At 68.3% G+C, this 112026-nt stretch carries 103 protein-coding genes, 1 other RNA gene and 2 riboswitches (2 of these 106 running past the window's edge); of the genes, 43 read left to right on the top strand and 61 right to left on the bottom strand.

The genetic code is table 11. The annotated features are described in order from the left end of the window. A protein-coding gene (locus FSZ13_RS16985) for an NUDIX hydrolase (RefSeq protein ID WP_145481593.1) crosses the window boundary here: on the top strand, positions 1 to 390 show its 3' portion. It extends 162 nt beyond the left edge of the window; the window shows 390 of its 552 coding nt (coding positions 163-552); its start codon lies off the left edge, out of view; it ends in the stop codon at positions 388 to 390. Continuing rightward, positions 371 to 1177 carry an N-formylglutamate amidohydrolase gene (locus FSZ13_RS16980; RefSeq protein ID WP_145481592.1) on the top strand — a complete coding sequence of 269 codons (807 nt, stop codon included), beginning with the start codon at positions 371 to 373 and terminating at the stop codon, positions 1175 to 1177. Before FSZ13_RS16985 ends, FSZ13_RS16980 begins: the two co-directional genes overlap by 20 nt. Before the next feature lie 27 nt (positions 1178 to 1204). Here the strand turns inward: FSZ13_RS16980 and pip are convergent, their stop codons facing one another. Both pip and prmC read right to left on the bottom strand, forming a co-directional pair. Continuing rightward, positions 1205 to 2149 carry a prolyl aminopeptidase gene (pip, locus tag FSZ13_RS16975; protein ID WP_145481591.1) on the bottom strand — a complete coding sequence of 315 codons (945 nt, stop codon included), beginning with the start codon at positions 2147 to 2149 and terminating at the stop codon, positions 1205 to 1207. Positions 2150 to 2203: 54 nt separating this feature from the next. After that, on the bottom strand, positions 2204 to 3061 hold the full coding sequence (prmC, locus tag FSZ13_RS16970) for a peptide chain release factor N(5)-glutamine methyltransferase (RefSeq protein ID WP_145481590.1): 858 nt from the start codon (positions 3059 to 3061) through the stop codon (positions 2204 to 2206). Positions 3062 to 3370: 309 nt separating this feature from the next. On the opposite strand from prmC, the gene ahpC reads away from it, so the two are divergent. From ahpC to FSZ13_RS16945, 5 genes are all read left to right on the top strand, one after another. Further along, positions 3371 to 3934 carry an alkyl hydroperoxide reductase subunit C gene (ahpC, locus tag FSZ13_RS16965; protein WP_068849365.1) on the top strand — a complete coding sequence of 188 codons (564 nt, stop codon included), beginning with the start codon at positions 3371 to 3373 and terminating at the stop codon, positions 3932 to 3934. Positions 3935 to 4100: 166 nt separating this feature from the next. Next, positions 4101 to 5693, top strand: coding sequence for an alkyl hydroperoxide reductase subunit F (gene ahpF, locus FSZ13_RS16960; RefSeq protein WP_145481589.1), 1593 nt, complete (start codon positions 4101 to 4103; stop codon positions 5691 to 5693). A gap of 92 nt (positions 5694 to 5785) precedes the next feature. Next, positions 5786 to 6742 (top strand): DNA-binding transcriptional regulator OxyR, encoded by a 957-nt coding sequence (gene oxyR / locus FSZ13_RS16955; RefSeq protein WP_145481588.1) that lies wholly within the window; start codon positions 5786 to 5788, stop codon positions 6740 to 6742. 127 nt (positions 6743 to 6869) lie between these two features. Beyond that, positions 6870 to 7277 carry a nucleoside diphosphate kinase regulator gene (rnk, locus tag FSZ13_RS16950; protein WP_145481587.1) on the top strand — a complete coding sequence of 136 codons (408 nt, stop codon included), beginning with the start codon at positions 6870 to 6872 and terminating at the stop codon, positions 7275 to 7277. A gap of 51 nt (positions 7278 to 7328) precedes the next feature. Then, positions 7329 to 8291 (top strand): transaldolase, encoded by a 963-nt coding sequence (locus tag FSZ13_RS16945; RefSeq protein ID WP_145481586.1) that lies wholly within the window; start codon positions 7329 to 7331, stop codon positions 8289 to 8291. A 513-nt stretch (positions 8292 to 8804) separates the two neighbouring features. Here FSZ13_RS16945 and msrA read toward each other — a convergent pair. Together msrA and FSZ13_RS16935 are read right to left on the bottom strand one after the other, a co-directional pair. Further along, positions 8805 to 9455 (bottom strand): peptide-methionine (S)-S-oxide reductase MsrA, encoded by a 651-nt coding sequence (gene msrA / locus FSZ13_RS16940; RefSeq protein WP_145481641.1) that lies wholly within the window; start codon positions 9453 to 9455, stop codon positions 8805 to 8807. A gap of 30 nt (positions 9456 to 9485) precedes the next feature. Beyond that, on the bottom strand, positions 9486 to 9752 hold the full coding sequence (locus tag FSZ13_RS16935) for a DUF2007 domain-containing protein (protein WP_145481585.1): 267 nt from the start codon (positions 9750 to 9752) through the stop codon (positions 9486 to 9488). Positions 9753 to 9895: 143 nt separating this feature from the next. Here FSZ13_RS16935 and FSZ13_RS16930 point away from each other — a divergent pair, with 143 nt between their 5' ends. From FSZ13_RS16930 to rlmM, 3 genes are read left to right on the top strand one after another with little or no spacing between them, the layout of a single operon-like run. After that, positions 9896 to 11644, top strand: a complete 1749-nt coding sequence (locus FSZ13_RS16930) for a glutamine--tRNA ligase/YqeY domain fusion protein (RefSeq protein ID WP_145481584.1) — start codon at positions 9896 to 9898, stop codon at positions 11642 to 11644. A 29-nt stretch (positions 11645 to 11673) separates the two neighbouring features. Next, complete coding sequence (locus FSZ13_RS16925) at positions 11674 to 12234, top strand: nucleoside deaminase (RefSeq protein ID WP_145481583.1); 561 nt, start codon at positions 11674 to 11676, stop codon at positions 12232 to 12234. Between the two features lie 24 nt (positions 12235 to 12258). Next, complete coding sequence (gene rlmM, locus FSZ13_RS16920) at positions 12259 to 13296, top strand: 23S rRNA (cytidine(2498)-2'-O)-methyltransferase RlmM (RefSeq protein ID WP_145481582.1); 1038 nt, start codon at positions 12259 to 12261, stop codon at positions 13294 to 13296. Between the two features lie 15 nt (positions 13297 to 13311). On the opposite strand, the gene FSZ13_RS16915 is transcribed toward rlmM, so the two are convergent. The 4 genes from FSZ13_RS16915 to ubiH all read right to left on the bottom strand — a co-directional run bounded on the left by FSZ13_RS16915 (position 13312) and on the right by ubiH (position 16812). After that, positions 13312 to 13722 carry a hypothetical protein gene (locus FSZ13_RS16915; RefSeq protein WP_145481581.1) on the bottom strand — a complete coding sequence of 137 codons (411 nt, stop codon included), beginning with the start codon at positions 13720 to 13722 and terminating at the stop codon, positions 13312 to 13314. Between the two features lie 168 nt (positions 13723 to 13890). Further along, a complete protein-coding gene (locus tag FSZ13_RS16910; RefSeq protein ID WP_145481580.1) occupies positions 13891 to 14313 on the bottom strand; it encodes a hypothetical protein in 423 nt (140 codons plus the stop codon). Between the two features lie 121 nt (positions 14314 to 14434). Beyond that, entirely contained in the window at positions 14435 to 15610 is a 1176-nt protein-coding gene (locus FSZ13_RS16905; RefSeq protein WP_145481579.1) for a UbiH/UbiF family hydroxylase, read from the bottom strand. Continuing rightward, the gene (ubiH, locus tag FSZ13_RS16900; RefSeq protein WP_145481578.1) at positions 15607 to 16812 is read right to left on the bottom strand and encodes a 2-octaprenyl-6-methoxyphenyl hydroxylase; all 1206 of its coding nucleotides are present in this window, start codon (positions 16810 to 16812) and stop codon (positions 15607 to 15609) included. The genes FSZ13_RS16905 and ubiH overlap by 4 nt, the downstream gene beginning before the upstream one ends. Before the next feature lie 85 nt (positions 16813 to 16897). Here ubiH and FSZ13_RS16895 point away from each other — a divergent pair, with 85 nt between their 5' ends. From FSZ13_RS16895 to FSZ13_RS16855, 9 genes are all read left to right on the top strand, one after another. Continuing rightward, the gene (locus tag FSZ13_RS16895) at positions 16898 to 17482 is read left to right on the top strand and encodes a hypothetical protein (protein WP_145481577.1); all 585 of its coding nucleotides are present in this window, start codon (positions 16898 to 16900) and stop codon (positions 17480 to 17482) included. Between the two features lie 11 nt (positions 17483 to 17493). Next, the gene (locus FSZ13_RS16890; RefSeq protein WP_145481576.1) at positions 17494 to 18048 is read left to right on the top strand and encodes a cob(I)yrinic acid a,c-diamide adenosyltransferase; all 555 of its coding nucleotides are present in this window, start codon (positions 17494 to 17496) and stop codon (positions 18046 to 18048) included. A 29-nt stretch (positions 18049 to 18077) separates the two neighbouring features. Beyond that, positions 18078 to 18995, top strand: coding sequence for a histone deacetylase family protein (locus tag FSZ13_RS16885; RefSeq protein WP_145481575.1), 918 nt, complete (start codon positions 18078 to 18080; stop codon positions 18993 to 18995). Positions 18996 to 19086: 91 nt separating this feature from the next. Next, positions 19087 to 21543, top strand: coding sequence for an LPS-assembly protein LptD (gene lptD / locus FSZ13_RS16880; protein ID WP_145481574.1), 2457 nt, complete (start codon positions 19087 to 19089; stop codon positions 21541 to 21543). Beyond that, complete coding sequence (locus FSZ13_RS16875) at positions 21540 to 22889, top strand: peptidylprolyl isomerase (protein WP_145481573.1); 1350 nt, start codon at positions 21540 to 21542, stop codon at positions 22887 to 22889. Before lptD ends, FSZ13_RS16875 begins: the two co-directional genes overlap by 4 nt. A gap of 11 nt (positions 22890 to 22900) precedes the next feature. Beyond that, positions 22901 to 23881, top strand: coding sequence for a 4-hydroxythreonine-4-phosphate dehydrogenase PdxA (pdxA, locus tag FSZ13_RS16870; protein ID WP_145481572.1), 981 nt, complete (start codon positions 22901 to 22903; stop codon positions 23879 to 23881). Further along, on the top strand, positions 23878 to 24693 hold the full coding sequence (rsmA, locus tag FSZ13_RS16865) for a 16S rRNA (adenine(1518)-N(6)/adenine(1519)-N(6))-dimethyltransferase RsmA (RefSeq protein WP_145481571.1): 816 nt from the start codon (positions 23878 to 23880) through the stop codon (positions 24691 to 24693). Before pdxA ends, rsmA begins: the two co-directional genes overlap by 4 nt. A 21-nt stretch (positions 24694 to 24714) precedes the next feature. Next, positions 24715 to 25098 (top strand): Co2+/Mg2+ efflux protein ApaG, encoded by a 384-nt coding sequence (apaG, locus tag FSZ13_RS16860; protein ID WP_145481570.1) that lies wholly within the window; start codon positions 24715 to 24717, stop codon positions 25096 to 25098. 13 nt (positions 25099 to 25111) lie between these two features. Then, positions 25112 to 26104, top strand: coding sequence for a symmetrical bis(5'-nucleosyl)-tetraphosphatase (locus FSZ13_RS16855; RefSeq protein WP_145481569.1), 993 nt, complete (start codon positions 25112 to 25114; stop codon positions 26102 to 26104). Positions 26105 to 26125: 21 nt separating this feature from the next. Here FSZ13_RS16855 and FSZ13_RS16850 read toward each other — a convergent pair whose 3' ends face one another. The 9 genes from FSZ13_RS16850 to FSZ13_RS16810 all read right to left on the bottom strand — a co-directional run bounded on the left by FSZ13_RS16850 (position 26126) and on the right by FSZ13_RS16810 (position 32242). Then, a complete protein-coding gene (locus FSZ13_RS16850) occupies positions 26126 to 26617 on the bottom strand; it encodes a dihydrofolate reductase (RefSeq protein WP_145481568.1) in 492 nt (163 codons plus the stop codon). Next, positions 26617 to 27165 carry a hypothetical protein gene (locus FSZ13_RS16845; RefSeq protein WP_145481567.1) on the bottom strand — a complete coding sequence of 183 codons (549 nt, stop codon included), beginning with the start codon at positions 27163 to 27165 and terminating at the stop codon, positions 26617 to 26619. The genes FSZ13_RS16850 and FSZ13_RS16845 overlap by 1 nt, the downstream gene beginning before the upstream one ends. A 26-nt stretch (positions 27166 to 27191) precedes the next feature. After that, entirely contained in the window at positions 27192 to 27986 is a 795-nt protein-coding gene (locus FSZ13_RS16840) for a thymidylate synthase (RefSeq protein ID WP_145481566.1), read from the bottom strand. Then, positions 27983 to 28879 carry a prolipoprotein diacylglyceryl transferase gene (gene lgt / locus FSZ13_RS16835; RefSeq protein WP_145481565.1) on the bottom strand — a complete coding sequence of 299 codons (897 nt, stop codon included), beginning with the start codon at positions 28877 to 28879 and terminating at the stop codon, positions 27983 to 27985. The genes FSZ13_RS16840 and lgt overlap by 4 nt, the downstream gene beginning before the upstream one ends. Before the next feature lie 48 nt (positions 28880 to 28927). Further along, the gene (locus FSZ13_RS16830; RefSeq protein WP_145481564.1) at positions 28928 to 29413 is read right to left on the bottom strand and encodes a TPM domain-containing protein; all 486 of its coding nucleotides are present in this window, start codon (positions 29411 to 29413) and stop codon (positions 28928 to 28930) included. After that, a complete protein-coding gene (locus FSZ13_RS16825; protein WP_260844231.1) occupies positions 29413 to 30300 on the bottom strand; it encodes a TPM domain-containing protein in 888 nt (295 codons plus the stop codon). Before FSZ13_RS16825 ends, FSZ13_RS16830 begins: the two co-directional genes overlap by 1 nt. Before the next feature lie 10 nt (positions 30301 to 30310). Then, positions 30311 to 30946 carry a LemA family protein gene (locus tag FSZ13_RS16820; protein WP_145481563.1) on the bottom strand — a complete coding sequence of 212 codons (636 nt, stop codon included), beginning with the start codon at positions 30944 to 30946 and terminating at the stop codon, positions 30311 to 30313. Between the two features lie 125 nt (positions 30947 to 31071). Then, on the bottom strand, positions 31072 to 31821 hold the full coding sequence (locus FSZ13_RS16815) for a TerC family protein (protein WP_123728386.1): 750 nt from the start codon (positions 31819 to 31821) through the stop codon (positions 31072 to 31074). A 40-nt stretch (positions 31822 to 31861) separates the two neighbouring features. After that, complete coding sequence (locus FSZ13_RS16810; RefSeq protein ID WP_145481562.1) at positions 31862 to 32242, bottom strand: diacylglycerol kinase; 381 nt, start codon at positions 32240 to 32242, stop codon at positions 31862 to 31864. 180 nt (positions 32243 to 32422) lie between these two features. On the opposite strand from FSZ13_RS16810, the gene FSZ13_RS16805 reads away from it, so the two are divergent. Next, entirely contained in the window at positions 32423 to 33145 is a 723-nt protein-coding gene (locus FSZ13_RS16805) for an SGNH/GDSL hydrolase family protein (RefSeq protein WP_145481561.1), read from the top strand. Positions 33146 to 33245: 100 nt separating this feature from the next. On the opposite strand, the gene FSZ13_RS16800 is transcribed toward FSZ13_RS16805, so the two are convergent. The 3 genes from FSZ13_RS16800 to FSZ13_RS16790 form a co-directional block, all read right to left on the bottom strand. Further along, on the bottom strand, positions 33246 to 34517 hold the full coding sequence (locus FSZ13_RS16800) for a sensor histidine kinase (protein WP_145481560.1): 1272 nt from the start codon (positions 34515 to 34517) through the stop codon (positions 33246 to 33248). A gap of 54 nt (positions 34518 to 34571) precedes the next feature. Beyond that, positions 34572 to 35285, bottom strand: coding sequence for a response regulator transcription factor (locus FSZ13_RS16795; protein ID WP_019182442.1), 714 nt, complete (start codon positions 35283 to 35285; stop codon positions 34572 to 34574). Positions 35286 to 35373: 88 nt separating this feature from the next. Then, the gene (locus FSZ13_RS16790) at positions 35374 to 36024 is read right to left on the bottom strand and encodes an arylesterase (RefSeq protein WP_145481559.1); all 651 of its coding nucleotides are present in this window, start codon (positions 36022 to 36024) and stop codon (positions 35374 to 35376) included. Positions 36025 to 36144: 120 nt separating this feature from the next. Here FSZ13_RS16790 and FSZ13_RS16785 point away from each other — a divergent pair, with 120 nt between their 5' ends. The 3 genes from FSZ13_RS16785 to FSZ13_RS16775 all read left to right on the top strand — a co-directional run bounded on the left by FSZ13_RS16785 (position 36145) and on the right by FSZ13_RS16775 (position 39685). Next, a complete protein-coding gene (locus FSZ13_RS16785) occupies positions 36145 to 36744 on the top strand; it encodes an ABC transporter ATP-binding protein (protein ID WP_145481558.1) in 600 nt (199 codons plus the stop codon). Further along, complete coding sequence (locus FSZ13_RS16780; protein WP_145481557.1) at positions 36741 to 39224, top strand: ABC transporter permease; 2484 nt, start codon at positions 36741 to 36743, stop codon at positions 39222 to 39224. Before FSZ13_RS16785 ends, FSZ13_RS16780 begins: the two co-directional genes overlap by 4 nt. A gap of 107 nt (positions 39225 to 39331) precedes the next feature. Further along, complete coding sequence (locus tag FSZ13_RS16775; protein WP_068849300.1) at positions 39332 to 39685, top strand: DMT family protein; 354 nt, start codon at positions 39332 to 39334, stop codon at positions 39683 to 39685. 11 nt (positions 39686 to 39696) lie between these two features. Here the strand turns inward: FSZ13_RS16775 and FSZ13_RS16770 are convergent, their stop codons facing one another. The 6 genes from FSZ13_RS16770 to FSZ13_RS16745 form a co-directional block, all read right to left on the bottom strand. Beyond that, positions 39697 to 40473, bottom strand: a complete 777-nt coding sequence (locus tag FSZ13_RS16770; RefSeq protein ID WP_145481556.1) for a hypothetical protein — start codon at positions 40471 to 40473, stop codon at positions 39697 to 39699. 128 nt (positions 40474 to 40601) lie between these two features. Beyond that, positions 40602 to 41582: a DUF6607 family protein gene (locus FSZ13_RS16765; protein ID WP_260844225.1), complete on the bottom strand. Its 981-nt coding sequence runs from the start codon at positions 41580 to 41582 to the stop codon at positions 40602 to 40604. Positions 41583 to 41635: 53 nt separating this feature from the next. Next, positions 41636 to 42193, bottom strand: coding sequence for a Hemin transport protein (locus FSZ13_RS16760; protein ID WP_145481555.1), 558 nt, complete (start codon positions 42191 to 42193; stop codon positions 41636 to 41638). Positions 42194 to 42198: 5 nt separating this feature from the next. Next, a complete protein-coding gene (locus FSZ13_RS16755) occupies positions 42199 to 44394 on the bottom strand; it encodes a TonB-dependent hemoglobin/transferrin/lactoferrin family receptor (RefSeq protein ID WP_186308972.1) in 2196 nt (731 codons plus the stop codon). Positions 44395 to 44554: 160 nt separating this feature from the next. Next, positions 44555 to 44752 carry a hemin uptake protein HemP gene (gene hemP / locus FSZ13_RS16750; RefSeq protein WP_068849295.1) on the bottom strand — a complete coding sequence of 66 codons (198 nt, stop codon included), beginning with the start codon at positions 44750 to 44752 and terminating at the stop codon, positions 44555 to 44557. A gap of 197 nt (positions 44753 to 44949) precedes the next feature. Then, complete coding sequence (locus tag FSZ13_RS16745) at positions 44950 to 45924, bottom strand: potassium channel beta subunit family protein (protein ID WP_145481554.1); 975 nt, start codon at positions 45922 to 45924, stop codon at positions 44950 to 44952. A 213-nt stretch (positions 45925 to 46137) separates the two neighbouring features. Between FSZ13_RS16745 and FSZ13_RS16740 the strand changes: the two genes are divergently transcribed. The 4 genes from FSZ13_RS16740 (at position 46138) to FSZ13_RS16725 (ending at position 50513) form a co-directional block, all read left to right on the top strand. Continuing rightward, positions 46138 to 47436: a NupC/NupG family nucleoside CNT transporter gene (locus tag FSZ13_RS16740; protein WP_145481553.1), complete on the top strand. Its 1299-nt coding sequence runs from the start codon at positions 46138 to 46140 to the stop codon at positions 47434 to 47436. 25 nt (positions 47437 to 47461) lie between these two features. Then, positions 47462 to 48418: a ribokinase gene (locus FSZ13_RS16735; RefSeq protein ID WP_145481552.1), complete on the top strand. Its 957-nt coding sequence runs from the start codon at positions 47462 to 47464 to the stop codon at positions 48416 to 48418. 234 nt (positions 48419 to 48652) lie between these two features. Then, entirely contained in the window at positions 48653 to 49645 is a 993-nt protein-coding gene (gene dusB, locus FSZ13_RS16730) for a tRNA dihydrouridine synthase DusB (protein WP_145481551.1), read from the top strand. 43 nt (positions 49646 to 49688) lie between these two features. Next, complete coding sequence (locus tag FSZ13_RS16725) at positions 49689 to 50513, top strand: methyltransferase domain-containing protein (protein ID WP_145481550.1); 825 nt, start codon at positions 49689 to 49691, stop codon at positions 50511 to 50513. Positions 50514 to 50615: 102 nt separating this feature from the next. On the opposite strand, the gene FSZ13_RS16720 is transcribed toward FSZ13_RS16725, so the two are convergent. Continuing rightward, entirely contained in the window at positions 50616 to 51659 is a 1044-nt protein-coding gene (locus FSZ13_RS16720) for a metal-dependent hydrolase (protein ID WP_145481549.1), read from the bottom strand. Between the two features lie 426 nt (positions 51660 to 52085). Here FSZ13_RS16720 and metK point away from each other — a divergent pair, with 426 nt between their 5' ends. Beyond that, positions 52086 to 53297, top strand: a complete 1212-nt coding sequence (gene metK, locus FSZ13_RS16715) for a methionine adenosyltransferase (RefSeq protein WP_145481548.1) — start codon at positions 52086 to 52088, stop codon at positions 53295 to 53297. 135 nt (positions 53298 to 53432) lie between these two features. Further along, positions 53433 to 53936 (top strand): acyl-CoA thioesterase, encoded by a 504-nt coding sequence (locus tag FSZ13_RS16710; RefSeq protein ID WP_145481547.1) that lies wholly within the window; start codon positions 53433 to 53435, stop codon positions 53934 to 53936. Positions 53937 to 54112: 176 nt separating this feature from the next. Here the strand turns inward: FSZ13_RS16710 and ppc are convergent, their stop codons facing one another. Both ppc and FSZ13_RS16700 read right to left on the bottom strand, forming a co-directional pair. Further along, the gene (gene ppc, locus FSZ13_RS16705) at positions 54113 to 56824 is read right to left on the bottom strand and encodes a phosphoenolpyruvate carboxylase (protein WP_145481546.1); all 2712 of its coding nucleotides are present in this window, start codon (positions 56822 to 56824) and stop codon (positions 54113 to 54115) included. A 345-nt stretch (positions 56825 to 57169) separates the two neighbouring features. Further along, positions 57170 to 59689, bottom strand: coding sequence for a S9 family peptidase (locus tag FSZ13_RS16700; RefSeq protein ID WP_145481545.1), 2520 nt, complete (start codon positions 59687 to 59689; stop codon positions 57170 to 57172). Positions 59690 to 59815: 126 nt separating this feature from the next. Next, positions 59816 to 59903: riboswitch (S-adenosyl-L-homocysteine riboswitch) on the top strand. Between the two features lie 32 nt (positions 59904 to 59935). On the opposite strand from FSZ13_RS16700, the gene ahcY reads away from it, so the two are divergent. The 3 genes from ahcY to ybaK all read left to right on the top strand — a co-directional run bounded on the left by ahcY (position 59936) and on the right by ybaK (position 62699). Next, positions 59936 to 61381 carry an adenosylhomocysteinase gene (ahcY, locus tag FSZ13_RS16695; RefSeq protein WP_145481544.1) on the top strand — a complete coding sequence of 482 codons (1446 nt, stop codon included), beginning with the start codon at positions 59936 to 59938 and terminating at the stop codon, positions 61379 to 61381. A gap of 162 nt (positions 61382 to 61543) precedes the next feature. Continuing rightward, positions 61544 to 62101 carry a hypothetical protein gene (locus tag FSZ13_RS16690; protein WP_145481543.1) on the top strand — a complete coding sequence of 186 codons (558 nt, stop codon included), beginning with the start codon at positions 61544 to 61546 and terminating at the stop codon, positions 62099 to 62101. A 127-nt stretch (positions 62102 to 62228) separates the two neighbouring features. Continuing rightward, a complete protein-coding gene (gene ybaK / locus FSZ13_RS16685) occupies positions 62229 to 62699 on the top strand; it encodes a Cys-tRNA(Pro) deacylase (protein WP_145481542.1) in 471 nt (156 codons plus the stop codon). Between the two features lie 80 nt (positions 62700 to 62779). Here the strand turns inward: ybaK and FSZ13_RS16680 are convergent, their stop codons facing one another. Beyond that, the gene (locus FSZ13_RS16680) at positions 62780 to 63337 is read right to left on the bottom strand and encodes a DUF3228 family protein (protein ID WP_145481541.1); all 558 of its coding nucleotides are present in this window, start codon (positions 63335 to 63337) and stop codon (positions 62780 to 62782) included. 64 nt (positions 63338 to 63401) lie between these two features. Then, entirely contained in the window at positions 63402 to 64280 is an 879-nt protein-coding gene (locus tag FSZ13_RS16675) for a TIGR01777 family oxidoreductase (RefSeq protein WP_145481540.1), read from the bottom strand. A 122-nt stretch (positions 64281 to 64402) separates the two neighbouring features. Here FSZ13_RS16675 and metF point away from each other — a divergent pair, with 122 nt between their 5' ends. Then, positions 64403 to 65230 (top strand): methylenetetrahydrofolate reductase [NAD(P)H], encoded by an 828-nt coding sequence (gene metF, locus FSZ13_RS16670; protein WP_145481539.1) that lies wholly within the window; start codon positions 64403 to 64405, stop codon positions 65228 to 65230. 53 nt (positions 65231 to 65283) lie between these two features. After that, positions 65284 to 65874 carry a DUF4124 domain-containing protein gene (locus FSZ13_RS16665; protein ID WP_145481538.1) on the top strand — a complete coding sequence of 197 codons (591 nt, stop codon included), beginning with the start codon at positions 65284 to 65286 and terminating at the stop codon, positions 65872 to 65874. A gap of 84 nt (positions 65875 to 65958) precedes the next feature. Here the strand turns inward: FSZ13_RS16665 and FSZ13_RS16660 are convergent, their stop codons facing one another. From FSZ13_RS16660 to FSZ13_RS16645, 4 genes are all read right to left on the bottom strand, one after another. Beyond that, positions 65959 to 66912, bottom strand: a complete 954-nt coding sequence (locus FSZ13_RS16660; RefSeq protein WP_145481537.1) for a Nudix family hydrolase — start codon at positions 66910 to 66912, stop codon at positions 65959 to 65961. Positions 66913 to 67008: 96 nt separating this feature from the next. Continuing rightward, positions 67009 to 70641, bottom strand: a complete 3633-nt coding sequence (locus FSZ13_RS18835; protein WP_145481536.1) for an autotransporter domain-containing protein — start codon at positions 70639 to 70641, stop codon at positions 67009 to 67011. 271 nt (positions 70642 to 70912) lie between these two features. Next, positions 70913 to 73645 (bottom strand): preprotein translocase subunit SecA, encoded by a 2733-nt coding sequence (gene secA / locus FSZ13_RS16650; protein ID WP_145481535.1) that lies wholly within the window; start codon positions 73643 to 73645, stop codon positions 70913 to 70915. 164 nt (positions 73646 to 73809) lie between these two features. Next, entirely contained in the window at positions 73810 to 74760 is a 951-nt protein-coding gene (locus FSZ13_RS16645) for a M23 family metallopeptidase (protein WP_145481534.1), read from the bottom strand. A 12-nt stretch (positions 74761 to 74772) separates the two neighbouring features. Here FSZ13_RS16645 and FSZ13_RS16640 point away from each other — a divergent pair, with 12 nt between their 5' ends. Beyond that, positions 74773 to 75201 carry a DUF721 domain-containing protein gene (locus FSZ13_RS16640; RefSeq protein ID WP_145481533.1) on the top strand — a complete coding sequence of 143 codons (429 nt, stop codon included), beginning with the start codon at positions 74773 to 74775 and terminating at the stop codon, positions 75199 to 75201. Positions 75202 to 75498: 297 nt separating this feature from the next. Here FSZ13_RS16640 and lpxC read toward each other — a convergent pair whose 3' ends face one another. The 15 genes from lpxC to mraZ all read right to left on the bottom strand — a co-directional run bounded on the left by lpxC (position 75499) and on the right by mraZ (position 92241). Further along, on the bottom strand, positions 75499 to 76410 hold the full coding sequence (gene lpxC, locus FSZ13_RS16635; protein ID WP_145481532.1) for a UDP-3-O-acyl-N-acetylglucosamine deacetylase: 912 nt from the start codon (positions 76408 to 76410) through the stop codon (positions 75499 to 75501). A 171-nt stretch (positions 76411 to 76581) separates the two neighbouring features. Next, positions 76582 to 77805, bottom strand: coding sequence for a cell division protein FtsZ (ftsZ, locus tag FSZ13_RS16630; protein ID WP_145481531.1), 1224 nt, complete (start codon positions 77803 to 77805; stop codon positions 76582 to 76584). 161 nt (positions 77806 to 77966) lie between these two features. Beyond that, positions 77967 to 79202: a cell division protein FtsA gene (gene ftsA / locus FSZ13_RS16625; protein ID WP_068849240.1), complete on the bottom strand. Its 1236-nt coding sequence runs from the start codon at positions 79200 to 79202 to the stop codon at positions 77967 to 77969. After that, complete coding sequence (locus FSZ13_RS16620; protein ID WP_145481530.1) at positions 79199 to 79945, bottom strand: cell division protein FtsQ/DivIB; 747 nt, start codon at positions 79943 to 79945, stop codon at positions 79199 to 79201. Before FSZ13_RS16620 ends, ftsA begins: the two co-directional genes overlap by 4 nt. Continuing rightward, on the bottom strand, positions 79942 to 80925 hold the full coding sequence (locus FSZ13_RS16615; protein ID WP_145481529.1) for a D-alanine--D-alanine ligase: 984 nt from the start codon (positions 80923 to 80925) through the stop codon (positions 79942 to 79944). The genes FSZ13_RS16620 and FSZ13_RS16615 overlap by 4 nt, the downstream gene beginning before the upstream one ends. After that, positions 80922 to 82358 (bottom strand): UDP-N-acetylmuramate--L-alanine ligase, encoded by a 1437-nt coding sequence (gene murC, locus FSZ13_RS16610; protein WP_145481528.1) that lies wholly within the window; start codon positions 82356 to 82358, stop codon positions 80922 to 80924. The genes FSZ13_RS16615 and murC overlap by 4 nt, the downstream gene beginning before the upstream one ends. A 22-nt stretch (positions 82359 to 82380) precedes the next feature. Continuing rightward, the gene (gene murG, locus FSZ13_RS16605; protein WP_145481527.1) at positions 82381 to 83466 is read right to left on the bottom strand and encodes an undecaprenyldiphospho-muramoylpentapeptide beta-N-acetylglucosaminyltransferase; all 1086 of its coding nucleotides are present in this window, start codon (positions 83464 to 83466) and stop codon (positions 82381 to 82383) included. Next, entirely contained in the window at positions 83463 to 84764 is a 1302-nt protein-coding gene (ftsW, locus tag FSZ13_RS16600) for a putative lipid II flippase FtsW (RefSeq protein ID WP_145481526.1), read from the bottom strand. Before ftsW ends, murG begins: the two co-directional genes overlap by 4 nt. Next, positions 84764 to 85849 carry a phospho-N-acetylmuramoyl-pentapeptide-transferase gene (gene mraY, locus FSZ13_RS16595; protein ID WP_068849228.1) on the bottom strand — a complete coding sequence of 362 codons (1086 nt, stop codon included), beginning with the start codon at positions 85847 to 85849 and terminating at the stop codon, positions 84764 to 84766. The genes ftsW and mraY overlap by 1 nt, the downstream gene beginning before the upstream one ends. Beyond that, on the bottom strand, positions 85839 to 87233 hold the full coding sequence (locus tag FSZ13_RS16590) for a UDP-N-acetylmuramoyl-tripeptide--D-alanyl-D-alanine ligase (protein ID WP_145481525.1): 1395 nt from the start codon (positions 87231 to 87233) through the stop codon (positions 85839 to 85841). The genes mraY and FSZ13_RS16590 overlap by 11 nt, the downstream gene beginning before the upstream one ends. Then, positions 87230 to 88711: a UDP-N-acetylmuramoyl-L-alanyl-D-glutamate--2,6-diaminopimelate ligase gene (locus FSZ13_RS16585; protein WP_145481524.1), complete on the bottom strand. Its 1482-nt coding sequence runs from the start codon at positions 88709 to 88711 to the stop codon at positions 87230 to 87232. The genes FSZ13_RS16590 and FSZ13_RS16585 overlap by 4 nt, the downstream gene beginning before the upstream one ends. Further along, the gene (locus tag FSZ13_RS16580; protein WP_145481523.1) at positions 88708 to 90555 is read right to left on the bottom strand and encodes a peptidoglycan D,D-transpeptidase FtsI family protein; all 1848 of its coding nucleotides are present in this window, start codon (positions 90553 to 90555) and stop codon (positions 88708 to 88710) included. Before FSZ13_RS16580 ends, FSZ13_RS16585 begins: the two co-directional genes overlap by 4 nt. After that, positions 90552 to 90815, bottom strand: coding sequence for a cell division protein FtsL (ftsL, locus tag FSZ13_RS16575; RefSeq protein ID WP_068849221.1), 264 nt, complete (start codon positions 90813 to 90815; stop codon positions 90552 to 90554). The genes FSZ13_RS16580 and ftsL overlap by 4 nt, the downstream gene beginning before the upstream one ends. Beyond that, positions 90812 to 91780 carry a 16S rRNA (cytosine(1402)-N(4))-methyltransferase RsmH gene (gene rsmH / locus FSZ13_RS16570; protein ID WP_145481637.1) on the bottom strand — a complete coding sequence of 323 codons (969 nt, stop codon included), beginning with the start codon at positions 91778 to 91780 and terminating at the stop codon, positions 90812 to 90814. Before rsmH ends, ftsL begins: the two co-directional genes overlap by 4 nt. Positions 91781 to 91794: 14 nt before the next feature. Further along, a complete protein-coding gene (gene mraZ / locus FSZ13_RS16565; protein ID WP_145481522.1) occupies positions 91795 to 92241 on the bottom strand; it encodes a division/cell wall cluster transcriptional repressor MraZ in 447 nt (148 codons plus the stop codon). A 324-nt stretch (positions 92242 to 92565) separates the two neighbouring features. Between mraZ and FSZ13_RS16560 the strand changes: the two genes are divergently transcribed. Further along, complete coding sequence (locus FSZ13_RS16560; RefSeq protein WP_145481521.1) at positions 92566 to 93357, top strand: NRDE family protein; 792 nt, start codon at positions 92566 to 92568, stop codon at positions 93355 to 93357. Positions 93358 to 93475: 118 nt separating this feature from the next. After that, positions 93476 to 93970 (top strand): DM13 domain-containing protein, encoded by a 495-nt coding sequence (locus tag FSZ13_RS16555; RefSeq protein ID WP_145481520.1) that lies wholly within the window; start codon positions 93476 to 93478, stop codon positions 93968 to 93970. Between the two features lie 80 nt (positions 93971 to 94050). On the opposite strand, the gene rnpB is transcribed toward FSZ13_RS16555, so the two are convergent. Next, an RNA gene (rnpB, locus tag FSZ13_RS16550) (RNase P RNA component class A) lies at positions 94051 to 94402 on the bottom strand. A gap of 20 nt (positions 94403 to 94422) precedes the next feature. After that, complete coding sequence (gene rsmI / locus FSZ13_RS16545) at positions 94423 to 95244, bottom strand: 16S rRNA (cytidine(1402)-2'-O)-methyltransferase (protein WP_145481519.1); 822 nt, start codon at positions 95242 to 95244, stop codon at positions 94423 to 94425. 68 nt (positions 95245 to 95312) lie between these two features. Here rsmI and FSZ13_RS16540 point away from each other — a divergent pair, with 68 nt between their 5' ends. From FSZ13_RS16540 to FSZ13_RS16525, 4 genes are all read left to right on the top strand, one after another. Beyond that, the gene (locus FSZ13_RS16540) at positions 95313 to 97034 is read left to right on the top strand and encodes a penicillin-binding protein activator (RefSeq protein ID WP_145481518.1); all 1722 of its coding nucleotides are present in this window, start codon (positions 95313 to 95315) and stop codon (positions 97032 to 97034) included. A gap of 5 nt (positions 97035 to 97039) precedes the next feature. Next, a complete protein-coding gene (locus tag FSZ13_RS16535) occupies positions 97040 to 97417 on the top strand; it encodes a YraN family protein (RefSeq protein WP_145481517.1) in 378 nt (125 codons plus the stop codon). Between the two features lie 45 nt (positions 97418 to 97462). Next, the gene (locus tag FSZ13_RS16530) at positions 97463 to 98848 is read left to right on the top strand and encodes an FAD-binding oxidoreductase (RefSeq protein ID WP_145481516.1); all 1386 of its coding nucleotides are present in this window, start codon (positions 97463 to 97465) and stop codon (positions 98846 to 98848) included. Positions 98849 to 99109: 261 nt separating this feature from the next. Continuing rightward, complete coding sequence (locus FSZ13_RS16525; RefSeq protein ID WP_186308971.1) at positions 99110 to 101665, top strand: autotransporter outer membrane beta-barrel domain-containing protein; 2556 nt, start codon at positions 99110 to 99112, stop codon at positions 101663 to 101665. Between the two features lie 6 nt (positions 101666 to 101671). Here the strand turns inward: FSZ13_RS16525 and thiL are convergent, their stop codons facing one another. From thiL to FSZ13_RS16500, 5 genes are all read right to left on the bottom strand, one after another. Continuing rightward, the gene (thiL, locus tag FSZ13_RS16520; protein ID WP_145481515.1) at positions 101672 to 102643 is read right to left on the bottom strand and encodes a thiamine-phosphate kinase; all 972 of its coding nucleotides are present in this window, start codon (positions 102641 to 102643) and stop codon (positions 101672 to 101674) included. 20 nt (positions 102644 to 102663) lie between these two features. Next, positions 102664 to 103143 carry a transcription antitermination factor NusB gene (gene nusB / locus FSZ13_RS16515; protein WP_145481514.1) on the bottom strand — a complete coding sequence of 160 codons (480 nt, stop codon included), beginning with the start codon at positions 103141 to 103143 and terminating at the stop codon, positions 102664 to 102666. Beyond that, complete coding sequence (ribH, locus tag FSZ13_RS16510) at positions 103140 to 103607, bottom strand: 6,7-dimethyl-8-ribityllumazine synthase (protein WP_145481513.1); 468 nt, start codon at positions 103605 to 103607, stop codon at positions 103140 to 103142. The genes nusB and ribH overlap by 4 nt, the downstream gene beginning before the upstream one ends. Before the next feature lie 122 nt (positions 103608 to 103729). Continuing rightward, positions 103730 to 104827, bottom strand: coding sequence for a 3,4-dihydroxy-2-butanone-4-phosphate synthase (ribB, locus tag FSZ13_RS16505; RefSeq protein ID WP_145481512.1), 1098 nt, complete (start codon positions 104825 to 104827; stop codon positions 103730 to 103732). Beyond that, positions 104824 to 105471, bottom strand: coding sequence for a riboflavin synthase (locus FSZ13_RS16500; protein ID WP_145481511.1), 648 nt, complete (start codon positions 105469 to 105471; stop codon positions 104824 to 104826). Before FSZ13_RS16500 ends, ribB begins: the two co-directional genes overlap by 4 nt. A 76-nt stretch (positions 105472 to 105547) precedes the next feature. Further along, positions 105548 to 105692: riboswitch (FMN riboswitch) on the bottom strand. A 158-nt stretch (positions 105693 to 105850) separates the two neighbouring features. Between FSZ13_RS16500 and FSZ13_RS16495 the strand changes: the two genes are divergently transcribed. Next, positions 105851 to 106483: an outer membrane beta-barrel protein gene (locus FSZ13_RS16495; protein ID WP_145481510.1), complete on the top strand. Its 633-nt coding sequence runs from the start codon at positions 105851 to 105853 to the stop codon at positions 106481 to 106483. A gap of 71 nt (positions 106484 to 106554) precedes the next feature. On the opposite strand, the gene ribD is transcribed toward FSZ13_RS16495, so the two are convergent. The 4 genes from ribD to FSZ13_RS16475 form a co-directional block, all read right to left on the bottom strand. Next, a complete protein-coding gene (gene ribD, locus FSZ13_RS16490) occupies positions 106555 to 107637 on the bottom strand; it encodes a bifunctional diaminohydroxyphosphoribosylaminopyrimidine deaminase/5-amino-6-(5-phosphoribosylamino)uracil reductase RibD (protein ID WP_145481509.1) in 1083 nt (360 codons plus the stop codon). A gap of 107 nt (positions 107638 to 107744) precedes the next feature. Further along, complete coding sequence (gene nrdR, locus FSZ13_RS16485) at positions 107745 to 108266, bottom strand: transcriptional regulator NrdR (RefSeq protein WP_145481508.1); 522 nt, start codon at positions 108264 to 108266, stop codon at positions 107745 to 107747. Positions 108267 to 108406: 140 nt separating this feature from the next. Then, positions 108407 to 109660, bottom strand: coding sequence for a serine hydroxymethyltransferase (glyA, locus tag FSZ13_RS16480; protein ID WP_145481507.1), 1254 nt, complete (start codon positions 109658 to 109660; stop codon positions 108407 to 108409). 109 nt (positions 109661 to 109769) lie between these two features. After that, a complete protein-coding gene (locus tag FSZ13_RS16475) occupies positions 109770 to 110240 on the bottom strand; it encodes an RcnB family protein (protein ID WP_145481506.1) in 471 nt (156 codons plus the stop codon). A 237-nt stretch (positions 110241 to 110477) separates the two neighbouring features. Between FSZ13_RS16475 and ettA the strand changes: the two genes are divergently transcribed. Then, positions 110478 to 112026 carry the 5' portion of an energy-dependent translational throttle protein EttA gene (gene ettA, locus FSZ13_RS16470; RefSeq protein ID WP_145481505.1) on the top strand. 116 nt of this gene lie beyond the right edge of the window, so 1549 of the gene's 1665 nt are visible here — the first part of the coding sequence; the start codon lies at positions 110478 to 110480; its stop codon lies beyond the right edge, outside the window.

Genomic DNA, 112026 nt, shown 5'->3' with positions numbered 1-112026 from the left:
TTCCGCGTACCGCTGCAGGCCCGGACCATCGAAATGCCGGCCGGCCTGGTCGGCGACATCGATGCGGGTGAATCGATCGAAGCCTCGGCGGTACGCGAACTGGAAGAGGAAACCGGCTGGACCGCCGACCACGCCGAGGTGCTGATGATCGGCCCGACCTCGTCCGGCGCCAGCAGCGAGAAGATCGCCTTCGTGCGCGCCACCGGCCTGCGCAGGGTCGGCGAAGGTGGCGGCGACAGCAGCGAGGACATCACCGTGCATGCGGTCCCGCGCGCCGGCGCCGCGGCCTGGCTGGTGGAGAAGATGGGCCAGGGCTACCAGCTGGACGCCAAACTGTGGGCCGGGCTGTGGATGATCGAACATCACCTGGATGGCACGCCGCGTGGCTGATTCGCGCGCGCAGGGTCCAGCGCCGCTGCTGGGCCGCGATGATCCGGCGATCTACTCGATCCACCGGGCGCAGGGCGCGTCGCCCTACATGCTGCTCGCCGACCATGCCGGCCAGCAGGTGCCGCAGGCACTGCAACGCCTGGGCCTGCCGCAGGCCGAGCTGGACCGGCATATCGGCTGGGACATCGGCATCGGCGGGGTCACCCGGGCCCTGGCCGGGCTGCTGGACGCCTGGGCGATCGAGCAGACGTATTCGCGCCTGCTGATCGACTGCAACCGGCCGCTGGCGTCGCCCACCCTGATCCCCGAGGTCAGCGACGGCACCGTGGTGCCGGGCAATGCGGGGCTGTCCGACGTGCAGCGGCAGCAGCGCATCGATGCGATCCATGCGCCCTACCACGCGCGTATCGACGCGGAGCTGGCTGCGCGCGCCGATGCCGGTCGCCCGACGCTGCTGGTGATGATGCACAGCTTCACCCCGGTGATGAACGGCGTCGCGCGGCCGTGGCATGCCGGCGTGCTGTACCACCGCGACACGCGCTTCGCACATGCCCTGCTGCACGCGCTGCGCGACGAGGGCGATCTGGTGGTGGGCGACAACCAGCCCTATTCGGTCAGCAGCAGCAGCGACTACGCGGTGCCCGTGCACGGCGAAGGCCGTGGGCTGGTACACGTGGAGCTGGAGATCCGGCAGGACCTGATTGCCGATGCCGCTGGCCAGCACGCCTGGGCAGAGCGCCTGGCGCGGATCTTCGTGACCCTCCAGACGCAGCTGCAGCCCACGTAGCGCCGGGCCCTGCCCGGCTCCACGCGATCAACCGGCAAACCGGTCCGTCGCACGCACCAGCGCGTCGATGTTCTCCGCTTCGAACGCCGAATGACCCGACGCCGGGCTGATTTCCAGCGTGGATTTCGGCCACGCCTTGTGCAGTTCCCACGCGTTCTGCAGCGGGCAGACCACGTCGTAGCGACCGTGCACGATCACCCCGGGGATGTCGGCGATGCGGTGCGCGTCGCGCAGCAGCTGCTCTTCGACCTCGAAGAAGCCGCCGTTGACGAAGTAGTGGTTCTCGATGCGTGCGAAGGCCAGCGCGAAGCGCGGGTCCTGATGGCTGTCGACGAAGTCGGCGTCCACGTGCAGGAAGCTGGTCGCGCCTTCCCACACACTCCAGGCCTTGGCGGCGGCCAGCCGGGTCGCTTCATCGTCGCTGGTCAGGCGGCGGTGGAAGGCGGAGATCAGGTCGTGGCGTTCCACCGGCGGGATCGGCGCCAGGTAGTGCTCCCATGCGTCCGGGAACAGGCGGTTGGCGCCTTCCTGGTAGAACCACTCCAGCTCCCAGCGGCGCAACATGAAGATGCCGCGCAGGACCAGCTCGGTCACGCACTGCGGATGCGCCTGCGCGTAGGCCAGCGCCAGGGTGGAACCCCAGCTGCCGCCGAAGACCTGCCAACGCTCCACCTGCAGGTGTTCGCGCAGTTTTTCGATGTCGGCCACCAGGTCCCAGGTGGTGTTGTCGACCAGGTCCGCGTGCGGCGTGGAACGGCCGGCGCCGCGCTGGTCGAACAGGATGATCCGGTACTTTGCCGGGTCGTGGAACTGGCGCATCTTGTCGCTGCAGCCGCCGCCGGGACCGCCGTGCAGCATCACCACCGGCTTGCCCTGCGGATTGCCGCACTGCTCGAAATACAGCGTGTGGCGATCATCGACCTTCAGGCTGCCGACGTCGTAGGGGGTAATGGCGGGATACAGCGTGCGCATGGGCGGAGCTCCAGGTGGAATGACAGCCCGCCCGGCATCAGCCGCGGCGGTCGCTCATTCTAGCGTCGCTGGCCGCCGTCCCAGGCTCACCCGGTCGCGCTGCTCGAGGTCGACTTCGGTCGCGACCTCGACGAACCCGGCATCGGCCAGCAGCGCGCGGATCGCCGCGCCCTGGTCCCACCCGTGCTCGAGCAGCAGCCAGCCGGCGGGCAGCAGGTGCGCCGCCGCCCCGGCGATGATCAGCCGGATGTCGTCCAGCCCATCGCGTCCCGACGCCAGCGCGCTGGCCGGTTCGAAACGCAGGTCGCCGCGCGCCAGGTGCGGGTCGTCGCTGGCGATGTAGGGCGGATTGCTGGCGATCAGGTCGAAGCGCTCCCCCGCCAGCGGCGCGTGCCAGCTGCCATGCCGGAACGCCACGTTGTCCAGCCCATGGCGGCGGGCATTGGCGGCCGCCACCGCCAGCGCGCCCGGGCTCATGTCGGTCGCCACCACCCGGGCCTGCGGCCGCTCGCTGGCCAGGGCCAGCGCGATCGCGCCGCTGCCGGTGCCGAGGTCCGCCACCCGCAGCGGCGTGGCCTCTGGCAGGCGCTCCAGCGCCAGCTCCACCAGCCGCTCGGTTTCCGGGCGCGGTATCAGGGTGTCCGGGCTGACCGCCAGGTCCAGCGTCCAGAAGCCCCGCCGGCCCAGCAGGTAGGCCACCGGCTCACCGGCAAGGCGACGCTGCAGCAGATCGGCGAACGCCTGGCCGCTCGCAGGGTCGACCAGGTCAGTGGCATGCGCGAACAGCCAGCTGCGCTCCCGCCCCAGCACGTGCAGCAACAGCAGCTCGGCCTCGTGCCGCCCTTCCGCCCCGGGCAACACGCGGGCGGCGGCGGCGAGCAGCGTTCGGATCTCCTGCGGGGCAGCGGTCATGGCGGGCCTGGGCGACGGTGGGGGCGCAGTGTAGGTCAATCGCGGCAACGGCCGGGCTGAAAGTCTGTTCAGCCTGGCCGTGGCGCGGATAAGCAATGACTATCGAGGCGCCCTACCCCCGTTTTCGCCACATCCCTTGCGCGGCAAGGGATCTGTCATGAATCCAGCCGATCATTCACTCGCCGATCAGCCCTTTTCGATAGACTGTGTCTATTGCATAGATGGAATCAATGCATTGTCCTTATCGGAAGCAAGCCGCTAACCTGTGTTGGTCGCTTCACCCATCCCCCTTCACCACGAGGAAATTCGATGTCGCTCATCAATACCCAGATCAAGCCGTTTGAAGCCAACGCCTACCAGAATGGCGAGTTCATCAAGGTTTCCGACAGCACCCTGAAGGGCCAGTGGTCGGTCCTGATCTTCATGCCGGCCGCCTTCACCTTCAACTGCCCGACCGAGATCGAGGACGCCGCCGACCATTACGCCGAGTTCCAGAAGGCCGGCGCCGAGGTGTACATCGTCACCACCGACACCCACTTCTCGCACAAGGTGTGGCACGAAACCTCGCCGGCCGTCGGCAAGGCCCAGTTCCCGCTGGTCGGCGACCCGACCCACCAGCTGACCAACGCCTTCGGCGTGCATATCGCTGAAGAAGGCCTGGCCCTGCGCGGTACCTTCATCATCAACCCGGAAGGCGTGATCAAGACCCTGGAGATCCACTCCAACGAGATCGCCCGTGACGTCTCCGAGACCCTGCGCAAGCTGAAGGCTGCCCAGTTCACCGCCGCCAACCCGAACCAGGTGTGCCCGGCCAAGTGGAAGGAAGGCGAGAAGACCCTGACCCCGTCGCTGGACCTGGTCGGCAAGATCTAAGCCCCCGGTTCCACGCAGGTCCCATCCCCATTCCCGTCCAGACGGGAGTGGGGGTGAACCCAAGCCGGTGCCCACCCGCGCCGGCTTTGGTTCACCCCCATGCCGCCCAGATGTACCGTAGCGGTACGTCGACGCAGTTCCTTTGCCTGAATCAAGGAGTTTTTCGATGTTGGATGCCAACCTCCAGTCGCAGCTGAAGACCTACCTGGAACGCGTTACCCGGCCGATCCAGATCACCGCGCATGCCGACGACGGCGCCAAGTCGCAGGAAATGCTCGAACTGCTTGAAACCCTGGTGGGGCTGTCCAACCAGATCACGCTGGACGTGCGCCGCGATGGCGCCGAGCGTACCCCCTCGTTCGCGCTGACCACCCCGGGCCAGGACATCCACCTGGCCTTCGCCGGGTTGCCGATGGGCCACGAGTTCACCTCGCTGGTGCTGGCGCTGCTGCAGGTGGGTGGGCACCCGTCCAAAGCCACCGCCGAGGTGATCGAGCAGGTGCAGTCGCTGGAAGGCGAGTACCGGTTCGAGACCTACTTCTCGCTGTCCTGCCAGAACTGCCCGGACGTGGTGCAGGCGCTGAACCTGGCGGCGGTGCTGAACCCGCGCATCCAGCACGTGGCGATCGACGGCGGGCTGTTCCCGGCCGAAGTCGAAGCGCGCCAGATCATGTCGGTGCCCACCGTCTACCTCAACGGTGAAGTGTTCGACCAGGGCCGCATGAGCCTCGAACAGATCGTGGCCAAGCTGGATACCGGTTCGGCCAAGCGCGACGCAGAGAAGATCGCGGCCAGGGCGCCGTACGACGTGCTGGTGATCGGCGGCGGTCCGGCCGGTGCCGCCGCGGCGATCTATGCCGCGCGCAAGGGCATCCGCACCGGCGTGGCGGCCGAGCGTTTCGGTGGCCAGGTGCTGGACACCATGGCGATCGAGAACTTCGTCTCGGTCAAGGAAACCGAAGGCCCGAAGCTGGCGACGGCGCTGGAACAGCATGTGCGCGAGTACGACGTGGACATCATGAACCTGCAGCGCGCGAGTGCCCTGGTGCCGGCCGGCGACGATGGCCTGGTCGAGGTCAAGCTGGAAAACGGCGCGTCGCTGAAGTCGCGCTCGGTGATCCTGTCCACCGGTGCGCGCTGGCGCCAGATGAACGTGCCTGGCGAAGACCAGTACCGCAACAAGGGCGTGGCGTACTGCCCGCACTGCGACGGCCCGCTGTTCAAGGGCAAGCGCGTGGCGGTGATCGGTGGCGGCAACTCCGGCGTTGAAGCGGCGATCGACCTGGCCGGCATCGTGACGCATGTGACCCTTCTGGAGTTCGACGACAAGCTCCGCGCCGACGAAGTGCTGCAGAAGAAACTGCGCAGCCTCGGCAACGTGACCATCATCACCAGCGCGCTCACCCAGGAAGTGCTGGGCGATGGCCAGAAGGTCAACGGCCTGGTCTACCTGGACCGGGTCGGCGGCGACTCGCACCGGGTGGCGCTGGAAGGTGTGTTCGTGCAGATCGGCCTGCTGCCCAACACCGAATGGCTGAAGGACAGCGTGGCGCTGTCGCCGCGCGGGGAAGTGGTCATTGACGACCGTGGCCAGACCAGTGTTGCTGGCGTATTCGCCGCAGGTGATTGCACAACCGTACCCTACAAGCAGATCATCATCGCGATGGGTGCCGGCTCGACCGCGGCGCTGAGCGCCTTCGATCACCTGATACGTACTACCGTTCCCAAGAGCAGCGGCGCTGTCGCCGAAGCTGCCTGAAACGTCGGGTCCCCGGTTCGCCGGGGACCCTTTTTGCCTGCTGGGTAAACCACGCCATCACCCGGTCCATTACCGTTTAGAGGTACAAGGAAATGAACCTACGTGATCTGAAATATCTGGTGGCGCTGGCCGACCATCGCCACTTTGGTCGCGCGGCGGCGTCCTGCTTCGTCAGCCAGCCGACGTTGTCGACCCAGATCAAGAAGCTCGAGGATGAGCTGGGCCTGCCGCTGGTGGAGCGTGCCCCCCGCAAAGTCATGCTGACCCCGGCCGGGGTGGAAGCCGCTGCACGTGCGCGCGTCATCGTGGCCGAAATCGAACAGATGAAGGAGGCGGCACGGCGCAGCCGCGATCCGGAAGCCGGCGCGGTGCGGCTGGGCATCTTCCCGACCCTGGGCCCGTACCTGCTGCCCCACGTGATCCCCAACATCCGCGGGCGCTTCCCGCAGCTGGAGCTGCTGCTGGTCGAGGAAAAGAGCGACGAGCTGCTGCACCGCTTGCGCGACGGACGGCTGGACGCGGCGCTGCTGGCGCTGCCGCTGGACGACGACCAGCTGCACGCCGAATTCCTGTTCGAGGAGCCGTTCCTGCTGGCGGTGTCGGGGCAGCATCCGCTGGCGCGCCGCCATCACCTGGACGTGCAGGAGCTGTCCTCGCAGAAACTGCTGCTGCTGGAGGACGGGCACTGCCTGCGCGACCAGGCGCTGGCGGTATGCCGGTTGTTCGGTGCCAACGAAAAGTCCGAGTTCCGCGCCACCAGCCTGGAAACGCTGCGGCAGATGGTCGCGGCCGACGTCGGCATCACCCTGCTGCCCACGCTGTCGGTGAAGCCACCGGTGCCGCGTTCGGACAACATCCGCCTGCTCGACTTCGAGGGCGAGGACCGGCCGAGCCGGCGCATCGCGATGGTCTGGCGCCGCAGTTCGGCGATGACCGGTTTCCTGGAGCAGTTGGCCGAGCAGTTCAAGCGCCTGCCCGAGAAGCTGTTCGAGCTGGACATCGGCGAAACCGACCCGGCCCCGCCGCGCGCGCTGCAGCCCCGGGTATAGACGCGTCGCTGAACCGGCGGCGGCGCAACGGTCGCATCCGCCGCGGATAGGCAGCACAATAGGACAAGGCGGTGCCAGCAGGCGCCGCCTTTTGCATGGGCCTTTCCCAACATCACAGGAGTTCCAGATGTCCACCGCCAGCGGCCTGCCGCCTTCGATCACCGTTTCCAGCCGCGACATGAACCAGCTGGAAGCCATGCTTGATTCACCTGCTGTAGAACACACCCCGGCCGGCCAGGCCCTGGCGCGCGAGCTCAACCGCGCGACGGTGCTGGAAGCTGCGGAGATGCCCGAGGGCGTCGTCATGATGCATTCGCGGGTGGAGTGCGAAGATGAGCTGCACGGCGACAAGCACGAATTGACGCTGGTCTACCCGCACGAGGCGGACGTGGACCAGGGCAAGGTATCGATCCTTGCGCCGGTAGGCACCGCCCTGCTCGGCCTGGCCGTTGGCCAGAGCATGGACTGGGATGCGCCCGGCGGCCGCAAGCTGCGCCTGCGGGTGACGGCGGTGCACAATCCGCAGAAGAATTGATCGTCCCTGCCGCGCGTCGCGCAGGGCCCAGGTAACACTCCAGGAGCCGAAATGAGTACCGCAACCCCGTCCAAACTTGCGCAGCTGCGCGATCTGTCGGTGGTGGTCGCCGACACCGGTGATTACGAGGCGATCAAGCGCCTGAAGCCGGTCGACTGCACGACCAATCCGACGCTGGTGAAGAAGGCGCTGGACCTGCCGGTGTATGCGGAGCTGATCGAGCGCGAGCTGGCCTGGGGCCGCGAGCAGTCCGGCGAGCGCGAAGCCGTGGTGCACGCGGTGGCGGACCGGCTGACGGTCGGCGTGGGTACGCTGCTGAGCACGCTGGTGCCGGGCCGGGTGTCGACCGAGGTCGATGCGGACCTGGCGCACGACACGACGGCGACGGTGCGCAAGGCGCGCGCGTTCATCGCGATGTACGAGGCAGCGGGCGTGCCGCGCAGCAAGGTGCTGATCAAGATCGCGGCGACCTGGGAAGGCGTTGAAGCCGCGCGCCAGCTGCAGGCCGAAGGCATCGACTGCAACCTGACCCTGATTTTCAATCCGACCCAGGCGCTGGCGTGCAGCGAGGCCGGCGCATTCCTGATCTCCCCGTTCGTGGGCCGGATCCTCGACTGGTACGTGGCCAACGGCCAGGCGCCGGCCAGCATCGACGCCGACCCGGGCGTGGTGTTCGTGCGTGGCGTGTACGCCGAGTTCAAGCGCCGTGGTTCGCCGACGGTTGTGATGGGGGCGTCGTTCCGCTCCACCGCGCAGATCGAGGCGCTGGCCGGTTGCGACCGCCTGACCATTTCGCCGGACCTGCTGGAAAAGCTGGACGCCGACCACGGCGAGCTGCCGCGCAAGCTGGTGGCGGGTGCTGCCGAAGCGGTGGATGTCACCCCGATCGACGCCGCCCGGTTCGCCACCGACCTGGCCGCCGACCCGATGGCCACCGAGAAGCTTGCGGCCGGTATCGATGCGTTCGCCAAGGATCTGGAAGCGTTGCGCCAGACGATCCGCGAACGGCTGTAAGCACTAGTTGTTTGACGATGTAGAAACGGGACGGATGCTGAGAATGCATCCGTCCCGTTTTCATTTGGGATTTCCGCGAACGGCTGGCGTTTCAGTTCATCCGAGGAGGGCGGCCCAGATGGTGAGTCGCGGGCGGATGCAAAAGGCAGCCACGCAGGGCGTGGCTCTACGCCGAATGGTCCTGGGGACGGTAGCGTCGGTTCCCGAACGACGGCACGGAACGTCACCGCGCCCGGTAACGCATGAAAATGATCGGCACTGCCGTTGATCTTCCCGTGGCCCCCAACACACCGTCGAGGGTCGGCGGGGGCGGGTTTGCGGGACCGTAGAAAACATGGATGTTTTCTACGAGCCCCCAAGGATGGGTTCACGGCGTGTCCCGCAAACCCGCACCCGCCGGCCCTGCCCGGGCGATGATTGAACCAACGGCTGTTCGCCCGAATGCGTGAAGCAGCCGGGCAGAGCCCGGCTCTACGGGATCGCGCGCCACCAGGCCGCCCAGCGAAACCGGGATCAGGCGCCCACGCCGATCGGGCAGCTCACGCCGGTGCCGCCGATGCCGCAATAGCCGTTCGGGTTCTTGGCCAGGTACTGCTGGTGGTAGTCCTCGGCGTAGTAGTACGTTGGTGCAGGGAACTCGATGTCCGTGGTGATCGCGCCGTACCCCTTCGCGGCCAGGCGCGGCTGGTAGGCATCGCGGCTGGCCAGGGCGGCCTCGTGCTGCGCCGGGGTCGTGGCATGGATCGCCGACCGGTACTGGGTGCCGGTGTCGTTGCCCTGACGCATGCCCTGGGTCGGGTCGTGGTTCTCCCAGAACACCTGCAGCAGCTGCTCCACGCTGATGATCGCCGGGTCATACACCACTTCCACGATCTCCGTGTGCCCGGTCAGGCCCGAGCAGACCTCCTCGTAGGTCGGGTTCGGGGTCAGCCCGCCGGCATACCCCACCGACGTCGAGTACACCCCCGGCAGCGTCCAGAACTTGCGCTCGGCGCCCCAGAAGCAGCCCATCGCGAAGCGGATGCGTTCCAGGCCGGCAAAGCCGTCCTTGAGCGGGTGGCTGTTCACATAGTGCTGGTTGTGCAGCGGCAACGGGTGCTCACGGCCCGGCAGCGCCTCGTCGGCGCGCGGCAGGCGCTGCTTGAATGCTCCAATGCCCAGCAGGCCCTTGGCAATTCCCAACATGGCGGTCTCCTAGGCCGGCGACAGGCCGGCGCTTTCGTCACCGTCGAATATGGGGTCGTCCGGCGTCCCGCCCAAGTCCAGCCCGGCCACGATCTGCTCGGCCTCGGGCCGGGCCAGGTCCGGAATGCAGACCCGCAACACCCCGAACAGCGGCAGCTCCCCCATCCCGCCCAGCAGCTGCTCGCCGAACACGAACGCCGGGATGCCCGCATCCTCCAGCGCGTGCTTGACCAGATGGGCGTCGAACAGGTTGTCGGCCTGGTAGATCACATGCATGAGAGGCTCCTCGCCGCTTTCACCGCAGCATACCCCGCAGACGGTAGCGCCGGCCGTTATGAACGGTGGGAGGCGTGCGTACCCCGTCCAACCGCCGGGGGACGCGTTAGACTGTCATTCTTTCTGCCTTCTGCCTTCGCATCATGTCCGAGCCTACTGCCGCCCCCACCGACGCCCTTCCGGAAGCCCCTGAAAAGCGGGATTTCATCCGTCAGATCGTCCGCGAGGACCTGGCCACCGGCAAGCACCAGGCGATCAAGACCCGCTTCCCGCCCGAGCCCAACGGCTACCTCCACATCGGCCACGCCAAGTCGATCTGCCTGAACTTCGGCATTGCCGGTGAGTTCGCCGGCGTGTGCAACCTGCGCTTCGACGATACCAATCCGGCCAGGGAAGACCCCGAATACGTCGCTGCCATCCAGGACGACGTGCGCTGGCTGGGCTTCGAGTGGAACGAACTGCGCCACGCCTCGGACTATTTCGACGCCTATTACCTGGCCGCCGAAAAGCTGATCCGCGACGGCAAGGCCTACGTCTGCGACCTGTCCGCCGAAGAAGTCCGCGCCTACCGCGGCACCCTGACCGAGCCCGGCCGCCCCTCGCCGTGGCGCGACCGCAGCGTCGACGAGAACCTGGACCTGTTCCGGCGCATGCGTGCCGGTGAGTTCCCGGACGGCGCACGCACCGTGCGCGCGAAGATCGACATGGCCAGCGGCAACATCAACCTGCGCGACCCCGCGCTGTACCGCATCAAGCACGTCGAGCACCAGAACACCGGCAATGCCTGGCCGATCTATCCCATGTACGACTTCGCCCATGCGCTGGGCGACTCGATCGAAGGCATCACCCACTCGCTGTGCACCCTGGAATTCGAAGACCATCGCCCGCTGTACGACTGGTGCGTGGACAACGTCGACTTCGCCCATGACGACGCGCTGACCGCCCCACTGGTCGAGCGCGGCCTGCCGCGCGAAGCCGCCAAGCCGCGCCAGATCGAGTTCTCGCGGCTGAACATCAACTACACCGTGATGAGCAAGCGCAAGCTGATGGCGCTGGTCACCGAGCAGCTGGTGGATGGCTGGGAAGACCCGCGCATGCCGACCCTGCAGGGCCTGCGTCGCCGCGGCTACACCCCGGCCGCCATGCGCCTGTTCGCCGAACGCGTGGGCATCAGCAAGCAGAATTCGCTGATCGACTTCAGCGTGCTCGAAGGCGCCCTGCGCGAAGACCTCGACGCCGCCGCCGCGCGCCGCATGGCCGTGATCGACCCGGTCAAACTGGTCCTGACCAACCTGCCCGACGGCCACGTCGAAACCCTGGCCTTCGCCAACCACCCCAAGGACGAGGCGTTCGGCAGCCGCGAGGTGCCGTTCGCCCGCGAACTGTGGATCGAACGCGAAGACTTCGCCGAAGTCCCGCCCAAGGGCTGGAAGCGCCTGGTGCCGGGTGGCGAAGTCCGCCTGCGCGGTGCCGGCATCATCCGCTGCGACGAGGTGGTCAAGGACGCCGACGGCAACATCACCGAACTGCGCGGCTGGCTCGACCCGGAATCGCGCCCGGGCATGGAAGGCGCCAACCGCAAGGTCAAGGGCACCATCCATTGGGTCAGCGCGGCGCACGGCGTGCCGGCCGAAATCCGCCTCTACGACCGCCTGTTCTCGGTACCCAACCCCGACGACGAGTCCGAAGGCAGGACCTACCGCGATTACCTGAACCCGGAATCCCGCCGCACCGTCACCGGCTATGTCGAACCGGCAGCGGCCAGCGCCACCCCGGAACAGTCGTTCCAGTTCGAGCGCACCGGCTACTTCGTCGCCGACCGCCGCGACCATACCGCCGCCGCGCCGGTGTTCAACCGCAGCGTGACCCTGCGCGACACCTGGTCGGCGTGAGCCCCACCGAATACCGAAGGTTGTAGACCATGCTGTACGCGCAAGTCCATCTCACCCTGCCGGCCTGGATCCACGACCAGGTCGACCTGGGCCGTGCCCATCCCGGCGACGCGGCCAAGGTCGCGCTGGCCATCGAACTGTCGCGCCTCAACGTCGAGGCCGCGACCGGCGGCCCGTTCGGCGCGGTGGTGTTCGGCCCCGACGACCGCGTCATCGCCGCCGGCGTGAACCGCGTGGTGCCGCACAGCACCTCGCTCGCACATGCCGAAAACATGGCCTACATGCTGGCCCAGCAGCGCCTGCAGACGCCGCGGTTGAACGACGTGCTGTCGCCGATCACCCTGGCCACCTCCTCGCAGCCGTGCTGCCAGTGCTATGGCGCCACCATCTGGGCCGGCATCGACCGCCTGCTGATCGGCGCCAGCGCGCAGGATGTGGAAGAACTCACCCCGTTCGATGAAGGCCCGCTCCCGGCCGACTGGATCGGTGAACTCAACAAGCGCGGCATCGAGGTCGTGCGCGACATCGAGCGCGACGCAGCGCGCGCGGTACTGCGCCAGTACGGGGAAACCAACGGTGCGCATTACTGATTTCCACGCCATCGGCGTGCGTCGATGAGCGGCCTGCTGTGCCTGTGCCGGCAGGGCTTCGAGCCGGAACTGGCCGGTGAGCTGTCCGAGCGCGCGGCCTACGCCAATATCGCCGGCTATGCGCGTACCCAGCGCAACGATGGCTATGTGCTGTTCGCCACCGACGAGGGCGCGGCGCTGTCCAGGGCGCTGCCCTGGCGGTCGCTGATCTTCGCCCGGCAGAAGCTGGTCGTGCTGGCCGAACTGCGCGAGCTCGATCCCAGCGACCGGATCACTCCGATCCTGGCCGCGCTGGAAGGACAGCAGCGGTTCGGCGACATGTGGGTGGAACATCCCGATTCGGATGAAGGCAAACCGCTGGCCGGGCTGGCGCGCGCCTTCGGCAATGCGCTGCGCCCGGCGCTGCGCAAGGCCGGCCTGCTTACCGACAAGCCCAACACGGCCCTGCCGCGCCTGCACGTGGTGTTCGTCGATGGACGCCACGCCTTCGTCTGCGTTGCCGACACCCGCGACAGTGCGCCATGGGCGCTGGGCATTCCGCGCCTGAAGCTGCTGCCCGAAGCGCCCTCGCGCTCGGCATTGAAGCTGGACGAGGCGCTGCTGACGCTGATGAGCCCGGATGAACGCGAACAGCTGGTCCGGCCCGGCATGCGCGCCGCCGACCTCGGCGCCGCGCCCGGCGGCTGGACCTGGGTGCTGACCCGCCAGCACATGCACGTGATCAGCGTGGACAACGGCCCGCTGCGCGAACACGTGCTTGAGACCGGTCTGGTTGAACACCTGCGTGCCGACGGCTTCCACTGGCAGCCCGAGGCGCCGCTGGACTGGATGGTCTGCGACATGGTCGAACAGCCGCGCCGGGTCGCCGAGCGCATGGCCACCTGGTTCCGCGAAGGCTGGTGCCGGCATGCGATCTTCAACCTCAAGTTGCCGATGAAGAAGCGCTGGGACGAAACCCGCCTCTGCCTGGAGCTGTTCCAGGACCAGGCCGGGCGGCCGTTGAACGTGCGCGCCAAGCAGCTGTACCACGACCGCGAAGAGATCACCGTCCTGGCGTGGTGATTGCCGCCGGCCGGGTCAGTCCGTGCCGCGACCGGAGAAGCGTTGGATACGGACCGTCGTATCCAGGGCGACGCGCAGCTTTTCGCGCACGGATTCCGAGTCGGTCCGACCCAACCGGTCACGCAGGTCTTCTGCAAGGTGCCCGACGTTGACCAGCTGGTTGGCGAAGCACTGCGGCGACGGCCGTGCCTGGCTCTCCACCGCGTTCACGAACTGCTGCAGGCGGTCGCTCGCCGGCAGCATCGACCGGGTGTCGTCCCCAGCCTGGCCCACGTTCCTGATCTGGACCAGCAGCGTACGCATCTGCGATGTCACCGCATCGGGTGCCTGCGCCATCGCCCGGGTGGTGAGCGCAAGCGCCTCATCGCGGGTCAGCCTTGGCCACAGCGCGCGGATGGGTGGAATCGGAGGAATCGGGGAGGCCATGAAGCTCCTGGAGGTCCGGGAAGACGTGTGGGCGTCGCCAAGCCACCCGTTCCGGATCAGCCACGCCCGTTCAGTCTGCCCGCCAACCGGGGGCAACCACTTGCAGAATTCGATCACTTCGAGCCCGCGGCGACGTAACAACGCCGTCGCCGCAGCGCACACGCCGCTTTACCTGGCCCGGAAATACTTGGTCGGGATGGTGTGCTGCACCTTGAGGATATCGATGTACTTCTCGTGGGTGGCGGTGTAGTCATCGTGGTTGGCACTGCCCGGCTTTCCCTGGTGGCGGCACATGGTTTTATCCATGCGCTTGAGATCGGCAGTGATCACATCGATGCTGGCGCGTGCGTCGCGGTAGTCCTGCCGGGTCGGCAATGCGGTGTCGAGCTTCCCGAGGAAGCCTTCCAGGCGGCCTTCCGCGCGCAGGGCGGAGGTGCTCAGGCTGAGCGGCAGGTTGCGCACCGACACCAGCAGTCCCTTGATGCCGTTCGCCGCCACCAGCGCCCGGTTGATCTCCTTGACCTCCCTGGCGGCCGCACTCCGGGGCGCGGCGTGGGACAACAGGGGCAGGATGAACTTCGGGATCGTCATGGGCGGGGCTTCCGGAAAAAGATGGTCGCGGCGGCGCCGCCGGATACCCGGATGGCGCCAGCCGCGCCAAAGTCTGCGCAGCCACGGAGGGCCGCGCTTCCAGTTTTCGATCTTCTTTGACCTACAGGCCGGCGGCGCGCTTCCACAACGCCGACACCAGGGGCGGCCACTTCCCCGCACAGCCCAGCGCGCGTCCACGTGCCAGGGTCAGGTGCATCTCGTCGTTGGAGAAAATCGAGTTGATTGCGTCAAAGCCATGCGCGGACACCGTATTCTCGCTGCGGCGTTCACGGGCCCAGCGCTGCAGCCGCTCCGGCGCGGCCCAGCCCTGACGCCGCTGCTGCGCGCGCAGCACCAGCGCGTGCAGCGCGGCGACGTCGCGCAGGCCCAGGTTCACGCCCTGCCCGGCCAACGGATGGACCACGTGCGCGGCATCGCCGAGCGCCAGCACGCGACCGGCCACGTAGGCATCGGCCAGCTGGCGGCGCAGCGGGAACGCGGCGCGGCGCGAGGCCAGGGTCATGGCCCCCAGCCGTCCCGCGAAGGCGCGGGTCAATTCGGCATTGAAGGCCGCCTCGTCCAGCGCCAGCACGCGCTCGGCCTCGGCGTCGGGCAGGGTCCACACGATGGAGCTGCGCCGCGTGCCCGCCGGCAGCACGGCCAGCGGCCCGGTCACCAGGAAGCGTTGCCAGGCGGTGGCCTGGTTGTCCTGTTCGGTGTCGATGTACGCCACCACCCCGCGCTGGCCATAGTCCTGGCGGCTCACCTGCAGGCCGGCCAGGCGGCGCAGGGTCGAATCGGCGCCGTCCGCGGCGATCGCCAGGGTGGCTTCCAGCCGGCGCCCGTCTTCCAGGCGCAGGCGCACGCCGTCGCCGTCCTGCTCCAGTGCCTCCACCCGCGCCGGGCTGCACACCTGCACGCCGGCACCGGGCAGGGCCGCCCACAGCCGGTCGACCAGCAGGTCGTTTTCAACGATCCAGCCCAGCTGTTCGCGGCCAAGACGGTCGGCATCGAACTGCAGTTCGTCGCCCCCGGCGGCATCCCAGACCCGCATGCGCCGGTAGGCGCAGGCGCGCGCGGCCAGGATCGACGGCCACACCCCCAGGCTGCGCAGCAGCTGCGCGTTGTCCGGCGCGAAGGCATACACGCGCAGGTCGGGCTGCTGCGGCTGCCAGGCCGCCGGTTCGCGACCTTCCACCAGGGTCACCTCGAGCCCGGCATCGGCCAACGCCAGCGCGCACGCCGCGCCGACCACGCCGCCCCCGACCACGATCACGTCGCGCGCGCGGCGGCTCATGCGCCCACGCCCCGGCACAGCGCCGGGACCTCGCCACGGAAGCCCATCGCACCGCCAACCAGCAGCGACTGCATCGAGGTGGCCTGGGCGGCCAGCAGGCCCAGGCTGCGCAGGGGTCGCAGCAGCGGCGCCGGGTTGCTGGTCAGCCGTGCCAGCCCGCCGGAGAACGCGATGGTCTGCGCGCGGTCTTCCTCGCGACGCGCCACATGCGCCTGCAGCAGGGCATCACTGCCCGGGTCCGGCGCCGTCTCCAGCAGCTCGGCGAGGGTCAGCGCATCGCGCAGCCCCAGGTTGAAGCCCTGTGCGCCGAGCGGGTGGATGGTCTGCGCGGCATTGCCCAGCAGCACCGCGCGCTCGCCGATAAGTGCCTGCGCCAGCACCTGCACCAGCGGATAGGCACTGCGCGGCCCGCTTTCCAGCAGGCGGCCGGCGCGCCAGCCGATGGCCTGCTGCAGCCGCTGCAGCCACGCCGCATCGTCCAGCGCCAGCACCGCATCGGCCTGGTCGCGGGCCACGCCGTGCACCGCGCCATGGTGGCGGTCGCCGCGCGGCAGCAGCGCGGTCGGGCCCGAATCGGTGAACCGCTCGTAGGCGGTGCCATCGGGGGCGCGTGCCGAGCGCACGCGGGCCACGAACAGGGTCTGCTGGAAATCGTGCTCGTCCACGCCGATGCCCAGCGCGTCGCGCACGCCGCTGCGGGTGCCGTCGGCGCCCACCACCAGGCGTGCCAGCAGGCAGCGCTCGCCGCTGTCGTCGGCAATGAACACCTGTCGATGGCCGTCCACCGTCGCGCCCAGGCGCACGAAGCGCGCCGGGCGGTAGCGGGTCAGGTGCCGCAGCCCCAGCAGGCGTGTTTCCAGCGCCTGGCCGAAATCGCGGGCCACCACCACCTGGCCGAAGAACGGTCGCTGGTACTGCGCCGCGTCCATCTGCACCCGGCCGAAATCGCCGGCGCGGCTGACCTGGATGCGGGTGATCGGACCGGGCGCCGAGCCCAGCAGCTGCATCACCCCGAGCGCGGTCAGCGCATTGACCGTAGCGGCGGCGAAGCTGAGGTTGCGCTGGTCGAACACCGGCGGCAGCGCACCGGCCGGCGCGGCATCGACCAGCCCGACGTTGCGGCCGGCCCGGTCCAGGGCGATGGCCAGGCTGGCGCCGACCAGCCCGCCACCGATGATCACTACGTCATGACGTTCACTCATGCCGCCCATGATAGTGCGTGCGGCCGCGCTACGCCCCGGGGTGGCAGGCGCTAGAATGAACGCTGGACCCCCGACGCCCGCGCCCATGACCCACACCGCCCAACGCGCCTTCATCCTGTTCGTGCTCGTGCTGCTGATGGCCGCGACCCGGGTCAACCATTTCGCCGCGATCCCGGATGCCTCGTGGGCGGTGTTCTTCATCGCCGGCTTCCACCTGCGCAGCTGGACGCGCTGGGCATTCCCGCTGCTGATGGTGCTGGCCATCGTCATCGACGTGCTGGTGATCCGCGCCAGCGGCATCGGCTACTGGCAGCATTACTGCGTGTCGCCGGGCACGGCGATGCTGGTCCCGGCCTACCTGGCGATGTGGGCCGGCGGTGCGTTGCTGCGCCAGGGCTACGCCGGTGCCGACTGGACCGCACTGGCCAGGGCCGCGGCGCTGCTGGTGGCCGCCGTAGCGGTCTGCCACCTGTTCGCGCAGAGCGGTTTCTACTGGGCCAGCGACGTGGTCGCGTCGCCCACCCTGGCCGGCTGGGCGGCGAACTACGCGGACTGGTTCCTGCCCTACCTGCGCACCACCGCGATCTATGTCGGCCTGGCCGCCGCGTTGCAGCTGGCCACCGAACAGGTGCTCAAGCTGCTGCAGGCCCGCCGCGACGTGCTGCACTGAGCGCGGCGCGCATGGGCAACCGGCTTTCGCGCATCTACACCCGCACCGGCGACGACGGCAGCACCGGCCTGGGCGACGGCAGCCGCGTGCCCAAGGATGCGGCCCGGGTCAACGCCTTCGGCAGCGTCGACGAGGCCAACTCCGCGCTGGGCGTGCTGCTGGCCGTGGCCCTGCCCGATGACGTCCGCGCGCTCCTGACCACGGTGCAGCACCAGCTGTTCGATCTCGGCGGCGAGCTGTGCATTCCCGGCCATGCCGCCATCCAGGCCACCGACGTGGCCGCGCTGGAACAGCATCTGGACCATTACAACGCCACGCTGCCGGCGCTGAAGGAATTCATCCTGCCCGGTGGCGGCGAGGCCGCCGCGCGCTGCCACCTGGCCCGCACCATCGTGCGCCGGGCCGAACGCGAAACGGTGACCCTGGCGCGCCAGGAAGCGGTCCGCGCCGAAGCGCTGCATTACCTCAACCGGCTGTCCGACCTGCTGTTCGTCCTGGCGCGCGTACTGGCCCGCGCCGACGGCCACGGCGAGGTGCTGTGGCAGCACGCCCGCCGCCACGGCTGAGCACCCCCACCGCCCGGAACCTTGTCCGCATGCTGGTTTTCACCCACCCCGCCTGTCTGCACCACGACCCCGGCCCGGGCCATCCCGAAAGCCCGCAGCGCCTGCAGGTGGTGCTCGACGCCCTGCACGCGGCCTATCCGGACCGGCTGGACTGGCGCCAGGCGCCCCCGGCCAAGTTCGGCGAGCTGGCGCGGGTGCATGACAACGAACTGATCGACCTGGTGCTGGCGCCGCAGACCGAGCCCCTGCGCCTGCTCGACATGGACACGATGACCTCGCCCGGTTCGGCCAGCGCCGCGCTGCATGCCGCCGGCGCCGGCGTCGCGGCCGTCGATGCGGTGATGCTGGGCGATGATCCGCTGGCCTTCTGCGCGGTGCGGCCACCCGGCCACCACGCCACCGCCAGCACCGCGATGGGCTTCTGCCTGTTCAACAACATCGCCATCGCCGCCGCCTATGCGCGCGACCGGCATGGGCTTGAGCGCATCGCGATCGTCGATTTCGACGTGCACCACGGCAACGGCACCCAGGACATCTTCGTGGCCGACCCGCGGGTCGCGTACTACAGCACCCACCAGGCCGGTCTGTTCCCGCATTCGGGGCTGCGCCGCGACCGCGGGGCCGGCAACCTGCTCAACATCCTGCTGCCGCCGGGCAGCGGCAGCTTCCGGTTCCGCAACACCTGGGCCGACGAGATGCTGCCGGCGATCGATGACTTCCGTCCGCAGCTGCTGCTGGTGTCGGCAGGGTTCGACGCGCACCTGCGCGACCCACAGGCCGACCTGATGGTGGAAACCGAGGACTTCGGCTGGATCACCACCGAGCTGCGCGCGCTGGCCCGGCGCCATGCCGCCGGGCGCATGGTGTCGATGCTGGAGGGCGGTTACGACCTGCAGGCGCTGGCCGAGTGCAGCGTCGCGCACGCAGGCGCGATGCTGGAACCATGAACCCGGCCCCCACCCGGCCGTAAGCCTTCATTGCCCCTATGCAAGGGATGGGGCAAGCTACGATCCGTTTTCGCCTGAATCCGAATCCCGCGTGCGCCGAGCCCTCCGCCTGCTGCCTCTCCCCCTGAGCATCGCCATCTGCCTGCCGGCCATGGCCGACGAGAAACCGGTGAACTGGGGCCTGTGTCCCGTCACCGATGTCCTGCCGGCCTTCCAGGACGCCCCTGCGGCGGACAAGGCCGCGGCGGAAACCCGCGACCAGCAGCCTACCGACATCGAAGGCGACACCCTGTCCGGCACCAGCACCGTGCCGCAGTACCAGGGCAATGTGGCGCTGAAGCGTGGCGACCAGTTCCTGGGCACCGACCACCTGAGCTTCGACACCGAAAGCGGCAACTACATCGCCGAAGGCAACGTCCGCTACCAGGACGCTTCGATCCGGATGACCGCCAAGCGTGCCGAGGGCAACCAGGAAGCGGACACCCACAAGATCAGCGACATCCAGTACCAGCTGGTCTCGCGGCGCGGCCATGGTGGCGCCGACTCGATCGACCTGCAGGGCTCGGTCGGGCAGATGCACCGCTCCACCTACACCACCTGCGATCCCTCGCAGCCGGTGTGGAAGCTGTCGGCGCCGCAGATCGAAGTGGACAATGACGAAGGCTTCGGCACCGCGCGCAACGCCGTGCTGCGGATCGGCAAGGTGCCGGTACTGTGGGCGCCGTACTTCAAGTTCCCGATCGACGACCGCCGCCAGACCGGCCTGCTCTACCCGCAGCTGGGCCTGTCCGGGCGCAACGGCTTCGATTACGCACAGCCGATCTACTTCAACCTGGCGCCGAACTACGACGACACCCTGACCCCGCGCTACATGAGCAAGCGCGGCCTGATGCTCGACAACGAGTTCCGCTATCTCTACGACGGCGGCCGTGGCGAGCTGCAGACCGCCTACCTGCCCAATGACAAGCTGCGCGACAAGGATCGCGGCCAGGTCGAGTACCAGGGCTACCACAACCTCAATCCGACCTGGCAGGCGCGCGCCAACATCGCCTGGGTCACCGACGAGCGTTATACCGAAGACTTCTCCAGCAAGCTGCTGGGGGTGGCCACTACCAGCCTGCAGAGCCAGGTCGGCATCTACGGAACCGGCGAGAACTGGAGTGGCGGCCTGATGGCCGACTACTGGCAGAACACCGACTACACCCTGACCGAAGCCTCGCTGCCCTACGCGCGCCAGCCGCGACTGTTCGGCACCTGGGACAAGCCGCTGCTGCCGTGGCTGGAAGTGGGCGTGTACGCCGAGGCGGTGCACTTCACCCACGATGATGTCGTCGGCAAGTTTGGTCCCGAGCAGGACTACGAATCGAACGGCATCGTGACCCCGTATTACAACGGCTCGCGCCTGGACGTTAAGCCGTACGTGTCGCTGCCGTTTGCCGGCGCGTCCTGGTATGTCACCCCGACCCTGGCCTACCGCTACACCGGGTATGAGCTGGACCGCGGCTTGGCCGACCAGACCCGGCTGCAGGCGTTCCGCGACGCCGGTGTCGACCCGGCCACGTTGACCCCGGACCAGCTGCGCGGCAACACCTCCCCGCATCGCAGCGTGCCGATCGCCAGCCTCGACGCCGGCATGTTCTTCGACCGCGAAACCACGATCAACGGCAAGGGCTACCTGCACACGCTGGAACCGCGGCTGTTCTACCTGCGCACGCCGTACCGCGACCAGAGCGACCTGCCGATCTTCGATACCCGCGACTTCACCTTCAGCTGGGGCCAGCTGTTCCGCGACTCGCGCTACACCGGCGCCGACCGCCAGAACGACGCCAACCAGCTGACCATGGCGCTGAGCACCCGCTTCATCGACCAGACCACCGGGCGCGAGCGGTTCTCCGGCAGCATCGGCCAGATCCTGTACTTCGATGATTCGCGGGTCACCCTGCCGGGCCAGCAGGCCCAGATCGAACAGGGCAAGTCGGCCTGGATCGCCGATGCCAACTACGCCATCAACGACCGCTGGAACCTGGGCGCCACCTACCAGTGGGATCCCAAGTACAAGCGCGAGGACCTGGCCAGCGTGCGTGCGCGCTACCTGATGTCCAACGACGGCATCGTCAACCTGACCTACCGACACCGCCTCAATTCGGCCGCCCCGGCGACCGCGACCAAGGAAGAGCGGACCCTGCTGGAGCAGGTCGACCTGTCCTTCCTGTACCCGATCAATGCCACCTGGAGCGTGGTCGGGCGCTACTACTACTCGCTGGAAGACAAGGCCCCGCTGGAAATCATCGGCGGCGTGCAGTGGGACAGCTGCTGCCTGGCGGTGCGCGCCCTGGCCCGCCGCTACGTCCGCAACCGCGAAGGTGAGCTGAACAATTCGTTCCAGATCGAGTTCGTGCTCAAGGGCCTGAGCTCCATCGGCCAGAACACGGACCGCACTTTGCGCCGTGCTATTCTCGGCTATTACCGGGACGACCTCTATCTCGTGCCGCCCAGCACTACCGGTGCGCCCACGCGCGATGACTACGATCCGAACCTGATCCCATGACCAAGACCCTTCCCGTCCTCCTCGCCTCCGTCCTTGCCGTCACCACCGTTGCCGCGCCGTTGCAGGTGCTGGCCCAGCAGACCCAGTCGCTGGACCGCATCGCCGCCATCGTCGACGAGGACGTGGTGCTGCAGAGCGAGCTGGACCGCGCCGTCCAGAACATCAAGGCCCAGTACGCCGGACGGGAAGCCCAGCTGCCGCCCGATGACGTACTGAACCGCCAGGTGCTGGAGCGCCTGGTGCTGGTCAAGCTGCAGGTGGCGCGGGCCGAGGGCAGCGGCATCAAGGTCAGCGACCAGGAACTCAACCAGGCGTTGAACTCGATCGCCCAGCAGAACGGCTCCAACCTGGACGCCCTGCGCCAGCGCCTGGCCGCCGACGGCCTGGATTTCAACGACTTCCGCAATTCGGTCCGCGACGAGATCACCGTGCAGCGCCTGCGCCAGAGCTTCGCGCAGAGCCGCATCAGCGTCAGCGAAGGCGAAGTGGATGCGGCGATGAAGCAGGAAGCCACCGCCGGCACCCAGTACCACCTGGCACACATCCTGATCGCGCTGCCGGAAGGCGCCACCGCCGACCAGATCGCCACCGGCCAGAAGAAGGTCGACGGCGTCAAGGCGCTGCTGGACAAGGGCGAGCTGGACTTCAACGCGGCTGCCGTACGCTATTCCGACAGCCCCAACGCGCTGGAAGGCGGCGACCTCGGCTGGCGTTCGCTGGACGAGATCCCGGGCGCCTTCGCCCAGATGATGACCAGTATGAAGGCCGGTGACGTGGTCGGCCCGCTGCGCGGCCCGAGCGGTTTCCAGCTGCTCAAGCTGGTCGAAGTGCGTGATGCCAGTGCCGCCGCCGGGGGCCAGACCATCACCGAATACCACGGCCGGCACATCCTGATCCGGGTCAACGACCAACAGGACAACGCCGCCGCCAAGGCCAAGATCGACACCCTGCGTGCACGCATCGCCGGCGGCGCGGACTTCCAGGCCGTGGCCAAGGAGTCTTCCGAAGACAACAACACCAAGGGCCAGGGCGGTGACCTCGGCTGGTTCCCGGTCGACGCCTTCGGTGCCGACTTCGGCCGGCAGGTCAGCGGGCTCACCGACGGCGGTGTCAGCCAGCCGTTCCGCACCGACGCGGGCTGGCACATCGTGGAACGCGTGGCGACCCGCCAGACCGACGCCGGCACCGACAACAAGCGCGCCCAGATCCGCGAGACCATCGGTCGCCGCAAGCTGGAAGAGGAATACAACCGTTACCTGCAGGAACTGCGTGGCGAAGCCTACGTGGACCTGCGCACCGGCGACCGCGCCCAGGCCACCCCGGCCCCGGCGCCCGCCAAGCCCTGAGACCGCCGCCGATGATCCCGCAGCTCGCTCTGGTACCGGGCGAGCCCGCCGGGATCGGCCCGGAACTCTGCCTGCGCCTGATCCAGCAGCCGCGCACCGATTGCCGCCTGCTGGCCTTCGCCGATCCGGACACGCTGCGTGCCGCGGCGTCCGCGCTGGCGTTGCCGCTGAATCTGCTGCCTGAAGATGCGATCGCCCGCGAGCCGGGCGATCTGCCGTTGTGCGAGGTGCGCAACGCGGTCCCGTCGCGCTTTGGCCATCCCGATCCGGCCAATGCCGGGGCGGTGATCGGTGCCCTGCTCCAGGCCGGCCAGGCCTGCCTGGACGGACGCGTGGACGGGGTGGTGACCGGCCCGGTGCACAAGGCGGTGATCAACCAGGGCGGGATCGCCTACAGCGGCACCACCGAACTGCTGGCCGAACAGGCCGGCGTGCAGGTGGTGATGATGCTGGCCAACGACATCGTCCGCGTGGCCCTGGCCACCACCCACCTGCCCCTGCGCGCGGTGGCCGACGCGATCACCGGCGACGGCCTGGCGGCCACCCTGCACACCGTGCATGGCGCCCTGCGCGACCAGTTCGGCATCGCCGCGCCGCGGATCGCGGTGCTGGGACTGAACCCGCACGCCGGTGAAGACGGCCACCTCGGCCGCGAAGAACTGGACCTGGTGATACCGCTGCTGGAGCGCCTGCGCGCCGGGGGCATGGACCTGGTCGGGCCGCTGCCGGCCGACACCGCATTCCTGCCACAGAAGCTGGCCGGCTTCGACACGGTGCTGGCGATGTACCACGACCAGGGCCTGCCGGTGCTGAAGTACAGCGGCTTCGAGCAGGCCGTGAACATCACCCTCGGCCTGCCCTACCCGCGCGTGGCGGTGGACCACGGCACGGCGCTGGAACTGGCCGGCCGCGGCAGCGCCGACCCTTCCAGCCTGCTCGCCGCCACCGCCTTGTGCGCCCGGCTGGCCCGGCAACGTAAAATGAGCGCATGACTTCTCCGCATTCCCCCTCCGCGCCCGGCTTCACCGCCCCGGCGAAAAAGCAGCTGGGCCAGCATTTCCTGGCCGACCGCAGCTACATCGACAAGATCGTGCTGGCGGTCAATCCGAAGGATGACGACCGCCTGGTCGAAATCGGACCGGGCCAGGGTGCGATCACCCTGCCGCTGCTGCGTCGCCATCCGCGCCTGACCGTGATCGAGTTCGACCGCGACCTGATCGCGCCGTTGACCGCGGCTGCGGCGCCGCTGGGTGAGCTGACCATCGTGCACCGCGACGTGCTGCAGGTGAACTTCACCGAGCTGGCCGGCGACGGCCAGATCCGGCTGGTCGGCAACCTGCCCTACAACATTTCCTCGCCGATCCTGTTCCATGCGATGGAGCATGCGGCGGTGATCCGCGACATGCATTTCATGTTGCAGAAGGAAGTGGTCGACCGCATGGCCGCCGAGCCGGGCAGCAAGGTCTATGGCCGCCTCAGCGTGATGCTGCAGGCCTGGTGCAGGGTGACCTCGCTGTTCGTGGTGCCGCCGGGTGCGTTCCGGCCGCCGCCGAAAGTGGATTCGGCGGTGGTGCGGCTGGTGCCGCGCGACCCGGCCACGGTCGGCATCATCGACCGCAAGCGCTTTGCCGAGGTGGTCCGGTCCGCATTCGGGCAGCGCCGCAAGACGCTGCGCAACGCGCTCAACGGGGTGGTCACGCCGGAGCAGTTCGAGGCGGCCGGGGTGCGCAGCGATGCACGCGCCGAGCAGCTGGCCGTCGCCCAGTTCATCGCGCTGGCCAATGTGCCGCGCGCGGAAGATTGAAACACCCTCTACACTGCCCGCATGAACGACGCTGCAAACTATGCGATCTCGGTCGAGGTCGCGCCACGCTTCCTGGATGACCAGTCCACGCCCGAGGACGGACGCTATGCGTTCGCCTATACGATCCGCATCCACAACCGGGGCCGCGTGGCGGCACGGCTGGTGGCGCGGCACTGGCGGATCACCGATGGCAACGGCCGGGTCGAGCACGTGGACGGCGACGGGGTGATCGGTGAGCAGCCGCGGCTGCGTCCGGGTGAAGACTTCCGTTACACCTCCGGTGTCATGCTGGAAACGGAACACGGCACGATGCAGGGGCATTACGACATGGTGGCCGACGATGGCACCGAGTTCGCGGCCCCGATCGCACCGTTCGTGTTGACCATTCCGCGCACGCTGCACTGATGGAGGCGCACGCATGAGTGTCTGGGCCATCGGCGACCTGCAGGGCTGTTATGAAGTGACCCAGCGCCTGCTGGAGAAGATCCGCTTCGACCCGGCGGTGGACAAACTGTGGTTCTGCGGCGACCTGGTCAACCGCGGCGGGCAGTCGCTGGAAACGCTGCGGCTGGTGCATTCGCTGCGCGAGCACAGTGTGGTGGTGCTGGGCAACCACGACCTGTCGCTGCTGGCGGTGGGCGCGCGCTCCGAGGAGGAGCAGCGCAAGGTCAACCCGGACCTGCTGCGGATCGTGCAGGCGGAGGACCGCGACACGCTGCTGGACTGGCTGCGCCTGCAGAAACTGGTGCACGTGGACCGCGAACTGGGCTGGATGATGGTGCACGCGGGGCTGGCCCCGAAGTGGACCACGCAGCTGGCGGAGAAGCATGCGCGGGAGGTCGAGCAGCAGCTGCATGGCAGCGGCTATCGCAAGCTGTTCCGCAACATGTACGGCGACAAGCCGGTGTGGTCGCCGGGGCTGTCGGGCTACGACCGTTCGCGCGCGATCATCAACCTGCTCACGCGCATGCGTTACTGCACGCCGCGCGGGCGGATCGGGATCGAGGACAAGGGCACGCCGGGCACGCAGGAACAGGGGCTGTACCCCTGGTTCGAGGTGCCGGGTCGGGTCGAGCGCGACCTGAAGATCGTCTGCGGTCACTGGTCGGCGCTCGGCCTGACCATCACCCAGGGCGTGCACGCGATCGACACCGGCGCGGTCTGGGGCGGCAAGCTCACCGCGCTGCAGCTGGATACCGAGGAACTGCGCGTCGTCCAGGTTCCGGGCCGCGATGTTCCCAAGCCGGTCACCCCGCCGCGCCCGCCGGCGCGCCGCAACGAGGGCGAAGGCAGCGGCCGCCCGCCACGTGGCCCGCGCAACAACGCGAACCGCGGCGCGCGCCCGCAACAGCCGCGCCGCACTCCGGAACCGAGCGGCAACGAAGGCAACAGCACTCCGACCACGGCCTGACCCGCAACTCACGTGCGGCGGTCAGCGGCGCACGTAATCCACGAAATCGAATGCGAAGGCGTGCCTTTCATCCGCTGGATGGTGTTCGCGCCTGGACTCACTCCACTGCTGCGGATCTACCGGTGGGAAATGCGTATCGGCCTCGACCCGGGTATCCACCCAGGTCAGGTACAGATCGGTTGCCTGCGCCATCGCCAGGCGGTAGATCTCGCCGCCACCGATCACGCACAGCTCGTCTGCGCCTGCATCTGCCGCGAACGTCAGCGCTTCGTCGATGCTGCTCACTGCCTGCATGCCGTCGAACGGCACCACGCCCGACCGGGTCAACACCAGGTTCGGCCGGCCCGGCAGCGCGCGGCCAAGCGACTGCGCGGTCTTGCGCCCCATCAGGATCGGCTTGCCGATGGTCAGCGCCTTGAAGCGCTTGAGGTCGTCCGGCAGCTGCCACGGCAACTGGTTCTCATGACCGATGCCATGATCCATGTCCAGCGCGGCGATCAGCGACAGCCGCATCATTCCGCTCCTCTGTTGGCCGTAGGGCCGCACAGCACCTTCATCCCGGCGATGGCGTCCAGTACATCCTGCTCGACCGGCGATCCTTCAGGCCGGTCAAATTTGATCCACGCGAAGGAAACGACCAATGGAACCAGCCACTGGGTCAACCGCGACCCATCCGCGCGCGCGGCTTCGCTGCGATAGGTCTGGAAAGCATCGAGGGTGATCCAGCCACCGCCTTTTGCGCGCTTCAGCGTCTTGTCCTGCTCGATGGTCACCGACGCGAGTATCTCCATGCCTTTCGCCGAATCGAGGCGTCCGACCGCAGGGCCGCAGCTCAGGGTGAGCGTGACCGGCCGCGCGGCATCCAGGCGTTCGCCGGTCAGGGTGATCTCCACGCTCGTGGCCAGGTTCGGATGCGCCGGGTTGGCCGGCGCCACGGACGCGACAATGTCGTCGGGTAGCGTGATCCGACCCGCGGGCCCTTGTACGACCCCTGCCTGGGCGAGGCTGCTGACGGCGGACAGTGCGATAACGCATGCGAGCGCGACTGCGTGTGAGTGCATGGATCCCTCCTTGGTGAACATCATCCTCAGACCGCCACCGGCGCCTTGATCGCCGGGTGCGGGTCGTAGCCGTCGATGCGGATGTCGTCGAACTGGAAGCCGAACAGGTCGGTGACGTCCGGGTTCAACCACAGCGTCGGCAGCGCGCGCGGTTCGCGCGCCAGCTGCTCGCGGGCCTGCTCATAATGATTGGAATACAGGTGCGCATCACCCAGGGTGTGCACGAAATCGCCGACGCCCAGCCCGGTGGCCTGCGCCACCATGTGGGTCAGCAGCGCATAGCTGGCGATGTTGAACGGTACGCCGAGGAAGATGTCGCCGCTGCGCTGGTACAGCTGGCAGCTCAGCTTGCCGTCCACCACGTAGAACTGGAACAGGTTGTGGCAGGGCATCAGCGCCATCTGCGAAAGCTCGCCGACATTCCAGGCGCTGACCACCAGGCGGCGCGAATCCGGGTTGCGCTTGATCTCGTCCACCAGCCACTGCATCTGGTCGATGCTGCCGCCGTCGGCGGTGGCCCAGCTGCGCCACTGCTTGCCGTAGATCGGGCCGAGATCGCCGTTTTCGTCAGCCCACTCGTCCCAGATCCGGACCTGGTGGTCCTTCAGGTAACCAATGTTGGTATCGCCCTTCAGGAACCACAGCAGCTCATGGATGATCGAGCGCAGGTGCAGTTTCTTGGTGGTGACCAGCGGGAAGCCGTCGGCCAGGTTGAAGCGCATCTGCCAGCCGAACACGCTGCGCGTGCCGGTGCCGGTGCGGTCGGATTTCTCGCTGCCGTGCTCGAGCACGTGCCGCAGCAGGTCCAGGTAGGCCTTCATGCCTTGCTCCCGGCCGCGGCAGGCTCGGCGGGAAGCACCGGCTGCAGCACCGGCGCGCGGCGCGACAGCACCAGCAGCACCACGCCCAGCGCGACCAGCGGCAGGCTCAGCAGCTGGCCACGGGTAAACCAGTCGAAGGCGAGGTACACGCCGTTGTCGGGCATGCGCACGAACTCAACGGCGAAGCGGAACACGCCGTACATCAGCGCGAACAGGCCCGAGATGAGGTAGCGCTGGCGGGGCTTGGCCGAGACCGTCCACAGCACCGCGAACATCACCAGCCCTTCCAGCAGCGCTTCATACAGCTGCGAGGGGTGGCGTGCGAACTGATTGAGCGCGCCGCTGGCGAACTGCTCGCGCAAGGCCGGCAGGTCCAGCTGGTTCAGCGGTGCCGGCAGGCCGGACGGGAACACCACGCCCCAGCTGCCGTCGGTGTACTTGCCCCAGAGCTCGGCGCCGATGAAGTTGCCGATGCGACCGAACCCGAGCCCGAGTGGCACCAGCGGCGCCATGAAGTCGATGGTGTCGCCCAGGTGCAGGCGGTGCTTGCGCGACCAGTACCACGAGGCGAACAGCACGCCGAGCAGGCCGCCGTGGAAGCTCATGCCGCCGTCCCACACCTTGAACAGCAGCAGCGGGTTGTGCAGGAATTCCGAGGTGGCATAGAACAGCATGTAGCCCACGCGGCCGCCCACCACCACGCCGAGCATGGCGTAGAACAGCAGGTCGGAGAAGCCATTGGCATCCACCCCCGGCAGGCGCCCCGCCGCGATCCGCCGGCGCCCCAGCCACCAGGCCGCCATGAAGCCGAACAGGTACATGATGCCGTACCAGTGCACCTTGACCGGCCCAAGCGAAAGGGCGATGGGGTCGATATCGTGGAAATAGATCATGGGCGGCGCCTTGCAGGTAAGCGGCTATTCTACGGCCGCCCACCGACCTCAAAGTAGCTGGGGGCTGTCCGGAAGGGCGTCGTCCTTCGACCCCGACCCGGGCGGATAGTGCCCGGCCAGTATCGCCGAGACTTCTTCGATGGCCAGCAGTACCGCATCCTGCAGGGTGCCGTCGCGCAACTGCTGCTGCATGTGCGCGCACACCGCCTGCCACTGCGCCTCGCCGACCTTGCCGCGCAGGCCGCGGTCGGCGACCAGCTCGATGGCGTGGTCGGCGAGCAGCAGGTAGACCAGCACGCCGTTGTTGTGTTCGGTGTCCCAGGTGCGCAGCTGGGCAAAGGCCTGCTCGGCGCGCTGGCGCGGGGTGACGCCCTGCCAGAGCGCCCGCCACGGCAGGTCGGCTTCCACCGCGAACATGACCTGGCCACCGTGGCGCCGCTCACCTGCGGCGATCGCTTCAGTGATCGCCTGCAGGCGCTCCGGCGGGAAGCTGCGCGACAACGAGGGGGCGGACAGATGGCGCCAGATGCGCATCACCAGCCTCCCGAGGCGCCGCCGCCGCCGGAGCGGCCACCGCCGCCACCCCAGCCGCCACCGCCGCCAAAGCCACCACCACCGCCGCCCCAGCCGCCGCCGCCGAAACCGCCCCCGCCCCAGCCGCTGTTGCGTGCGAAGCGGCCGGCGCGGCCGGACGAGAAGCCGACGAACAGGCCGATCAGGCCGGCCAGGCCACTGGCCAGCCACAGCGAGGTGAACAGGAAGGCGGCCACCGCCGCACCGCCGCCACCGAGCAGCGCGCGCAGCGGACGGGGCAGCCAGCCCAGCAGGGCGCGGGCAAAGGTGCCGACGAAGAAACCGATCACCAGCGCCACGGTAAAGCCGTCGCCGCCGCTGCCGCGCGGGGCGGGATTGGCGCTGACCGGGGCCGGCAGTTCCTCGCCGTCGATCAGCTTGACCAGCGCGGCAGTGCCGTCGGCAAGTCCACCGGCGTAGTCGCCGCTGCGGAAGTGCGGGGCCAGGTATTCCTGGATGACGCGGTTGGCAATGGCATCGGGAATGGCGCCTTCCAGCCCGTAGCCGGGTTCGATCCGCACCTTGCGGTCGTCCTTGGCGACCACCAGCAGCACGCCGTCATCCACGCCCTTGCGCCCGACCTGCCACTGCTCGAACACGCGCTGCGTGTACTGCTCGATGGTCTCCGGCTGGGTGCTGGGCACCATCAGGATCTGCAGCTGGCTGCCCTTGCGCTGCTGCAGGGCCAGCGCCTGGGCTTCCAGCGCCTGCTTCTGCGTGGCGTCCAAGGTGCCGGTGGTATCCACCACCGGCGAGCTCATCGGCGGAATCTCCGCTTCGGCCTGCGCCCATGCGGGCCCGGCCAGGCACAGCCCCAGCAGCAGCAACGCGCGCAGCAGCGGGCGGATGTTCACCGGATCACTGCGCCGGGGCCTGCTGCGGCTGCGGCGCCGGCGCCGGGGCCGCCGGCTGCGCACCGAACTTCACCGCCGGCGGCTGCGAAATCTGCGCTTCGTTCTCGACCGTGAAGTTCGGCTTTTCCTTGTAGCCGAAGATCTTGGCGGTGATCAGCTGCGGGAACGAGCGGATGTAGGTGTTGTAGTCCTGCACCTGCTGGATGTAGCGCCCGCGGGCCACGGTGATGCGGTTCTCGGTGCCCTCCAGCTGCGCCTGCAGGTCGCGGAAGCCCTGGTCGGACTTGAGGTTCGGGTAGTTCTCGGTAACCACCAGCAGTCGCGACAGCGCCCCGCTGAGTTCGCCCTGCGCCTGCTGGAACTGCTTCAGCGACTCGGCGTCGTCGGCATTCACATTGACCTGGCCCACCCGCGCACGCGCGTTGGTGACGTCGGTCAGCACCTGCCGTTCCTGGTCGGCATAGCCCTGCACGGTCTGCACCAGGTTGGGGATCAGATCGGCACGGCGCTTGTACTGGTTGAGCACTTCGGCCCAGCCGGCCTTGACCTGCTCATCCTTCTGCTGGATCGAGTTGTAGCCACAACCTGACAACAGGCTGGCCAGCAGGGCCAGCAGGATCAGTCGGGGGGAGATACGCATGGCCGGCTCCGGATCGGGATGGACGCGGCCGGAGAATGGCATGAATAGGGGTTAATTCCCCGTTAGGGTGTGCGGGGGGGGCCGCATACCACCCGGTGGGTACCGACCGTTGGTCGGTACCGGCTTCACCAATTGCCGGCGCCCGGCACGTGGTGGGCCACCGCGCGGCGGCGCATCAGCAGGTTCAGCCACTCCACCAGCACCGAGAAGCCCATCGCGGCGTAGATGTACGGCTTGGGCACGTGCACGTCCAGGCCGTCCAGGATCAGCACCGCGCCGATCAGCAGGATGAAGGCCAGGGCCAGCATCTTCACGGTCGGGTTGGCGTCGATGAAGCGGCCCAGCGGGTTGGCCGCCAGCAGCATCACCGCCACCGACAGCAGGATCGCCGCGACCATCACCGGCACGTGCTCGGCGATGCCGACGGCGGTGATCACCGAGTCCAGCGAGAACACGATGTCGATGATGGCGATCTGCGCGATCACCATGCCGAACACCGCCGAGGCCTTGGTGGTGGTCGGGTCTTCGTCTTCGCCGCCGGTGATCAGCTCGCGGATCTCCATGCCGCCCTTGATGATCAGGAACAGGCCACCCACGATCAGCACCAGGTCGCGGATGGAGATGCCCATGCCGGCTACGGTGAACAGGTTGGCCTGCATGTGCGCCAGGTAGGCCAGCGAGACCAGCAGCAGGATACGGGTGATGCAGGCCACCGCGATGCCCAGCTTGCGCGCGAACGGACGGCGCGCTTCGGGCAGCTTGCTCACCGCGATGGAGATGAACACCAGGTTGTCGATGCCGAGCACGATTTCCAGTGCGCTCAGGGTCAGCAGGGTCAACCAGACGTTGGGATCGGACAGCAGCTCGAGGAACATGGAGACATCCTTACAAGGGGAAAATGACGCGCCGGGCGCGTCAGAAGATTCGCGGCGCCAGGACCAGGGCCCAGCACACCAGCACATTCATCATCAGCACGAACACCGCCGCCGAGCCCATGTCCTTGGCGCGGCCGGCCAGCTCGTGGAATTCGGCGCCGTAGCGCTCGATCACCGCCTCGATCGCTGAATTGGCCAGCTCCATGGCCAGCACCAGCAGCATCGAGCCGATCATCAGCGCGCGCTCGACCGGGCTCTCGCCCAGCCACAGCGCCAGCGGTGCCAGCACCACCAGCAGGTACACCTCGAGGCGGAATGAGGATTCGTGCAGCCAGGCTGCGCGCAGCCCCTGCCACGACCACACCGCGGCCTTGAAGATGCGCCGGGGGCCTCGCGGCAGGTGCCCGAGTTCGTCAGCCACGCCGGCACGCTCCGCGGCGGAAAGCGTGGCACAGGGGCAGGTGCAGGGCACGGCAAGGGGTCATGGGCAGCGCATGGACGGGGCGTGAATCCTCCATTTTGCCATATCCTGCACAGCCCGGCCCCCGGCACCGGACGCTCGGGGCCCTAAGATGGTCCGGTACCCTGCAAGGAGTCCCGCATGTCCCATCGCGTCACCCGTCCCCTGCTGCTCGCCCTGGCACTGACCGCCAGCCTGCCCGCGCTGGCCCTGAACACCGCGCCGGTCCCGCCGCCGCAGGTACCGGAACAGGTGTCCAACGTGGCCTGGGCCGGCGACATGGCCGCCTTCGCCAAAGCGGACGCAGCCACCCCGCCACCGCGCGGCGGCATCGAGTTCATCGGCAGCTCCTCCATCCGCATGTGGGACACCCTGGCCACCGACTTCCCGGGGCAGAAGGTGTTCAACCGCGGCTTCGGCGGTTCCGAAGTCCGCGACAGCACCTGGTACGCCGACCAGATCGTGATCCCGTACGCGCCGTGCAAGGTGTTCTTCTACGCCGGCGACAACGACCTCAACAGCGGCCGCACGCCCACGCAGGTACGCGACGACGTGGTCGCCTTCGTGCAGCGCGTGCACCGCGACCTGCCGAAGACCACCGTCGAAGTCATCTCGATCAAGCCCAGCCCGTCGCGCGCGCAACTGCTGCCGGCGGTGCGCGAAGCCAACGGGCTGATCCAGGCCGCGCTGGCGAAGTTGCCCAACACCGGGTTCACCGACGTCTACTCGCCGATGCTGGGCACGGATGGGCAGCCGCGTGCGGCGTTGTTCCGCGAGGATATGCTGCATATGACGCCGGAAGGCTATGCGATCTGGCGCGAGGCATTGGCACCGAAGGTGCGGTGTGACGCGGTGAAGCGGTAACAGCGCAGGTTGTTCGTGGTCATGCGTTATAGGGCCGATCAGCACGGTCGGCGGTCGTTCGGGAACCGACCCTACCGCGCTTGCGGACCGTCGAGGGGCGTCAGCGGTAGATGATCGTGGCCTGGGTGCCGACGCCGGGCTCGCTGGCCAGTTCGATCTTCCAGCCGAAGCGGTCGCACAACCGGCGCACGATCGACAGGCCCAGGCCGGTGCCCTGCGGGCGGCTCGGTTCGGCGCGGTAGAACGGCTCGAACGCGCGCGACAGCGCTTCGGCCGACATGCCGATGCCGGTGTCGCGCACCACCACCCGGTCGTCCAGCACGTCCACGTCGATGCGGCCTTCGTCGGTATAGCTGCACGCGTTGCGCAGCAGGTTGCTGACCACCACCTGCAGCACCCGCGGCGGGGCGTGCAGCTGCACCGGCGCCTCGCTGTGCACGTGGATCTCGACCGGGCGACCGGCCAGCAGCTCGCGCGCATTCTCCACTTCGTAGCGCACGATGTCGTTGACGTCGAACAGCTCGATCTGCGGTTCCACGTCGGCTTCGCGCGCCAGGATCAGGAACGCGTCGATCACCGCTTCCATGTCACGCCCGGCGCGCTGGATGCGATTCAGGCCACGGCGCAGGCGCGGGGTCATGTCCTGGTCGCCCAGCGCCATGTCGCTGGCCACCCGGATCACGGTCAGGGGGGTGCGCAGTTCGTGGCTGGCATCGCGGGTGAAGTTGCGCTCGCGTGCCACGTGTGCGGTGACCCGCGTGGCCAGCTGGTGCAGTGCCGCCGCCAGCTGCCGGGTTTCGCCCTGCATGTCGGCGGGTAGTTTGTCGGGTGCCAGGTCGGCCGCTTCCGGGTGGCCCGGGTTCCAGCGCGACACGCGGCGCGCCAGCCAGTTCACCGGCGACACCAGCCGTTTCGACGCGCGATAGGTGACCCACGAGGCGCCATACACCGCCAGCAGGGTCAGCAGCACCGGCACGATGCCGAACCAGAACGCCAGCATCTCCGCACGCGAGCGCAGGAACACCAGGTACAGCCGCCCTTCCGGGCGTGCGTCGACCAGCACCAGCTGGTCGTCGGCCTCCAGTTCGTGGAACCCCGGTTCCAGCGTGCGCAGGTTCGCCGGCAGGCTCAGTGCCGACTGCCCGGCTTCCAGCAGGTAGCCGCGGATGTTGCGCGTGTTCGGCGGCGGCTGCACCGGCGAGGCCGCGTGCAGGTTCCAGAAATAGGTGGCTTCTTCCTGCAGCGCGCTGCTGACCAGGCTGTGCTTGATCACCAGCGACACCAGCCACGCGCCCAGCAGGATGCCCAGGCTGGCAAGTACGGCCTGCAGGATGAAAACGATGCGGATCTTGCGCGGCAGACCGTGCGGCATTACGACGTCCAGGTGGTTCGGATGCCCCGGCTGGCGCCGGGGCATCGTGTCGCATCAGCTCATCGGCTGCGCGATATCGGCAATCCGGTAGCCGGCGCTCTGCACGGTGTGCAGCAGCGGACGGTCGAACGGCTTGTCGATGATCTTGCGCAGGTTGTACAGGTGGCTGCGCAGCGTATCCGAATCCGGCAGGCCATTGCCCCAGATCTCGCGCTCGATTTCCTGGCGGGTGACCACGCGCGGCGACTCGCGCATCAGGATGGTGAGCAGGCGCAGCCCGATCGGCGACAGCTGCAGCTCGGTGCCGGCACGCGTGGCCCGCATGCTGACCGGATCGAGCACCAGGTCGGCCACCTTGAGCACCTCCGACCCCACCTGGCGACGTTCGCGGCGGATCAGCGCGCGCAGGCGGGCTTCCAGTTCCTGGATCGCAAACGGCTTGGTCAGGTAATCGTCCGCACCGAAACCGAGGCCGGTCAACTTGTCGTCCAACGTGTCGCGCGCGGTCAGCATCAGCACCGGCGTCGACTTGCGGGCGTCGTTGCGCAGCCGGCGACAGACTTCGATGCCGTCCAGGCGCGGCAGCATCAGGTCCAGCACCACCACGTCGTAGCTGTTCTCGGCCGCAAGGCGGTAGCCGTCCAGCCCGTCCTGGGCGTAGTCGACCTCGAATCCGCGGCCTTCCAGGTATTCACCGATCATCTCGGAGATATTGCGGTTGTCTTCGACCACCAGCACCAGGCCGGAGGTTTCCTTTGTCTGACGCATGGGAGTCCCTCTTTCTTCAGCTTTGTGAAACATGCCGGATCGTCGGTAGACGCGATGTGAAGCCGCTCACACCCCGCTGAAATATTCATCACAGCAGGGGTTTCAGCAACGGCCAGACGTTCTCCAGCACCTGCGGCTGCGCAGCTGCGGTGGGGTGGAGGCCGTCCGATTGCATCATCCCGGGCTTCAACGCCACGTCTTCCAGCAGGAACGGCAGCAGCGGCACCTTGTACTGGCCGGCCAGCCCGGCATAGGTCTGGCGCAGCCGGTCGCGGTAGGCCGGCCCGTAGTTGGGCGGCACGTCGATGCCCAGCAGCAGCACCCGCGCACCGGCCTTCTGGCTGGCCACGATCATCTTTTCCAGGTTGCCGCGCAGCTGCGCCGGGGTCAGCCCGCGCAGCGCATCGTTGCCGCCCAGCGCGATCACCACCACCGACGGCCGGTGTTTCTGCAGCAGCGCCGGCAGCCGGGTCAGCGCGCCGGCGGTGGTCTCGCCGCTGATGCTGGCGTTGATGACCGCCGGCGGCGGTTTGACCTGCTGGTTGACCCGCTGCTGAAGCAGGTTCACCCACCCGGAGGCGGCCGGGATATTGTGGGCAGCACTGAGGCTGTCGCCCACCACCAGCACCGCGGGCCGGGTGTCGGCACCTTTGGCACATGCCAGCGCCGGCACCAGCAGCAACGCTGCCAGCATCCAGAACGAAAGGGCCGCGCGGCCCGCCCACTTTGCTCGGTACATTGGAGAATCCTCATCGACAGCCTGTCCCCCCGCAGCGCGCCCGTCGCCATCGCCGCCCACGACGTGGGCAAATCCGCGCGTGGCCCGGAGGGTGAAGTCCACATACTGGACAACATCGACATGACCGTCCATGAAGGCGAGAGCGTGGCCATCGTCGGCGCCTCCGGATCGGGCAAGACCACCCTGCTCGGCCTGCTGGCCGGGCTGGACCTGCCCAGCCGTGGCGACATCGCCCTGGCCGGGGCCTCGCTGGGTGCGCTGGACGAGGAAGCCCGTGCCCAGCTGCGCGCGCGCGAGGTCGGCTTCGTGTTCCAGAGTTTCCACCTGCTGCCGGCGCTGACTGCCGAGGAAAACATCGCGCTGCCGCTGGAACTGGCCGGCCGCGAGGACGCCGCGCGGGTTCGCGAGGTGCTGGCCCAGGTGGGCCTGGATCACCGCGCGCGGCATTACCCGCGCCAACTGTCCGGCGGCGAACAGCAGCGCGTGGCGCTGGCGCGGGCGTTCGTGGCACGCCCGCGGATCCTGTTCGCCGACGAGCCCACCGGCAGCCTGGACCAGGCCACCGGGCAGCAGATCAGCGACCTGCTGTTCGCGCTCAATGCCACCAGCGACACCACCCTGGTGCTGGTCACCCACGACCTGCGCCTGGCGCAGCGTTGCGAACGCATCTACCGGCTCGACGGCGGTCGACTGGTGGATGCGGCCGGAATCAACGCATGAACGTCCTGCGTCATGCCGCGCGCGCATTGCGGCGGGAATTCCTGGCCGGTGACCTGCTGACCGTGTTCGCCGCGCTGGTGCTGGGCGTGGCGGTGATGACGGCGGTGGGCACGCTGGTCAACCGGGTCACCCTGGCCCTGACCAGCAGTGCCGCCGAAATGCTCGGCGGCGACCTGGGCCTGGGCGGGCGCGAGGACGTGCCCCAGGCCTTCGCCGACGAGGCCAGGACGCGCGGGCTGGCCAGCACCCGCATGGTCAGCTTCCCCAGCGTGCTGTTCCATGGCGATGCCAGCCAGATGGCCAACATCAAGGCGGTCGGCGCCGGCTATCCGCTGCGCGGGGAACTGCGCGTCAGCCGCGCGCCCGGCGGCGCCGGCGAGGTCGCCGGAACCCCGCCGCCCGGCGAGGCCTATGCTGATCCGCGCCTGATCCAGGCCTTGGGCCTGAAGGTCGGCGACGCACTCGAATTCGGTGCCGGCACACTCACCGTCACCCGCGTGCTGCAGGCGGAGCCGGATACCTCCGGCGAGTTGATGCAGTTGTCGCCGCCGCTGCTGGTGAACCGCGTGGACGTGGACCGCGCCGGCCTGCTCGGCCCCGGCAGCCGGGCGTCGTACCGGATGATGTTCGCCGGCGACGCGGCCGCCATTGCCGATTTCCGCGGCTGGTTGCAGCCGCGCGCGAAGGGCCTGCGCATCGTCGGCATCGCCGACGCGCAGCGCGGCGTACGCGGCGCGTTCGACCTGGCCGGCCGCTTCCTGTCGCTGGCCGCGCTGCTGGCGGTGCTGCTGGCCGGGGTGGCCACCGCACTGGCTGCCAACCGCTTCGCACTGCGCCGCATCGACCAGGTTGCGGTGCTGCGCTGCCTGGGCGCGCGCCAGCGCGACATCCTCAGTGCGATGGCGCTGCAGCTGGTGCTGCTGGCCATTCCGGCATGCCTGGTCGGCATCGGGCTGGGCATGGCCGCGCAGGCCGGGCTGGTGCAGGCGCTGGGTGGCCTGATCCCGGGCCGGTTGCCGCTGCCGCAGGCGACCCCGGCGCTGAGCGGCGCCGGCATCGGCCTGGTGCTGCTGCTGGGGTTCGGCCTGCCGCCGCTGCTGCGGCTGCGCAAGGTGCCGCCGATGCGCGTGCTCAACCGCAGCTTCGCCACCCTGCCGCCGAGTTCGATGCTGGTCTACGCGGCCGCGCTGGCCGCCACCGTGGCACTGACCGTGCAGGCCACCGGCGACGTGCGGCTGGCGGCCTGGGTGCTGGGCGGGCTGGCCGCGCTGGCGCTGCTGGCCGGGGCCGCCGGCGCGACCCTGCTGTGGCTGCTGCGCGGCCTGCAGCCGCGCCTGCGCGGTCGCTGGAAGCTGGGGCTGGCCGCGCTTACCCGCCGCCGCGGGCTGGCGGTGATGCAGCTGGTCGGACTGTCCCTGTCGCTGTGCGCGTTGCTGCTGCTGTCGGTGATCGGCCCGGGGCTGCTGGCGCAGTGGCGCGACCGCCTGCCCAGCGACACTCCGAACTACTTCCTGATGAACATCCAGCCGGAGCAGCGCCAGGCGGTGCTGGACACCCTCGCTGGCCTGGGCGTGCGCACGCCGGGGATCGAGCCGTTCAGTACCGGCCGCCTGCTGGCCGTCAACGGGCGACCGCCGCAACGCCAGGAGCGCGAGGACAACAGCAATGGCGACGACGATGCCAACCGTCCGGTCAACTTCTCCTGGCGGCATGATTTCCCGCCGGCCAACACGCTGGTGAGTGGACGCTACTGGGCGCCCGGCAGCACCGGCGCCGAGGCGTCGATCGAAGAAGGCTGGTCGGAGCGCTACGGCATGCAGCTGGGCGACACCGTCACCCTGCAGATGGGCGAACAGGAGCGCACGTTCACCGTGACCAGCATCCGCAAGGCCGACTGGGACTCGTTCCGGGTCAACTTCTTCCTGCTGCTCAACGAGGGCGCGGTCGGCGATGCGCCGTACAACCTGATCACCGCCTTCCACCTGCCGCGCGCGCAGGCACCGGCGCTGGCCGGGCTGACCCGCGACCATCCGAACATATCGCTGCTGGATATCGACAGCATCCTGCAGCGGGTACGCGAGGTGGTGGACCGGGTCACCCAGGCGGTGCAGCTGGTGATGGGCTTCAGCCTGCTGGCCGGGGTGCTGGTGCTGCTGGCCGCGCTGCAGGCCACCGCCGGCGAGCGGCGCTACGACAGCGCAGTGCTGCGCACCCTGGGTGCCACCCGCACCCAGCTGCGCGGCGCGGTGCTGGTGGAGTTCGGTGCGCTGGGGCTGCTGTCCTCGCTGCTGGCGGTGGGCACGGCGGCACTGCTGGGCAGCGTGGTCGCCCGGCAGGTGTTCGAACTGCAGCTCAGCCCCCCGTGGGCCCCGCTGCTGGTAGGCGGCGTGCTCGGCGTGGCACTGAGCATGCTGGCCGGCTGGTGGGGCACGCGGCGGATCCTGCATACCCCGCCGGCGCTGGCCCTGCGGGAAGCCTGACAGTAGCGCCGGCCGTTGGCCGGCCCTTCAGGGCGGCAGGGCATCACGTGGTCCGGCCAACGGCCGGGGCTACCATTGCCCTTCCCACGTTTTCGAGACACCTTCCGATGCCCGGCACGTCGTTCACCGCCTACCTCTACCCCGTGTTGCTGCTGCTCGGCAGCAACATCTTCATGACCTTCGCCTGGTACGGCCACCTCAAGTACAAGAGCGCGCCGTTGATGATGGTGATCCTGGTCAGCTGGGGCATCGCCTTCTTCGAGTACTGCCTGCAGGTCCCCGGCAACCGGTTGGGCAGCGCGGTGTACTCGGCGCCGCAGCTGAAGGGCATGCAGGAAGTGATCACGCTGGTGGTGTTCGCGGTGTTTTCCGCGTTCTACCTGGACCAGCCGCTGAAGTGGAACCACTACGCGGCGTTCGGCCTGATCGTGGTTGCCGCGTTTTTGATGTTCAAGGAGTAAGCGCGCAGCGCTCACCCGGCAGCAACCAACGCGGCCAGTGCATCCTCATGCATGCGCTGCTTCATGGCGGTGCGTCCGAAACGCATCTGTGCAAGATCCGCACGCAGCGCATCGGCCTGCGCACGGCTGATCGATTCCGGATTGCCGACTTCGCGCATGGTCACCAGGGTGCTGCGGTCGGCGATTTCGGTGCGCACCCAGCCCGGCAGCTGCCGTTTCCACGCCTGGCGGCAGGCCGGCGCCTGCGACGCGTGGCGCGCGTCATCCAGCGAGCCGCGCTTGGCCGGCGGAACATGTGCGCGGAGCACCGCAACCTGGCGTTCAAGCTGGTCGGCATACCGGGTCGAGCTGCTGAGCCGATAGTCCTGGAAGTTGATCCAGCGCAGGTGTTGCAGCGGGTGTTCCGCGGTCACCGGCGCGGGCATGGGATTACGTGAGCGGCTGCCTGCCAGCCGGTGCAGGCCTTCCCGCAGCAACGCGATTTCGCTCGGTCGTGCCTGCAGCGCACGCCCGAAGCCGGCCTCCAGTCCCGCCTGGGCGATGCACAGGGACTGCGCGCCCGTGTCGCTCAGGGCACCAAACAAGCGCGGATTGCCCTCGATGAGCTGCTGGCAGGCGGCGTAACTGCGGTGCAACGACGCCGTGAGCACCGGCGGCAGGGCGATGTTGTCGATTCCGCTGAGGGGAAGGGGCGCCCCGCTGCGGGGCGTTGCGACAGGCGCGGCGCGCGTGCCCTGGAAGGCGGCGGCGGCGCCGACCACGGCAGTGAGCAGGTTCGGGAAATGCATGGCAGGAAGGACCTCTGTCTGCAGGTTCTTCCAGTAGCTGCCTGCCGTGGAGGAAGAACCTCCACGAATCCATCATCCAGCGCAGCCCCGCACCCGCACCGGACCAGGTGGGGATGCGGTGGCCTGCGTCATCGGGTTTCCGCTGGCGCCTTTTCCACCCACTGCTTGAACACCGCATCGATCTGCGCGTCCTTGACCTTCTTTCCGTCCTGGATGTCCTGGGCCTGGGTGAACAGCGGGATGATCATCGCCATGCCGTCGAGCTTCGTCTTCAGGTGTACACCCGGAGCCTGGCCGAGGAAGCCGTTCCAGCGCGTGCGCACCCTGGCCCAGTAATCGGCGGTGGCGGTCCAGTAGTCGTAGGCCGGCTTGAAGTCGACCTCGGTAGTGCGGGTGTAGTCGTTGAAGCCGAACTCGCGCGCGATCTCCTGCTGGCTGCCGTCGGCCCCGCGCAGGATCTTGGTGTTGAACTGCTCGTGGGTCCAGCCGTTGGGGGTCAGCGTATGCCGGTTGACCACCGCCAGCGCGTTGTAATCGCTGCGACGGGTGTATTCGCGGCGCGGCAGCGGCCGCCAGCCGGGGTCGCTGGTCCAGGTAGCCACGCCGTTGCGGTACTCCCATTTGCCGGTGCCGCAGTAGCGCGGTGCGTCGCTGACTTCATACACGCACTGGGTCCAGGCACCGGCCGTCACGGCCGGGTCGATCGCGCGCACCTGCCAGGTCTGGTCGGCGTTGAACTCGAAGCGGCTCGGTGCCTCGTACACCCAGTCCTGACGCCAGTGCTTGGTGACATGGCCGCTCTTGCCATCCACCAGCAGGTGCTGCAGCACGACCCGCTTCGGGCTGTCCTCGACCACGATCACTACTTCGTTGCCACCACTGCGCACCGCGGGCGCACGCTCGTAGCCAGGCTTGAGCAGGACGGTTTCGTCGAACGCGAAGTCGACGATGTGTTCGCCCTTCATCGCCAGGATGCTGGCGTGGTCGCGCGCCGCGTCGGCGGGCTGGGCGTGGGCGATGCCGCTGCCGGCAAGCAGCAACCACGCAACGCCTGCGCAGGCGCGTAGCGACACGCCATGCGTGTCCTGCGTGGTGCCTGGCGCGTGCATGGGACACGCGTGGCGTGTCGCTACGGATTTCAGATTCATCTTTGAAGCTGCCTTCAGGAGGAAAGTTGGATGAGCGGGACCACGTTGGCATCGTCGACCCACAGTTCGCCGTCGGCGCCCTCGACCCGCGCGATGCGGCGCGCCGCGGTCGCGCCCAGCGTCGACAGCGAGGCGACGCTGGCGGCCAGGCCCTGGGCGTCGCCGGCATGCAGGCGCAGCGCGCACATCCGCCACGGTTCGCCGCCCAGCCGCGTGGCCAGGCGACGCCACAGGCGTTCGGCCACGCCGCCGTCGTTGGCCGGTTCCGGCCGCGCCGGGAACGCCGACACCAGCCGGTCCCAGGCCAGGAAATCGCTGTCGGGCAGCAGGTACAGCCGCCAGCAGCAGCGTCCTCGGGCGTCGGCGAAGCACAGGCTTTCGCGGATGCCTTCGCTGTCCATGCCTTGGCAGGCGTGCGCAGAAACGGCGTGTTTCCAGCCGCCCAGCTCGCTGCTCTCGGGGCGGTACAGGCACAGCACCGTGCCCAGTGCCGCCAGCTGTTCCGGGGAAGGCAACTGGCCAGGGCGCAGGTACCGGTCGGGGGATCGCAATGCGGAAAGGGCTCGGCTCATGATGGCTACCAGCTCACGGCAAGGCTGGCCGATACGTTCCGGCCAGGGTTGGTGTAACGGTCGATCACGCTGCTGTTGGTGGCGAGCGTGGAGGTGATCGACGAATAGTCGATGTATTTGCGGTCGCCGAGGTTGAACACGCCGACGTTGAACTTCGCCCCCGGGGCGAAGTCCCAGTGCGCGACCAGGTCCAGCACGCCGTAACCGGCGGGGCGGAACGCGGTGGCGCTGGCCATGCGGTCCTTGCGTCGGGCGAAGGTGCCAAGCAGTTCCACCCCCCACGCGTCGCGATCGAAGGCGACGCCCAGCGTGCCGCGCAGCGGATCGATCGATTCCAGCGGCACGTCTTCGGTCTTGTCCTGGCCACGCGACCACGCCACCGCGCCGTTCATCGACCAGCCGTCCAGCGTGCTGCTGAGCTGGCCGAAATCGACCCCGGCCTTGAGTTCGACACCGTAGATTTCCGCATCGGCGATGTTCTGCGACTGGAACACGATCAGACCCTGCGGATTGACGCCGACCTGGCGCTGTGACTCGATGAAATCCTTGTAGTCGTTGTAGTAGCCGCTCAGGCTCACGTACGCCGCCGGGGTGACCAGGCGCAGCCCCAGCTCCAGGCCGTCGCTGGTTTCCGGCTTGAGGTCCGGATTCGGAATGGCGGTGTACCCGAACATCACGTTGGTGAAGCCAAGGTTGACATCGTTGTAGGGCGGCGAGCGGAAGCCGTGCGAGTAGCCGGCAAACAGCGACCACGCATCGGCGAAGCGCCAGACCATGCCCAGCTTCGGGGAAACGCTGGTCTTGGTCAGGTCGGACACCGGCATGCCAGGGTTGTCCGCGGCGAAGATCGCATCCACGTCCGGGCGCAGCTCGTAGTGGTCAACGCGCACGCCCGGCACCAGCGAGAAGCGGCCATCGGCGAAGCGCATCTCATCCTGCGCGTACAGGCCCAGCTCGGTGGTTCTGCTGATCGGGAAATCGCGCACCGGGAACGCATCGGGCAGGATCGTGGTACTGGTCTGGCCGTTGGCAAGGACCTGGTAACCATCCCGCTTCTGCCGGGTTTCGGTCCAGGTGCCATCGAAACCATAGGTCAACGCGTGTTCGACCGCGCCGGTCTGCAGCGCTTTGTGGAACGCCGCCTGCAGGCCGTAGACGCGCTGGTCGAAGTTGAACTCGCGGTGGCGCGTGGTGCGGTTGGCGCGCTGTTCGTCGGTACGCTGGGTGGTTTCGCTGTCCTGGCGGTACAGCTGCCAGGACAGGCTGTCGGCGAAGCCAGCGGCGAGGTTGTCCATCTCATGCGCGAACGACACGCGCGCCCGGGTCTGGTGGTCACGCGCCTGCATGCCGGTGGTGGTGGTGTGGTCGATGGCCGACAGCACGTCGGTGTCGACGCTGTCTTCGTTGCCTTCCACGGTCAGCCGGAAGCGCTGGTCCTCGCTGGGGGCGTACACCAGCTTGCCCAGCACGCTGCGGCCGTCACGCTCCTGCGGGTTGGCGGCGGTGCGGGTGCGGTCGTTGCTGCGCACGTCGCCCATGCTTTCGGTTTCCTGCCCTTGGCGATGGTTGATGTTCACCATCCCGCTCCAGCGATCGCCGCCGAAGGCCGTGGTCGCGCTGCCGAGCAGGCCGTTCCATTCGCCGTCGTAGCCGAACTTCAGTCCGACATGGCTGTCCTTGCCGTCCTTGAGGTAGTCGGCCGGGTCCTTGGTGACGAACGCCACCACCCCGCCGAGGGCGTCGGAGCCGTACAGCGCGCTGGCCGGGCCGCGCACGATCTCGACCCGCTTGAGCGTTTCCAGGTCGGTGAAGTTGCGGTTGGCGTCGGAGAAGCTGCCGATCAGGAACGCCTTGGGCATGGCGATGCCGTCGGTCTGGACCAGGACGCGGTTGCCGTCCAGGCCGCGGATGCGGAATCCGCCCAGGCCGAACCGCGCCGGGCTGCGGGTCACCGAGATACCGGGTTGGTAGCGGACCAGGTCCTTGATGTCGCGGACCAGATGGTCATCCAGCTGCTCGCGGTCGATCACATCGACCGTGGCGGCCACGTCGCTGAGCGCACGTTCGGTGCGGGTGGCGGTGACCTGCACGCGATCGAAATCACGCGCGTTGGCGGCATCGGGGCTGGCGGGGGCGGCGGCGTGGGCAGCAAGCGGCAGCGCCAGCCACACGGCAAGGCTCAAAACGGCAGGACGGGTCATGGGGTGGGCGGATTTCGCTGGGCGCGGAAGGAGACCCCCGACCGACGCCCGGACCGCAAGGTCGCAGGCGACGTGCCGAGGGGGAGAGAGCGGTGGCGGCGGCGGGCGGACGGTGCACCCGAACGGCCGCGCGGGTGCATCCCGTGGGGGAGGCAGGCCGTTACTTGGTGAGGATTAGCTTGTCGTTGCTGGTATGGCGCAGACGGTAGAAGCGGTCACCGTGCTGGATCAGGATTTCGCGGCGACCCTTGAGCAGGGCCTCGCTGTCGATCACTTCTTCGGCCGGAACGGCCCGGACCGGACGGTCGCGAAGGGTCAGCGTTTCGGGGCGCAGCAGTACAGCAGCTTGAGTATTCATCGTCTGGACTCGTGCGAGGGACGACTTAGATGATAATGATTCTCAGTTGACAATCAACAACCATTCTCATGTTCATTGATGGAATTGATGATCGATTTCTGGATTTCGATTGATGTGATCTATTGGTAGAGCCACGCCCTGCGTGGCTGTGCGCGTGGAATCAGGCACCGCGAAGCCACGCAGGGCGTGGCTCTACGTCAGGGGGCGAAGACTGCTTCCACCCGGCTCCAGTCGGCGTCCGCGACCTGCTCGAGGACGTCAAGGGCGCCCAGGTTCTGCTCCAGCTGGCTTACCCGGCTGGCGCCGAGGATCACGCTGGACACGTTCGGGTTGCGCAGGCACCAGGCGATGGCCAGCTGCGCCGGGGCGTGGCCCAGTTCGGCGGCCAGGGCGCTGAAGTCGCGCACTCTATGCAGGCGCTGCTCGGCCTGATTGCCCAGCACCAGGTCCTTCAGCCAGCCCATCTGGCCCTGGCCCAGCCGCGACTCCGGGTCGAAGCCGGCGTTGTACTTGCCACTGAGCAGGCCCGACGCCAGCGGCGAGAAGATCGTGGTGCCCAAGCCCGGGTCTGCATACAGCGGGGCGTATTCGCGCTCCACCCGCTCGCGGTGCAGCAGGTTGTACTGCGGCTGTTCCATGCTGGGCAGGTGCAGGTTGTGGGCGCGGGCGAAGTCGACCGCTTCCTGGATCTGCGCCGCCGACCATTCCGAGGTGCCCCAGTACAGCACCTTGCCCTGCTGGATCAGAGTGTCCATCGCCCGTACCGTCTCACCGATCGGCGTGTCCTGGTCCGGCCGGTGGCAGTAATACAGGTCCAGATAGTCCACCCGCAGGCGCTTGAGCGCCGCGTGGCAGGCGTCGGTCACATGTTTGCGCGACAGTCCGTGCTGGGTCGGCCGCGGATCGTCGACCGAACCGAAGAACACTTTGCTGGACACGCACACCCCGTCGCGCGGCAGGCGCAGGTCGGCGATCACGTCGCCCATCACCTGCTCGGCACGGCCGCGCGCGTAGCCCTCGGCGTTGTCGAAGAAGTTGATGCCGTGATCCCAGGCGCAGGCGACCAGGTTGCGGGCCTCGTCGCGCCCGATCTGGTCGCCGAAGGTGACCCAGGCCCCGAAAGACAGGGCCGACAGCTTCAGGCCGGACGAGCCCAGGCGGCGGTAATGCATGCGATTCTCCTGCGGAAAAGGTAGAAAACTGAACGCGTTTGGCTGCGCCGGGACGCGGCCCGGGCGTGGCCCACCAGTGTAGCCGTGGCGGGCCCGCCCCTTGGCGTTGCTTGCCCGATCGCGGCCAATCGCCCCCCGCACGCGGCTTTTCCTTGCTCCGCCCCTGCCGCTGCTCTAGGCTTCCCGTTTTTCGCGGCGCCCCAGGGGAGTCTCATGGTCGAAGGTTTGGGCAGGATTGGCTTCGGCCTCTTTGGGTTGGCAGTGCTGATCGGCATCGCCTGGCTGTTCTCCAACAACAAGCGCGCCGTCGACTGGCGCCTGGTGGTCACCGGTATCGCCCTGCAGATCGCGTTCGCCGCGCTGGTGCTGCTGGTCCCCGGCGGCCGCGACGTGTTCGATGCGCTCGGCAAGGGCTTCGTGAAGATCCTGAGCTTCGTCAACGAAGGCTCCGGCTTCATCTTCGGCAGCCTGATGGACACCAGCCGGTTCGGTTTCATCTTCGCCTTCCAGGTGCTGCCCACCATCATCTTCTTCTCCGCGCTGATGGGGGTCATGTACCACCTCAACGTGATGCAGATGATCGTGCGCGGCATGGCCTGGGCGATCACCAAGGTGATGCGCGTGTCCGGCGCGGAAACCACCAGCGTCTGCGCCAGCGTGTTCATCGGCCAGACCGAAGCACCGCTCACCGTGCGTCCGTACATCGCCAGGATGACCCAGTCCGAGCTGATCACCATGATGATCGGCGGCATGGCCCACATCGCAGGCGGCGTGCTGGCTGCCTACGTGGGCATGCTCGGCGGCAACGACCCGGTGCAGCAGGCCTTCTACGCCAAGCACCTGCTCGCCGCCAGCATCATGGCCGCCCCGGCCACCCTGGTCGTGGCCAAGCTGCTGGTGCCGGAAACCGGCACCCCGCTGACCCGCGGCACGGTCAAGATGGAAGTCGAAAAGACCTCCAGCAACATCATCGACGCGGCCGCGGCCGGCGCCGGCGACGGCCTCAAGCTGGCCCTTAACATCGGCGCCATGCTGCTGGCCTTCATCGCCCTGATCGCCCTGCTCAACGCACCGCTGACCTGGCTGGGTGAAATCACCGGCCTGCAGGCCGCGCTGGGCCGCCCGACCGACCTGTCGACGATCTTCGGCTACCTGCTCGCCCCGATCGCCTGGGTGATCGGCACCCCTTGGGCCGATGCCACCACCGTGGGTTCGCTGATCGGCCAGAAAGTGGTGATCAACGAGTTCGTGGCGTATTCGAAACTGTCGGAAATCGTCAACGGCCAGGTGCCCGGCGTGTCGCTGTCGGCTGAAGGCCGCCTGATCGCCACTTACGCCCTGTGCGGTTTCGCCAACTTCAGCTCGATCGCGATCCAGATCGGTGGTATTGGTGGTCTGGCCCCGGAACGCCGCCACGACCTGGCCCGGTTCGGCCTGCGTGCCGTGCTCGGCGGTACCATCGCCACCTTCATGACGGCGACCATCGCCGGCGTGCTGACGCATTTCAGCTGATATCCGTTTTAGAGAAGCAATCTTTATGAGTAGCAGTGTCGTCGTTGTCGGTTCCTTCAACGTGGATCATGTCTGGCGTTGCGAGTCGCTCCCGGCCCCCGGTGCGACCATCGCCGGCCGCTACAGCACCGGTCCCGGCGGCAAGGGCTTCAACCAGGCCGTGGCTGCCCGCCGCGCCGGCGCCCCGACCACCTTCCTGTGCGCCCTCGGCGACGACGCCGGCGGCGCCATGGCCCGCGGCCTGGCCGAACAGGACGGCTTCGCCCTCAGCGCCGAAGCCAGCAGCGAACCGACCGGCACCGGCGGCATCTACGTCGACAGCCGTGGCCGCAACACCATCGTGATCGGCCCCGGCGCCAATGCCGCGCTCAGCACCGCCTACATCGACCAGCAGCGCGCGCTGCTGGCCGGCGCCAAGGTCGTGCTGGCCCAGCTCGAGTCGCCGGTGGAAACGATCGAAGCGGCCCTGGCCATCGCCCGCGAAGCCGGCGTCACCACCGTGCTCAACGCCGCCCCCGCCGACGCCCCGTCCAGCATCGGCCTGCTCAAGCTGGCCGACATCCTCACCCCCAACGAAACCGAGTTCGCCGCCCTGCTCGGGCGCCACGTCGGCGAACGCGTGGACGCCGACGACGTCGCCGCCCTCGACGGCGCCAGCCTGCACGCCCTGTGCCGCAAGCTGGTCGGCAACGGCACCGTGGTGGTCACCCTCGGCGCGGTCGGCGTGTTCGTCTCGCATGCTGAAGAAACCCTGCGCGGCGACACCCAGCCCTACTACCGCGTGGGCGCCGAACAGGTCCAGGTGATGGACACCACCGGCGCCGGCGATGCCTTCAACGGCGCCCTGGTCGCCTCCCTGGCCCAGGACCCGGACGCCGCGTTCTCGCGCCACGTCCGCTTCGCCAACCAGTTCGCCGGCCGCTCCACGGAAAAGGAAGGCGCCGCCGTGGCGATGCCGCATTTCACGCCCGCGGACGTGTAATGACGCGCGAAAATCCGCACGACCAACGGTCGTGCGCTACCGGAACCGGCGCGAAAGCGCCGGTTTTTTGTTTCAACTGGCCACCATCGCGCACCGGTGGAGACGCTGGAAGCAACCGTCAAGCATCTGCTCATGCCCGTACGGCATCAGGGCCTTCCGGATCGGCCTGAATGTGGGGCCGGATCGCAGGGCTCTGCGTGGTTGCCGGCCATGGGCCGGCACTACAATGGCCGCATGCAGATTGGTCCCTACAACATCCAGCCCAACGTGGTGCTTGCGCCCATGGCCGGCGTCACCGACAAGCCGTTCCGGCTGCTGTGCAAACGGCTCGGCGCGGGTCTGGCTGCCTCGGAGATGACCATCTCCGATCCGCGCTTCTGGACTACCCGCAAGTCGATCCACCGCATGGACCATGCCGGCGAACCCGATCCGATCAGCGTGCAGATCGCCGGCACCGAACCACAGCAACTGGCCGACGCCGCCCGCTACAACGTCGACCACGGCGCCCAGATCATCGACATCAACATGGGCTGCCCGGCCAAGAAGGTCTGCAACGCCTGGGCCGGCTCCGCTCTGATGCGCGACGAGGACCTCGTCGCCCGCATCCTCGGCGCCGTCGTCAACGCCGTCGACGTGCCCGTTACCCTCAAGATCCGCACCGGCTGGGACTGCGACCACCGCAACGGCACGCGCATCGCCCACATCGCCGAAGACAGCGGCATCGCCGCCCTTGCCGTGCACGGCCGCACCCGCGACCAGCATTACACCGGCAGCGCCGAATACGAGACCATCGCCGCGATCAAAGCCGCCCTGCGCATTCCCGTGATCGCCAACGGCGACATCGACTCGCCGCAGAAGGCCGCGCACGTGCTGGCGCACACCGGCGTCGACGCCGTCATGATCGGCCGCGCCGCCCAGGGGCGCCCGTGGATCTTCCGCGAAGTGGCGCATTACCTGGCCACCGGCACCCTGCTGCCGCCGCCGTCGCTGGACGAAGTGCGCGATATCCTGCTCGGCCACCTGCATGCCCTGCACGCCTTCTACGGCGAACCGCAGGGCGTGCGCATCGCCCGCAAGCACCTGGGCTGGTACGCCAAGGACCGGCCCGAGAATGCCGCGTTCCGCGCCGTCGTCAACCGTGCCGACGATGCCGCCGCCCAGATCGCCCTGACCACCGACTATTTCACTGCACTGGCCGCCGGCGAACCGCTGTCCTCCGCTGCCTGATCCATTCCCGATGCCGAGCCCGGCCCAGCGCCACGTGACCGCCATGACCCCGATTGCCGCCCCCACCTACCTGCACGGCTTCTCCGACACCGAACAGCACCGCCTGGTCACCCAGGCCCGGTTGCTGGAGCCGACCATCTTCAACAACATCGACTACAGCGGCGCCAAGCGCCTGCTCGAGGTCGGCAGCGGCGTCGGCGCCCAGACCGAGATCCTGCTGCGCCGCTTCCCGGACCTGCATGTCACCGGCGTCGACCTCAGCGACGCGCAGCTGGCCACCGCCCGCCGCAACCTGGAGAAGACCCCGTGGTGCAGCGAGCGCTACAGCCTGCTGCAGGCCGACGCCGGCAACCTCCCCTTCGGCGCCCGCGACTTCGATTCCGCCTTCCTGTGCTGGGTGCTCGAACACGTGCCCTCCCCGGCCCGCGTGCTCAGCGAAGTGCGCCGGGTGCTGGTCCCGGGCTCCCCGGTGTACGTCACCGAAGTGATGAACGCCTCGTTCCTGCTCGATCCGTACTCGCCGCACATCTGGCGCTACTGGATGGCCTTCAACGACTTCCAATACGACCACGGCGGCGACCCGTTCGTCGGCGCCAAGCTCGGCAACCTGCTGCTGGCCGGTGGCTTCCGCGACGTGCACACCGAGATCAAGACCATCCACCTGGACAACCGCGACCCGGCCCGGCGCAAGACCATGATCGCGTTCTGGGAGCAGGTGCTGCTCTCCGCCGCCGACCCGCTGCTGGAGGCGGGCCTGGTGGACCAGGAAACGGTCGACGGCATGCGCCGCGAGTTCAGCCTGGTGCAGAACGATCCGAACGCTGTGTTCTTCTTCTCGTTCGTGCAGGCCCGCGCGACGGTTTACTGAAAAGAATGGCGGGTACTGCTGACGGTGGTAGAGCCGACTGTTAGTCGGCTGGCCGCCGGCGCGCTGCGCGCAGCCGACTAACAGTCGGCTCTACCCCTTGGCTTACCGGTCCTGCGTCTGCGGGGCGTGCCAGATGCGTTGCCACATCGCCCCGAGGCGGCGCTTTGCGCGGGCCCGGCCCTGCTCGCCGTCGTACGCCGGGCGCAGCTGCTCGGGGGCGATCGCCACCCAGCGCTCGCCCTCGGCGCGCGCCACGGCGAAGGTGAAGGTGTAGTCCGGTTCCAGCCCCATGCGCAGGTCGCTCAGCTGCAGCCGGCCATCGACCACCTGCGCGCGCATGAAGCCGCGGTTGAACCAGTTCAACCGTGCCACCGCCGGAAGGTGTGCGGCCTGGCGCAACGCCTGCACGTTGGACGGGTACCCGCGGAAGGTCATCGGGCCGTGGTCGGCCACCACCGAGCGCTCGCCGATCACATACCCGCCTGGCGTCATCGCCACCACCTGCCACAGCAGCGTATTGAACGGCGTGGCCACCGAGAAGCGTGGCGCATCGCCCAGTCCCATCGCCGCCAGTGCACGGTCCGCCTCGCGGTCGACCTGCTGCTTGGCCAGCAGCGACCAGCCGAGGTACCCGGTGCTCAGGACCAGGCCGGCCAGCAGCGCCTTCTGCGCCAGCGGCCGGCTGCGCGCGAACCATGCCACCGCGCAGCCCAGCAGCAGCCACACCGTGTACAGCGGGTCGATGATGAAGACGCTGGACCACATCGTCGGCGGCGGCGTGAACGGCCACCACAGCTGGGTGCCGTAGACGGTGAACGCATCCAGCAGGGGATGGGTGACCAGCGCCAGCAGGATCGCCCAGAACCAGCGCGCGGGAGCCTGGGCCACCCGGCCGTTGCCGAAGCGTTTGAACAGCCACCAGACCAGCAGCGCCACCCATGGCAGTACCAGCATCGAGTGGCTGTAGCTGCGGTGCTCGGTCATCAGCGCCACCGGGTCGGTCGCGGTGAAGGCCAGCAGCAGGGCATCCAGGTCCGGCAGGGTGCCCAGCGCGGCGCCGGCAAGCAGGGCGGCGCGGCGGTGGCCGGCGGGGGCGATGGCGGCGGCTACGGCGCTGCCGAGAACGATCTGGCTTAGGGAATCCATGGGGCGATGGTACGGGACGGGAGTGCGGTTACGGGCGGGGCGGGTTACGGGCGCAGGATGATGGCTTTGACACGCATGGCGGGGTACGTGCGCAGGATCATGGCTTTGACACGCATGGCGCGGTCCCGTGCGCAGGATCATGGCTTTGACACGCATGGCGTGTCACTACGATCCGTGGTCGCTCGGGTTGGGGGTCGACCGGGTTGGGGTTGTCGGGGTGGGCGCGCCCGGGTTTCGGGGGCGCCGTTGTCACGCTGGTGGAACACTGGGCGCCGACGCTGGGGGCAATGGCGCTGCGGCGGGCCCTGGCGGTGGGCACGCCGGCTTAACCACGGGCAACTTCCGCTGGGCCACAATGCAATGGCGCGACTTGCCGTGTATCATGCGCGCCCATCTTTCCATCCGAATCAAAGGATATTACGCCTGATGTCCAGCTACCTGTTCACCTCCGAATCGGTCTCCGAAGGCCATCCGGACAAGATTGCCGACCAGATCTCCGATGCGGTGCTGGACGCGATCCTTGCCCAGGACCAGCGCGCCCGCGTGGCCTGCGAAACCATGGTCAAGACCGGCGTGGCGATCGTGGCCGGTGAAATCACCACCTCCGCCTGGATCGACCTGGAAGCGCTGACCCGCAAGGTGATCCTGGACATCGGCTATGACAGCTCCGACGTCGGTTTCGACGGCGCCACCTGCGGCGTGCTGAACCTGATCGGCAAGCAGTCGCCGCACATCGCCCAGGGCGTGGACCGCAAGAAGCCCGAAGAAATGGGCGCTGGCGACCAGGGCCTGATGTTCGGCTACGCCACCAACGAGACCGACAGCTTCATGCCGGCCGCGATCCACCTGTCGCACCGCCTGGTCGAGCAGCAGGCCAAGATCCGCAAGAAGAAGAACTCGCCGCTGTCGTGGCTGCGCCCGGACGCCAAGAGCCAGGTCACCCTGCGCTATGAGAACGGCGAAGTGGCCGCCATCGACGCCGTGGTGCTGTCGACCCAGCATGCGCCGGGGATCAAGCAGAAGGACCTGATCGAGGCCGTCCGCGAAGAGATCATCAAGCCGGTGCTGCCGGCCAAGTGGCTGCACAAGGGCACCAAGTTCCACATCAACCCGACCGGCAAGTTCGAGATCGGCGGCCCGGTGGGCGACTGCGGCCTGACCGGGCGCAAGATCATCGTCGACACCTACGGCGGCTGGGCCCGTCACGGTGGTGGCGCGTTCTCGGGCAAGGATCCGTCCAAGGTCGATCGTTCGGCGGCGTACGCGGCCCGTTACGTGGCCAAGAACGTCGTGGCTGCCGGCCTGGCCGACCGCTGCGAAGTGCAGGTCTCCTACGCCATCGGCGTGGCCGAGCCGACCTCGATCTCGGTCACCACCTTCGGCACCGGCAAGATCAGCGATGACAAGATCGAAAAGCTGATCCGCAAGCATTTCGACCTGCGCCCGTACGGCATCATCAAGATGCTCGACCTGATCCACCCGATGTACCAGCAGACGGCGGCCTACGGTCACTTCGGCCGCAAGCCGAAGGACTTCAGCTACCTCAACGCTGCCGGTGACACGGTCAACGCCACGGCCTTCTCCTGGGAGAAGACCGACCGCGCCGCCGCCCTGCGCGCCGATGCGAAACTGAAATAAGACGAAGGGCCGCGAAAGCGGCCCTTCTCTTTGGCGTAGGGACACGCCATGCGTGTCCGCGTGGAGTCGGACCTCGCTGGACACGCATGGCGTGTCCCTACGCCTGGTGGCGTCCCGGGGCGTTAGTATTTCCCCATGCCTACCGATATCAAATCCCACCAGCTGACCATGACCGTGCTGATGTCGCCGGAGATGGCCAACTTCTCCGGCAAGGTCCATGGCGGGGCGATCCTGCGCCTCCTCGACCAGGTTGCCTATGCCTGCGCCAGCCGCTACGCCGGACGCTACGTGGTCACCCTGTCGGTGGACCAGGTGACGTTCCGCGAACCGATCGCGGTGGGCGAGCTGGTCACTTTCCTGGCCTCGGTGAACTACACCGGCACTTCGTCGATGGAGGTCGGGGTGAAGGTGGTGGCCGAAGACATCCTCAAGCGCAGCGTGCGGCATGCCAACAGCTGCTTTTTCACCATGGTGGCGGTGGATGACGACGGCCGCCCGACCCCGGTGCCTGCGCTGGAACTGGAGAGCAGCAACCAACGCCGCCGGCACGCTGCAGCGTTGTTGCGACGTCAGTTGCGCGGTGAAATGGAGCAGCGCCAGCGCGAACTGCTGGCGTCGAATCCGCCTTCGGCGGAATAAGCGTCACGACCAACGGTCGTGACCTACCGCCGGTGGGTTGCGTGCGTCACGACCAACGGTCGTGACCTACCCTGGTGGGTTGCGTGCGTCACGACCAACGGTCGTGACCTACCGGCGGTCGCGTATCTGACCACTACGCAATGCTGGTAGGTATCGACCGTTGGTCGATACGTGCGTTACCCGGTGTTCTGCACGCCTTGGGAGACGCCGTTGACGCACGCCACCAGTGCGCGCAGCACCTCGTCATCCTCGCCGCCGCTTTCCCGCCAGCGGCGCAGCAGGTCCACCTGCAGCACGCTGATCGGGTCGATGTAGGGATTGCGCAGGCGGATCGACAGCGCCAGGCGCTGATCGTGCTGCAGCAGTTCCTCCTGGCCGGTGATGTCCAGGATCAGCCTGCCGGTGAGGGCCAGTTCGCGCTGGATCTGCGGGAAGAACCGGTCGTGCAGCGGACCGGACAGGCGCGAGAACTGCTCGGCGATGGTGATGTCGCCCTTGGACAGCACCATCGCGATATCGTCCAGGAAGGTGCTGAAGAACGGCCAGTCGCGCGCCATCTCCTGCAGCGTGGCCGCATGCCCGGCATCGATCGCCGCGTGCAATCCGCTGCCCACGCCAAACCAGCCCGGAATCACCGCGCGTGCCTGGCTCCAGGCGAACACCCAGGGAATCGCGCGCAGGTTGGTCAGCGCCGCGTCCTGGCCGAGTCGCCGCGAGGGCCGGGAGCCCAGCGTCATCCGCTCAATGACGTCGATCGGGGTCGCCTGGCGGAAATACTGCATGAAATCGGGTTGGCCCACGAAGGTGCGGTAGGCCTCGGCACTCTTCGCTGCCACCAGATCCATCACCGGGCGCCACTGCGCTTCGCGCGGCTCCGGCGCACGCGGACGCAGGCTGGAACGCAGCACCGCACCGGTGGACTGCTCCAGCGAGCGCAGCGCCAGCGCGCGGATGCCGTATTTGCGGTGGATCACTTCGCCCTGTTCGGTCACCCGCAGGCGGCCGTCGATGCTGCCTCGCGGCGAGGCATCCACCGCGTCGGTGGTCTTGCCGCCGCCGCGACTGATCGAGCCGCCACGACCATGGAAGAAGGTCAGCCGGATGCCGCTTTCCGCCGCCACCTCCAGCAGTTCCACCTGGGCACGCTGCAGGCCCCAGCGCGACGCGGCGATGCCGCCGTCCTTGCCGCTGTCCGAATAGCCCAGCATCACCATCTGCACGTCGTCGCGCGCGGCCAGGTGGGCGCGGTAGACCGGGTCGGCCAGCAGGTCGCGCAGCGTGTCGGTGCCACGCTGCAGGTCGTCGACGGTCTCGAACAGCGGGGCGATATCCAGCGGTACCGCGCCGGTGTCGTCGACCAGCCCGCCGCGTCGCGCCAGCGCCAGCACTGCCAGCACGTCGCTGCGGTCGTGGGCCATGGAAATGATGTAGCTGCCGAGGGCATCGGCACCATGCCGGCGGCGGGCATCGGCCAGCGCGGCGAACACTGCATCCAGGCGCTGGCCGCCCTCCTCCGTGCTCGCGGGCAGCGCCTGCTCACCGCTGGCAAACGGCGCCAGACGCTGCGCACGCGCGATCGCATCGGCGGCGTCCCAGGCGTCCTGGCCGTCCAGCACGCTGGCCAGGGCGCGCCCATGCACGCTCGACTCCTGGCGCACGTCCAGCCGCGCCAGGTGGAAGCCGAAGGTACGCACCCGCCACAACAGCCGACGCACCGCGAAGCCGCCGGCGTGGTCCCCCTTGTTGGCATGCAGGCTGTCGAGGATGAGGGTGATGTCCTCCTCCAGTTCCTGCGGCGAGGCATACGCGCCGTCGGCATCCTCCAGCGTGGCCTGCACGCGCGCGCGCATGCGGTCGTTGAGCAGGCGGTACGGCATGTCCGCATGGCGCGGACGCGAGACCACCTTCGGCAACCGCTGCTGGTAGTGCGCCACCCGGGCCTGCAGCGCATCGCTCACCGCGACCCGTTCGGTGGACTGGCTGAGCAGGCTTGCCAGCTGCAGCAGGTCTTTCTGGTAGCGGCCCAGCACGGCCTGGCGCTGCGCATCCAATGTGTTGCGGATGGTGCCGGCATCCACGTTCGGGTTGCCGTCCATGTCGCCGCCCACCCAGGTGCCGAAGCGCAGCAGCCGCGGCAGCGGCACGCTGTCGCCGTAGGTGTCCAGCAGGGCCTGCTGCAGCGATTCGTAGAGCACCGGGATCACCCGGTACAGCACCTGCACCAGGTAGAAGCCGACGTGCTCGCGTTCATCGTCCACGGTCGGGCGCACCGGCGAGGAATCGGTGGTCTGCCAGGACGCCGTGAGCGCCATGCGGAAGCGTGCCGCGTCGGCAGCCGCTTCGCCGGGGGTGCGCTGGCCATCGAGGTTGTCGACCAGGCTGGCCACCATCAGCTGCTCTTTTTCCAGCAGCGCGCGGCGCACCGCTTCGGTCGGGTGCGCGGTGAACACCGGTTCGATGTCGATGCGTGGCAGCCACTCGGCCAGTTCCTCGAGCGTCACTCCCTGCGCCTTGAGCTTCTGCAGGGCGTCCTGCAGGCCATCGGGCTGCGGCGCGGCGGTACCTGCGCGCTGGTAATCGCGGCGACGACGGATGCGGTGCACCCGCTCGGCGATGTTGACCACCTGGAAGTAGGTGCTGAACGCACGCACCATCGCTTCGGCGCGTTCGGGCGGCAACCCGGCCAGTGCATCGTTGAGGTCGGACAGCGGCGCGTCGCTTTCGCGGCGTGCGATGGCGCGGGTGCGCACCTGTTCCACTTCATCGAAGAACTGCGTGGACACTTGTTCGGCAAGCAGGTCGCCGACCAGTGCGCCAAGGCGGCGCACGTCGTCACGCAGGGGAATGTCGGGACTGGCAAAGACGATGCTGCTGCGGTACTCGTTCATCTGCGATGCACTGGCCTCGGGAACGGAATCGCATCAAGCCTAACCCAGATCGCGCGGCGATCGACGCCGTACAGATAGTTTCAATTGCATGTGTTGGTGACGGATTGCCACGCATGGCGTGGCACTACGAGGTCCACCGGAGCCGCCAACGCCATCGTCCTGCGCACGTAAAAATTCGTAGTGCCACGCCATGCGTGGCAACCGCGCGCCAGCGCGGCACAAGCATCCGAAGGCGCGTAGCATTCGTCCCCGGCATCCCTCCGACGTTCAGCAACGCCGGAGACATGCATCAGACTTTCATGAAGCAGGAACGAAGGAAAACGCCGGGCAACGCCCGGCGCCACATCATTTCATCTTCATGCCCGGCCCGATGGTCTGCTCCAGCCACCGCTCGCTCTCGGCGAGCATGGTCATCAGCGACTCGCGCGCGCGGTAGTGGTGCGACTCGTTCGGCAGCATCACCAGCCGCGCGGTGCCGCCCAGCCCCTTCACCGCGGCGAACATGCGCTCGCTCTGCATCGGGAAGGTGCCCGAGTTGTTGTCGTCCTCGCCATGGATGAAGAGGATCGGGTCCTTGATCCGGTCCGCGAAGTTGAACGGCGACATCTTCAGGTAGACGTCCTGCGCCTGCCAGAAGTTGCGTTCCTCGGCCTGGAACCCGAACGGGGTGAGCGTGCGGTTGTAGGCGCCGCTGCGCGCGATGCCCGCTTTGAACAGTCGCGTGTGCGCCAGCAGGTTCGCGGTCATGAACGCTCCGTACGAATGCCCGCCGATGGCGATGTGGTCGCGGTCGGTCACGCCGCGCCGTACCACTTCGTCCACTGCCGCTTCCGCGTTGGCGACCAGCTGCGGCAGGTAGGTATCGTTGGGTTCCTTGTCGCCTTCGCCGATGATCGGCATCGACGGGCTCACCAGCACCGCATAGCCCTTGGCCAGGAACGCCTGCGGTCCCCAGTAGCCCACGGCATTGAAGCGGTACGGCGAATCGGTCACCTGGCTGGCCGCCGCAGCGGTCTTGAACTCGCCCGGGTAGGCCCACATCAGCATCGGCAGCGGGCCGTCCTTCCTGGCGTTGTAGCCGGGCGGCAGCATCAGCGTGGCGGTCAGGTCCACCCCGTCATTGCGCTTGTAGCGGATCTGCTCCTTGCTCACCCCGCGCAGCTGCGGCAGCGGATGCTCGAAGTGGGTCAGGGCACGCGGTGCCGCCGTGGCATCGGCCAGCGACTGCACGAAGTAGTTGGCCGGGGTGTCCGGCGATTCGCGGGTCAGCAGGACCGACGTGCCTTCCTGGTCCAGCAGGGCCTGCGGCAGCGAATAGGTCGGCGCCTGCGAGTGGAAAAGCCGCGTGGCCTGGCGGGTTTCCAGGTCGAAGCGGTCCACGAACGGTCGGTCGCCTTCCGGCGACGCGCCCTGCCCCAGCAGGAAGATGCTGCGCCCGTCGGCGCTGGTCTGCAGGCGCGTGCGACCGTTCGCATCGCGCATCAGCGCGGGGCGTCCCGGGTCGTTGTAGCGGTCCTGCGAGGAGCGCTCGGACAGCAGCTGCGGTGCCTGGTCGAGCTGGTCCGGCGCGATCCGCCACTGTTTGACCACGCGCGACTTCCACCACGATTCGTTGAGCAGCGCGAGGTCGGCGCGGCCCCACTGGATGCCGGCGTAACGGCTGCCCAGCTGCGCCAGCGTGACCGGCGCGGTGTTGAACGGCGCGGCCTGCATCAGCACCGCGTCGCGCACCTTGGCCTCGCGGGCCGGGTCGCCGCCGTCCTGGGCTTCGGCCCAGACCAGCGTGGCCGGCGCGTCGGCACGCCAGCTGGCGTTGCGCACGCCGACCGGTACCGCGTCGTTGCCGGTGGGCAGGCCTTCCACCAGCGGCAGGTCGGCCAGGGTGTGCTGCAGGCTACCGTCGGCACTGGACAGCACCTCGATCCGGCGCGGGAAATCGTCGACCGGCACCAGGTAGGAGTACGGACGCTGCACGCGTTCGGCCAGCACGTGGCGCCCGTCCGGCGACACGCTCAGGTCCAGGTAGATACCGGGGCTCGACAACGCCGTGACCTGGCCGTCGAGCCCTACCCGTGCCGGCTGCGCGCGGGCATGAAAGTCGAACAGGCGTGCATCGGCCTCGTTGGACAGCAGGTCCTGGTAGGTGCGGATCGCACGCACGCCCGCGGCGGCCTGGGTCTGCTGGATCGCCGGACCGGTGGGAATGCCCCCGCTGGCGGGCGCCGGGCCGGGGTTCTTCAGCTGCTGGGTGACCAGCAGCCCGCGGCTGTCCGGCAGCCAGCCGTACCCGTCGCCGAACACCGTGTTGAGGTCGCCCAGCAGCCGGCGCGCGGTGCCGTCTGCGACGTCGACGATCCACAGTTCATTGGCACCGCTGGCCGCCTGCACCTGGTTGAAGGCCAGGTAGCGCTGGTCCGGCGACCACGCCAGCGAGGCGATCGACAGCGGCTGCGGAAGGCCGCTGATCTGGCGCTCCTTCCCATCGGCGATGTTCATCAGCCACAGCTTGTTGCCGAAGGTGAAGGTACTGGCCGAACGCGTGGCCGGGTTGATCCGCACGCCGGCCAGTTTCAGCTCGGGCTGGGCCACGTCGTTGATCGACGGCAGCGGCGGGGTCTGCAGCAGGGCGGCGATGTCGCGGCGCGGGGACAGGCTGAGCGTGGGCGCACGCGGCGCATTGGCCACCGCCTGCAGCGCGGCCGAGGGCAGCTGGTAGCCCTGGCCGGCGGGTGCGGCAGCGGCCGGTGCCGCCTTGCCGGCCACCGGTGCGGCCGCCAGCGCCAGCGGGGCGACCGCCAGCAGGGCCATGCCCACGATCAGCCGGTTGCTCCAGCGCGCGCGGCGCGTACGGTCGTTGCCTGTCATCTTTCCACCCCATGCTGTGCAAACCTTGGACCTTAACAGTGGCGCGCGGTTTGCCCCCCTGCCGATGGTTGGGGGCTGGCACCGATTCATGCCCGGGCGGTGCGCCGGGATATAATGGGCGTCCCCTCCACCGAGGGGCGCTGCGACCGCTGCCGGACCCCATCCGCACGGCCAGGCTCGGTGGCAGGGCTGGTTCCAACGGCGCCCGGCGAAGACGAGCCATTCGTCCATTACCGGAGCTTTTGCATGAACGCTGTTGCCAAGACCTTCTCCACCGAAGGTGATTACAAGATTGCCGATATCGCGCTGGCCGACTGGGGCCGCAAGGAACTGGATATCGCCGAGCACGAAATGCCGGGCCTGATGTCGATCCGCCGCAAGCACGCCGCCACCCTGCCGCTGAAGGGCGTGCGCGTGACCGGTTCGCTGCACATGACCATCCAGACCGCCGTGCTGATCGAAACGCTGAAGGACATCGGCGCCGACGTGCGCTGGGCGTCGTGCAACATCTTCTCGACCCAGGACCACGCCGCTGCGGCGATCGCCGCCTCGGGCACCCCGGTGTTCGCCTGGAAGGGCGAAACCCTGGAGGAATACTGGGACTGCACGCTCGACGCGCTGACCTTCACCCTGGCCGACGGCACCCTGACCGGCCCGGAGCTGGTGGTCGATGACGGCGGCGACGTCACCCTGCTGATCCACAAGGGCTACGAGCTCGAAAACGGCAGCACCTGGGTCGACGAGAAGGCCGCCTCGCACGAAGAACAGGTGATCAAGAACCTGCTCAAGCGCGTGGCCAAGGAGCGTCCGGGCTACTGGACCCGCGTGGTCAAGGACTGGAAGGGCGTTTCCGAGGAAACCACCACCGGCGTGCACCGCCTGTACCAGCTGGCCCAGGCCGGCACCCTGCTGATCCCGGCGATCAACGTCAACGACTCGGTCACCAAGTCCAAGTTCGACAACCTGTACGGCTGCCGCGAGTCGCTGGCCGACGGCCTGAAGCGCGCGATGGACGTGATGCTGGCCGGCAAGGTTGCCGTGGTCTGCGGCTACGGTGACGTGGGCAAGGGCTGCGCGGCGTCGCTACGTGCCTACGGCGCGCGCGTGGTGGTGACCGAAATCGACCCGATCTGCGCCCTGCAGGCGGCAATGGAAGGCTTCGAGGTCAACACCCTCGAATCGACCCTGGGCCGTGCGGACCTGTACGTCACCACCACCGGCAACAAGGACATCATCCGCATCGAGCACCTGAGCGCGATGAAGGACCAGGCCATCGTCTGCAACATCGGCCACTTCGACAACGAAATCCAGGTCGACGCGCTGGTCGCCTTCCCGGGCGTGCAGCACATCAACATCAAGCCGCAGGTGGACAAGTATGTGTTCCCGAACGGCAACGCGATCTTCCTGCTGGCCGAAGGCCGCCTGGTCAACCTGGGCTGCGCCACCGGTCACCCGAGCTTCGTGATGTCCAACTCGTTCGCCAACCAGACGCTCGCGCAGATCGACCTGTGGGCGAACAAGGACAGCTACGAGAAGAAGGTGTACCTGCTGCCGAAGAAGCTGGACGAGGAAGTGGCGCGCCTGCACCTGGAAAAGATCGGCGTGAAGCTGACCACCCTCACCAAGGAACAGGCCGATTACATCGGCGTGCCGGTGGAAGGTCCGTTCAAGCCGGAGCACTACCGCTACTGATCGCGGTTTGCCGACTGAGAGTCGGCACAACCCGGATTCGACGGGCGCCTTCGGGCGCCCGTTTTCGTTATGGGGGCTTCACCCGGAGTGCACCCTGCCCTTACATCCGCGCCGGGATCATCAGCGTGCGGGGGAATATCTGGGTGCATTCCGGAGATTTCCATGAATATCAAGTTCTTACTTCCCGCAGTGCTGGTGCTGTGCGGTGCCGCTTGCATGTCCCCGGTCCACGCCGCCGACTATCGGTGCATGGTGTTTTCCGGTGCAGATGGCAAAACGCCGGAAGCGAGCTCCAACGCGGACGGGAAATACGCCGTCAAGGCGGCCGACCTGAAGGCAGCGGAGGCCGGTGCGCTGGCTGCCGCCTCGCGCTACAAGAAGAACAGCGTCACGCTGACCAAGGCCCAATGCGATGCGGTGGCAGGGGCATCGAGCACTGCGACGTCGGAATCTTCCGCGCCTGCGCCTGCTCCTGCTTCTGCCCCAGCACCGACGGCAGCCGGAGGCGGCACGACGATGTACTGCATGCTCTACGACGGGCCTGAGTTCGTGAGGCCGCCTGCGGCTCTGCAGGCGGAAGAGATGATCTGGCGGGTGCCGGTCAAATCAATCCAGAGTGCTGAGGACGATGCGTTGGCACTTGCGAAGGCGCAGGGCAAGAAGGTCGACAGTGCAATGTGCGAAGGCAGTGTCGCGGCTTTCAAGAGCGAGAGTTACTGACGTGGGTCCCCCGCAGGCATCCCAGGGTGTCTGCGGGGAGTCCAGCTGGCCTGCACGATAGTCCTGGTCAAGCCACATCCGGCGCGCGCCGCTACGATGCGTGCATCCCGGCAACGCGCGACCTGTCATGACCCCGGCCATCAATCTGCTCAAGCAGCACGGCATCGCCCACCGCGTCCTTTCCTACCACCATGATGCCAACGCCACCTCCTATGGAGGCGAAGCGGTGGAGCAGCTGGGGCTCGACCCCGCAACGGTGTTCAAGACCCTGCTCGCCAGTACCGAAAAGCACGAGCTGTTGGTGGCGATCGTGCCGGTCAGTGGCTCGCTGGATTTAAAGGCATTGGCCGAGGCAGCGGGTTGCCGCAAGTGCGAAATGGCGGCCGTGGACGCGGCCCAGCGCGCGACCGGTTACCTGGTCGGCGGGATCAGCCCGCTGGGCCAGAAGAAGAAGCACCGCACCTTCATCGATGCCAGCGCGCAGGCGCTGCCGGTGATGCACGTGAGTGCCGGGCGGCGCGGGCTGGAGGTGGCGTTGGCGCCGGCCGATCTGGTCGCATTGACCGAAGGGCAACCGGCACGTATTGGAAGGCCGTAGAGCCACGCCCTGCGTGGCTGCGCGGTGCCCGAACGAAAAGCATCCACGCAGGGCGTGGATCTACGCGAACGGGAATCCGATCACGGCCGCCAGTTCGCATTGTTTTCCCAGAACGCCACCGCGCGCTGGTACGCCTCGCGGTCCAGCGGCACGCCCGATCCGCCCTCTTCCACCCCCAGCGCATTGCGCATCATGGTGATCGGCGCCATCGGCACTTCGTCCGGCTCGGCGGTGTAGATGCAGCCGACGATGCCCCAGTCCGCGTCGATCGGCGAGCCCTCCTTCGCCAGTTGTTCGGCGCTGTACAGGATCACCACCAGGTAGTTCGCGCGCGGCGACTGCACGCCTTCGAACCAGCGCACCAGCACCGGCAGCTCGTCGCGGTTGCGCGCCTCGTAGGCGCTGCGGAGCTGGTGGCGGTTGGCGTCGGTGATCGGCACGGTCAGGCAGCGCGTCGACGTCCAGTTCTCGTACACGTAGAGCTTGCAGAACGGCGCATAGCCATCGAGCACCTTGAACGGCGCGTTTGCGTTGAGATGCGCCTGGAACTGCTCGGCGCTGCAGTCCTGGATGGTGTTGGCGCGTGGCACGCGCGGAAACAGGCGGGGACGGGCGAAGTCGGTCAGGACGATGGACATGGCGCACACGGCTGGAAAACAGGCGCACAGGGTAACCGTTGCGCGGCCAGCTCCGCTGGCGTGCTCAGTCGAGGATCGCGCGCAGCGCACCGTCCAGCGTCGGGTGGCGGAAGCGATAGCCTTCCTGCAGCGCACGCGTCGGCACCACCTTCTGGCCGGTCAGCAACAACCCGGCCATCTCGCCGAACCCGAGCCTGAGGGCGAACGCCGGCGTCCGCACCAGTGCCGGGCGCCCCAGCGCGTGGGCCAGGGTGCGCGCGAACACCGCGTTGGTGACCGGTTCGGGCGCAGTGCCATTGAAGGCGCCACGCATCACCGGATCGGCCAGCAGCCACAGGATCAAGCCGACCAGATCCGCGCGGTGGATCCAGCTCATCCACTGCCGACCATCGCCCATCGGTCCGCCGAGGCCGAGCCGGAACGGGGGCAGCATCCGCGCCAGCGCGCCACCGCCGCGGTCGAGCACGATGCCGGTGCGGAGCACGCAGGTGCGCACCCCCAGTTCCTCCGCCTTGACGGCTTCGGCCTCCCAGTGCCGGCACAGCATCGCGGCGAAGTCGTGGCCGGGCGATGCGGCCTCGTCCAGCGCCGTGTCGTCGCGGGGCCCGTAGTAGCCGATGGCCGAGCCGGAGACCAGCACCTGCGGGCGGGTCGGCAGCCCGCGCATCCACGCCAGCAACGCCTGGGTGGTGCCGACCCGTGAATCGAAGAACGCCTGCTTGCGCGCCGGGCTCCAGCGGCCTTCGGTCAACGGCTCGCCGGCCAGGTTGACCACGGCGTCGACGACACCGACCGCGTCCAGCGCCGCGACAGGGCGCACGCCCGGCTGCCCGCCGCGGGCGGGGTTGCGGGTCAGCACCGTGACCTGGTGGCCCTGTGCCAGCAGCCGCTGGCACAGGGCATGGCCGATGAATCCGGTGCCGCCGGTGATCAGGATGTCCATGCATGCACTCCGTGGGATGCCCCCACTGTACCGACCCGACCTGGAACGGCGCATGCACCCACTTTTACATTCATCGCGATGAAGCGATATGATGGGGTCAACACCCGCCGTCGCCGCCGCCCATGACCGCCCTCAGCTTCGAGTTCTACCCGCCCAAGACCGACGAGCAGCGTGCCCAGCTCGACCGCACCGCCGCCCGCCTGAAAGCCTACGCACCGGAATACGTGTCCTGTACCTTCGGCGCCGGCGGCTCGACCCTGAGTTACACCTCCGAGACGGTACGCCACCTCAAGCAGCACCACGGGTTCGAGGCGGCGCCGCACCTGTCCTGCGTGGGCGGCAGCCGTGAGGAGATCCGCGAACTGCTCAAACTGTACCGGGCGATCGGCTGCCGCCGCATCGTCGCGCTGCGCGGCGACCTGCCTTCGGGCATGGGCCACCCCGGTGACCTGCGCTATGCGAGCGAGCTGATCGCCTTCATCCGCGCCGAGCACGGCGATGCGTTCCATATCGAAGTCGGCGCGTACCCGGAAACGCATCCGCAGTCGGACGACGCGCTGCGTGACCTGGCCTATTTCAAGGCCAAGATCGACGCCGGCGCCGATGCCGCCATCACCCAGTACTTCTTCAACGCCGACGCGTATTTCCACTTCGTGGATGCGGTGCGCAAGCTCGGCGTGCAGGTGCCGATCGTGCCGGGGATCATGCCGATCTCCAACTTCAGCCAGCTGCGCCGCTTCTCCGAGCAGTGCGGTGCGGAGATCCCGCGCTGGATCGGCAAGCGCATGCAGGCCTACGGCGACGATGCCGATGCGGTGCGCGCCTTCGGCGCCGAGGTGGTCGCCCAGCTGTGCGAGCGGCTCGTCGCCGGCGGCGCGCCGGGCCTGCACTTCTACACCCTCAACCTGGCCCGCCCGACCACCCAGGTGTTGAAGCTGCTGGGCCGCTGAACACGGCGCCGTCCGTGGCTTGCAGATAACGCAGGCGCCGCTACCCTGCTGCGATGAGATCGTTCGTGATGCTGCTGATATCGCTGTGCATGCTGTGCTGGGCCCCGTGGGCCCACGCGCAGGCGCAGCGCGTGAACCGGTGCACCAACGCGCAGGGTGAAACGGTGTTCACCGACCGCAGCTGCGACGCGCTGGGCGCCACCGCGCGGATGCCGGCGCGCGCCTCCTCGGTGGGCAACACGGGTATCTACCGTGCCGGGTGTGCGCGCCGGCTGAGTGAACTCACCGGGCAGATCCGCGACGCGGTCAGCCTGCAGGACGTCAACCGGCTGTCGTCGATCTACCTGTGGGGCAACGTCTCCGACGCCACCGCCAACCAGATCATCGGCCGGCTGGAATCGGTGGTGCAGCGGCCGCTGATCGATATCGCACCGGTCTACCCGGAGGCGCCGGTCGCCCCTGCACCGTTGCCGGTGGATCCCAACGCGACGCTGGCCGAGGCGGTGGAGGCGACCGCGCCGCCGGTCGGCAGGCCGCGTCCGATCGGCTTGCGGCTGGAACAGACGCTGGGCAGTACCGCCACCCCGGCGCGGACGGTGTTCGGGCTGCGGCGTCAGTACGGGTGCTTCTGGATCACGCTGTAACGCCTGGGTCTGGCACGGCAGCCACGCAGGGCGTGGCTCTACGCTGGGGACCGGTAGGGCCACGTCCTGCATGGCTGCGCCGCGTCAAGCGGGCCAGTACGCCCGTATTGCAGCTACGCCCTGCGCGCCGTGGCGGCGCGCCTGCACGATGTCGTCGGCGCCCAGGCCGCCCAGCGCGTAGATCGGCAGGGACACCTGGGCGCGCAGCGCTTCGAAGGCCTCCCACCCCATCGGGGTGGCGCCACGATGGCTGTCGGTGGCCTGGACCGGGCCCAGCACGGCGAAGTCGCAGCCCAGCCGCTGCGCCGCCTGCAGTTGCGCCAGGTCATGGCAGGACGCGGCCACCAGCTGGTCGGCCGGCAACGGCCGCGCGTCGAGCTGCAGCAGCTGTTCAGCGCCCAGGTGCACGCCCACGCCAAGCCGGCGCGCCAGCTCGATATCGCGGTTGAGCAGCCACTGCACGCTGCCGCGATGGCGTGCCACGGCCTGTTCGGCCAACGCTACGCGGGCGGGGCTGGCCGGGGTGCGCAGCTGCACGCGGCGAACGCCGGCCTCCAGCGCGCGTGCCAGACGCGCGTACCAGTCCTGGTGCGCGGCGGCGTCATCGGTCGTCGGCTCGGGCGTGATCAGGTAGCGGTCCGGATGGCGCAGGGCCGCCACTACCGGAAGGTCGGCCGGCGGCATCGAATAGCGCGACAGCCTGTCCGGCGCCACCCACGTGATCGCCTGGCCTTCGCGGCCGCGCGGCGAGCCCTTCCAGCTGCGGATATGCCGCACTTCCAGGCGCAGGTGCTTGTCCGGGTAGAGCTGGGGCACGTCCATGATCCAGTCGCCGACCTCGGCTTCGATCCCCAGCTCCTCGCGCAGTTCGCGCACCAGCGCCTGTTCGGAGGTTTCGCCCTGCTCACGCTTGCCGCCCGGGAACTCCCACAGGCCAGGCATGTCGCGGTTCTCGGTACGGCGGTTGAGCAGGATGCGGCCGCGGGCGTCGGTGATGACGCCGGCCACGACGTGGATCGATCGTTTGGGGGATGGCATGCGGCCAGAATGCCCAATCGGCCGGTGCATGCGCAATGCCGGACAGACGAAGGGCCCCATGCGGGGCCCTTCGGGTGGTTCAGGAGGCGGGTTCGATCAGAACGCCACGTTCCAGTTCAGCTGGGCCCCCACTTCGCGCTGGCCATCGCCGGCACGGCCCTGCGCGAACATCGACAGGCGGCTGTTGTCGGAGGTGTTCACCGACACGCCCAGTTCGGCGATGCCCACGTTGCGCGCCAGCGGCAGGCCGCTGACGGTGAAGCTGTCGCTGCCCGCCACGAAGCGGTTGCGCGAGTCGGCACGCAGTTCGCCGGCGGCGTTCTGCCAGGCCAGGCCGGCCTCCAGGCGGGCGCCGTCGGTCTCGCCGCCGCTGATGTCCCACGCGGCGCGGATGCCGGCGGTGGTGGTCCAGGCTTCGTCCTTGCTGGACGACACCGACAACGCTGCGGTGCCGCCGGTTTCAACGGCGGCGTCGCTGGACAGGCGGGCGTAGGCCACGGCCAGGTACGGGGTCAGGGTCAGCGCGTCGAGCTGGATGTCCCAACCGCCTTCGGCGAACGCCGACACCGCGTGCGCGTCATGACGGCTGTCCAGGGTCTGCTCCCAGGACGTGCCGGCACCCAGCTCGCGGCGGGTTTCCAGCGCGTAGTCGGCATAACTGGCGCCACCGTTGATCCAGGCCTGCTCGCCGCGGAAGCCGGCATACAGACCACCGTGCACCGCATCGACCTCGGTGATCGCACTGCGATCGCGGATCTGCTGGCGCAGCGATTCCGGGCCGCCGGCCACGCCGACGGTCCAGCGGTCGCCGAAGGTCCAGTCGTAGCCCACGATCAGGCCCTGGCGGGTCTCCTGGGTGCGCGAGGCGGTGCCGTCACCGTCCTGCCGCTTGGAGGCGCCACTGCCGGCCACCCACACCGAGGAGCCGTCGAGCTTGGTGTCCGGGGTCGGGCGCAGGCGCTGGGAGATGCCTTCGCGCAGGAAGCGGTCGTCCAGCAGCAGCGCCCGCTTGCTGGCGTGCAGCTCGCCCCCCAGGTCATCGAAGGCAACCAGCGCACCCGCCTCGTCCAGCATCAACAGGCCGTTGTAGAGGGCCAGCGCGTCGCCGGACTGCTGCAGCGAATCCAGCGCGGCCGCGGTGGCGCGCTGGTTGCCGGTGACGGCGACCGCGCCGAACACGATCGGCGGGGTCACGCCCGGGGTGCCCGGCGTGACCGGAGTACCGGGGTCGACGGGGGCGACCGGGGTCACGGGGATGCCGGGGTCGACGGGAGGAACCGGGTCGACCGGCGTCACCGGGGCATTCACCGCGATGGTCAGCAGCACATCGTTTCCGGTCTGGGTCAGCGTCGGCGTGATGAATGCCGAGTTGGAGATCGCATCGTCGAAGCCCCCCTTGAGGCCTTCCGCGGCGTTGAGGATCGTGTAGGTGTGGCCGTTCTGGTAACTGGCACCCGGATCCAGGCCGGTGACCCGCACACCGGTAGCGCCCGCGATGCCCCCCAGGCCAGCCCCCTTGCCGATGAAAGCCGTGCCGGTGACCTTGATGAAGTCGGATTGCCCGTTCCCGAGCAGGTCGACGTCATAGAACGCCTTGCGTGCGACGCTGTCCGCCGTCACGCCGCCCGTATTGAAATAAAGATTGCCCTCGATGTTGATCGTGCCGATGCCGCCATCGCCCGGCGAGAGCACGCCGCCGTTATGGACCTCGGCCCCACCGATCGTTGCATTGCCCGCAAGCACACCGCCGTCGCGGATCACCAGCAACGAGCTGCGCTCCACCTTGCTCTCGTTGCCGTAGTTGATGGTCCGGTTGAAGCCCGCACTGCCGTTGAGCACCAGCGTGCCGCCGGACACCTGCGACCATTGGACCGGCGACTGGCTGCCAGGCGCGAGGTTCTCCCCGGTATACATGTCGCCATCGATGCGCAGGGTGCCACCGCTCACATCGACCGTGCCACTGAAGTCGGCCAGATCGCCGTTCAAGGTGGTGGTACCGGCAACGTTGGCGATACGGCCGCCGGACCCGCGCAGCGTGTTGCCCAGGGTGATCTCGTCGGTGTGGTTCAACACCAGCGCGCTGCCGCCGCCCTGCATGACGATATCCGCGCTGCCGGGCAGGCCGGCCGACTCGGCCGTGGCCCAGACCGGGCTGCCATCCACCACCGACCAGGTATCGAGGCCTCCACCGAGGACCACGAAGCCCGACGTCCCCAGGACCAGGTCGCCACCCGCCTCCACGCGACCGCCGTTTGCCAGGTTGAGGAACCCGAACGGTTCGCCGACCAGATGGCTGCCGACAGTGATGTCGCCGGTGGCCTCGATGACCGAGCCGGCGCCGCTTACGCGGACCTGCTCGTCCACGACCTTGATCGCGAAGGTCATCGTATTGCTGCCTCCGGACACCAGCAGCGTGCCGGTGTTGATCCGCGCGCCGTCGAGTACGTTCACCCCCGTGCGGATGTCCAGCTCGCCCTGGTTGGTCCAGCGGCTGCCGGCGCCGGTCAGCATGGCGGTGCCGCTGGCGCTGAGCGAGTCGCGGATACGCGCCGAGTTGGAGCGGATTTCACCACCGTTCTCGACCAGCAGCTGCGTGCTGGAGATGACGCGGTCGCCGCTGAGCAGCGAGCCGGGCCCCGTCACCTCGATGCGGCCGGTGCGGGCGTCGGTGCTGGGCAGGCCCTGGTTGTCTTCTGCGGTGACGTTGCCGGCGACCGCCACCTGGGCGCCCTCTTCGACACGCAGCAGGCCGTTGCCGTTGCCCGAGACGCGCAGCGCATCCGTGGTGATCGTGGTACCCGCGCCGCTGGCCAGCAGCGAGCCGACTGCATTCTGCGCTTCGCCGACGCTGATCAGCTGCGCGGCCACGCTGCCCTTGTTGCGCACTTCCACCTTGCCTTCGCCGGTGCCGGCGGCACCGATGACCAGGTTGCGACCGACATTGACGCTGCCGCTGTTGACGAACAACGCACCCTTGCCGGCCTCACCGACGCGCAGCTCGTTGTCGCGGACCAGCAGCTCGCCGCCCGAGACCACATTGACCGTGCCGACGCTGCCGGCTGCGTTGCCGATGCTCATCGCGAACGAATTGCCGACCGGCGGCGCGGCCAACGTGGTCTCGACGCGCGCACCCTTGGTGACGGTGAGGTAGCCGACTCCCTCGCGACCGACCAGCAGCTGGCGCGCGGTCAGCAGCGAGCCCGCGTCGTCCACCTGGACGATACCGGTGCCGCCGGCGAGATAGCCGAGCGACAGTGTCGACCCCATCGTGGTCTGGGCACCGTTGTACAGGCGCAGGGCGCCGGTGCCGGCTTCACCCACGCGCACCACGGCACCGTTGACGGTCAGCGCGGACGTGGGACCGTACAGGCGAAGCTCACTGTTGCTGCCGGCCGCGGTGCCGAACGACACCGGGCCGTTGGAGGTCAGCTTGCCGCCGTCGCGCAGGTCAACCAGCACCTTGCCGTTGGGACCGACACGGAACCCATCGACATAGCCGCGGGTGTCGGTGATGGTCTCGTGCGCGGTGAAGTCGTAGACCGCGGCGAACGCCGAAGGCAGGGACGCGGCCGAAAGACCCAGCGCGACCAGCATGGCGGCACTGAGGGAGGAACGACGGCGTGCGCCGCCGGTGGCCGCTGCGGACGCGGAATGTGTGGAGGTAAGTTCGGATGCAACCTGCATCTGGCCGGTGGCGTGGTTGAACACCAGGCGATAAATCCTGTTCATGAAGCTCCATGGATGGCGAATCAGGGGAACGCGCAGTGGCGCGCTGGCCCCGTCGCGAATGCAATGCTCGCAACAGGGGCTGAAACGATAGTGGGATGTCGTAGTTGAGCCAGTCGGCGTGATCTGACACACGGGTGGGCATGTCCCGCTGTTTCTTGTCAGTTTTTCCTGAAACCTGACGTTGTGTGGTGTAGATCACAGAACATCTGCGTCTTCCCGTCGCGTTGCACGCGGGGCGCAAAAAAAACCCCGCTTTCGCGGGGTTTTCAGATCAGGTCAGCTGACCGTGGCAGTGCTTGTACTTCTTGCCGCTGCCGCAGGGACACGGATCATTGCGGCCGACCTTGGGCTCCTCGCGGGTGACCTGGCCGACGCCGTTGCGCTGCGCTTCGACTTCCGCGGCTTCTTCGTCGGCGCCGTAGCCGCCCACGTTCTGGTGCTGGAACTGCGACTGCAGCAGGCGCGCTTCGGCCTGCTGGCGTTCGGCCGCTTCCAGCGCCGCCACTTCCTCTTCGCTGCGGATGCGCACGCGCGCGAGCAGGGTCACCACTTCGCGCTTGACGTTCTCCAGCATTTCCGAGAACAGCTCGAAGGCTTCCTTCTTGTATTCCTGCTTGGGCTGCTTCTGCGCGTAGCCGCGCAGGTAGATGCCCTGGCGCAGGTAATCCATGCGCGCCAGGTGCTCCTTCCAGCTCTGGTCGAGCACGGTGAGCATGACGTGCTTTTCCAGCGCGCGCATGGTCTCTTCGCCGACGCCGGTTTCCTTCTGCTCGAAGTGCTCGTCCACCCGCGCCTGCACCTTGTTGGCGATGGCTTCGGCGTCGAGTTCCTCGTGCTGCTTGACCAGCCCGGTGACGTCCATCTGCACGCCCAGCTCCGAGGCCAGGGTAGCCTCCAGGCCCGGCAGGTCCCACTGCTCGTCGATCGAGTTCGGCGGCACGAAGCGCGCCACGATGTCGAAGATGACGTCGCCACGGATGCCGTCGACGTTGTCCTTCACCGACTCGGCGTCGAGCAGTTCATCGCGCTGGGCGTAGATGACCTTGCGCTGGTCGTTGTTGACGTCGTCGAAGTCGAGCAGGTTCTTGCGGATGTCGAAGTTGTGCGCTTCGACCTTGCGCTGCGCCTTTTCGATCTGGCGGCTGACCAGGCGGTCTTCGATGACGTCGTCTTCCTTCATGCCCATCATGCGCATCGCCTTCTGGACCCAGTCCGAGGCGAAGATGCGCATCAGGTTGTCTTCCAGCGACAGGTAGAAGCGCGACGAACCCGGATCGCCCTGGCGGCCGGAACGACCACGCAGCTGGTTGTCGATACGGCGCGATTCGTGGCGCTCGGTACCCACGATGTGCAGTCCGCCGGCGCTCTTGACCTGCTCGTGGCGGGCCTGCCAGTCGGCCTTGACCTGGGCGCGCTGCGCGTCGGTGGCTTCTTCGCCCAGCGCGTGCAGCTGCGCTTCCAGCGAACCGCCCAGCACGATGTCGGTACCGCGACCGGCCATGTTGGTGGCGATGGTCACCGCACCGGGCATGCCGGCGTTGGCGATGATGGTCGCTTCGCGATCGTGCTGCTTGGCGTTGAGCACTTCATGGTGCACGCCGGCCTTGCGCAGGTGCTCGGACAGCATTTCCGAGGTTTCGATCGAGGTGGTGCCGACCAGCACGGGCTGGCCGCGCGAGTTGCATTCCTGGATGTCGGCCAGCACGGCGTTGAACTTGCCGTTGCGGTTGAGGAAGACCTGGTCCGGCGAGTCCTTGCGGATGGTCGGGCGGTTGGTCGGGATGACCACCACTTCCAGGCCGTAGATGCTCTGGAATTCGTAGGCTTCGGTGTCGGCCGTACCGGTCATGCCGGACAGCTTCTTGTACATGCGGAACAGGTTCTGGAAGGTGATGCTGGCCAGGGTCTGGTTCTCGCGCTGGACCGGCACGCCTTCCTTCGCTTCCACCGCCTGGTGCAGGCCGTCCGACCAGCGACGCCCGGCCAGGGTACGGCCGGTGAATTCGTCCACGATCACCACTTCGCCATCGCGCACGATGTAATCGACGTCGCGCTGGTAGATGGCGTGCGCGCGCAGCGCGGCATTGAGGTGGTGGACCACGGTCAGGTTCTGCGCCGCGTACAGGCCTTCGGTCTCGGCGCTGAGGATGCCGGCCTCGACCAGCAGCTGCTCGGCGTGCTCCATGCCCGCTTCGGACAGGTGCACCTGCTTGCCCTTCTCGTCGACCCAGAAGTCGCCTTCGCCTTCTTCGGCTTCCTGGCGGATCAGGCTGGGCACCACGCGGTTGACGCGGATGTACAGCTCCGGGGAGTCGTCGGCCGGTCCGGAGATGATCAGCGGGGTGCGCGCTTCGTCGATCAGGATCGAGTCGACTTCGTCGACGATGGCGTAGTGCAGGCCGCGCTGGTAGCGGTCGGCACGCGACAGCGCCATGTTGTCGCGCAGGTAGTCGAAGCCGAATTCGTTGTTGGTGCCGTAGGTGATGTCGCTGGCGTAGGCCTCACGCTTGTCGCTGTGCGGCATGCCCGGGTAGACCACGCCGACGCTCATGCCCAGCCAGTTGTACAGCTTGCCCATCTGCGCCGAGTCGCGGCGGGCCAGGTAGTCGTTCACGGTGACCACGTGCACGCCCTTGCCTTCCAGCGCGTTCAGGTACACCGGCAGCGTGGCCACCAGGGTCTTGCCTTCACCGGTGCGCATTTCGGCGATCTTGCCCAGGTGCAGGACCATGCCGCCGATCAGCTGGACGTCGTAGTGGCGCATGCCGAGCACGCGGCGGCTGGCTTCGCGGCAGACCGCGAAGGCTTCCGGGAGCACCTTGTCCAGGGCTTCACCGTCAGCGATGCGCTGCTTGAATTCCGGGGTCTTGGCTTTGAGCTGCTCGTCGGAGAGCTTTTCGATGTCCGGCTCCAACGCATTGATCTTGGCGACGATGCGGTTGAGCTGGCGCAGCTGGCGTTCGTTACGACTGCCAAAGACGCGGGTAAGCAGGCTGTTGATCATTGAAGGAACCGGTTGGAATGAGACGCCCCAACGGCGACGCTCCACCCGGAGCCGCCCGCCGCAAACGAAACAGGGCGCATCGCGCCCTGTCTATGGCAACACCCATTGTAGCTTGGGACGAGGGCGCTGGGTTTCAAGCGCCTTCGATCCGCCAGATGACCTCCTCAGCCGCGGGAGACCCGCCCGACCGGGGTATTGCCGCCATCACCCAGGAATTTGCGCGGATTGACCACCTGGCCGCGTTCCCAGACCTCGAAGTGCACGTGGGCACCAGTGGAACGGCCCGTGGAGCCGGCCTTGGCCACTTCCTGCCCGGCCCGGACCAGGTCGCCGGCCTTCACCACCAGGCGCGAGTTGTGCGCGTAGCGGGTGACGTAGCCGTTGCCGTGGTCGACGTCGACCACGTTGCCGTAGCCGCCCTTCACGCCGGAGAAGCTGACCACGCCGTCGGCCACCGACATCACCGGATCACCGACCTTGGCGTGGAAGTCCATGCCCTTGTGGTTGCCGCGACCGCGACCGAACGGGTCATTGCGGCCGCCGAAGCCGGAGGTCACGTAGCTGTTGCGGATCGGCATGCGACCCGGCACCGCGTTCTGTTCCAGCTGGTGGTCGAACAGCAGCGACTCCATCACCGACAGCTGGCGACCTGAAGCAGCGAAGCGCTGCTCCAGCACCTGTAAGTCGGCGTTGACCTCGTTGACCGGGATGTCCTGGGTCGGGCCGGGTTCGCCTTCACCGAGGCCGGGGGTCTCGTTGAAGTCGAACTCGCCGTCTTCCAGCTTGCCCATCTGGGTCAGGCGTTCGCCCAGGGCGTTGAGCCGGGTGGCCTGCGCCTGCAGCTCACCCATGCGGGCGGCGAGCGCATTGACCTGGGTCTGGGCGTCCTGCTGGGCCTTGGCCAGGTCGCGTTCCTGCTGGGCGACCTTGGCGTGGAGCCGGGAATCATTGAACATGCTGCCACCCAGACCGGCACCGAAGCCGATCAGGCAGCCCAGGCCAAGCACGCTGCCCAGCAGGGCACGGGGCCTGTCCTCGAAGTAGAAACGCAAACGCGCAAGCGGCGTCTTGGCCTGTCCTTCACGCGTTTTGATTACGATCTTTTTAAATGCCATCAGTGAGTTTTCATGTCTGAGCCGAAATCCAGTGCCCGTCCTGCATCAACACCGAAGCCGGCGCTGGATGCAGTCATGGGAGACAAAGCCGGCAATCCGCTGCGTCGTGCCCTGTGGCTCGATGCGCTGGACCGTCAGTTGCGCCCCCATTTGCCGCCCACCCTGGCCACCCGTTGCCGGCTGGCGAATGTAAACGGCGAACACCTCGTTTTTGTCGTCGACTCCGCTGTGTGGCACGCCAAGGTCCGGCTTGCCGAAGCACAGTTGATCGACGCGGCCCGTTCCATCGGGCTGAAGGTCACCAAGGTGACCGTCAAAACTGCGGCTGCCCCTCCTCCACGCTCCCCAGCGATCGACAACAGGAATGGCCCCCACGCAGTTTCAGCCGCCACGCACAAAGGGCTACGCGACGCGTTGGCTTGCCTGAAGGATGTGGAGTGACCCACGCCTGCAGGCATCAGGGCGTCCCGCCCGTTCCCCGTCGTCGTCACGATCTTGTGAATCTGGCAGGGAGCCGGCGGCCATCGTAGCGGTGCTGGGTCCGCCAGTCGTTAGTCTTTTATTAAAAAGACGTTAAATTCAGACAGAAACCCGACCCGGTTCACAAAAACGTGACGACGGTACGTAGACGGTTCATTGACATTAATTTCACGCCCGCGCGTGCGCCAGAACGCGGAACGGCGCCCGAGGCGCCGTCCTTTTTTCATATGATTCAATCAGTTACGCGCTACGGCGAGGTCACGCGTAGGCCGGCACGCCGTACACCACGGGTACCTCGCTGCCCGGGGCGTCATAGCTGACCCACTCCCAGGCGCTGGCATCGGCCAGCAGCGCACGCACCAGCTTGTTGTTGAGCGCATGCCCGGACTTGAAGCCTTCGTAGGCACCCAGCACCTGGCCACCGGCCAGGTACAGGTCGCCGATCGCATCGAGGATCTTGTGGCGCACGAATTCGTCGGCGTAACGCAGGCCGTCGTCGTTGAGCACGCGGAATTCGTCGAGGACGATGGCGTTGTCCATCGACCCGCCCAGGCCCAGGTTGCGCTCGCGCATGTACTCCAGGTCGCGCATGAAACCGAACGTACGCGCGCGGGAGATTTCCCGGGTGTAGGCGGCCGTGGAGAACTCGATCTCGGCACGCGACTGCTTGGCCGGGATCATCGGATGGTCGAACTGGATGGTGAAACCGAGCTTGTAGCCCTCGTAGGGCGAGAAGCGGGCGACCTTGTCGCCGTCGGTGACTTCGACCGTCTTGAGGATGCGGATGAAACGCTTCGGCGCGTCCTGTTCGGCGATGCCCGCCGACTGCAGCAGGAACACGAACGGACCGGAGGACCCGTCCATGATCGGCAGTTCGGCCGAGGACAGTTCCACGATGATGTTGTCCACGCCCAGGCCGGCCAGGGCCGACATCAGGTGTTCGACGGTCTGGATCTTGGCGTCGTTGCAGGTCAGCCCGGTGCACAGGGTCACTTCGGTGACCAGATCGGCACGCGCCGGCACTTCCACCACCGGGTCCAGGTCCACGCGCCGGAACACGATGCCGTGGTTGACCGGTGCCGGGCGCAGGGTCATGTAGACCTTGTCACCGCTGTGCAGGCCAACGCCAGTGGCGCGGATCGTGTTCTTGAGGGTGCGTTGGGGAATCATGGGCCGACCGGGGGAAGCGCGCTGTCAACGCGGCAGTGACAAACAAGAATAACACGCACTACCACCGCTCCTTTCTGAACCGGAGGCGGCAGACTGCCGGGCCCATCCTGGCCCGGCAGCAAGGGACATGGAGGCGCGCACCGGGGAGGACAAGGCCCCGGCTGGCGATCCTCAGTCCGCCTGGCGGCGCAGGAACGCCGGGATGTCCAGGTAATCGTTGGGCAGCTCGGCCGCGGCCGGGCTCGACGACGGTGCCGATGCGGCCACGGTGTCGGCGCTGGGACGACGCAGGCCCAGGCCCATGCCGCCGACGGCCTTGGACACCGCATCGCCGCCGTTGTCGAAATCGCCGAACTCCGGCTGGCCGGTGGTGGCGTTGCGGACCAGCTTGATCGGCGCGCGCTCGCCCGGACGCTGGGTCTTGGACGCGACGGCACGGTTCAGGCCGGTAGCGACCACGGTGACGCGGACCTCGTCCTGCATGTCCGGATCCAGCACGGTACCGACCACCACGGTGGCGTCTTCGGAGGCGAAGCCGTCGATGGTGCGGCCGATCTCGTCGAACTCGGCCATGGTGAAGTCGGCGCCGGCGGTGATGTTGACCAGGATGCCGTTGGCACCGGCCAGGTTCACATCGTCCAGCAGCGGGTTCTGGATGGCGGCTTCGGCGGCGGCCTGGGCGCGGTCATCGCCACGGGCGGTGCCGGTACCCATCATCGCCAGGCCCATTTCGGACATGACGGTGCGCACGTCGGCGAAGTCGACGTTGATCAGGCCCGGGCGCACGATCAGGTCGGCGATGCCCTGCACGGCGCCCTGGAGGACGTCGTTGGCGGCACGGAAAGCCTGGATCATGGTGGCGTTGCGGCCCAGCACGGTGATCAGCTTTTCGTTCGGGATGGTGATCAGCGAGTCGCAGTGCTGGCTCAGCTCTTCGATGCCCTTCAGCGCAACCTGCATGCGGCGACGGCCTTCGAACGGGAACGGCTTGGTGACCACGGCCACGGTCAGGATGCCCATCTCCTTGGCCAGCTGTGCCACCACCGGCGCCGCGCCGGTACCGGTGCCACCGCCCATGCCCGCGGTGATGAACACCATGTCCGCACCCTGCAGGGCGTCCATGATGCGCTCGCGGTCTTCCAGCGCGGCCTGGCGGCCCACTTCCGGATTCGCGCCTGCGCCCAGGCCCTTGGTGACGTTGGTACCGAGCTGCAGCTGCAGCTTGGCACCGCAATTCTTGATGGCCTGCGAGTCGGTGTTGGCGGTGATGAATTCCACGCCGTCCACGCTGGTGCTGACCATGTGCGCCACGGCGTTGCCGCCGCCGCCGCCCACGCCGATCACCTTGATCACCGCATTGGGTGCCATCTTCTCAATCAGTTCGAAATGCGCCATGTCCGTGTCCTCGTTATATCCGCTTCTGGTTGGCATGGGCGCGTTGGCGTCCTGCCATTGCGCTGCATGTTGCCGTTGCGGCTGTGTGGGTTGTGTGTTGCTTTCCTGTTGCGCCGGCGGGGGCCGGTTTGAAACACGCGTCGCCGCGTTGTGGTGCCGCGTCAGAACTCGCCGCGGAACCATGTCTTGAGCTTGTTGAACATGCTGCCCGCGCGCCCGGTGGGCAGCGATGGACGGCGCGGGTGTTCGATCTGGCTGCCCATCAGCAGCAGGCCCACGCCGGTGGCGTGCACCGGGTTGCCGACCACTTCGCCCAGCCCGGTGACGTGCTGTGGGATGCCCACGCGGACCGGCATCTGCAGCATTTCCTCGGCCAGCTCGACTACGCCTTCCATCTTCGAGGCGCCACCGGTGAGCACCATGCCGGCGCGCACAAGTTCCTCGAAGCCGGAACGGCGCAGTTCGGCCTGCACCATTTCGAAGATTTCCTCGTAGCGACCCTGCACCGCCTGGGCCAGCGCGTGCCGCGGCATCCGGCGCGGCGGACGATCGCCGACGCTGGGCACCTGGATGCTTTCCTCGGCGGTGGCCAGCTGGGCCAGGGCGCAGGCATAACGCACCTTGATCTGCTCGGCTTCCGGGGTCGGCGTGCGCAGCATGTGCGCGATGTCGTTGGTGACGTGGTCGCCGGCGATCGGCAGCGACGCGGTGTGGCAGATCGCGCCCTGCACGAACACGGCCAGGTCGGTGGTGCCGGCGCCCATGTCGACCAGCACTACGCCCAGCTCGCGCTCGTCGGCGGTCAGCACCGCCACGCTGGAGGCCAGCGAGGACAGCACCAGGTCGTCCACCTGCAGGCCGCAGCGCTGCACGCACTTGCTGATGTTGGCCGCGGCCGACTGCGCGCACACCACCAGGTGCGCATGCACCTCCAGGCGCACGCCGGTCATGCCGACCGGGTTGCGGATGCCTTCCTGCGAATCGTCCAGCACGTACTCGCGCGGGATGGCGTGCAGGATCTTCTGGTCGGCCGGAATTGCGACCGCCTTGGCCGCGTCGAGCACCCGGTCCAGGTCGCCCCATGTCACTTCGCCGTCGCGGATCGGCACGATCCCCGGCGAGTTCTTGCACTGCACGTGGTTGCCGGAGATCGAGGCATACACCGAGCGGATCTCGCAGCCGGCCATCAGCTCGGCTTCTTCGACCGCGCGCTGGATCGACTGCACGGTCGATTCGATGTCCACCACCACGCCGCGCTTGAGCCCGCGCGATTCGTGCGAACCGATGCCGATGACCTCGATCGGATTGCCCGGCGAATACTCGCCGACCAGCGCCACCACCTTGGAGGTGCCGATGTCCAGACCGACGATCAGTGATTTGTCACCCTTGCGATTCATGTCCTGTCCTGCGTGCGTTGCGCCACATTGGCCGGCGCGGCCGGGGCCGGGGGAGTTCCCCAGCTCAGCGTGAAACCATTGGTGTAGCGGAGGTCGGCGCGTTCGATCGGCACCTGCTGGTTGGCCAGCTGCGGCAGTACGCGCACGAAGCGCTGCAGGCGCGAGCGCGCGTCGTCGCGGCCGACCACCACTTCGGTGCCGTTGCTCAGCTGCAGCGACCAGCTGCCGCGTGCGTCCATGCTGACCCGGGTCACGTCGACCCCGGCCGGCGCGAACAGCGCGCGCGCATCGTTGTACAGCGCCACCACTTCTTCGGTCTGGGTATCCGGGCCGTCCAGGTCGGGCAGCTTCAGGTCCTGCAGCTTCTGCGGGGTGGCGAACAGCTTGCCCTGCTCGGACAGCAGCCGGTCCTTGCCCCAGCGCGCGAACGGCTTGTGCTCGACCAGAGTGATTTCCAGCACATCGGGCCACTGCTTGCGGACCTGCGCGCTTTCCACCCACGGCAGGGTTTCGATCGCGTCCTGCGCGTCCTGCAGCTTGACCGCGAAGAAGCCGGACTTCGCATACGGCAGCACCACCTGCTGCAGCTGCTCGGCCGGCACCCGCTTGAATTCACCGTGCACGCGCAGCTTGGCCAACGGCCAGCGTTCGGCACCGACCCAGCCGTTGAGCACCGCCACCACGGGCAGCGCCACCAGCGACAGGGCCAGCAACCAGACGAAGATGCGCAGCACCGCGTTCATGCGTGGGCGGCCTCCACGTTGCCGAAACCGGCCGGGAGGGTCTGCTCGAGCACGCGCCAGACCAGCTCTTCAAAGCCAATCCCGGCTTGGCCGGCTGCCTTCGGCACCAGCGAATGGCTGGTCATGCCCGGGGCGGTGTTGACCTCGAGCAGGTAGAAGCGGCCACTGGCGCGGTCGCGCATCACGTCGACCCGGCCCCAGCCGCGGCAGCCCGCGGCACGGAAGGCCTCGAGCGCGATGCGGCGGATTTCCACCTCGTCGTCGCCGTCCAGGCCCGGGCACAGGTACTGGGTGTCATCGGCGATGTACTTGGCGTTGTAGTCGTACCACTGGCCCTTGGGCACGATCCGGATCGACGGCAGCGCCTGGTCGCCGAGGATGCCCACGGTCAGTTCGTCGCCCACCACCATCTGTTCCATCAGCAGCTGGCCGTCGTAGCGCGCGGCCAGGGCGACGGCGTCGTCCAGGCCGGCGTCATCGGTGACCCGGCTGATGCCGACGCTGGAGCCTTCGTTGGCCGGCTTGACCACCACCGGCAGGCCGAGCTCGACCGCGCTGGCGTGCACGTTCTCGGCCGTGACCTTGCGGTACTGCGGCGTGGGCAGGCCCAGCGACAGCCAGACCTGCTTGGTGCGGATCTTGTCCATGCCCAGCGCCGAGCCGAGCACGTCCGAGCCGGTGTACGGCACGCCGAAGGCTTCCATCAGCCCCTGCACGATGCCGTCCTCACCGCCACCGTTGTGGCCGTGCAGGATGTTGAAGACGCGGTCGAAGCGTTTTTCCACCAGCGCCAGGGCCAGCGCCGGAATGCCGTCCACGGCGGTGGCGTTGACGCCGCGCGCGCGCAGCGCCTCGATCACGTTGCGGCCGGAATCCAGCGACACCTCGCGTTCGCTGGAGGTGCCGCCCAGCAGCACCGCCACGCGGCCGAACACGGCCGGGTCGGTGGTGCGCAGCGGCGGGAAGGTCAGCGCGCTCATGCCTGCACCTCGCTGCTGAAGCCTTCCACCGCAATGTGGGTGGCCACCGCGCCGATGTCGCCCGCGCCCATCATCAGCAGCAGGTCGCCGTCCTGGAGCACGTCGGGCAGCACGCTGGCCAGCTCGATGGCCCTGCCCACCACGACCGGCTCGCTGCGGCCGCGGGCGCGGATGGCGCGGGCCAGCGCATGCGAATCGGCGCCGGCAATCGGCTCTTCGCCGGCCGGGTAGACCTGGCACAGCACCAGCGCGTCGACGCTGGAAAGCACGGCGGCGAACTTGTCGAACTGGTCGCGGGTGCGGCTGTAGCGGTGCGGCTGGAAGGCCACGACCAGGCGCTTGTCGCTCCAGCCACCGCGGGCGGCGGCGAACACCGCTTCCAGTTCACTGGGGTGGTGGCCGTAATCGTCGATGACCCGCACCTTGGCGCCGGTGGCGGTGGTGACTTCGCCCAGGTCGTTGAAGCGGCGGCCGACGCCGGCGAAGCTTTCCAACGCGCGCGCGATGGCGTCCGGAGCCACGCCCAGCTGCCAGCCCACCGCAGCGGCGGCCAGGGCGTTGAGCACGTTGTGGCGACCCGGCAGGGCCAGCACCACGTCCTGGCTGGTGCCCTGCGGCAGGCGCAGCGTGAAGCGCATGCGGGCGCCGTCCTGGACCACGTTCTCGGCGCGCACGTCGGCGTGCGCGCTCATGCCGTAGCTCATCACGTGGCGCGGGGTCTGCGCGGCCAGCGCAGCCACTTCCGGATCGTCGATGCACAGCACCGCCAGCCCGTAGAACGGCAGGCGCTGCAGGAACTCGGCGAACGCGGCCTGGACCCGGGCGAAATCGTTGCCGTAGTTTTCCAGGTGGTCGGCATCGATGTTGGTGATCACCGAGACCAGCGGATTCAGGCGCAGGAAGCTGCCATCGCTCTCATCGGCCTCGGCCACCAGCCACTGCCCGCTGCCCAGCTTGGCATTGGCGCCCGCCGCCAGCAGCTGCCCGCCGATGACGAAGGTCGGATCCAGTCCGCCCTCGCTCAGCACCGCCGCGGCCAGGCTGGTGGTGGTGGTCTTGCCATGGGTACCGGCCACGGCGATGCCGCGGCGGAAGCGCATCAGTTCGGCCAGCATCGCCGCACGCGGCATGATCGGAATGCGCTGGCTGCGCGCTTCCATCAGCTCCGGGTTGTCCTCGCGGATCGCGCTGGAGACCACCACGCAGTCGGTGCCCAGCACGTTGGCAGCCGAGTGGCCGCGCATCACCCGCGCACCCAGCCCGGCCAGGCGACGGGTGGCGGCATTGTCGGCATTGTCCGAACCGGACACTTCATAGCCCAGGGTCAGCATCACTTCGGCGATGCCGCTCATGCCGGTGCCGCCGATGCCGACGAAGTGCACGCGCGGGAAGGCGCGCACCAGGTCATTGGTGTCGTGAAGGCGGCGGATCATGCGGCGCCTCGCGTTGCGGTGTTCATTTGGATTCCTCGAGGATGATGTCGGCGATGCGCTCAGCGGCATCGACCTTGGCCAGCGCACGCGCGGCAACCGCCATCTGCATGCGACGGGCGGGATTGGCGGCCAGGTCGCGCAGCACGTGCTGCAGCTGCAGCGCGAGCGCGTCGTCCTGCTTCAGCAGCACAGCCGCGCCACGCTCGACCAGGTATTCGGCATTGCGGGTCTGGTGGTCGTCCACCGCCGCGGCGAACGGGACCAGCACGCTGCCGACGCCGGCCGCGCACAGCTCGGCCAGGGTCGACGCGCCGGAACGGCACACCACCAGGTCGGCCCAGCCGAAGGCGTCGGCCATGTCGGCGATGAACGGCTGCACCTGCGCGGCGACGCCGGCATCCTGGTAGGCCTGCAGCGCTTCGGCATGCAGCTTTTCACCGCTCTGGTGGCGCACCTCGACGGCGAACTCGCCGGCAACCGCGGCCAGTGCCTTGGGCACCGCGTTGTTGAGCGCGCGTGCGCCCTGGCTGCCGCCAAGCACCAGCAGGCGCAGCGGCCCGTGGCGGTCGGACAGGCGCTGTTCGGGGGCGGCGATCGCGGCGATCTCGGCGCGCACCGGGTTGCCCACCGCTTCCTCGCGCTGGGCGAAGCTGCCCGGGAAGCCGGTCAGCACGCGCCGGGCGAAGCGCGACAGCACGCGGTTGGTCAGCCCCGGCGCGCGGTTCTGTTCGTGCACCAGCAGCGGCAGGCCGTGCAGGCGGGCGGCCAGGCCGCCGGGGCCGGAGGCGAAGCCACCGAAGGCGATCACCGCGCGCGGCTGGCGGTCGCGGATCAGGAAACCGGCCGCACGCACCGCGCGCAGCAGGCGCCCGGGCGCGGTCAGCAGGGCCAGCTTGCCCTTGCCGCGCAGGCCGCTGATGGCCAGCGTGTCGATGTGGATGTCGTGCTGCGGCACCAGGCGGGTTTCCATGCCGCCCTCGCTGCCCAGCCAGGTCACCGGGATGCCGCGCGCGCGCAGCACCCGGGCCACGGCCAGGCCAGGGAAGATGTGGCCACCGGTACCGCCGGCCATGATCAACACCGGGCGCGGGGATGCGTGGGCGCTCATCCCATCCTCCCCAGGGTCGGTTCGATGCGCTGCTGCATGCGGCTGGTGCCGCGCGGCGCGCTGTCGCGATGGGCAGGTGCCGGCGCCGCTGCGCTGGCACTGGCCGGCGACTCGACCGGTGCGACATCGTCCAGCTCGGCGGCGCCCATGCGAACGGCCTGGCGGCGCTCGGCGCGGTCCAGTTCGTAGGACACGCGCAGCAGCAGGCCCATCGCCACGCAGGTCATCAGGATGCTCGAACCGCCCGACGAGATCAGCGGCAGGGTCAGGCCCTTGGTCGGCAGAATGCCCAGGTTGACGCCGATCGAGACGAAGCTCTGCATGCTCACCCACAGGCCGATGCCGAAGGCGATGTACCCGGAGAAGTGGCGCTTCATTTCCACGCAGCGCATGCCGATCCAGAACGCGCGCCCGGCCAGCAGCGCATACAGCGCCACGATCAGGCAGGTACCGACGAAGCCCAGCTCCTCGGCGGTGACCGAGAAGATGAAGTCGGTGTGCGCTTCGGGCAGGTAGTACAGCTTCTGCACGGAGTTGCCGAGGCCGACCCCGGTCCATTCGCCACGGCCCACGGCCATCAGTGCGTTGGACAGCTGGTAACCGTCGCCCTGCTGGTCCGCCCACGGGTCCCAGAACGAGGTGATGCGGCGCATGCGGTACGGCTCGATGATCGCCAGCGCGCTCATCGCCACCAGCCCGAACACGATCGGCATCGACATGCGCGGCAGGTTCACTCCGCCCAGCACCAGCATGCCGGCGGTGATCGCCAGCAGCAGGGTCGAGGAGCCGAAGTCCGGCTGCAGCAGCAGCAGCACCACCAGCGCGCCGGCCACGCCGAGCGGCTTGAGCATGGCCGGCCAGGTGGCGTTGACCTCGTCGCGGAAGCGCACCAGGTAGCTGGACAGCCACACGATGTAGAGCACCTTCACCGCTTCGACGGTCTGGAACTTGGAGAAGCCGAGGTTGATCCAGCGCCGTGCGCCATTGACGCTGCTGCCCAGGCCGGGAATGAACACCACCACCAGCAGCGCAAAGCAGCCCAGCAGCAGCATCTGGTTGTACTGCTCGATGCTCTTGAGCTCGGTGCGCATGGCCAGGCCGGCCAGCACGATACCCACCGCGAGGAAGATCAGGTGGCGGTTGAGGTAGTAGAACGGGCTGCTCATCAACGCGATCGAGCTCGACGCGACCATCACCACGCCCAGCCCGGTGAGCGCGATGATCGCGCCCAGCAGCCACTTGTCGAAGTGGCCTCCGATGGCTTCAAGGCGGGTTGCCTGGCGCGACAGGTCGTTCATCAGCGGACCTTCAACGTGGCCAGGCCGATCAGCACCAGCACCACCGAGATGATCCAGAAGCGCACGATCACGCGCGGCTCCGGCCAGCCCTTGAGCTCGAAGTGGTGGTGGATCGGCGCCATCCGGAACACGCGCTTGCCGGTCAGCTTGAACGAGGCGACCTGGATCATCACCGACAGCGTTTCGATCACGAACACGCCGCCCATGATCACCAGCACCAGCTCCTGGCGGGTGATCACCGCGATGGTGCCGAGCACCGCACCCAGCGCCAGCGCGCCGATGTCGCCCATGAACACCATCGCCGGGTAGGTGTTGAACCAGAGGAAGCCGAGCCCCGCGCCGGCGATCGCCGCGCAGATGATCACCAGTTCACCGGCGCCGGGGATCTGCGGGATCTGCAGGTAGTTGGAGAACACTACGTTGCCCGACGCGTAGGCGAACACACCCAGCGCGCAGGCCACCAGCACGGTCGGCATGATCGCCAGGCCATCCAGGCCGTCGGTCAGGTTGACCGCGTTGGAGAAGCCGACGATCCAGAAGTAGGCGATCGCCACGAAGCTGATCCCGGCCAGCGGCAGTGCCACCGACTTGAACATCGGGATATAGAAGGTCAGCGCCGCCGGTACGTCGGCGGTGTAGAACAGAAACAGGCCCGCGGCCAGGCCGAAGATCGACTGCAGCAGGTACTTCCAGCGCGACTTCAGGCCGTTCGGGTCGCGGCGCACGATCTTGATCCAGTCGTCATACCAGCCGATCGCGCCGAAGCACAGCATCACCGCCAGCACCACCCACACATAGCGGTTGCGCAGGTCGGCCCACAGCAGCACCGACAGGGTGATGGTCAGGAGGATCAGCGAGCCGCCCATGGTCGGCGTGCCGGCCTTGGAGAAGTGGGTCTGCGGCCCGTCGGTGCGGATCGGCTGGCCGCCCTTGAACTGGGCGAGCTTGCGGATCATCGCCGGGCCCAGCCACAGCGACAGGAACAGCGCGGTAAGCGCGGCGAGGATGCCGCGCAGGGTCAGATAGCCGAACAAGCCGAACAGGCTCTCCAACTGCTGCAGCCATCGGGCCAGTTCAAGCAACATGGGGGGTTTCCTCTCCTCGCGCCAGCAGCGCTTTCACAATCTTGTCCATGGCGCTGCCGCGCGAGCCCTTGACCAGGCAACGCACGCCAGCACGCAGTTCATCGGCCAGCGCCGCGGCGAGCGCGTCGTGGCTGTGGAAATGGTGCCCGCCGTCGCCGAACGCCTGCGATGCGGCCGCGCTCAGCGTGCCCAGCGTGTACAGGCGCTTGAGTCCGGCTTCGCGCGCGCGCCGACCGGCGTGCGCGTGCAGCGCCTCGCCGTCCGGACCGAGCTCGCGCATGTCGCCCAGCACCAGCCAGCCTTCATCCTTCGACGCGGCCAGCGCATCGATCGCGGCGGACAGCGAGCCGGGGTTGGCGTTGTAGCTGTCGTCGATCAGCACCGCGCCACTGGGCAGGCGGTGTGCGATCTGGCGCCCGGGCACCGGCTCGGCGCGGGCCAGGCCGGCGGCGATGCTGTCCAGGCCGATGCCGGCCGCGAGCGCCAGCGACGCCGCCGCCAGCGCGTTGCTGATGTTGTGCCGGCCGGGCAGCGCCAGCGCGATGCTGATCGCGCCGCTGGGCGCGACCAGGGTGAACTGGCTGCCCTCGGCGGTCGGTCGGATCGCCTGCGCGGTGACTTCCGCGCTGTGGTCCAGCGCATAGCGCAGCACGCGGCTGCGCGGCGGCTGGCCGACGATGTGCTGTTCGAACCAGGCCGCGAACGCATCGTCGGCGTTGATCACCGCCACGCCATCGGCGGGCAGCGCGGCGTAGATGGCGCCCTTGGTGCTGGCCACGCCCTGCAGGTTGCCCATCCGCTCCAGGTGCGCCGGGGCGATGTTGTTGACCAGCGCGTACTGCGGGCGGGCGATGTCGGTGAGGTAGGCGATGTCGCCCGGCTTGCCGGCACCCATCTCGTAGATGGCGAAGTCGGCGTCCTCCGGCGCATCGATCACCGCCAGCGGCAAGCCGATCTCGTTGTTGCGGTTGCCCGGGTTGGCATACACCACGGCGCCGCGTTCGCGCGCGACCTGCTCCAGGATCGCCAGCAGCAGGCTCTTGACGCTGGTCTTGCCGTTGCTGCCCGTGATGGCGAACACCGCGGCGCTGCGGTCGCGCTGCATGCCCGCCGCGATGCGGCCCAGCGCATGTTCGCTGTCGCCGACCACGATCTGCGGCACGGCCACCTCGAGCAGGCGTTCGACCAGCATCGCGCTGGCCCCGCGGGCCACCGCGTCGGCAGCGAAGTCATGCCCATCGAAACGCTCGCCGCGCAGGGCGACGTACAGGCTTCCCGGCGCCAGGGTACGGGTGTCGTTGCTGATGGCGTCGATGGCGGTGTCGTCGCCATGGATCTCGCCACCGGCCCAATGCGCGATCAGCGACAGCGGAGTGCGCTTCATCGTGCGCCCTCCTGTCGCTGCGCCAGCACGCGGGCCGCCACCTCGGTGTCGTTGAACGGATGCTGCACGCCGTTGATTTCCTGGTAGGGCTCATGGCCCTTGCCGGCGATCAGCACGATGTCGCCCTCGCCCGCCTGGGCGATCGCGGTGGCGATGGCCGCGGCGCGGTCGCGCTGCACGGTCACGGCCGCCGGGTTCGCCAGCCCGGCCAGGATGTCGGCGACGATGGCATCGCCGTCTTCGCCGCGCGGGTTGTCGTCGGTGACCACCACGCCGTTGGCCAGGCGTTCTGCGATCGCCGCCATCTGCGGGCGCTTGCCCGTATCGCGTTCGCCGCCGCAGCCGAACACGCAGAACAGGCGGCCGGCCAGGTGGCCGTGCAGGCTGTCCAACGCCTGTTCGAGCGCGTCCGGGGTGTGCGCGTAGTCGATCACCACGGTCGGCTGCCCGCCCTCGCCGCCCAGGCGGTTCATGCGCCCGGCGATCGGCTGCAGCTGCGACAGCAGGTGGGCGATGGCCGCCGGCGCGTGCCCGAGCGCGAACAGCGCGCCGGCCACGGCCAGCAGGTTGTCCACGTTGAAGCGGCCGAGCAGCGGCGACTGCACCGGGTGGCGAGCGCCGTCCACGACCAGGTCGAAGGCAATGCCGCGCCCGTCCATGCGCAGCGAATCGGCACGCAGCGCGGCCTGCTGCGCGCCGCGCGAGCTGACCCCGATCTGGCGCACGCCCGGTGCGACGGTGCGCAGCAGTTCGCTGCCGAAGCTGTCGTCCAGGTTGACCACCGCCGCCTTCAGGCCCTCGCGGTGGAACAGCTTGGCCTTGGCCGCGCCGTAGCGGGCCATGTCGCCGTGGTAGTCGAGATGGTCGCGGGTGAGGTTGGTGAACACCGCCACGTCGTAATGCACGGCGTCGACACGGCCCTGGTCCAGCGCATGCGAGCTGACTTCCATGGCCACGGCAGCCGCGCCCTGGTCGCGCAGTTCGGCCAGCACCGCATGCATCTGCAGCACCAGCGGCGTGGTGAAACCGGTCGGCACCACGTGGCCGTACAGGCCCACGCCGAGCGTGCCGATGCTACCGCTGGGCGTGCCCAGCAGGTGCCAGGCCTGGGCCAGCAGCTGCACGGTGGAGGTCTTGCCGTTGGTGCCGGTGACCCCGACCATGGTCATCGCGCGCGACGGATGCCCGTGGAACTGGTCGGCCATGCCGCCCATGCGCGCGCGCAGGCCGGGAACGGCAATGGCGTCGGCGGGGGCCGGCAGCTCCGCCGGGGCCGGCGGCTCGAACAGGATCGCGCCCGCACCCGCGGCGCGGGCCTGGTCGACGAAGCCCAGCCCGTGCGCGCCGAAGCCGGCGATGGCCACGAATGCATTGCCGGGGCGCACCGCGCGGCTGTCCAGCACCAGGCCGGTGATGGAGGGGTCGTGGCTCAGCACCACGTCGGGAAGCAACTGCGAAAGCAACATCATCTGGCTCATTGCGTGCCTCCCTGCGCGGGCGGCACCGGGGCGTGCGCGGTGGGCAGCGCGGCATCGAATTCGGCGGCGGCGTCCGGCGCGACCACGGCCTCGGCCGGCGGCGGGGTCGGCAGCGAGGACGCGGCGTGGCCCATCTTCCCCGACTGCTGGGCGACCAGCCAGGAATCGATGTCGTCCGGCGGCACGTCCATCAGGCGCAGCGCGCCTTCCATGACGTTGTGGAACACCGGAGCGGAGACCAGGCCGCCGTAGTACTTGCCGGCCTGCGGGTCGTTGATCACGATGACGGTGGCAAAGCGCGGGTTGCTGGCCGGCACAACGCCGGCGAACAGCGCATTGTAATGGCCGCGCTCATAGCCACCGGGGCCGGCCTTGCGCGCGGTACCGGTCTTGCCGGCGACGTGGTATCCGAGCACGGCCGCCTGCTTGGCGCCGCCCTGGGTGACCACCGTCTCCATCATCGCCACCACTTCGCGGGCGACGTTTTCGTCGATGATCTGCTTGCCTTCGTTGCGCTGGCCCTTGACGAAGGTCGGCGCGATCAGCTTGCCGCCATTGCCCAGTGCCGAGTATGCCGTGGCGATCTGCAACGGGGTGACGTTCAGGCCGTAGCCGTAGGACATGGTGGTCTTGGAGGAGCCGCTCCAGCGCGCCGGGCGCGGGAACACGCCGGCCGATTCGCCGGGGAAGCCGCTGTGCGGGGACGAGCCGTAGCCGAAGCTGTGCACGTGGTCGTAGAACACCTGGTCGGGCATCTTCGCGGCGATCTTGGCCGCGCCGATGTTCGAACTGCGGGTGATCACGCCGGTGACGTTGAGCACGCCGTTGTTGCGCGGCACGTCCTTGATCGTATAGCGACCGATCGCCATGTAGCCCGGGTTGGTGTCGACCGTGGTGTCCTTGGTGACCACGCCGGACTGCAGCGCCGAGGCGATGGTCAACGGCTTCATGGTCGAACCCGGCTCGACCAGGTCGGTCACCGCGCGGTTGCGACGGGTGTCCGGCGCGGCGCCGCCCACCGAATTGGGGTTGTAGGTCGGCAGGTTGACCATGGCCAGCACTTCGCCGGTGGCCACGTCCATGATCACCATCGAACCGCCGGCGGCCTTGTTCTCGATCAGCGCGTTGCGCAGCTCCTTGAACGCCAGGAACTGGATGCGCCGGTCGATGCTCAGGGTCAGGTCCTTTCCCGGCTCGGCCGCGCGCAGCAGGTCGCTTTCAACCGTGTCGCCCTTGCGGTTGCGGATCACCCGCTTGGCGCCGGCCTTGCCGCGCAGCCATTCGTCGAACGCCAGTTCCAGACCTTCCTGGCCACGGTCGTCGATATTGGTGAAGCCGAGCACGTGCGCCATCGCTTCACCCTGCGGGTAGAAACGACGGAATTCGCGCTGCGAGGCTACGCCGGGGATCTTCAGCGCCACCACTTTCTCCGCGTCGTCCGGGTTGATCCGGCGGCGCAGGTACATGAATTCCTTGTCGGCCTTCTGGCTCAGCTTCGAGGTCAGCTCGTCCAGCGGCATGCCCAGTGCGGTGGCCAGCTCCGGAATGCGGTCGGGCGCGCGCATCAGTTCCTGCGGGTTGACCCAGATCGAGGCGACCGGGGTCGACACCGCCACCGGCTCGCCGTTGCGATCGGTGATCATGCCGCGCGAGGTGTTGATCGGCAGTTCGCGCAGGTAACGCGCTTCGCCCTGGCGCTGGTAGAAGTCGCTGTTGACCAGCTGCACGTAGGCGGCACGGCCGACCAGCGACACCGAGCACAGGCCCAGCGCCAGCCCGACCCACTTCAGGCGCTGGCGCAGGTTGAAGCTGTTGCGCGCACGGTTGCGGCCGGTCTTGTTCATGGCCGCACCACCACGACATCCGCCGCTTCAGGGAACTTCATGCCCAGCCGTTCGCGCGCCACGCGGTCGACGCGGGTGGCTTCGGCCAGGGTTGCCTGCTCCAGCTGCAGGCGGCCGAATTCAATGTTCAGTTCGTCGCGGGCGCGCTCCACGCGCGACAGTTCGACGAAGGTCTGCCGATGGCGATGGCGCATGAACACCACACCGATCGCCGAGGCGATGGTGCAGGCCAGCAGCACGACCAGCAGCAGGCGGCTCATCCGGCCACCGCGCGCTTTTCGGCCACGCGCAGCACGGCGCTGCGCGAGCGGGGATTGACCACCAGCTCGTCGTCTTCGGCCTTGATCGCGCCCCCCACCAGGTCCAGGGTCGGCACGAACGCGGCCAGCTCGGGCAGGCGGCGGTTGCTCGGCGGCGCCTTGGCGTGGCGGTTCATGAACTGCTTGACGATGCGGTCTTCCAGCGAGTGGAAGCTGATCACCGCCAGCCGACCACCCGGCTTCAGCCGCGCCATGGCGGCGTCGAGCCCGGCCTCGAGATCGGCCAGTTCGCGGTTGATGTGGATGCGGATCGCCTGGAAGCTGCGCGTGGCCGGGTGGATCTTGTCCTTGCCACGCGGCATCACCGACGCGATCAGCTCGGCCAGTTCGGCGGTGCGGGTAAACGGCTGCCTGTCGCGGCGCGCGATGATCGCGCGTGCGATGCGGCGCCCCTGGCGTTCTTCGCCATAGGTCCAGAGCACGTCCATCAGCTCGCGCTCTTCGACACGGTTGAGCCACTGCGCGGCGCTTTCGCCGCTGTCCGGGTCCATGCGCATGTCCAGCGGGCCGTCCTTGCCGAAGCTGAAACCGCGCTCGGCCACGTCCAGCTGCGGCGAGGACACACCGAGGTCGAACAGCACCCCGTCCAGGCCGTCGGCGGTTGCGCTCCAGTGCAGCAGGTCGGCGAAGCTGCCACGGAAGATCGAGACACGCGGGTCCGGCGCGAAATCGCGCTCGGCTACCGCGATTGCCTCCGGATCCTTGTCCATGACCAGCAGTCGGCCTCCAGGACCGAGTTGCTCGAGCACGCCGCGGGCGTGACCGCCGCGACCGAACGTGCCATCGAGATACGTTCCGTTTTCGATCACCTTCAGGCCGTCCAGGACCTGCGTGTACAGCACCGGCAGATGGCCCGCCGGCGACTGCGACACCGGAAGGTGACCGGCCTGCGCGCCTCCGCGCACCCGGGCACCCCGGGTCACAACTTCAGGTCGAGCAACCCATCGCCCAGATCCTCGTCAGACAACGTCTGCTGGATCAGTGCGCGATGAGCCTGCTCGCTCCACAATTCGAATTTGTCGCCCATGCCGAGCAACACCGCCTTCTTTTCAATGCCAACAGCGTTGCGGTGGCTTGCCGGAATACTGATGCGGCCGTTGCCATCCAGCTCCAGATGCGCGGCCGAACCGACCAGCTTCTGTTGCAGCAGTCGCACGACGCGCTGTGTGTTGGGCTTGGCCATGACGTCGTCGCGGACCCGTTCCCACTCCGCCTCGGCATACAGCCACAGGCAGCCGGACTCGAACGGGTTGTAGGTCAGGACCAGGCGGTTGTTGCTCACGCGCGCGACCAGATCGCGATGCGCGGTCGGAACCGCCATGCGCCCTTTGTCGTCAACTGTGATGGCCGTCTCGCCCTGAAACACGACGCGTGCACCTTTCCTTCGCCCGGTGAAACATTGAACCACGAAAAACCACAAAAAACCCGGTTTTCCCTCCGTTGCCCACCTTAGCAGCGGCGATGGGGTTGTCAACAGTTTTGCGAGGCGGAAATCACCTTGGACATCAAGGGCTTGCAGCAATGTTTAGAGACTTGTTCAAGGCTTATCCACAAGTTGCTGTTTCGTCTCAATTTTTGAGATTGGGTCGAAGTTCAGGCCTGTGTAGACCGCGTGAAACATCGCCACGCATTCAGTCCGCGCGAGGTCGCGAGGCGGCGGTCGCTGCGCAGATTCGGCACAATGCGTGGCATGTGTCTGCTCACCCTGGCCTGGAAGGTCCACCCCCGCTGGCAGTTGCTGATGGCCGGCAACCGCGATGAATTCCACCAGCGTCCGACCGCAGCGCTGTCCGCCTGGGCGGCGCCCGACCTGGGCGTCCTGGCCGGCCGCGACCTGCGCTCGGGCGGCACCTGGGCTGGCGTCGGCGCCGACGGCCGCATGGCGGTGGTGACCAACGTACGCGATCCGTTGGCGCGGCAGACCGGTCCATCGCGCGGTGCGCTGGTCGCCGACTACCTGCGCGCGAGCACGCCGGCCGACCGCTTCGCCGACACGCTGGCAGGAGATGCGGCAGCCTTCGCCCCGTTCAACCTGCTGCTGGCCGACCGCCACAGCTGCCAGTTCCTGGGCAACCACCCGCTGCTGCGGCAGACGCTGGCGCCGGGCATCCATGGCATGTCCAACGGTCCGCTGGACGCACCGTGGCCGAAGACGCAGGCGCTCAATGCAGCCCTGCAGGCCTGGATCGACGCCGGCCGCGACGACCTTGCGCCCTTGTGGGCGGCGTTGGCCGACGAAAGCCGGGCCGACGACAGCACCCTGCCCGACACCGGGATCGGCCTGGAGCGCGAGCGCTGGCTGTCCTCGGCGTTCATCCGCAGCCCCGACTACGGCACCCGTGCCAGCACCGTGATCGCGCTGGACGCGGGCGGCCAGGGCTTCATCCGCGAGCGTCGCTTCGACCCCGCTGGCGCCTGCATCGGCGAAACCGCGCTCCGCGTGGGTCCTTCCGCGCCGGTGCCGATTCCCGCTGCAGGGTAAACGCCGCGCACGTGCCGGCCCGACCGGCGCATCCATCCACGCGCCCACGCGCTCTTTTCCGGTACCGGCGCCAACGCGCCGCTGGCGCCCTGCGCCCCACCCTGACCGGAACCCCCTGATGAAGCGCCGACTGACCCTGCTCCTCGCCACCCATGCCTTGACCCTCGCCGCCGGCTTCGGCGCGGGCGTGTACCTGCTGCCGATCCTGACCGCACCCGATGGGCCAAACGCTGCGGTGGTAGCGCAGGCCATGGCCAACAGCGAACACAGCGCCCGGTTCGAACGCGGCCTGAAAGGCAGCGATCCGGTGCATTGGGCCGACGGCAAGGTCGGCGTCAGCGCGATGCAGATCGTCTTCGACGGCCGCATGGCGCCCGGTCCCGACTACAAGGTGTACCTGGCGCGGGAGTTCGTGGACAACCGCAGCGATTTCCTGCGCATCAAGCAGGACGCCCAGCTGATCGGCGACGTAAAGACCTTCGACCGCTTCCTGCTCGACGTCCCCGCCGACGTGGACGTGGAGGCCTACACCACCGTCGTGGTCTGGTGCGAAGCCTTCTCGCAGTTCATTTCGGCAGCGCAGTACCGCATGTACGCCGACCCTGACCGGTGACGACCGTTGGTCGTCACGCCTCGGGGGCCCAGACATCCGCTCAGCAGATTCCGGGCTCTTTTCGCCTTCTGCGAAGAAAGTGGCAGAGCCGGCCGATAAGCCGGGTTTTGTCGTGGACAGTCATTCTTCTAGGCGCCACGTCACCGTGGCGCTCAAGCAACCTACCCGGTCCCGACGCGGGCCGCGCCATGAGGACCCTATTTGGTCTTGCTCCAGATGGGGTTTGCCGTGCCGGTCTGTTGCCAGACTCGCGGTGCGCTCTTACCGCACCATTTCACCCTTACCGGCTCCCCGGAGGGAACGTAGGCGGTATCTTTCTGTTGCACTTTCCGTCGGCTCGCGCCGCCCAGGCGTTACCTGGCATCTTGCCCTGCGGAGCCCGGACTTTCCTCGGCATTCCCGAAGGAATGACGCGACTGCCTGGCCGACTCTGCCATGCGTAGTCTATCAGCTCATCCGCCGTACAACGCTTTTCGCGGGGCGCCGGTGAGTTCTGCGGCCAGTTTCGCCGCGGTTGAAGGCGGCAGGTGCTCGCTGAGCTTGGCGTACAGGCGACGGCCCTGGGCGAGCTGGGCCTCTTCGTCATTGGCGGCGCCTTGGACCATCACCACGAATTCGCCCTTGCGCTGGTTCTCGTCGGCTTCGACTTGGCGCAGCAGGCTGGCCAGGTCGCCATCGAGGACGGTCTCGAACAGCTTGGTGAGTTCGCGGGCCAGCACCGCAGGCCGCTCCGGGCCGAATGCGGCAACCATGTCGGCGAGCGACTCCGCGATGCGGTGTGAGGATTCGTAGAACACCAGGGTACGGGTTTCCCCTGCCAGCCCCTGCAGGCGCTCGCGGCGCCCCGACCCCTTGGCCGGCAGGAAGCCCTCGAAGGTGAAGCGGTCGCTGGGCAGGCCGGCCACGCTGAGCGCGGCGATGGCCGCGCAGGCGCCCGGTACCGGGCTGACCCGGATGCCGGCCGCGCGCGCGGCGCGCACCAGCCGGTAGCCCGGGTCGCTCACCAGCGGGGTGCCGGCGTCGCTGACCAGGGCCAACGATTCGCCCGCCTGCAGGCGGGCCACGATGCGCTGCGCCAGCACCTCCTCGTTGTGGTCATGCAGGGCCACCAGCGGCTGCTGGATGCCGAAATGGGCCAGCAGCTGGCCGCTGCGGCGGGTGTCCTCGGCGCAGATCGCGGCCACCGAACGCAGCACGTCCTGCGCGCGCGGGGTCAGGTCGGCAAGGTTGCCGATCGGGGTGGCAACGACATACAGCGTGGGGACAGCACTCATCGCAACGGCACTCGCAGGTCAAGGGTAGAATCCTAACGTGTACGAGACCCCATCGAATGGACCTGATCATGAACAAGCCCGCCGCACGGATCTCCGCCCTGTCGTTGTCGCTGCTGCTGCTCGCCGGCTGCGCCACGACCAGCCTGACCAGCGCCCCGGAGTCGCCGGCGCGGAGCCAGGCGCTGGCGCTGATCGATCAGGGCAAGCCGCGTGAGGCCGCGGTGCAGCTGGAAGCCCTGGCCAACACGCTGCGCGGCAATGCGCGCAGCGCCGCGCTCGCCGATGCGGCGTTTGCTTGGCACGACGCCGGCGATGCGGCGCGCGCCCGCACCCTGCTGGCCCAGGTCAACCCACGCCAGCTCAGCGGCGCCAGCCTGCAGCGCTTCCACCTCACCAGCGCCGAACTGGCGCTGGCCGACAAGCAGCCGGCACAGGCACTGGGTTTCCTGAAGGAATCCTCCGACACCGTCGTCACGCCGCTGCGCACGCGCTGGCAGCTGGCCCGCGCCAACGCGCTGCAGGCCAATGGCGATGTGGTCGGTGCCGCCACCGAGCGTGCCCGCGCCCACGCCGCGCTCAGTGGCCAGGCGCGCGCCGACAACCAGCAGGCCATCGCCGGCCTGCTCGGCAGCCTGGACGATGCCACCCTGCGCACGCGCGCCGCCGCGCTGCCGGCCAACGAACCGTTGTACAACTTCGCCGGCCGCGCGCTGATCGCGCGTGGCCTGCCGCTGCCGCGCCCGTTCGACCGCGATGGCGTGGCCCAGTTCGACACCAGCAAGCGGCCACCGGCGATGGCCGATGGGTACCGCCCGCCGGTGCGGATGGCGGTGCTGCTGCCGCTCAGCGGACGCCTGGCCACCGCCGCCCAGCCGGTGCGCGATGGCCTGCTCAGTGGCTACTACGGTGAAGGCCGGCAACGTCCGGAGATCCAGTTCATCGACACCGCCGGCACCCCGACCGGCGCCACGGCCGCCTATGACAAGGCGGTCGCTGCCGGCGCGGACTTCATCGTCGGCCCGCTCGGCCGCGACGAGGTGGACGCGGTGTTCGGCCGCGCCGACCTGCCCGTACCGGTGCTGGCGCTGAACCGTGGCAAGAGCAGCCCGCCGGCCGGCAGCGCCGGCTTCTCGCTGGCACCGGAGGACGACGGCATCATCGCTGCCGAATTCCTGCGCAGCCGCGAACGTAGCAAGGTGCTGGTGGTGCATAGCAATGACGACAACGGCCGCCGCACCGCCGCCGCCTTCCGTGAGCGCTTCACCCAGCGCGGCGGCCAGGTGCTGGCGACGCTGGGCGTGAACGACACGGTCGGCGACATCGGCGCGCAGGTCCGCGCCGCCGGTGCGGTCGACGGCGTGCTGCTGGCGGTGAAGGCCCCGCAGGCGCGCGCGCTGGCGCCGCAGCTGGCGCTGGCCGGTGTCGGCGGCGCCACCCGCGTGGGCACCTCGCAGCTCACCCTGGGCACCGGCAAGCCGGAAGAAGACATGGCACTGGACGGCATCGTCTACCCGAACGAAGCCTGGAACGTGCGCGGCGTGGCGGGCCTGCCGTCGGCGAGCACCACCGCACAGATCCTGCCGACCGCACGCGGCGCGGCCGGGCGCCTGTTCGCCTTCGGCTTCGACGCCTGGAAGATCAGCGCCTACCTGGACAAGGTCGCCAACGAGGGCGGCCTGGCCGGCGCCACCGGCACGCTGTTCCTGGACAGCAATGGCAACGTGCTGCGGGTTCCGGCCTGGTCGACCTTCAGCGGTGGCCGTCCGATGCCGGTGGCCAGCAGCAACTGAGCGCGGTGCCCAGCGCACGTGCACAGCGGGGCGCCGCGGTGGAAACCGCCGCGCTTGGCCACCTGCGCGGCGCCGGGCTGAGCCCGCTCGCCCGCAACGTGCGTTACAAGGGCGGCGAGCTGGACCTGGTGATGCGCGATGGCGGCACCACGGTGTTCGTCGAGGTGCGCTACCGCGCCGATGCCCGCTACGGCGGCGGTGCGGCCTCGGTGGACCTGCGCAAGCGGCGCAAGCTGGTGCTGGCGGCACGCCTGTTCCTGTTGTCGCACCCGGAGCTGGCGCAGCAGCCGTGCCGGTTCGACGTGGTCGAAGCCAGTGGCGAACCGCCCCGGCTGAACTGGTTGCGCGATGCGTTCCGGCTGGAGGATTGCGGCTTTGTTTGATGATCTGGACGGCCGGCCAACGGCCGGCGCTACCGGGAACCTGTAATGACCATGACCTTGCCTGCCGCATTTTCAGCGACCCTGCTCAGCCTGCTGGGGGAGGACGGCTGGCGCACCGATGCCGCCGCGCTGGCCGCACATGCGCAGGACAATTCATGGCGGCATGCATTGCCCGATGGCGTGGCCCTGCCGCGCGACCGTGACCAGGTGGTGCGGATCGTGCGCGCCTGCCGCGCGCATGGCGTGCCGGTGGTGGCACGGGGCGCGGGCACCGGCACCACCGGGGCGGCGGTACCGGTCAACGGCAGCATCGTGCTGTCGTTCGCGCGCATGAACCGCATCCTCGACATCCAGCCGGGCAACCGCTGCGCGGTGGTGGAGCCGGGCGTGCTAAACGGCGACCTGCAGCACGCGCTGGCCACACATGGCCTGTTCTGGGCACCGGATCCCTCCAGTGCCGACATCTGCAGCATCGGCGGCAACCTGGCCTGCAACGCCGGCGGCCCGCGCGCGGTGAAGTACGGCACCAGCCGCGACAACGTGCTCGGCCTGGTGGCGGTCACCGGCGCCGGCGAGCTGATCCAGTGCGGCGGCGCCTACACCAAGGACGCCACTGGCTATGACCTGACCCACCTGCTGGTCGGCAGCGAAGGCACGCTGGCGCTGATCGTGGAAGCCACGTTGAAGCTGACCCCGCTGCCGGTGACCCAGACCGGCCTGCGCGTGCTCTACCGCGATGCCGATGCGGCCGCCGCAGGCGTGTCGCGGCTGATGGCGCAGCCGGTGGTACCGACCCGGCTGGAGTTCATGGACGCACGCAGCCTGGAACTGCTGCGCCGCAATGGCGCGGAGGTTCCCGAGGCGGGCGCGATGCTGCTGGTCGAAGCCGACGGCGACCACGACACCCTGCCCTACCTGCTGCAGGCCCTGGCCTCGGCCGCCGAAGGCGACGGCATGCTGACGCTGGACGTGGCGATGGAAGGCAGCGCGCGCGAGACGCTGTGGGCAGCGCGCAAGGCACTGTCGCCGGCGCTGCGCAGCATCGCACCGGGCAAGATCAACGAAGACGTGGTGGTACCGGTGTCACGCATCCCCGACCTGGTCGCCGGGGTGCAGGCGCTGGCGCAGCAGTACGCGTTGACCATCGTCACCTTCGGCCACGCCGGCAACGGCAACCTGCACGTCAACATCCTCTACCACCCCGAGGATGCTGACGAAAACGCACGCGCGCACGCGGCGCTGCCACGGATCTTCGCGCTGACCCTGTCCCTGGGCGGTACGCTGTCGGGCGAGCACGGGATCGGCCTGGCCAAGCGCGATTTCATGGCGCAGGCGTTTACCCCGGCCACCCTGGCCGCGATGCGCGCGATCAAGCACGCACTGGATCCTGACGGGATCCTCAATCCGGGCAAGGTATTGCCGCCGGCGTGATGCACGGCGCACGTGTGTGCGCCATACCCGACACTGCCACCGCCGCTTCTGGCGCGTAAACCATTGCCCCCGCGTCTACCCGCGGCGATCGCGTGTGCGTTTGCAACTCTTTGCATGGGTGCCCTTGATCGGGCTGCGCATCCTTGTCGCCCGTTGGACAACCGCCGCGACACCCGGTCCACGCACGCCTGCTGCGTGGGTGCAGAGGTGGCAGCACCGGCGGCGGCATGTCGTTCGCCTCCTCCCCCCAAGGATCCAAACATGACGAATCTCTCCGGCGACGCGCGTCGCCGCATTCCCGCCCTGCGTCCACTCGTGGGCGGGCTGGCCGTGGCCATCGCCGGCCTGGCCGCCGCACCGCTTGCGGCCGGTGAACTGGACAATGCCTTCCATGAGGTCGTGTCCGGCGATGCCAGGGAACTCTGGACGTTGACCAATGGCGCGGAACTGCGTGTCAACGGTGGCAACGCCTACAGCATCAACGCGACGGGGGGCAGCCTGGCCATGCTGCTCAACGCGCGTGTGGAACGTGGCCCCTTCGACTATGCGGCGGTCACGCTGCGCAACGGATCGGAGCTGCTGGCCAGTTACTCACGCATCGACAACGCAGGCATCGACCTGTGGGCGGACTCCCGGGTGTTCCTGCATTACAGCGCCTTGGCCCTGGGCGAGGACACGCCGGAGTCGGTCAACACGATGGGCATCGTCATGCTCAACAGCAACCACCAGGCCCGGGTCCTGCTCGACGCCAGCACGATCCACGTGGTGGACCGGGCTGACCAGCCGCACTACACCACCGGCATCGGGATCCGCCAGGGTGCAGGTCACGTCGCACTGGGCAACGGCTCGCACATCGACGCCGGCAACGTTGGCGTGATGCTGCACGACAATGCGGACGACGCCAGCCTGGTGGTGGACGCCTCTACGATCCAGTCCGGCCGCGGCGCCGCGATCGAGGTGCACAACGCGCAGCATACCTATGACGTGCGCATCGCCAATGGTGCGCGGCTTACCGGCGGCGACGGCCACCTGCTGCGCGTGTACAACTCACCGGTCGAAACGCGGGCCGGCGGGCCAGAGGTGAATGTCGTGGTCGACAACGCCCGCCTGCAGGGCGACATCCGCCTGGAGGACAGCGCCGCCGGTGCGCGCATCGACCTGGTGCTGCAGAACGATGCACGCATCGAAGGCCGGTTTACCCAGGTGTCTTCCGTGCAGCTCGGCACCGGCAGCAGCTGGCTGCTCACCGGCGACAGCAGTGTCGGTCGCCTGCAGCTGGACAGCCGCGGCACGTTGACGCTGGGCGACGGCACGTACTTCAACACGCTGTCGGTCGACGAGTTCGTCGGCAACGGCGGCACCGTGTTCTTCAACACCGTGCTGGGCGATGACCACACCGCGACCGACCGGTTGCGCATCGCCGGCGACGCCACCGGCCAGGCCTGGGTGCGCGTGCTCAACGCAGGCGGTGCCGGTGCCAGGACCGACGAGGGCATCGAGCTCATCCATGTGGGCGGCACCTCCAGCGCCGTGTTCGATCTTGTCGGCCGTGCCGTCGGCGGCCAATACGATTATTTCCTGTTCAAGGGCGGCGACGGCAGCTGGTACCTGCGTTCGCAGGCGGCCGCGCCGGACCCGTGCGACGCAGATCCCAGCCTGCCGCAGTGCAACCCGGTTGATCCGGTTGATCCGGTCGATCCGGTTGATCCGGTTGATCCGGTTGATCCAGTCGATCCGGTTGATCCAGTCGATCCGGTTGATCCAGTTGATCCAGTTGATCCGGTTGATCCGGTCGATCCGGTTGATCCGGTCGATCCGATTGATCCAGTCGATCCCGTCGATCCAGTCGATCCAGTCGATCCAGTCGAACCCGTTGACCCGGCAGATCCGGCCGATCCGGTCGCGCCGACGCCGGTCCTGCGCCCGGAAACCGGCGCCTACCTCGCCAATCAGTTCGCGCTGCACCACCTGCTGCGTCACGGCGCACGCGACCGCAACCCGACCGGCGCCGACACCAGCCGTAGCTGGGCGGCGGTGGACAGCCGCCACAGCCGCCTGCCCTCGGTCGCAGACCAGATCGAGCTGACCGTCGACCGGTCGCGACTGCAGCTGGGCACGGACATCGCGACCTTCGCCGAGCACGGCCGGGTCGGCGTGATGCTCACCGCGGCGCGCTCGCAGGCGCGCTCGCGCTCGTCCATCACCGGCTACAGCGCCCGCGGCACGGTGGTCGGCGGCGCGGTGGGCGCCTACGCCCAGTGGGACAACGAGGCGGTGTTCGTGGACGCTTCGGTGCAGCACGGCCGCTTCGCCAACCGGGTCGAGGGCGATGGGCTCGCCATCGAACGCTACGACGCCACCGTGCTGCAATCCTCGCTGGAAGCGGGCTATCGGATCCGCGTGGGCCAGCTGGGCCGCATGGCGCTGGGCGTGCAACCCGAACTGCAGCTGATCCATACCGATGCGTCCACCGACCTGCACCGCGAGGCCAACGGCACCCAGGTGCGCAGCCTGGGCAACGCCGGGCTGTCCGGACGACTCGGCCTGCGCCTGCAGGGCGAGGCGGTCGCGGGCGGCGTGCGCCAGGCACGGCCCTACCTGGCCGCCAACTGGTACCGCGAAGGCAGCCTTGGCGGCGTGGCATTCGACGGTGAAGCACTGGGCACCAGCACGCCGCGCGACCGCTACGCGCTCGATGCCGGCGCGCAGGCGGAATGGCGCAACGGCGTGTCCGCGTGGGGCGGCGTCGGGGTCATGCGCGGGGACGGCGGCTTCCGCGAACGCGGCGCGCGCCTGGGCCTTGCGTATCGCTGGTAGTCCGCGCTACAGCTCGGTGAAGTGCTCGTAGCCCTGCGGGCCCGGGGTGTCGCTGCCTGTGGTGACGCCCTGGCCCGCGACCACTTCGCCGATGCGGGTCAAGGGCAACGCCAGCCGCAGCGCGACCGCCTCGATGGCGGCGCGTTGCGTCGCCGCGGCGGTGAAACAGAGCTCGTAGTCATCGCCGCCGCGCAGGGCGGCCTCGCGCGCGTGGGTTTGCCCCACCCGCGCCCGGGCGGCAGCCGACACCGGCAGGCGGTCGAGATCGAGGCGGGCCGCGACGCCACTGCGTTCGCAGATGTGGCCCAGGTCGGCCAACAGGCCATCGGAAACATCGACGGCGGCATGCGCCAGCCCGACCAGCGCGCGCCCCAGCGCCACCCGCGGCGTAGGCCGCGCCAGGCGCAGGCGCAGGGTCTCGACCTGCGCGTCGTCCGCGGCCGCGCGGATGTCCAGCGTCCCGCCCTGCCAGGCCCGCAATGCCACTGCGGCATCGCCGAGCGTGCCGCTGACCCATACATCGTCGCCCACCTGCGCGCCATCGCGGCGCAATGCGGTGCCCGCCGCTACCTGCCCCATCGCCGTGACCGACAACGACAACGGACCCCGGGTAGTGTCGCCCCCGATCAGCACGATGTCGTGCGCATCGGCCAGGGCGAAGAAGCCATCGGCGAACGCATCCACCCAGGCCGGATCGGCCCCGGGCAACGACAGCGCCAGCACGCACCACGACGGGCGTGCGCCCATCGAGGCCAGGTCGGACAGGTTGACCGCCAGGGTTTTCCAGCCGATGTCATAGGCCGGGGTTTCGGCCGGAAAGTGCACGCCGCTGTTGAGCGTGTCGGCGGTCACCACCAGCTGCTCGCCGGCGCGCGGCTGCAGCAGCGCGGCATCGTCGCCGATGCCGAGCACCACATCGGCCCGCGCACGGGTGCGCGCGGCGATGCGTTCGATCAGGGAAAATTCGGCGAGGGACATGCGCGCGCCCGGGCCGGGGCTCAGCCCCCGCTTTCGGCCTTGCGCCACTCGACGGCGGCACGGTCGAGCACGCCATTGACATAGGTGTGGCCGTGTTCGGAACCGAAGCGCTTGGTCGACTCGATCGCTTCGTTGATCACCACGCGGTACGGCACGTCGATGCGGTAGCGCAGTTCGTAGGCGGCGACGCGCAGCGCGGCACGTTCGATCGCGTCGACTTCGTCGATGCTGCGATCCACGAACGGCTCCAGCGCCTCGTCCAGGTCCTTTCGGTGGTCGAGCACGCCATGCACCAGCGCTTCGAAATAGGCCAGGTCGGCGATTTCGCGGGCCTGTTCGTGGGCGAACTGGGCGATCACCGACTGCGCGTTGCCGCCGGAGATCTGCCAGGCATAGATGGCCTGCAGGGCACGACGGCGCGCGCGCGAGCGGTGCACCGGGTCGATGCCATCACGGCGGACCGGCTTGCCGGAGGGCTTGCCCGGATTTGACTTGTTCACGGCAACTGCTCCAGAAGATTGACCATTTCCAACGCCGTCAGTGCGGCTTCTTCGCCCTTGTTGCCATGGCTGCCACCGGCACGGGCCTCGGCATCCTCGACACGCTCGACCGCGAGCACGCCGTTGAGCACCGGCACGCCGAAGTCCAGCTGGACGCGCATCAGGCCTTCGGCGCAGCCATCGGCGACGTGTTCGTAGTGGCGGGTGTCGCCGCGGATCACGCAGCCAAGGGCGATGATCGCGGCGTGTTCATGCGCGGCCGCCAGGCGCGCGGCGACCAGCGGAAGCTCCCATGCACCGGGGACGCGGATCACGTCGATGGCGGTTTCGTCGATGCCGTTGCCGGCCAGGCTCTGCCGCGCACCCGCCACCAGTACATCGGTGATGCGGGCGTTCCAGCGGCTGGCGAGGATGGCGAAACGGCCCTTTTCCGGTGTCCGGAGATCGCCTTCGTAGTGGCTCATGATCGGCAGGTTATTCAATAAAAGAGGGACATTCTACCGTAGAGCCAGGCCCTGCCTGGCTTTGCGGACGACTCCGGACCGCGCAGACACGCAGGGCGTGGCTCTACGGCGATCCGGTCGGGTCATGGCGTGAGCGTCTCGACGACTTCGAGGCCGTAGCCGGCCAGGCCGATCTGGCGCCGCGGGGTGCCGAGCACGCGCAGCTTGCCCAGGCCGAGGTCGGACAGGATCTGGGCGCCGGCGCCGTTGCGGCGCCACTGGCTGACGTCCTTGTCCTTGCCCGGCACGACCGGCTGCGGCTGCTGGCGCAGGCGGGCCAGCAGGCTGTTGCTGTCGCGCGGCGCCGACAGCACCACCATCACCCCACGTTCGGCGGCCGCGATGGCGCGCAGGGCGTCGGTGGAGGCCACGCCGAAATCGTCGCGGCGCCAGTGCAGCAGATCGGCCAACGGGTTCTCCACCTGCACCCGGACCAGGGTCGGTTCGGTGTCCAGGGTGCCGCGGACCAGTGCGAAATGCAGGTCGTGGGCGATCCGGTCGCGGTAGGTGACCAGCTTGAACGGGCCGAATTCGGTGTCGATGTCACGCTCGTCGACGCGCTCGACGGTCTTTTCGGTGGCCAGCCGGTAGGCGATCAGGTCGGCGATCGAGCCCATCTTCAGGCCATGCTCGCGCGCGAACACTTCCAGCTCCGGGCGGCGCGCCATGCTGCCGTCGGGATTGAGGATCTCCACCAGCACGCCGGCCGGTTCCAGCCCGGCCAGCATGGCCAGGTCGACCCCGGCTTCGGTGTGGCCGGCGCGGGTGAGCACCCCGCCCGGCTGGGCGATCAGCGGGAAGATGTGGCCCGGCTGGTGCAGGTCGGCCGGTTTGGCGTCCGGCTTCACCGCGGTGCGGATGGTATGCGCACGGTCATAGGCGGAAATGCCGGTGGTGACGCCCTCGGCGGCTTCGATGCTGACCGTGAAGTTGGTCTGGAACTGCGCCGTATTGGCCTGCACCATCGGCGCCAGGCCGAGGTCGGCGGCGCGCTCGCGGGTCAGCGGCAGGCACACCAGGCCGCGGCCATGGGTGACCATGAAGTTGATGTCCGACGGCTTGACCAGCTCGGCGGCCATGATCAGGTCACCCTCGTTCTCGCGGTCTTTGTCGTCGACGATGACCACCATGCGGCCGAGGCGGATGTCCTCGAGGATGTCGGGGATGGGGGCGAAATTCATGCGGATGCTCCCTGCGCGAGGGCGCCCTGCCCGGTGGGCTGCCGAGCTTCGGCCGGCAGGCCCACCAGGCGCTCCACATAGCGGGCGACCAGGTCGATCTCGAGATTGACCGCGCTGCCCACGCCGGTGGCGGCGAAGGCGGTATGGGCCACGGTATGCGGGATCAGCGCGACCTCGAAGCCGACGTCATCGACCTCGTTGACGGTCAGGCTGACCCCGTCCACACAGATCGAGCCCTTCCTGGCGATGTAACGCAGCAGTCCGGCCGGGGCGGCGAAGCGCCAGCGCTGGGCACGCGCGTCGTCGTGGATGGACAGGACCTGGCCAAGCCCGTCGACATGGCCGCTGACCAGGTGGCCGCCGAGGCGGTCGGTCGGGCGCATGGCACGCTCCAGGTTGATCACCGCGCCGGCGTCCAGCTGGCCCAGGGTGGTCAGGCCGAGCGTCTCGGTCGAGGCATCGGCCTGGAACGAGCTGGCGTCAAAGGCAACCACGGTCAGGCACACGCCGTTGACAGCGATGCTCTCGCCCATCTGCACGTGCTCGAACGGCAGGCTGCCGACATGGAAGGTGAAGCGGACATCGCCGCCGAGGGGATCGCGTGCGGCCAGCCGGCCGACGCCTTCGATGATTCCAGTAAACACTAACGTTCTCCGCGAAAAGTGAGCGAAAAACGCCGCAAGGCAAACAGGCGGGCGCAGGGCCATGCAGGCCCTGTAGCACCGTCTTCTTTCATCCGGACTATACCGTCGGCTCCGGCATCGGACCGGATCTGCTGACCTTCCGGCATGACCGGAAGCGCTCGCGGGCTCGTGCTTGCGCACCTACCGCCGGTGGGGAATTGCACCCCGCCCTGAAGACGTTTGTATACCGGCGAACCGGCGCGCCCATTGTAACAGCGCTGGCTGAGCGCTCGCTTTCTGTAAACAATTTGTTAAGATGCGCCCCGCGCGGCGATGACCGCCGCCCTGCCGCCCATGATGGGCCGGCTGAAACGGACCTCACTTTTTCCAAGGAATCGTCATGCGCAAGATGCTCGTCCTGGCCGCCGCGTTGCTGGCCGCCGCTCCTCTCGTGGCCTCTGCTGCGGAAAGCATGAGCTACACCTACGTCGAAGGCGGCTGGACCCAGCAGCAGATCAGCGTGCCGGGCAGCAACCCGAAGCTGGACGGCGGCTACATCCGTGGCTCGTTCGCCATTGCCGACCAGGTCAATGTGTTCGGCGGCTATAGCAGCACCTCCAAGACCTACCGCCTGGAAGATGCCGTCGGCGAATACCGCATCAAGAACACCATCGACCAGCCGGAGCTGGGCATCGGCTACCACATGCCGATGACCGACCGCCTGGACTTCACCGCCGACCTGGCCTGGACCCGCATCAACAACGAGGCCAAGTACGACGACGGCGTCTACAGCGAGACCGTGAAGGTCCACAGCAACGCCGCCCGCGGCGCGCTGGGCCTGCGTGGCAAGCCCTCGCGCGCGACCGAAGCCTGGCTGAAGGCCGGCTACCTCGACGGCAGCGACATGGACGGCGTGTGGATCGGCACGCTCGGCGGTCAGGTCAGCTTCAACCGCAACTGGGGCATCGTGGGCGAAGTGCAGTACTACGACGACGTGACCCAGTACTCGGTGGGCGTGCGCGCCAGCTTCTGAGTTACCGATCGGGCCGCGTTCAACCGCGCCATGATCGACGGGCCCCGCAAGGGGCCCGTTTTTTTACGGTGTCACGCCCGCAGCAACAGTCGCAGGTCCGCCCCCACCTGGCGCTGATCGACCACGCGCAGCCGCCGCTGCTGGTCCATGCGGGTGATGTCCATGCCGTCCAGCAGCGGCCGCCCCTGCTCGCCGAGCAGGATCGGTGCCTGGTACAGCAGCAGTTCGTCCACCAGCCCTGCCTTCAGCAACGCGCCGGACAGGACGGCGCCGGCTTCGGTATGCACTTCGTTGATGCCGCGTCCGGCCAGCAGGGCCAGCACCGCGCCCAGGTCGAGCCGGCCCTCGCGGCCGGGCACGCTGGCGAACCCGGCATCGGCGGCATCCGGCGCGCTGACCGCCGCATCATGCAGGTACAGGGTGGGCGCGCCGCCCTCGCGGACGCGTGCGCATTCCAGCGAGCGCAGCCGCGCATCCAGCACCACCCGCAGCGGCGGGACCACTTCGGTGTCGGCCAGGCGCACGGTCAGCTGCGGGTCGTCGGCCAGCACCGTGCCGGCCCCGGTCAGGATCGCGCCGGCGCGCGCGCGCCAGCGCTGCACGTCCTCGCGGGCGGCCTCACCGGTGATCCACTTCGAGCTGCCATCGGCCATCGCCGTGCGCCCGTCCAGGCTGGCGGCCAGTTTGACCCGCACCCAGGGCCGGCCGCGCTCGACCCGCGAGAGGAAGCCGAGGTTGAGCTCACGCGCCTGCGTGGCCATCAGGCCTTCGGCGACCTCGATGCCGGCCTCGCGCAGCAGCGCGAAGCCGCCGCCATCGACCTTCGGGAACGGGTCGCGCATGGCCGCGACCACCCGCGCCACACCGGCCTCGATCAGGGCCAGCGCGCACGGCGGGGTGCGTCCGTGGTGGGCGCAGGGCTCGAGGGTGACATAGGCGGTGGCGCCACGCGCCTCGGCGCCGGCCTGGCGCAGCGCGAACACCTCGGCATGCGGACCGCCGGTGCGCTGGTGCCAGCCCTCGCCGACCACGCGGTCGTGGCGCGCGATCACGCAACCGACCACGGGGTTGGGACGGGTAGTGAAGCGCCCGCGTTCGGCCAGGCGCAGTGCGCGCGCCATGTGCAGGTGGTCGAGCGTGGAGAAATCAGTCATGCGGGCATGGTAACGCCACGGCGACCGGCGGGGCGTAGAGCGGGGCTCTGCCCCGCTGCTTTTCTACGTAGCGGGGCAGAGCCCCGTCAGCGGGGCAGAGCCCCGCTCTACCCCTTCTTTTTCTTGGTCAGGGCGATGACGTCGCCCAGCAGCTGCAGCTGTTCGGTGCTGGACGGCAGCTCGCGTTCGAGCTTCTCGATCTCCTCGCGGAAATCGGCCACGTCCTCGAAGCTGCGGTAGACCGACGCAAACCGCACGTAGGCCACGTGGTCAAGCTTGCGCAGTTCGTTCATCACGAACTCGCCGACCTTGATCGAGGGGATTTCGCGTTCGCCGCACATGCGCAGCTGCTGCATCACCGCGCGCACCGCCAGTTCGATCTTGTCTTCGGGGACCGGGCGCTTCTGCAGCGCGCGGTCGAAGCCGACCCGCAGCTTGCGCGCATCGAACTGCTCGCGGCTGCCATCGCTCTTGACGATCGCCGGCAGCTTCAATTCGATGGTTTCCAGCGTGCTGAAGCGCTCGTTGCAGGCCTCGCACTCACGCCGACGGCGGATCGTCGCACCGTCTTCGGAGACGCGCGAGTCGATCACCCGGGTATCGGCATGCTGGCAGAACGGACAGTACATGGAACGCCTTGCATCAGGAAAACGTCATGCCGTGGTCACGGCAGCGTCGCAACGGTACCTGAGAAGACCCCTGCGTACAAATCGGGATGTGGTTCATGGTTCCTGGCAGCGGCGCCGGACGCCGCTGCCAGGGGCCCGGATCACCCGTAGACCGGGTACCGGCGGCACTGCGCGCTGACCGCGTCACGGACGCGGGCGATCACGGCCTCGTCGGCGGGGGCGTCAAGCACGTCGGCAATCAGGTTGGCCAGTTCGACACAGTCCTGCTCGGTGTAACCGCGGGTGGTCACGGCCGGGGTGCCCAGGCGCAGGCCGGAGGTCACGAACGGCGAACGCGGATCGTTCGGCACCGAATTCTTGTTGACGGTGATGTGGGCCTTGCCCAGCGCGGCTTCCGCGTCCTTGCCGGACACGTCCTTGCCGATCATGTCGACCAGCATCAGGTGGTTTTCAGTGCCGCCGGAGACGATCTTGTAGCCGCGCGAGATCAGCGTGGTGGCCATCGCCTGGGCATTCTTCACCACCTGCTGCTGGTAGGCCTTGAAGCCGGGCTCCAGCGCTTCCTTGAAGGCCACGGCCTTGGCGGCGATGACGTGCATCAGCGGACCGCCCTGGATGCCGGGGAACACGATCGACTGCAGCTTCTTTTCGATCTCTTCGCCAGCGCCCTTGGCGATGATGATGCCGCCGCGCGGGCCGCGCAGGGTCTTGTGGGTGGTCGAGGTCACCACGTGCGCATGCGGCAGCGGGCTGGGGTACACGCCGGCGGCGACCAGGCCGGCCACGTGGGCCATGTCCACGAACAGGTAGGCGCCGACTTTGTCGGCGATGGCGCGGAAGCGCGCCCAGTCCACCACCTGCGAATACGCCGAGAAACCAGCCACGACCATCTTCGGCTTGTGCTCCACGGCCAGGCGCTCGACCTCGTCATAGTCGATCAGGCCCTGCTCGTTCACCCCGTACTGGACGGCGTTGAACAGCTTGCCCGACGCATTGACTTTGGCACCGTGGGTCAGGTGGCCGCCGTGGGCCAGGCTCATGCCGAGGATGGTGTCGCCCGGCTGCAGCAGCGCGAAGTACACCGCCTGGTTGGCCTGGGAGCCGCTGTGCGGCTGCACGTTGGCGTAGTCGGCGTCGAACAGCTGCTTCAGGCGGTCGATCGCCAGCTGCTCGGCGATGTCGACATACTCGCAGCCACCGTAGTAGCGCTTGCCCGGATAGCCTTCGGCGTACTTGTTGGTGAGCTGGCTGCCCTGCGCTTCCATCACGGCCGGGCTGGTGTAGTTCTCGCTGGCGATCAGCTCGACGTGGTCTTCCTGACGCTGGGTTTCGGCGGCGATGGCCTTGGCCAGTTCGGGATCGTAGGTTTCGATGCGGACGTCACGCGGGAACATCGCTTACTCCAGGCAGAAGGGGGGACAGCGGGCCCCTGATTGTAAGGCCGAACCCCGCCCGGAACGAAAAAGCGCGCCCGGGGGCGCGCTTTTTGGGGGTAAGGGAGCCTTACCGGTTGTTGATCACGTAGTCGGCGATGATGCCGGTGGCGATGGCGACCAGCAGCAGGTTGCCGCGGTCGTCGCGGATCCAGTGGTGGTCGCGCGGCGGGCGGCGCACCGAGTAGCGGCTGTAGTCGTTGACCACGTAGACCGGGCCCCGGTAGTACTCGTTGTAGCGGTGGCCGCGGGCCCAGCCGTAGCCCCGGCCCGGTGCCGGGCGGTAGACCACCCGCGGCGGCGGGGCCGGGCGGTAGTAGCCACGGTTGTCGTGGTAGCGATGGTCGTGGCGGGCTTCGCGACGATCGTCGCGCCAGTCGCGGCGGTCATGGCCCCGGTCGTGGCGGCGGTCGTGACGGTCGTCGTGACGCTCGTGGCGGTCATGGCCACGGCCACGGTGGTCATCGGCGAAGGCCGGGGCGATGCTGCCGAAGGCGAGCAGCGAGGCCACGGTTCCGACCAGAATTCGATTCATACGCATGATTGGCCTCGCTTGGTGGATTGACGCTTTCCATAATGCTGACGGGATCTGAACGGTTTCCGGCTGGAAACGGTTTCCATTCGAACCCGTTTGACCGCCCATTCAGGCAGCGGCCAGCCCCGTCCCACGGGCCGAGGGGCGGGTGGCAGCGCTTCCGGCTATAATCGAGGTCATCCTTTTTCCCATCTGTTCCTGTTCCTGCCGGAACGGGCGCAGGGTTGCGCCTTCGGAGAGCTCATGTCCTCGCAATACATCTACACCATGAACCGCGTCAGCAAGGTGGTCCCGCCCAAGCGGCAGATCATCAAGGACATCTCGCTGTCGTTCTTCCCGGGTGCCAAGATCGGCCTGCTGGGCCTGAACGGCGCCGGCAAGTCGACGGTGCTGAAGATCATGGCCGGCGTGGATACCGACTTCGAGGGCGAAGCCCGCCCGCAGCCCGGGATCAAGGTCGGCTACCTGGCCCAGGAACCGGAGCTGGACCCGACCAAGACCGTCCGCGAAGCGGTCGAGGAAGGCGTGGGCGAAGTGCTGCAGGCGCAGGCCGCGCTGGACGCGGTGTACCTGGCCTATGCCGAGGAAGGCGCCGATTTCGACAAGCTGGCCAAGGAACAGGAACGCCTGGAGGCGATCCTCGCCGCAGGCGATGCGCACACCCTGGAAAACCAGCTGGACGTGGCCGCCGATGCGCTGCGCCTGCCGCCGTGGGACGCCGTCGTAGGCAAGCTGTCCGGCGGTGAAAAGCGCCGCGTGGCGCTGTGCCGCCTGCTGCTGCAGAAGCCGGACATGCTGCTGCTCGACGAACCGACCAACCACCTCGACGCCGAGTCGGTGGAATGGCTGGAACAGTTCCTGGCGCGCTACACCGGCACCGTGGTGGCGGTCACCCATGACCGCTACTTCCTGGACAACGCCGCCGAGTGGATCCTGGAACTGGACCGCGGCCGCGGCATTCCGTGGAAGGGCAACTACACCGACTGGCTGATGCAGAAGGACGAGCGCCTGAAGCAGGAAGACAACCAGGAGAAGTCGCGCCAGAAGGCGATCCAGAAGGAACTGGAGTGGTCGCGCCAGAACGCCAAGGGCGGCCGTACCAAGGGCAAGGCGCGTCTGGCCCGCCTGGAAGAGCTGCAGTCGGTGGATTACCAGAAGCGCAACGAGACCAATGAAATCTTCATCCCGCCGGGCGAGCGCCTGGGCAATTCGGTGATGGAATTCAAGAACGTGTCGAAGAAGTTCGGCGACCGCCTGCTGTTCGACGAGCTGAGCTTCCTGGTGCCGGCCGGCGCGATCGTGGGCATCATCGGCCCCAACGGTGCGGGTAAGTCGACCCTGTTCAAGATGATCACCGGCCAGGAAAAGCCGGATTCGGGCGAGATCGTGGTCGGTCCGACGGTGAAGCTGTCGTACGTGGACCAGAGCCGCGATGCGCTGGAAGGCAACCACAACGTGTTCCAGGAAATCGCGGGTGGCCTGGACATCCTCAACATCAACGGCATCGAGATCCAGTCGCGCGCTTACATCGGCCGCTTCAACTTCAAGGGCCAGGACCAGCAGAAGCTGGTCGGTTCGCTGTCCGGTGGTGAGCGCGGCCGCCTGCACATGGCCAAGACCCTGCTGCAGGGTGGCAACGTGCTGCTGCTCGACGAACCGTCGAACGACCTGGACATCGAAACCCTGCGTGCGCTGGAAGATGCGCTGCTGGAGTTCCCGGGCAACACGTTCGTGATTTCGCATGACCGCTGGTTCCTGGATCGCATCGCGACCCACATCCTGGCGTTCGAAG

It is taken from the genome of Stenotrophomonas rhizophila, assembly GCF_007667275.1.
Classification (GTDB): domain Bacteria; phylum Pseudomonadota; class Gammaproteobacteria; order Xanthomonadales; family Xanthomonadaceae; genus Stenotrophomonas; species Stenotrophomonas maltophilia_AE.
Note: the sequence above shows the minus strand (reverse complement) of the source record. Positions and strands in the feature narration are given on the sequence as shown.

Excerpts from the sequence above, each read along its gene's own strand:
- rsmI (WP_145481519.1), bottom strand. The coding sequence starts at position 95,244 with ATGAGTGCTGTCCCCACGCTGTATGTCGTTGCCACCCCGATCGGCAAC.
- FSZ13_RS16495 (WP_145481510.1), top strand. The coding sequence starts at position 105,851 with ATGCGCAAGATGCTCGTCCTGGCCGCCGCGTTGCTGGCCGCCGCTCCT.
- FSZ13_RS16830 (WP_145481564.1), bottom strand. The coding sequence starts at position 29,413 with ATGCGCATCTGGCGCCATCTGTCCGCCCCCTCGTTGTCGCGCAGCTTC.
- ahpC (WP_068849365.1), top strand. The coding sequence starts at position 3,371 with ATGTCGCTCATCAATACCCAGATCAAGCCGTTTGAAGCCAACGCCTAC.
- FSZ13_RS16615 (WP_145481529.1), bottom strand. The coding sequence starts at position 80,925 with ATGAGCGCGCTGACCTTCCCGCCGCTGCGCACCACCGACCCGGCCGTG.
- ftsZ (WP_145481531.1), bottom strand. The coding sequence starts at position 77,805 with ATGGCGCATTTCGAACTGATTGAGAAGATGGCACCCAATGCGGTGATC.
- FSZ13_RS16580 (WP_145481523.1), bottom strand. The coding sequence starts at position 90,555 with ATGAACAAGACCGGCCGCAACCGTGCGCGCAACAGCTTCAACCTGCGC.
- FSZ13_RS16980 (WP_145481592.1), top strand. The coding sequence starts at position 371 with ATGGCACGCCGCGTGGCTGATTCGCGCGCGCAGGGTCCAGCGCCGCTG.
- FSZ13_RS16765 (WP_260844225.1), bottom strand. The coding sequence starts at position 41,582 with ATGCACGCGCCAGGCACCACGCAGGACACGCATGGCGTGTCGCTACGC.
- ribB (WP_145481512.1), bottom strand. The coding sequence starts at position 104,827 with ATGAATTTCGCCCCCATCCCCGACATCCTCGAGGACATCCGCCTCGGC.
- lgt (WP_145481565.1), bottom strand. The coding sequence starts at position 28,879 with ATGATCTATTTCCACGATATCGACCCCATCGCCCTTTCGCTTGGGCCG.
- FSZ13_RS16910 (WP_145481580.1), bottom strand. The coding sequence starts at position 14,313 with ATGACGATCCCGAAGTTCATCCTGCCCCTGTTGTCCCACGCCGCGCCC.
- FSZ13_RS16770 (WP_145481556.1), bottom strand. The coding sequence starts at position 40,473 with ATGCATTTCCCGAACCTGCTCACTGCCGTGGTCGGCGCCGCCGCCGCC.
- FSZ13_RS16890 (WP_145481576.1), top strand. The coding sequence starts at position 17,494 with ATGGGCAACCGGCTTTCGCGCATCTACACCCGCACCGGCGACGACGGC.
- prmC (WP_145481590.1), bottom strand. The coding sequence starts at position 3,061 with ATGACCGCTGCCCCGCAGGAGATCCGAACGCTGCTCGCCGCCGCCGCC.
- FSZ13_RS16840 (WP_145481566.1), bottom strand. The coding sequence starts at position 27,986 with ATGAAGGCCTACCTGGACCTGCTGCGGCACGTGCTCGAGCACGGCAGC.
- FSZ13_RS16735 (WP_145481552.1), top strand. The coding sequence starts at position 47,462 with ATGAGTAGCAGTGTCGTCGTTGTCGGTTCCTTCAACGTGGATCATGTC.
- FSZ13_RS16785 (WP_145481558.1), top strand. The coding sequence starts at position 36,145 with ATGACCGTCCATGAAGGCGAGAGCGTGGCCATCGTCGGCGCCTCCGGA.
- murG (WP_145481527.1), bottom strand. The coding sequence starts at position 83,466 with ATGAGCGCCCACGCATCCCCGCGCCCGGTGTTGATCATGGCCGGCGGT.
- ahcY (WP_145481544.1), top strand. The coding sequence starts at position 59,936 with ATGAACGCTGTTGCCAAGACCTTCTCCACCGAAGGTGATTACAAGATT.
- dusB (WP_145481551.1), top strand. The coding sequence starts at position 48,653 with ATGCAGATTGGTCCCTACAACATCCAGCCCAACGTGGTGCTTGCGCCC.
- FSZ13_RS16660 (WP_145481537.1), bottom strand. The coding sequence starts at position 66,912 with ATGCCATCCCCCAAACGATCGATCCACGTCGTGGCCGGCGTCATCACC.
- FSZ13_RS16555 (WP_145481520.1), top strand. The coding sequence starts at position 93,476 with ATGAAGCGCCGACTGACCCTGCTCCTCGCCACCCATGCCTTGACCCTC.
- ppc (WP_145481546.1), bottom strand. The coding sequence starts at position 56,824 with ATGAACGAGTACCGCAGCAGCATCGTCTTTGCCAGTCCCGACATTCCC.
- FSZ13_RS16560 (WP_145481521.1), top strand. The coding sequence starts at position 92,566 with ATGTGTCTGCTCACCCTGGCCTGGAAGGTCCACCCCCGCTGGCAGTTG.
- FSZ13_RS16540 (WP_145481518.1), top strand. The coding sequence starts at position 95,313 with ATGAACAAGCCCGCCGCACGGATCTCCGCCCTGTCGTTGTCGCTGCTG.
- FSZ13_RS16915 (WP_145481581.1), bottom strand. The coding sequence starts at position 13,722 with ATGGCCTCCCCGATTCCTCCGATTCCACCCATCCGCGCGCTGTGGCCA.
- ribD (WP_145481509.1), bottom strand. The coding sequence starts at position 107,637 with ATGACTGATTTCTCCACGCTCGACCACCTGCACATGGCGCGCGCACTG.
- FSZ13_RS16945 (WP_145481586.1), top strand. The coding sequence starts at position 7,329 with ATGAGTACCGCAACCCCGTCCAAACTTGCGCAGCTGCGCGATCTGTCG.
- FSZ13_RS16585 (WP_145481524.1), bottom strand. The coding sequence starts at position 88,711 with ATGAGCCAGATGATGTTGCTTTCGCAGTTGCTTCCCGACGTGGTGCTG.
- ribH (WP_145481513.1), bottom strand. The coding sequence starts at position 103,607 with ATGAGCCACTACGAAGGCGATCTCCGGACACCGGAAAAGGGCCGTTTC.
- FSZ13_RS16530 (WP_145481516.1), top strand. The coding sequence starts at position 97,463 with ATGACCATGACCTTGCCTGCCGCATTTTCAGCGACCCTGCTCAGCCTG.
- glyA (WP_145481507.1), bottom strand. The coding sequence starts at position 109,660 with ATGTTCCCGCGTGACGTCCGCATCGAAACCTACGATCCCGAACTGGCC.
- pdxA (WP_145481572.1), top strand. The coding sequence starts at position 22,901 with ATGATCCCGCAGCTCGCTCTGGTACCGGGCGAGCCCGCCGGGATCGGC.
- hemP (WP_068849295.1), bottom strand. The coding sequence starts at position 44,752 with ATGAATACTCAAGCTGCTGTACTGCTGCGCCCCGAAACGCTGACCCTT.
- oxyR (WP_145481588.1), top strand. The coding sequence starts at position 5,786 with ATGAACCTACGTGATCTGAAATATCTGGTGGCGCTGGCCGACCATCGC.
- FSZ13_RS16745 (WP_145481554.1), bottom strand. The coding sequence starts at position 45,924 with ATGCATTACCGCCGCCTGGGCTCGTCCGGCCTGAAGCTGTCGGCCCTG.
- pip (WP_145481591.1), bottom strand. The coding sequence starts at position 2,149 with ATGCGCACGCTGTATCCCGCCATTACCCCCTACGACGTCGGCAGCCTG.
- FSZ13_RS16815 (WP_123728386.1), bottom strand. The coding sequence starts at position 31,821 with ATGTTCCTCGAGCTGCTGTCCGATCCCAACGTCTGGTTGACCCTGCTG.
- FSZ13_RS16800 (WP_145481560.1), bottom strand. The coding sequence starts at position 34,517 with ATGCCGCACGGTCTGCCGCGCAAGATCCGCATCGTTTTCATCCTGCAG.
- murC (WP_145481528.1), bottom strand. The coding sequence starts at position 82,358 with ATGATCCGCCGCCTTCACGACACCAATGACCTGGTGCGCGCCTTCCCG.
- ftsA (WP_068849240.1), bottom strand. The coding sequence starts at position 79,202 with ATGAATCGCAAGGGTGACAAATCACTGATCGTCGGTCTGGACATCGGC.
- FSZ13_RS16680 (WP_145481541.1), bottom strand. The coding sequence starts at position 63,337 with ATGTCCATCGTCCTGACCGACTTCGCCCGTCCCCGCCTGTTTCCGCGC.
- FSZ13_RS16675 (WP_145481540.1), bottom strand. The coding sequence starts at position 64,280 with ATGGACATCCTGATCACCGGCGGCACCGGATTCATCGGCCATGCCCTG.
- rnk (WP_145481587.1), top strand. The coding sequence starts at position 6,870 with ATGTCCACCGCCAGCGGCCTGCCGCCTTCGATCACCGTTTCCAGCCGC.
- FSZ13_RS16690 (WP_145481543.1), top strand. The coding sequence starts at position 61,544 with ATGAATATCAAGTTCTTACTTCCCGCAGTGCTGGTGCTGTGCGGTGCC.
- mraY (WP_068849228.1), bottom strand. The coding sequence starts at position 85,849 with ATGTTGCTTGAACTGGCCCGATGGCTGCAGCAGTTGGAGAGCCTGTTC.
- FSZ13_RS16845 (WP_145481567.1), bottom strand. The coding sequence starts at position 27,165 with ATGCACTCACACGCAGTCGCGCTCGCATGCGTTATCGCACTGTCCGCC.
- FSZ13_RS16755 (WP_186308972.1), bottom strand. The coding sequence starts at position 44,394 with ATGACCCGTCCTGCCGTTTTGAGCCTTGCCGTGTGGCTGGCGCTGCCG.
- FSZ13_RS16930 (WP_145481584.1), top strand. The coding sequence starts at position 9,896 with ATGTCCGAGCCTACTGCCGCCCCCACCGACGCCCTTCCGGAAGCCCCT.
- FSZ13_RS16855 (WP_145481569.1), top strand. The coding sequence starts at position 25,112 with ATGAGTGTCTGGGCCATCGGCGACCTGCAGGGCTGTTATGAAGTGACC.
- ahpF (WP_145481589.1), top strand. The coding sequence starts at position 4,101 with ATGTTGGATGCCAACCTCCAGTCGCAGCTGAAGACCTACCTGGAACGC.
- ubiH (WP_145481578.1), bottom strand. The coding sequence starts at position 16,812 with ATGAGTGAACGTCATGACGTAGTGATCATCGGTGGCGGGCTGGTCGGC.
- FSZ13_RS16640 (WP_145481533.1), top strand. The coding sequence starts at position 74,773 with ATGTCTGAGCCGAAATCCAGTGCCCGTCCTGCATCAACACCGAAGCCG.
- FSZ13_RS16925 (WP_145481583.1), top strand. The coding sequence starts at position 11,674 with ATGCTGTACGCGCAAGTCCATCTCACCCTGCCGGCCTGGATCCACGAC.
- metK (WP_145481548.1), top strand. The coding sequence starts at position 52,086 with ATGTCCAGCTACCTGTTCACCTCCGAATCGGTCTCCGAAGGCCATCCG.
- FSZ13_RS18835 (WP_145481536.1), bottom strand. The coding sequence starts at position 70,641 with ATGAACAGGATTTATCGCCTGGTGTTCAACCACGCCACCGGCCAGATG.
- secA (WP_145481535.1), bottom strand. The coding sequence starts at position 73,645 with ATGATCAACAGCCTGCTTACCCGCGTCTTTGGCAGTCGTAACGAACGC.
- FSZ13_RS16700 (WP_145481545.1), bottom strand. The coding sequence starts at position 59,689 with ATGACAGGCAACGACCGTACGCGCCGCGCGCGCTGGAGCAACCGGCTG.
- lpxC (WP_145481532.1), bottom strand. The coding sequence starts at position 76,410 with ATGATTCCCCAACGCACCCTCAAGAACACGATCCGCGCCACTGGCGTT.
- FSZ13_RS16725 (WP_145481550.1), top strand. The coding sequence starts at position 49,689 with ATGACCCCGATTGCCGCCCCCACCTACCTGCACGGCTTCTCCGACACC.
- FSZ13_RS16905 (WP_145481579.1), bottom strand. The coding sequence starts at position 15,610 with ATGAGCCGCCGCGCGCGCGACGTGATCGTGGTCGGGGGCGGCGTGGTC.
- metF (WP_145481539.1), top strand. The coding sequence starts at position 64,403 with ATGACCGCCCTCAGCTTCGAGTTCTACCCGCCCAAGACCGACGAGCAG.
- FSZ13_RS16760 (WP_145481555.1), bottom strand. The coding sequence starts at position 42,193 with ATGAGCCGAGCCCTTTCCGCATTGCGATCCCCCGACCGGTACCTGCGC.
- FSZ13_RS16475 (WP_145481506.1), bottom strand. The coding sequence starts at position 110,240 with ATGCGTATGAATCGAATTCTGGTCGGAACCGTGGCCTCGCTGCTCGCC.
- FSZ13_RS16805 (WP_145481561.1), top strand. The coding sequence starts at position 32,423 with ATGTCCCATCGCGTCACCCGTCCCCTGCTGCTCGCCCTGGCACTGACC.
- ftsW (WP_145481526.1), bottom strand. The coding sequence starts at position 84,764 with ATGAACGACCTGTCGCGCCAGGCAACCCGCCTTGAAGCCATCGGAGGC.
- FSZ13_RS16525 (WP_186308971.1), top strand. The coding sequence starts at position 99,110 with ATGACGAATCTCTCCGGCGACGCGCGTCGCCGCATTCCCGCCCTGCGT.
- FSZ13_RS16885 (WP_145481575.1), top strand. The coding sequence starts at position 18,078 with ATGCTGGTTTTCACCCACCCCGCCTGTCTGCACCACGACCCCGGCCCG.
- FSZ13_RS16820 (WP_145481563.1), bottom strand. The coding sequence starts at position 30,946 with ATGCGTATCTCCCCCCGACTGATCCTGCTGGCCCTGCTGGCCAGCCTG.
- FSZ13_RS16645 (WP_145481534.1), bottom strand. The coding sequence starts at position 74,760 with ATGGCATTTAAAAAGATCGTAATCAAAACGCGTGAAGGACAGGCCAAG.
- FSZ13_RS16590 (WP_145481525.1), bottom strand. The coding sequence starts at position 87,233 with ATGAAGCGCACTCCGCTGTCGCTGATCGCGCATTGGGCCGGTGGCGAG.
- ftsL (WP_068849221.1), bottom strand. The coding sequence starts at position 90,815 with ATGAGCCGCCTGCTGCTGGTCGTGCTGCTGGCCTGCACCATCGCCTCG.
- FSZ13_RS16710 (WP_145481547.1), top strand. The coding sequence starts at position 53,433 with ATGCCTACCGATATCAAATCCCACCAGCTGACCATGACCGTGCTGATG.
- FSZ13_RS16620 (WP_145481530.1), bottom strand. The coding sequence starts at position 79,945 with ATGAACGCGGTGCTGCGCATCTTCGTCTGGTTGCTGGCCCTGTCGCTG.
- FSZ13_RS16875 (WP_145481573.1), top strand. The coding sequence starts at position 21,540 with ATGACCAAGACCCTTCCCGTCCTCCTCGCCTCCGTCCTTGCCGTCACC.
- apaG (WP_145481570.1), top strand. The coding sequence starts at position 24,715 with ATGAACGACGCTGCAAACTATGCGATCTCGGTCGAGGTCGCGCCACGC.
- FSZ13_RS16740 (WP_145481553.1), top strand. The coding sequence starts at position 46,138 with ATGGTCGAAGGTTTGGGCAGGATTGGCTTCGGCCTCTTTGGGTTGGCA.
- FSZ13_RS16895 (WP_145481577.1), top strand. The coding sequence starts at position 16,898 with ATGACCCACACCGCCCAACGCGCCTTCATCCTGTTCGTGCTCGTGCTG.
- ybaK (WP_145481542.1), top strand. The coding sequence starts at position 62,229 with ATGACCCCGGCCATCAATCTGCTCAAGCAGCACGGCATCGCCCACCGC.
- FSZ13_RS16935 (WP_145481585.1), bottom strand. The coding sequence starts at position 9,752 with ATGCATGTGATCTACCAGGCCGACAACCTGTTCGACGCCCATCTGGTC.
- nrdR (WP_145481508.1), bottom strand. The coding sequence starts at position 108,266 with ATGTACTGTCCGTTCTGCCAGCATGCCGATACCCGGGTGATCGACTCG.
- FSZ13_RS16790 (WP_145481559.1), bottom strand. The coding sequence starts at position 36,024 with ATGTACCGAGCAAAGTGGGCGGGCCGCGCGGCCCTTTCGTTCTGGATG.
- FSZ13_RS16720 (WP_145481549.1), bottom strand. The coding sequence starts at position 51,659 with ATGGATTCCCTAAGCCAGATCGTTCTCGGCAGCGCCGTAGCCGCCGCC.
- FSZ13_RS16665 (WP_145481538.1), top strand. The coding sequence starts at position 65,284 with ATGAGATCGTTCGTGATGCTGCTGATATCGCTGTGCATGCTGTGCTGG.
- FSZ13_RS16780 (WP_145481557.1), top strand. The coding sequence starts at position 36,741 with ATGAACGTCCTGCGTCATGCCGCGCGCGCATTGCGGCGGGAATTCCTG.
- thiL (WP_145481515.1), bottom strand. The coding sequence starts at position 102,643 with ATGTCCCTCGCCGAATTTTCCCTGATCGAACGCATCGCCGCGCGCACC.
- FSZ13_RS16795 (WP_019182442.1), bottom strand. The coding sequence starts at position 35,285 with ATGCGTCAGACAAAGGAAACCTCCGGCCTGGTGCTGGTGGTCGAAGAC.
- FSZ13_RS16850 (WP_145481568.1), bottom strand. The coding sequence starts at position 26,617 with ATGCGGCTGTCGCTGATCGCCGCGCTGGACATGGATCATGGCATCGGT.
- rlmM (WP_145481582.1), top strand. The coding sequence starts at position 12,259 with ATGAGCGGCCTGCTGTGCCTGTGCCGGCAGGGCTTCGAGCCGGAACTG.
- FSZ13_RS16775 (WP_068849300.1), top strand. The coding sequence starts at position 39,332 with ATGCCCGGCACGTCGTTCACCGCCTACCTCTACCCCGTGTTGCTGCTG.
- rsmA (WP_145481571.1), top strand. The coding sequence starts at position 23,878 with ATGACTTCTCCGCATTCCCCCTCCGCGCCCGGCTTCACCGCCCCGGCG.